At 67.4% G+C, this 111,057-nt stretch carries 105 protein-coding genes, 7 pseudogenes and 1 other annotated feature (1 of these 113 only partly in view); of the genes and pseudogenes, 65 read left to right on the forward strand and 47 right to left on the reverse strand.

Annotated features, from left to right (window positions below; translation table 11 throughout):
• From ACTIFS_RS18500 to ACTIFS_RS18520, 5 genes are all read left to right on the forward strand, one after another.
• A partial coding sequence (locus ACTIFS_RS18500; protein WP_439575601.1) for an integrase core domain-containing protein occupies positions 1–206 on the forward strand: 206 nt, incomplete at its 5' end.
• Between the two features lie 202 nt (positions 207–408).
• The gene (locus tag ACTIFS_RS18505; RefSeq protein ID WP_439575602.1) at positions 409–1,065 is read left to right on the forward strand and encodes a class I SAM-dependent methyltransferase; all 657 of its coding nucleotides are present in this window, start codon (positions 409–411) and stop codon (positions 1,063–1,065) included.
• Between the two features lie 24 nt (positions 1,066–1,089).
• Positions 1,090–1,701 carry a class I SAM-dependent methyltransferase gene (locus ACTIFS_RS18510; protein WP_439575603.1) on the forward strand — a complete coding sequence of 204 codons (612 nt, stop codon included), beginning with the start codon at positions 1,090–1,092 and terminating at the stop codon, positions 1,699–1,701.
• Positions 1,702–1,714: 13 nt separating this feature from the next.
• Positions 1,715–2,371 (forward strand): class I SAM-dependent methyltransferase, encoded by a 657-nt coding sequence (locus tag ACTIFS_RS18515; RefSeq protein WP_439575604.1) that lies wholly within the window; start codon positions 1,715–1,717, stop codon positions 2,369–2,371.
• 13 nt (positions 2,372–2,384) lie between these two features.
• Positions 2,385–3,377, forward strand: coding sequence for a glycosyltransferase family 2 protein (locus ACTIFS_RS18520; RefSeq protein WP_439575605.1), 993 nt, complete (start codon positions 2,385–2,387; stop codon positions 3,375–3,377).
• Positions 3,378–3,447: 70 nt separating this feature from the next.
• Here the strand turns inward: ACTIFS_RS18520 and ACTIFS_RS18525 are convergent.
• Positions 3,448–3,561 (reverse strand): annotated as a pseudogene (locus tag ACTIFS_RS18525) (IS3 family transposase); the annotation flags it as partial.
• Here ACTIFS_RS18525 and ACTIFS_RS18530 point away from each other — a divergent pair.
• Positions 3,557–3,664 (forward strand): annotated as a pseudogene (locus ACTIFS_RS18530) (ATP-binding protein); the annotation flags it as partial. The pseudogenes ACTIFS_RS18525 and ACTIFS_RS18530 sit on opposite strands and share 5 nt — an antisense overlap.
• A gap of 146 nt (positions 3,665–3,810) precedes the next feature.
• A pseudogene (locus ACTIFS_RS18535) lies at positions 3,811–3,951 on the forward strand (IS30 family transposase); the annotation flags it as partial.
• Positions 3,929–4,043: a sequence feature (AL1L pseudoknot), on the reverse strand. Its footprint overlaps the pseudogene before it by 23 nt.
• Here ACTIFS_RS18535 and ACTIFS_RS18540 read toward each other — a convergent pair.
• The 8 genes and pseudogenes from ACTIFS_RS18540 to ACTIFS_RS18575 all read right to left on the reverse strand — a co-directional run.
• A pseudogene (locus ACTIFS_RS18540) lies at positions 3,930–4,327 on the reverse strand (transposase); the annotation flags it as partial. (Overlaps the previous feature by 114 nt.) The pseudogenes ACTIFS_RS18535 and ACTIFS_RS18540 sit on opposite strands and share 22 nt — an antisense overlap.
• A 104-nt stretch (positions 4,328–4,431) precedes the next feature.
• Positions 4,432–5,166, reverse strand: coding sequence for an ABC transporter ATP-binding protein (locus tag ACTIFS_RS18545; RefSeq protein ID WP_439575606.1), 735 nt, complete (start codon positions 5,164–5,166; stop codon positions 4,432–4,434).
• Positions 5,159–6,334, reverse strand: coding sequence for a capsule biosynthesis protein (locus tag ACTIFS_RS18550; protein ID WP_439575607.1), 1,176 nt, complete (start codon positions 6,332–6,334; stop codon positions 5,159–5,161). Before ACTIFS_RS18550 ends, ACTIFS_RS18545 begins: the two co-directional genes overlap by 8 nt.
• Before the next feature lie 39 nt (positions 6,335–6,373).
• Complete coding sequence (locus ACTIFS_RS18555; RefSeq protein WP_439575608.1) at positions 6,374–7,144, reverse strand: ABC transporter permease; 771 nt, start codon at positions 7,142–7,144, stop codon at positions 6,374–6,376.
• A gap of 3 nt (positions 7,145–7,147) precedes the next feature.
• Positions 7,148–8,341 (reverse strand): capsule biosynthesis protein, encoded by a 1,194-nt coding sequence (locus tag ACTIFS_RS18560; protein WP_439575609.1) that lies wholly within the window; start codon positions 8,339–8,341, stop codon positions 7,148–7,150.
• A 174-nt stretch (positions 8,342–8,515) separates the two neighbouring features.
• Positions 8,516–9,655, reverse strand: coding sequence for a dATP pyrophosphohydrolase (locus ACTIFS_RS18565; protein ID WP_439575610.1), 1,140 nt, complete (start codon positions 9,653–9,655; stop codon positions 8,516–8,518).
• Entirely contained in the window at positions 9,652–10,458 is an 807-nt protein-coding gene (locus ACTIFS_RS18570; protein ID WP_439575611.1) for an SDR family NAD(P)-dependent oxidoreductase, read from the reverse strand. The genes ACTIFS_RS18565 and ACTIFS_RS18570 overlap by 4 nt, the downstream gene beginning before the upstream one ends.
• Before the next feature lie 17 nt (positions 10,459–10,475).
• Complete coding sequence (locus ACTIFS_RS18575) at positions 10,476–11,762, reverse strand: aminotransferase class I/II-fold pyridoxal phosphate-dependent enzyme (RefSeq protein WP_439575612.1); 1,287 nt, start codon at positions 11,760–11,762, stop codon at positions 10,476–10,478.
• A 382-nt stretch (positions 11,763–12,144) separates the two neighbouring features.
• Here ACTIFS_RS18575 and ACTIFS_RS18580 point away from each other — a divergent pair.
• Both ACTIFS_RS18580 and ACTIFS_RS18585 read left to right on the forward strand, forming a co-directional pair.
• Positions 12,145–12,690, forward strand: a pseudogene (locus ACTIFS_RS18580) (CDP-alcohol phosphatidyltransferase family protein); the annotation flags it as partial.
• A 196-nt stretch (positions 12,691–12,886) separates the two neighbouring features.
• Positions 12,887–14,056, forward strand: a complete 1,170-nt coding sequence (locus ACTIFS_RS18585) for a glycosyltransferase family 2 protein (protein WP_439575613.1) — start codon at positions 12,887–12,889, stop codon at positions 14,054–14,056.
• A gap of 27 nt (positions 14,057–14,083) precedes the next feature.
• Here the strand turns inward: ACTIFS_RS18585 and ACTIFS_RS18590 are convergent, their stop codons facing one another.
• Positions 14,084–15,253 carry a polysaccharide biosynthesis/export family protein gene (locus tag ACTIFS_RS18590; protein ID WP_439575614.1) on the reverse strand — a complete coding sequence of 390 codons (1,170 nt, stop codon included), beginning with the start codon at positions 15,251–15,253 and terminating at the stop codon, positions 14,084–14,086.
• A 239-nt stretch (positions 15,254–15,492) separates the two neighbouring features.
• Here ACTIFS_RS18590 and ACTIFS_RS18595 point away from each other — a divergent pair, with 239 nt between their 5' ends.
• Positions 15,493–16,005: a lysozyme inhibitor LprI family protein gene (locus ACTIFS_RS18595; protein WP_439575615.1), complete on the forward strand. Its 513-nt coding sequence runs from the start codon at positions 15,493–15,495 to the stop codon at positions 16,003–16,005.
• 56 nt (positions 16,006–16,061) lie between these two features.
• Here the strand turns inward: ACTIFS_RS18595 and ACTIFS_RS18600 are convergent, their stop codons facing one another.
• The 6 genes from ACTIFS_RS18600 to ACTIFS_RS18625 all read right to left on the reverse strand — a co-directional run bounded on the left by ACTIFS_RS18600 (position 16,062) and on the right by ACTIFS_RS18625 (position 23,405).
• Positions 16,062–17,327, reverse strand: a complete 1,266-nt coding sequence (locus ACTIFS_RS18600; protein WP_439575616.1) for a glycosyltransferase — start codon at positions 17,325–17,327, stop codon at positions 16,062–16,064.
• A gap of 12 nt (positions 17,328–17,339) precedes the next feature.
• On the reverse strand, positions 17,340–18,629 hold the full coding sequence (locus ACTIFS_RS18605) for a glycosyltransferase family 4 protein (protein ID WP_439575617.1): 1,290 nt from the start codon (positions 18,627–18,629) through the stop codon (positions 17,340–17,342).
• A 35-nt stretch (positions 18,630–18,664) separates the two neighbouring features.
• The gene (locus tag ACTIFS_RS18610; protein WP_439575618.1) at positions 18,665–19,987 is read right to left on the reverse strand and encodes a glycosyltransferase family 4 protein; all 1,323 of its coding nucleotides are present in this window, start codon (positions 19,985–19,987) and stop codon (positions 18,665–18,667) included.
• A gap of 127 nt (positions 19,988–20,114) precedes the next feature.
• Entirely contained in the window at positions 20,115–21,236 is a 1,122-nt protein-coding gene (locus ACTIFS_RS18615) for a hypothetical protein (protein WP_439575619.1), read from the reverse strand.
• Positions 21,237–21,240: 4 nt separating this feature from the next.
• Positions 21,241–22,278 carry a hypothetical protein gene (locus ACTIFS_RS18620; protein ID WP_439575620.1) on the reverse strand — a complete coding sequence of 346 codons (1,038 nt, stop codon included), beginning with the start codon at positions 22,276–22,278 and terminating at the stop codon, positions 21,241–21,243.
• A gap of 233 nt (positions 22,279–22,511) precedes the next feature.
• Positions 22,512–23,405 carry an FkbM family methyltransferase gene (locus tag ACTIFS_RS18625; protein WP_439575621.1) on the reverse strand — a complete coding sequence of 298 codons (894 nt, stop codon included), beginning with the start codon at positions 23,403–23,405 and terminating at the stop codon, positions 22,512–22,514.
• A 219-nt stretch (positions 23,406–23,624) separates the two neighbouring features.
• Between ACTIFS_RS18625 and ACTIFS_RS18630 the strand changes: the two genes are divergently transcribed.
• The 3 genes from ACTIFS_RS18630 (at position 23,625) to ACTIFS_RS18640 (ending at position 26,408) form a co-directional block, all read left to right on the forward strand.
• A complete protein-coding gene (locus tag ACTIFS_RS18630) occupies positions 23,625–23,960 on the forward strand; it encodes a hypothetical protein (RefSeq protein WP_439575622.1) in 336 nt (111 codons plus the stop codon).
• A gap of 172 nt (positions 23,961–24,132) precedes the next feature.
• Positions 24,133–25,281: a DegT/DnrJ/EryC1/StrS family aminotransferase gene (locus ACTIFS_RS18635; protein WP_439575623.1), complete on the forward strand. Its 1,149-nt coding sequence runs from the start codon at positions 24,133–24,135 to the stop codon at positions 25,279–25,281.
• 257 nt (positions 25,282–25,538) lie between these two features.
• Positions 25,539–26,408: a glycosyl transferase gene (locus ACTIFS_RS18640; RefSeq protein ID WP_439575624.1), complete on the forward strand. Its 870-nt coding sequence runs from the start codon at positions 25,539–25,541 to the stop codon at positions 26,406–26,408.
• Positions 26,409–26,438: 30 nt separating this feature from the next.
• Here ACTIFS_RS18640 and ACTIFS_RS18645 read toward each other — a convergent pair whose 3' ends face one another.
• The 4 genes from ACTIFS_RS18645 to ACTIFS_RS18660 form a co-directional block, all read right to left on the reverse strand.
• The gene (locus tag ACTIFS_RS18645; RefSeq protein ID WP_439575625.1) at positions 26,439–27,875 is read right to left on the reverse strand and encodes a mannose-1-phosphate guanylyltransferase/mannose-6-phosphate isomerase; all 1,437 of its coding nucleotides are present in this window, start codon (positions 27,873–27,875) and stop codon (positions 26,439–26,441) included.
• Positions 27,876–28,013: 138 nt separating this feature from the next.
• Positions 28,014–28,763 carry an SDR family NAD(P)-dependent oxidoreductase gene (locus ACTIFS_RS18650; protein ID WP_439575626.1) on the reverse strand — a complete coding sequence of 250 codons (750 nt, stop codon included), beginning with the start codon at positions 28,761–28,763 and terminating at the stop codon, positions 28,014–28,016.
• The gene (locus tag ACTIFS_RS18655; RefSeq protein ID WP_439575627.1) at positions 28,763–30,040 is read right to left on the reverse strand and encodes a beta-ketoacyl-ACP synthase; all 1,278 of its coding nucleotides are present in this window, start codon (positions 30,038–30,040) and stop codon (positions 28,763–28,765) included. The genes ACTIFS_RS18650 and ACTIFS_RS18655 overlap by 1 nt, the downstream gene beginning before the upstream one ends.
• Positions 30,041–30,093: 53 nt before the next feature.
• Positions 30,094–31,305, reverse strand: a complete 1,212-nt coding sequence (locus ACTIFS_RS18660; protein ID WP_439575628.1) for a beta-ketoacyl-ACP synthase — start codon at positions 31,303–31,305, stop codon at positions 30,094–30,096.
• 189 nt (positions 31,306–31,494) lie between these two features.
• On the opposite strand from ACTIFS_RS18660, the gene ACTIFS_RS18665 reads away from it, so the two are divergent.
• Positions 31,495–32,265, forward strand: a complete 771-nt coding sequence (locus ACTIFS_RS18665; RefSeq protein ID WP_439575629.1) for a hypothetical protein — start codon at positions 31,495–31,497, stop codon at positions 32,263–32,265.
• 6 nt (positions 32,266–32,271) lie between these two features.
• On the opposite strand, the gene ACTIFS_RS18670 is transcribed toward ACTIFS_RS18665, so the two are convergent.
• Positions 32,272–32,745: a 3-hydroxyacyl-ACP dehydratase FabZ family protein gene (locus ACTIFS_RS18670; RefSeq protein ID WP_439575630.1), complete on the reverse strand. Its 474-nt coding sequence runs from the start codon at positions 32,743–32,745 to the stop codon at positions 32,272–32,274.
• A gap of 59 nt (positions 32,746–32,804) precedes the next feature.
• Positions 32,805–33,086, reverse strand: coding sequence for an acyl carrier protein (locus tag ACTIFS_RS18675; RefSeq protein ID WP_439575631.1), 282 nt, complete (start codon positions 33,084–33,086; stop codon positions 32,805–32,807).
• Positions 33,087–33,372: 286 nt separating this feature from the next.
• Here ACTIFS_RS18675 and ACTIFS_RS18680 point away from each other — a divergent pair, with 286 nt between their 5' ends.
• The 17 genes from ACTIFS_RS18680 (at position 33,373) to ACTIFS_RS18760 (ending at position 50,506) form a co-directional block, all read left to right on the forward strand.
• Positions 33,373–34,395 carry a zinc-binding dehydrogenase gene (locus ACTIFS_RS18680; protein WP_439575632.1) on the forward strand — a complete coding sequence of 341 codons (1,023 nt, stop codon included), beginning with the start codon at positions 33,373–33,375 and terminating at the stop codon, positions 34,393–34,395.
• A 48-nt stretch (positions 34,396–34,443) separates the two neighbouring features.
• Positions 34,444–35,322, forward strand: coding sequence for a lipid A biosynthesis lauroyl acyltransferase (locus ACTIFS_RS18685; protein WP_439575633.1), 879 nt, complete (start codon positions 34,444–34,446; stop codon positions 35,320–35,322).
• 116 nt (positions 35,323–35,438) lie between these two features.
• Entirely contained in the window at positions 35,439–35,585 is a 147-nt protein-coding gene (locus ACTIFS_RS18690; protein WP_439575634.1) for a hypothetical protein, read from the forward strand.
• Between the two features lie 181 nt (positions 35,586–35,766).
• A complete protein-coding gene (locus tag ACTIFS_RS18695; RefSeq protein ID WP_439575635.1) occupies positions 35,767–36,840 on the forward strand; it encodes a pilus assembly protein TadG-related protein in 1,074 nt (357 codons plus the stop codon).
• A gap of 138 nt (positions 36,841–36,978) precedes the next feature.
• Positions 36,979–38,109: an NAD(P)/FAD-dependent oxidoreductase gene (locus ACTIFS_RS18700; protein ID WP_439575636.1), complete on the forward strand. Its 1,131-nt coding sequence runs from the start codon at positions 36,979–36,981 to the stop codon at positions 38,107–38,109.
• 15 nt (positions 38,110–38,124) lie between these two features.
• Complete coding sequence (locus ACTIFS_RS18705) at positions 38,125–39,561, forward strand: amidase (RefSeq protein ID WP_439575637.1); 1,437 nt, start codon at positions 38,125–38,127, stop codon at positions 39,559–39,561.
• 68 nt (positions 39,562–39,629) lie between these two features.
• Positions 39,630–40,595 (forward strand): DUF3592 domain-containing protein, encoded by a 966-nt coding sequence (locus tag ACTIFS_RS18710; RefSeq protein WP_439575638.1) that lies wholly within the window; start codon positions 39,630–39,632, stop codon positions 40,593–40,595.
• 252 nt (positions 40,596–40,847) lie between these two features.
• Positions 40,848–42,515 (forward strand): ABC transporter substrate-binding protein, encoded by a 1,668-nt coding sequence (locus ACTIFS_RS18715; RefSeq protein WP_439575639.1) that lies wholly within the window; start codon positions 40,848–40,850, stop codon positions 42,513–42,515.
• A 68-nt stretch (positions 42,516–42,583) separates the two neighbouring features.
• Positions 42,584–44,203: an ABC transporter substrate-binding protein gene (locus tag ACTIFS_RS18720; RefSeq protein ID WP_439575640.1), complete on the forward strand. Its 1,620-nt coding sequence runs from the start codon at positions 42,584–42,586 to the stop codon at positions 44,201–44,203.
• Between the two features lie 22 nt (positions 44,204–44,225).
• Positions 44,226–45,179, forward strand: coding sequence for an ABC transporter permease (locus ACTIFS_RS18725; RefSeq protein WP_439575641.1), 954 nt, complete (start codon positions 44,226–44,228; stop codon positions 45,177–45,179).
• A gap of 4 nt (positions 45,180–45,183) precedes the next feature.
• Complete coding sequence (locus ACTIFS_RS18730) at positions 45,184–46,086, forward strand: ABC transporter permease (RefSeq protein WP_439575642.1); 903 nt, start codon at positions 45,184–45,186, stop codon at positions 46,084–46,086.
• The gene (locus ACTIFS_RS18735) at positions 46,083–47,090 is read left to right on the forward strand and encodes an ABC transporter ATP-binding protein (protein WP_439575643.1); all 1,008 of its coding nucleotides are present in this window, start codon (positions 46,083–46,085) and stop codon (positions 47,088–47,090) included. Before ACTIFS_RS18730 ends, ACTIFS_RS18735 begins: the two co-directional genes overlap by 4 nt.
• A 282-nt stretch (positions 47,091–47,372) precedes the next feature.
• Positions 47,373–48,368, forward strand: coding sequence for an ABC transporter ATP-binding protein (locus ACTIFS_RS18740; protein ID WP_439575644.1), 996 nt, complete (start codon positions 47,373–47,375; stop codon positions 48,366–48,368).
• 129 nt (positions 48,369–48,497) lie between these two features.
• Positions 48,498–49,235, forward strand: coding sequence for an aspartate/glutamate racemase family protein (locus tag ACTIFS_RS18745; RefSeq protein ID WP_439575645.1), 738 nt, complete (start codon positions 48,498–48,500; stop codon positions 49,233–49,235).
• A 45-nt stretch (positions 49,236–49,280) separates the two neighbouring features.
• Entirely contained in the window at positions 49,281–49,640 is a 360-nt protein-coding gene (locus ACTIFS_RS18750) for a PilZ domain-containing protein (protein WP_439575646.1), read from the forward strand.
• A gap of 81 nt (positions 49,641–49,721) precedes the next feature.
• Positions 49,722–49,958, forward strand: a complete 237-nt coding sequence (locus ACTIFS_RS18755; RefSeq protein ID WP_439575647.1) for a DUF2798 domain-containing protein — start codon at positions 49,722–49,724, stop codon at positions 49,956–49,958.
• Positions 49,955–50,506, forward strand: a complete 552-nt coding sequence (locus tag ACTIFS_RS18760) for a hypothetical protein (RefSeq protein WP_439575648.1) — start codon at positions 49,955–49,957, stop codon at positions 50,504–50,506. Before ACTIFS_RS18755 ends, ACTIFS_RS18760 begins: the two co-directional genes overlap by 4 nt.
• Before the next feature lie 7 nt (positions 50,507–50,513).
• Here the strand turns inward: ACTIFS_RS18760 and ACTIFS_RS18765 are convergent, their stop codons facing one another.
• Complete coding sequence (locus ACTIFS_RS18765) at positions 50,514–51,188, reverse strand: TetR/AcrR family transcriptional regulator (protein WP_439575649.1); 675 nt, start codon at positions 51,186–51,188, stop codon at positions 50,514–50,516.
• Positions 51,189–51,835: 647 nt separating this feature from the next.
• Between ACTIFS_RS18765 and ACTIFS_RS18770 the strand changes: the two genes are divergently transcribed.
• Positions 51,836–52,783 (forward strand): DUF2865 domain-containing protein, encoded by a 948-nt coding sequence (locus ACTIFS_RS18770; RefSeq protein WP_439575650.1) that lies wholly within the window; start codon positions 51,836–51,838, stop codon positions 52,781–52,783.
• Between the two features lie 289 nt (positions 52,784–53,072).
• Positions 53,073–55,037, forward strand: a complete 1,965-nt coding sequence (locus ACTIFS_RS18775) for a potassium transporter Kup (RefSeq protein WP_439575651.1) — start codon at positions 53,073–53,075, stop codon at positions 55,035–55,037.
• Positions 55,038–55,212: 175 nt separating this feature from the next.
• On the opposite strand, the pseudogene metH reads toward ACTIFS_RS18775, so the two are convergent.
• From metH to ACTIFS_RS18800, 5 genes and pseudogenes are all read right to left on the reverse strand, one after another.
• A pseudogene (gene metH, locus ACTIFS_RS18780) lies at positions 55,213–57,918 on the reverse strand (methionine synthase); the annotation flags it as partial.
• Between the two features lie 3 nt (positions 57,919–57,921).
• On the reverse strand, positions 57,922–58,608 hold the full coding sequence (locus ACTIFS_RS18785) for a class I SAM-dependent methyltransferase (RefSeq protein ID WP_439575652.1): 687 nt from the start codon (positions 58,606–58,608) through the stop codon (positions 57,922–57,924).
• A gap of 8 nt (positions 58,609–58,616) precedes the next feature.
• A pseudogene (locus ACTIFS_RS18790) lies at positions 58,617–59,690 on the reverse strand (homocysteine S-methyltransferase family protein); the annotation flags it as partial.
• 38 nt (positions 59,691–59,728) lie between these two features.
• A complete protein-coding gene (metF, locus tag ACTIFS_RS18795; RefSeq protein ID WP_439575653.1) occupies positions 59,729–60,646 on the reverse strand; it encodes a methylenetetrahydrofolate reductase [NAD(P)H] in 918 nt (305 codons plus the stop codon).
• Positions 60,646–61,680: an ArsR/SmtB family transcription factor gene (locus ACTIFS_RS18800; RefSeq protein ID WP_439575738.1), complete on the reverse strand. Its 1,035-nt coding sequence runs from the start codon at positions 61,678–61,680 to the stop codon at positions 60,646–60,648. The genes metF and ACTIFS_RS18800 overlap by 1 nt, the downstream gene beginning before the upstream one ends.
• Positions 61,681–61,818: 138 nt before the next feature.
• Between ACTIFS_RS18800 and ACTIFS_RS18805 the strand changes: the two genes are divergently transcribed.
• The 3 genes from ACTIFS_RS18805 (at position 61,819) to ACTIFS_RS18815 (ending at position 64,269) form a co-directional block, all read left to right on the forward strand.
• On the forward strand, positions 61,819–63,039 hold the full coding sequence (locus ACTIFS_RS18805) for a PA0069 family radical SAM protein (RefSeq protein WP_439575654.1): 1,221 nt from the start codon (positions 61,819–61,821) through the stop codon (positions 63,037–63,039).
• Positions 63,036–63,467 (forward strand): VOC family protein, encoded by a 432-nt coding sequence (locus tag ACTIFS_RS18810; protein WP_439575655.1) that lies wholly within the window; start codon positions 63,036–63,038, stop codon positions 63,465–63,467. Before ACTIFS_RS18805 ends, ACTIFS_RS18810 begins: the two co-directional genes overlap by 4 nt.
• 154 nt (positions 63,468–63,621) lie before the next feature.
• Entirely contained in the window at positions 63,622–64,269 is a 648-nt protein-coding gene (locus tag ACTIFS_RS18815; protein ID WP_439575739.1) for a ribonuclease HII, read from the forward strand.
• Positions 64,270–64,280: 11 nt separating this feature from the next.
• Here ACTIFS_RS18815 and ACTIFS_RS18820 read toward each other — a convergent pair whose 3' ends face one another.
• Both ACTIFS_RS18820 and ACTIFS_RS18825 read right to left on the reverse strand, forming a co-directional pair.
• On the reverse strand, positions 64,281–65,174 hold the full coding sequence (locus tag ACTIFS_RS18820) for a uracil-DNA glycosylase (protein WP_439575656.1): 894 nt from the start codon (positions 65,172–65,174) through the stop codon (positions 64,281–64,283).
• Between the two features lie 94 nt (positions 65,175–65,268).
• Positions 65,269–65,898 carry a transglutaminase-like cysteine peptidase gene (locus ACTIFS_RS18825; protein WP_439575657.1) on the reverse strand — a complete coding sequence of 210 codons (630 nt, stop codon included), beginning with the start codon at positions 65,896–65,898 and terminating at the stop codon, positions 65,269–65,271.
• A 249-nt stretch (positions 65,899–66,147) separates the two neighbouring features.
• Here ACTIFS_RS18825 and ACTIFS_RS18830 point away from each other — a divergent pair, with 249 nt between their 5' ends.
• The gene (locus tag ACTIFS_RS18830) at positions 66,148–67,824 is read left to right on the forward strand and encodes an electron transfer flavoprotein-ubiquinone oxidoreductase (protein WP_439575658.1); all 1,677 of its coding nucleotides are present in this window, start codon (positions 66,148–66,150) and stop codon (positions 67,822–67,824) included.
• 54 nt (positions 67,825–67,878) lie between these two features.
• Here the strand turns inward: ACTIFS_RS18830 and ACTIFS_RS18835 are convergent, their stop codons facing one another.
• A complete protein-coding gene (locus ACTIFS_RS18835; RefSeq protein ID WP_439575659.1) occupies positions 67,879–68,643 on the reverse strand; it encodes an SDR family oxidoreductase in 765 nt (254 codons plus the stop codon).
• Between the two features lie 112 nt (positions 68,644–68,755).
• A complete protein-coding gene (locus tag ACTIFS_RS18840) occupies positions 68,756–69,160 on the reverse strand; it encodes a hypothetical protein (RefSeq protein WP_439575660.1) in 405 nt (134 codons plus the stop codon).
• Positions 69,161–69,338: 178 nt separating this feature from the next.
• On the opposite strand from ACTIFS_RS18840, the gene ACTIFS_RS18845 reads away from it, so the two are divergent.
• From ACTIFS_RS18845 to glyS, 7 genes are all read left to right on the forward strand, one after another.
• Positions 69,339–70,052: a B3/B4 domain-containing protein gene (locus ACTIFS_RS18845; protein ID WP_439575661.1), complete on the forward strand. Its 714-nt coding sequence runs from the start codon at positions 69,339–69,341 to the stop codon at positions 70,050–70,052.
• Positions 70,053–70,147: 95 nt separating this feature from the next.
• Positions 70,148–70,570 (forward strand): OsmC family protein, encoded by a 423-nt coding sequence (locus tag ACTIFS_RS18850; RefSeq protein WP_439575662.1) that lies wholly within the window; start codon positions 70,148–70,150, stop codon positions 70,568–70,570.
• Positions 70,571–70,696: 126 nt separating this feature from the next.
• Positions 70,697–71,470, forward strand: coding sequence for a hypothetical protein (locus ACTIFS_RS18855; RefSeq protein ID WP_439575663.1), 774 nt, complete (start codon positions 70,697–70,699; stop codon positions 71,468–71,470).
• A gap of 101 nt (positions 71,471–71,571) precedes the next feature.
• Positions 71,572–71,736: a hypothetical protein gene (locus ACTIFS_RS18860; RefSeq protein WP_439575664.1), complete on the forward strand. Its 165-nt coding sequence runs from the start codon at positions 71,572–71,574 to the stop codon at positions 71,734–71,736.
• Between the two features lie 84 nt (positions 71,737–71,820).
• Positions 71,821–72,753 (forward strand): glycine--tRNA ligase subunit alpha, encoded by a 933-nt coding sequence (locus tag ACTIFS_RS18865; protein ID WP_439575665.1) that lies wholly within the window; start codon positions 71,821–71,823, stop codon positions 72,751–72,753.
• Positions 72,750–73,223 carry a DUF3828 domain-containing protein gene (locus tag ACTIFS_RS18870; protein WP_439575666.1) on the forward strand — a complete coding sequence of 158 codons (474 nt, stop codon included), beginning with the start codon at positions 72,750–72,752 and terminating at the stop codon, positions 73,221–73,223. Before ACTIFS_RS18865 ends, ACTIFS_RS18870 begins: the two co-directional genes overlap by 4 nt.
• Before the next feature lie 10 nt (positions 73,224–73,233).
• On the forward strand, positions 73,234–75,813 hold the full coding sequence (gene glyS / locus ACTIFS_RS18875; protein ID WP_439575667.1) for a glycine--tRNA ligase subunit beta: 2,580 nt from the start codon (positions 73,234–73,236) through the stop codon (positions 75,811–75,813).
• A gap of 20 nt (positions 75,814–75,833) precedes the next feature.
• On the opposite strand, the gene ACTIFS_RS18880 is transcribed toward glyS, so the two are convergent.
• Together ACTIFS_RS18880 and ettA are read right to left on the reverse strand one after the other, a co-directional pair.
• Positions 75,834–76,256 carry an Ivy family c-type lysozyme inhibitor gene (locus ACTIFS_RS18880; protein WP_439575668.1) on the reverse strand — a complete coding sequence of 141 codons (423 nt, stop codon included), beginning with the start codon at positions 76,254–76,256 and terminating at the stop codon, positions 75,834–75,836.
• 51 nt (positions 76,257–76,307) lie between these two features.
• Positions 76,308–77,960: an energy-dependent translational throttle protein EttA gene (gene ettA / locus ACTIFS_RS18885; protein ID WP_439575669.1), complete on the reverse strand. Its 1,653-nt coding sequence runs from the start codon at positions 77,958–77,960 to the stop codon at positions 76,308–76,310.
• 215 nt (positions 77,961–78,175) lie between these two features.
• On the opposite strand from ettA, the gene ACTIFS_RS18890 reads away from it, so the two are divergent.
• Entirely contained in the window at positions 78,176–78,544 is a 369-nt protein-coding gene (locus ACTIFS_RS18890) for a hypothetical protein (protein ID WP_439575670.1), read from the forward strand.
• A gap of 4 nt (positions 78,545–78,548) precedes the next feature.
• On the opposite strand, the gene ACTIFS_RS18895 is transcribed toward ACTIFS_RS18890, so the two are convergent.
• Positions 78,549–79,526, reverse strand: a complete 978-nt coding sequence (locus ACTIFS_RS18895; RefSeq protein WP_439575671.1) for an alpha/beta fold hydrolase — start codon at positions 79,524–79,526, stop codon at positions 78,549–78,551.
• A gap of 118 nt (positions 79,527–79,644) precedes the next feature.
• Between ACTIFS_RS18895 and ACTIFS_RS18900 the strand changes: the two genes are divergently transcribed.
• A complete protein-coding gene (locus tag ACTIFS_RS18900) occupies positions 79,645–79,974 on the forward strand; it encodes an ArsR/SmtB family transcription factor (RefSeq protein ID WP_439575672.1) in 330 nt (109 codons plus the stop codon).
• A 24-nt stretch (positions 79,975–79,998) separates the two neighbouring features.
• On the opposite strand, the gene ACTIFS_RS18905 is transcribed toward ACTIFS_RS18900, so the two are convergent.
• Both ACTIFS_RS18905 and hemN read right to left on the reverse strand, forming a co-directional pair.
• Entirely contained in the window at positions 79,999–80,700 is a 702-nt protein-coding gene (locus ACTIFS_RS18905) for a sulfite exporter TauE/SafE family protein (RefSeq protein WP_439575673.1), read from the reverse strand.
• Positions 80,701–80,727: 27 nt separating this feature from the next.
• Positions 80,728–82,161 (reverse strand): oxygen-independent coproporphyrinogen III oxidase, encoded by a 1,434-nt coding sequence (gene hemN / locus ACTIFS_RS18910; RefSeq protein ID WP_439575674.1) that lies wholly within the window; start codon positions 82,159–82,161, stop codon positions 80,728–80,730.
• A 204-nt stretch (positions 82,162–82,365) separates the two neighbouring features.
• Between hemN and ccoN the strand changes: the two genes are divergently transcribed.
• The 8 genes from ccoN (at position 82,366) to ccoS (ending at position 90,525) form a co-directional block, all read left to right on the forward strand.
• A complete protein-coding gene (ccoN, locus tag ACTIFS_RS18915) occupies positions 82,366–84,009 on the forward strand; it encodes a cytochrome-c oxidase, cbb3-type subunit I (RefSeq protein ID WP_439575675.1) in 1,644 nt (547 codons plus the stop codon).
• Between the two features lie 12 nt (positions 84,010–84,021).
• Positions 84,022–84,768, forward strand: a complete 747-nt coding sequence (ccoO, locus tag ACTIFS_RS18920; protein ID WP_439575676.1) for a cytochrome-c oxidase, cbb3-type subunit II — start codon at positions 84,022–84,024, stop codon at positions 84,766–84,768.
• 15 nt (positions 84,769–84,783) lie between these two features.
• Positions 84,784–84,936, forward strand: coding sequence for a cbb3-type cytochrome c oxidase subunit 3 (locus ACTIFS_RS18925; RefSeq protein ID WP_439575677.1), 153 nt, complete (start codon positions 84,784–84,786; stop codon positions 84,934–84,936).
• A gap of 3 nt (positions 84,937–84,939) precedes the next feature.
• Complete coding sequence (gene ccoP, locus ACTIFS_RS18930; protein WP_439575678.1) at positions 84,940–85,821, forward strand: cytochrome-c oxidase, cbb3-type subunit III; 882 nt, start codon at positions 84,940–84,942, stop codon at positions 85,819–85,821.
• A 160-nt stretch (positions 85,822–85,981) separates the two neighbouring features.
• Positions 85,982–87,457, forward strand: coding sequence for a cytochrome c oxidase accessory protein CcoG (gene ccoG / locus ACTIFS_RS18935; RefSeq protein ID WP_439575679.1), 1,476 nt, complete (start codon positions 85,982–85,984; stop codon positions 87,455–87,457).
• Between the two features lie 33 nt (positions 87,458–87,490).
• The gene (locus ACTIFS_RS18940) at positions 87,491–88,024 is read left to right on the forward strand and encodes a FixH family protein (protein WP_439575680.1); all 534 of its coding nucleotides are present in this window, start codon (positions 87,491–87,493) and stop codon (positions 88,022–88,024) included.
• A complete protein-coding gene (locus ACTIFS_RS18945) occupies positions 88,021–90,279 on the forward strand; it encodes a heavy metal translocating P-type ATPase (RefSeq protein WP_439575681.1) in 2,259 nt (752 codons plus the stop codon). The genes ACTIFS_RS18940 and ACTIFS_RS18945 overlap by 4 nt, the downstream gene beginning before the upstream one ends.
• Positions 90,280–90,288: 9 nt before the next feature.
• The gene (ccoS, locus tag ACTIFS_RS18950; RefSeq protein WP_439575682.1) at positions 90,289–90,525 is read left to right on the forward strand and encodes a cbb3-type cytochrome oxidase assembly protein CcoS; all 237 of its coding nucleotides are present in this window, start codon (positions 90,289–90,291) and stop codon (positions 90,523–90,525) included.
• On the opposite strand, the gene ACTIFS_RS18955 is transcribed toward ccoS, so the two are convergent.
• Positions 90,459–90,932, reverse strand: coding sequence for a hypothetical protein (locus tag ACTIFS_RS18955; RefSeq protein WP_439575683.1), 474 nt, complete (start codon positions 90,930–90,932; stop codon positions 90,459–90,461). The genes ccoS and ACTIFS_RS18955 overlap by 67 nt on opposite strands.
• Positions 90,933–91,079: 147 nt before the next feature.
• On the opposite strand from ACTIFS_RS18955, the gene ACTIFS_RS18960 reads away from it, so the two are divergent.
• Complete coding sequence (locus ACTIFS_RS18960; RefSeq protein ID WP_439575684.1) at positions 91,080–91,808, forward strand: Crp/Fnr family transcriptional regulator; 729 nt, start codon at positions 91,080–91,082, stop codon at positions 91,806–91,808.
• A gap of 47 nt (positions 91,809–91,855) precedes the next feature.
• On the opposite strand, the gene ilvD is transcribed toward ACTIFS_RS18960, so the two are convergent.
• Positions 91,856–93,697: a dihydroxy-acid dehydratase gene (ilvD, locus tag ACTIFS_RS18965; RefSeq protein ID WP_439575685.1), complete on the reverse strand. Its 1,842-nt coding sequence runs from the start codon at positions 93,695–93,697 to the stop codon at positions 91,856–91,858.
• A 264-nt stretch (positions 93,698–93,961) separates the two neighbouring features.
• Here ilvD and ACTIFS_RS18970 point away from each other — a divergent pair, with 264 nt between their 5' ends.
• The gene (locus ACTIFS_RS18970) at positions 93,962–94,750 is read left to right on the forward strand and encodes a maleate cis-trans isomerase family protein (RefSeq protein ID WP_439575686.1); all 789 of its coding nucleotides are present in this window, start codon (positions 93,962–93,964) and stop codon (positions 94,748–94,750) included.
• A gap of 18 nt (positions 94,751–94,768) precedes the next feature.
• Here the strand turns inward: ACTIFS_RS18970 and ACTIFS_RS18975 are convergent, their stop codons facing one another.
• Positions 94,769–95,599, reverse strand: a complete 831-nt coding sequence (locus ACTIFS_RS18975; RefSeq protein ID WP_439575687.1) for a helix-turn-helix domain-containing protein — start codon at positions 95,597–95,599, stop codon at positions 94,769–94,771.
• A 195-nt stretch (positions 95,600–95,794) separates the two neighbouring features.
• On the opposite strand from ACTIFS_RS18975, the gene ACTIFS_RS18980 reads away from it, so the two are divergent.
• The 9 genes from ACTIFS_RS18980 (at position 95,795) to ACTIFS_RS19020 (ending at position 104,611) form a co-directional block, all read left to right on the forward strand.
• On the forward strand, positions 95,795–96,127 hold the full coding sequence (locus tag ACTIFS_RS18980; RefSeq protein ID WP_439575688.1) for an NIPSNAP family protein: 333 nt from the start codon (positions 95,795–95,797) through the stop codon (positions 96,125–96,127).
• Entirely contained in the window at positions 96,124–96,783 is a 660-nt protein-coding gene (locus ACTIFS_RS18985; protein WP_439575689.1) for a hypothetical protein, read from the forward strand. The genes ACTIFS_RS18980 and ACTIFS_RS18985 overlap by 4 nt, the downstream gene beginning before the upstream one ends.
• Positions 96,784–96,868: 85 nt before the next feature.
• A complete protein-coding gene (locus tag ACTIFS_RS18990) occupies positions 96,869–97,855 on the forward strand; it encodes a Bug family tripartite tricarboxylate transporter substrate binding protein (protein ID WP_439575690.1) in 987 nt (328 codons plus the stop codon).
• A gap of 210 nt (positions 97,856–98,065) precedes the next feature.
• Positions 98,066–99,673, forward strand: a complete 1,608-nt coding sequence (locus tag ACTIFS_RS18995) for an ABC transporter substrate-binding protein (RefSeq protein ID WP_439575691.1) — start codon at positions 98,066–98,068, stop codon at positions 99,671–99,673.
• Between the two features lie 9 nt (positions 99,674–99,682).
• Entirely contained in the window at positions 99,683–100,693 is a 1,011-nt protein-coding gene (locus ACTIFS_RS19000; protein ID WP_439575692.1) for an ABC transporter permease, read from the forward strand.
• Positions 100,690–101,589, forward strand: coding sequence for a nickel transporter permease (nikC, locus tag ACTIFS_RS19005; RefSeq protein ID WP_439575693.1), 900 nt, complete (start codon positions 100,690–100,692; stop codon positions 101,587–101,589). The genes ACTIFS_RS19000 and nikC overlap by 4 nt, the downstream gene beginning before the upstream one ends.
• Positions 101,586–102,437, forward strand: coding sequence for an ABC transporter ATP-binding protein (locus tag ACTIFS_RS19010; RefSeq protein WP_439575694.1), 852 nt, complete (start codon positions 101,586–101,588; stop codon positions 102,435–102,437). Before nikC ends, ACTIFS_RS19010 begins: the two co-directional genes overlap by 4 nt.
• Complete coding sequence (locus tag ACTIFS_RS19015; protein ID WP_439575695.1) at positions 102,434–103,198, forward strand: ABC transporter ATP-binding protein; 765 nt, start codon at positions 102,434–102,436, stop codon at positions 103,196–103,198. Before ACTIFS_RS19010 ends, ACTIFS_RS19015 begins: the two co-directional genes overlap by 4 nt.
• 102 nt (positions 103,199–103,300) lie before the next feature.
• Positions 103,301–104,611: a diguanylate cyclase gene (locus ACTIFS_RS19020; protein ID WP_439575696.1), complete on the forward strand. Its 1,311-nt coding sequence runs from the start codon at positions 103,301–103,303 to the stop codon at positions 104,609–104,611.
• A gap of 954 nt (positions 104,612–105,565) precedes the next feature.
• Here ACTIFS_RS19020 and ACTIFS_RS19025 read toward each other — a convergent pair.
• From ACTIFS_RS19025 to ACTIFS_RS19055, 7 genes are all read right to left on the reverse strand, one after another.
• Positions 105,566–106,579, reverse strand: a complete 1,014-nt coding sequence (locus ACTIFS_RS19025) for a hypothetical protein (protein WP_439575697.1) — start codon at positions 106,577–106,579, stop codon at positions 105,566–105,568.
• Complete coding sequence (locus ACTIFS_RS19030; RefSeq protein WP_439575698.1) at positions 106,576–106,959, reverse strand: lasso peptide biosynthesis B2 protein; 384 nt, start codon at positions 106,957–106,959, stop codon at positions 106,576–106,578. The genes ACTIFS_RS19025 and ACTIFS_RS19030 overlap by 4 nt, the downstream gene beginning before the upstream one ends.
• A 40-nt stretch (positions 106,960–106,999) precedes the next feature.
• Entirely contained in the window at positions 107,000–107,281 is a 282-nt protein-coding gene (locus ACTIFS_RS19035; RefSeq protein ID WP_439575699.1) for a PqqD family protein, read from the reverse strand.
• 393 nt (positions 107,282–107,674) lie between these two features.
• Positions 107,675–108,076 carry a c-type cytochrome gene (locus tag ACTIFS_RS19040; protein WP_439575700.1) on the reverse strand — a complete coding sequence of 134 codons (402 nt, stop codon included), beginning with the start codon at positions 108,074–108,076 and terminating at the stop codon, positions 107,675–107,677.
• A 93-nt stretch (positions 108,077–108,169) separates the two neighbouring features.
• On the reverse strand, positions 108,170–109,507 hold the full coding sequence (locus ACTIFS_RS19045) for a molybdopterin-dependent oxidoreductase (RefSeq protein WP_439575701.1): 1,338 nt from the start codon (positions 109,505–109,507) through the stop codon (positions 108,170–108,172).
• A gap of 129 nt (positions 109,508–109,636) precedes the next feature.
• The gene (locus ACTIFS_RS19050) at positions 109,637–110,233 is read right to left on the reverse strand and encodes a response regulator transcription factor (protein ID WP_439575702.1); all 597 of its coding nucleotides are present in this window, start codon (positions 110,231–110,233) and stop codon (positions 109,637–109,639) included.
• Positions 110,223–111,057, reverse strand: partial view of a sensor histidine kinase gene (locus tag ACTIFS_RS19055; RefSeq protein ID WP_439575703.1) — the 3' portion only. It continues 617 nt past the right edge of the window; 835 of the gene's 1,452 nt are visible here — the last part of the coding sequence; its start codon lies beyond the right edge, outside the window; it ends in the stop codon at positions 110,223–110,225. Before ACTIFS_RS19055 ends, ACTIFS_RS19050 begins: the two co-directional genes overlap by 11 nt.

The raw sequence follows: 111,057 nt of genomic DNA on the forward strand, positions 1-111,057 counted from the left end.
TTCGGCGAGCGCTTCACAAGGGCCATGGTGGCCTGATGTTCAACACGCCGCCCACACACGAAAATCCTGACAGTCCCGAGGCGCGGGCGTCGATCGGGCGCTATCTGGACTTCTACAACCGAAGGCGCCCTCATCAGGGACTGGCAGGACAGACGCCCGATCAGGCCTTCATCAGATCGCTGCAGCGAATCCCGGCGGCGGCGTAACCATGGGGCGAAACCACTTATCGACGGCCCGAAAACTGTTCAAACAAACCGAACCACCTCTGACCCTCCGGCAAGCCCGGGGGCGGTTCGCCAGAGCGGTTGACAGTCCGATGGCTGACACGTCCTTCCAGCCTTGACTTTCGCGAGCTACTGCATGACGTCTACCTACCTAAATTGCATCAATCAACCCGAGAGCTTTTGCATGAGCGGCAACGCCTCTTTCGATCAGTCTCGGTACTGGATCACGCGGCACGAAGAATATCGCGGCGATCCCCGCTCCGTCGGGAACTTGGCGGCTTCCGCTGAGGAGAACGCAGCTGGCGAGGAGCAGTTTAGGGCGCTTATGAGCCAGGTTGCGAATCGGCTTGTGCGTCCCGGAGGCTCGGTCCTCGACCTGGGCAGCGGGTATGGCCGAGTGTCGGGCAGCTTCACCGATGCAGGCTTCCACTATGTCGGCCTCGACGTGTCCCCAACGGCCGTCCACGATGGCAAAGAGCGTAACCCCGCGGCGCAATTCCAAGTCGTCGACTTGCTCAAATGGAAAGCTACCAAGCGCCATGACCTTGTCTGTGCGCTCTTCGTACTTGTTCATTTCGTGGACGATCAAGAGTGGAGCCGCTTCCTCGACAACGCTATGGCCAGCGTTTCCGCCAAGGGCCACTTGCTGATCGCCGATTACTTTCCCCCGGCTGAACGTCAATCCAGCCAGCACTATGTCGCAAGACCCTGGGCAGAATATGTTTCCCGCCTGCAGTTGGGCGGTTTCGTGCTGGACGCGGAACTGACGCAGTCGGTTCACGCGGCGGCTGGGGACAATCGGCACGCGGGGTATTTGCGCTTCGCCCGCCGGGAGGCCTAACGGCGACAGCAGCGAAGTCAGATAATGTCAACCAACACAGTCGAATTCCGCCGCGCCCTGAAGCAGAACACCCCGTCGCTGTTCCTGCGGGAGGAACATACGCGCGATTGTCAGGTCCTGCCCGATCGGGTCGCGCTGCTGCAGCATCTCCCGCACTCCGGCGTCGCGGCGGAGGTGGGCGTGGCCTTTGGCGACTACACGTCCGAGATTCTGAAGCACAATCGTCCGCTCAAGCTACATCTGGTAGACATGTGGAACTCTGAGCGATACCGCGCCGGCCTTGATGGGATCAGGCAGCGGTATGCGGGACTGCTAAAGACCGGGGCGATTGAGATCCACCAGGGAATGTCGACGTCCGTTCTCGAGACGTTCAAGGATGGATACTTTGACTGGATCTACATCGACACCGATCACAGCTACGACACGACCGCGGCGGAACTGCGCCTTGCTGCGGCGAAGCTGAAGCCGTTCGGCTATATCGCCGGTCATGACTATTGCACAGGCAATGTACTCGCCCCATGGCCATATGGCGTCATCGAGGCCTGCAACGAGTTCTGCGTTCAGGATGGCTGGCGATACCGCTACATGACCCTGGAGCCGCACGGCCACAATTCGTTTGCGCTGTCACGGCTGTAAGGACCAGACCCCCATGGAATGCAACATCTGCGGGTCCACCGAATTCCTGCCTGGCTTCAACGGACGGATTGCCAATGGGCTCCCGCCCATGTGCAGGGGCTGCAGGTCGGTCGAGCGGCATCGCATAGTCCGCCGCATCTATCTGCCGCTTCGACCGTTGCTCGACGAGTGGCGGGCTCTGCAGTTCGCTCCCGACCGCAGCGTCGACCGCTTCTGGTTCAAGGAGTATCTCGGCTCTAGCTATGGCGGCGAGAACACGATCGACATGATCGACACCGGCCTTCCGGACGGCCGCTTCGACATCGTCATCTCAAACCATGTGCTCGAGCATGTTCGTGACGACAAACTCGCCATGGCTGAGATGCTGCGCGTGGTCGGGGCCGCCGGCGTGGTGCATTTGACAGTGCCCACCCCAACCTATCGCTGGGAGACGATCGACTGGGGTTTTCCCGATCCGAAGGTAAACGAGCATTATCGTGACTTCGGGGCTGACTTTGCCCAGAACATGGTGCGCCACTTTCCCGGGCTGGCCTGCGCAGCGGTCGTCAGCTTCGATCCTGTCACGGGTGCCGGCGACCTTGTCTATTTTTTCTCGATGAGTCAGGACACGCTGGGCCGGATGGGCGAGCGCTGGAACCGCCATGCAGTTCCTTTAACGCGGGTGTTCTGAGGCGCGGATCGATATGACGTTCTCGGACATCGTCGAGCGGAACGCCCCGGACTATGTCCGGGCCGTCCTAGCTGAGCATGGCCGCGCGGTACTGACGCCGCTGTCGTTGCCGCGCGCTGCCCGGCAGATTCCGGAACAGCCCGTTGTGATCAGCGTCGTCAAAGACGAGGCCGACCGGCTTGACGATTTCCTGCGGCACTACCGCACCTTCGGGATCGAGCGCTTCGTCTTTGTGGACAATGGTTCGACTGACGGTACTGTGGACCTGCTCTGTGCCCAGCCTGACTGCGAGGTCCTCCAGATCAAGGGGGCCTTCCACTGGATGCGTAAGCAAGGCTGGATCACGCTGGCCATCGACAAGGTAGGGCGCTCGCGCGACGCCTGGTACATCTATGTCGATGCGGACGAGCATATCGTGTTCGAGGGCATGGAACGCCGCAGCTTCGCCGACCTGTGCGTCTGGGCGGAGGCCCGACAGATCTCGCGCATCCGGGGGATGCTCATCGACATGTATAGCGACGGCCCCCTGCTCGGCAGTTCCTATCGGGCGGGGCAGCGCCTCGTCGAAGCCTATCCGTTCTTCGATGACGGGGGCTATGACGAGCAGCAGTTCCGCGAGATCATCTCCCGCAAGGGCGGGCCGCGCCAGCGCGTGTTCGGTAAAGCCTCCGCCTCATTCAGGCCTGAGATGACGAAGTATCCGGTCTTCAAGCTTTCGGGGCACGATATTTTCGCCAATCCGCATCACGTTTGGCCTTACGAGCCCAACTTCGTATCGCCATGTGTTCTGGGTCTGCTGCACTTCAAGTTCCTGCCGGATACGATCCGGCGCATCGACGAAGCTGTCCGGGCGCAGAACTATTGGGGCGGAAGTATTGAGTACAAATGCTACAGGGACATCCTGACGCAAAATCCTGAACTCTCCCTGATTGGAGATGTGAGCCGGCTTTATGAATCTCCTATGACGCTGATCGAGGCTGGCCTAGTTTTGAAAATTGAGGATTAGCGGTGATCTTCCCCCGCAATTGTGGACTGGAGTTGACCCGTTTCCGCGGACTGTTTGCGGCTTGGGCGGATCAGTTCAGCTCATGATGCTTCCTTTCGTATTCTTTCGGCGAGAGGTAGCCCAGCGCCGAGTGGCGGCGTGACGGGTTGTAGAAGCCTTCGATGAAGTGGAAGACGGCCATCTTCGGCGACGCCAAGATGACCACGGCGCTCCTCGACCGGCTGACCCATCACTGCGACATCGTCGAGACCGGCAACGAGAGCTGGCGCTTCAAGAGCAGGCTCTGAGCCACGCGCCGCCAGCGACCCGGAACCGGCGCGCCGGCGCAACCCCGACCAGCTCCGCCGCGCCGTCTCCTCACCGCCTCAGCCCATCAAGGGGTCAATATTGGACGCCGATCGGGGGACAATATTGCGCGCCGTTTGACACCCGCGGCCGTGGAAAGTCCTTCGTGGGAAATGCTGTCATGATCAGCGAACGGCCCCCAGAGGTCGAAGACCGGGCGATGCCGGGGCACTGGGAAGGTGATCTCATCCTAGGCCTGCACAGCTCGGCGATCGGCAGGACCTTGCAGATCGGCTCGACCCCATAGACGTCGCGATGATCGTCGATGAAGGCGATCATCGTTTGAATGGGCGGTCGATCTCCGCCTGGGCGAAATAAGCCGACGCCTTGCGCAGGATCTCGTTGGCCTGCCGCAGCTCGCGGTTCTCCCGTTCGAGCGCCTTCAGCTTCTCCGAGACATCGGAGGGAACACCAGCACGCTTCCCGCCATCGACCTCCGCCCGCTTGACCCACTCCAGCAGCGTGTGGGTCGAGCAGCCGATCTTGGCGGCGATCGAGGCGCAGGCGACCCAGCGCGAGGAGTGCTCGCCCTCCTGGTCGAGCACCAGCCGCACCGCGCGTTCGCGGACCTCAGGCGAAAACTTGTTCGTCGTCTTGCTCGTCATGGCTCCATCCTACTTGGAAGTTGGAGCCTGCGACAAAACCGGGGCGGTTCAATCCCCCATATCCTGCGTGTTCGGTTGCATTCGAGGATAATCAATCCACTGCATCACAGCGTCGCGTAGATCGCCGTCGCCACTTCGAGGTCCTGGAACACCCGGCCCCGACCGCTCTTGAGCACGAGCGCCGACGAGCAATATTGCCTCACCCAGTGCGGCGCGTGAACCGCCGCGATCATGGTCTGGCCGGCACGCCTCTGGAAGAGCTCGTAATGGCATTTTTCCTGGAAACGCTGGTCGCCCACCCCCAGCACCTCGTCGATCAGCAGGCAGTCGAACTCGATGGCCAGTGACAACCCGAAGGCGAGCCTCGCGCGCATGCCGTCCGAATAGGAGCGGACCGGGACGAACAGGAGGTCGCCGAGTTCGGTGAAATTGCGGATGAACGGATAGACCGAGCGCACCGGCACGTCATAGATGTCGCAGACGAAACGGATGTTGTCATAGCCGGTCAGCGCCCCCTCGAAGCCGTGGGCGAGCGCCAGCGGCCAGGACAGCGACATGCCGAAATGCATCGAGCCGGAGGTCGGCTCCATGACGCCCGCCAGGATCTTGATCAGGGTCGACTTGCCGGCGCCGTTGCGGCCAAGGATCGCCAGCCGCTCGCCGGGGGCCACCGAGAACGAGATGTTCTTGAGCACGTCGTGCCGGCCCATGGCCGTCTCGAACGACTTGCAGATGTTGTGCAGGGCGATCTCGCGGCTTGGCGGCGCCGCCGCGGGAGCCGGCGCGGGTGCCGCCTGATCCGCCTGGTCCGTCCTGTCGATGACCTGCAGCTCAGACATGGCGGAGGATGTTCCGGACAAGGGTCGAGAGCACAATATAGAGCAGGCCGGAGACGACGAACACCGCCAGGATCGCCAGCAGCCTGGAGGGATAGGCCGGATAGTCGGGCATGCGCGGCGTCACCACCAGCTCGACATAGATCTGCTGGCGCTGCGCGTCCTGGCGCGAGGTCTCCAGCGAATTCATGGTCGCGGCCAGCAGCCGATCGGCGAACTCCCGCTCCAGCATCAGGCGCTCGTATTCGGCGATCCGCGGCGCCATGGAATCGGCCGAGCCGGCAAGGCCGAGGCGCTCCACATTGATCTGCTCCTCGAAGGCCCGGATGCGGTTGGCAAGCGCTGCGATCTGCGGGCTCTGCGGCGAGGCCTCGCGCAGTTCCGCCTGCTGCGCCCGCATCTGGGCAAGCTCCAGCGACAGCCGGGCGATCGTCTCGATGAGAGCCGCCGAATAGCGCGTCGGATCGACCGTCTGCTCGCGGTTGCGGAACTCGGTGAGCGCCGCAAGCGCCTGCAGCGAGCGCTCGCGCGACCGCGCGACCTCCTCGTCGGCCGACTTCAACAGGTCGTCGCGCAGCCGGCGTGTCAGCCGGTTGCTCAGCGCCTCGGCACGCTTGACCATGGCATCGGCGATCCGCTTGGCATCCTCCGGCGTGAAGGCCTGGACCTCGACCGTGGTGATGGCGGTGTTCCTGTCGACCTTGGCGGAGACCATCTTCTCGAAATAGGAGAACAGCGCCTCGTTGGACGACCGGCCGAAGGGCCGCGGGAACCGCGACAACAGGTCGGCCTGGGGTGAACCGAAGATCTGCCGGATATCGACATCCTCGATCAGGTCGTACAGCGCGTCGCGGGAGACGAGATAGGCGTTGATGGCGTGGGCCGCATCGCCGCCGGCCGCATAGCCCGTCGATTGCAGCAGCCCGCCGAGCTGGTTGGCAACCTGCGTCTGCGGGCTTCTCACCACATAGCGCATCTCGGCCGCGTAGCGGTCGGAGGCGATCAGCCCGAAATAGACCGCCGCCACCAGCGTCGGCACGAGAATGAAGGCCATCGCCCAGGGATTGAGCCACTCGCGCAGCCGCTGGAGCAGGCGCTTGCGCTCCTCCGGCGCGGTGAGTTGGCGCAGGTCGATCAGGTTGACGATGGACTCGGGCGGAACCGGCTTCATCCAGCAACCCTCCCCCCGCGATCCGTTGCCGGCACCGGTCTATTTTTCATGGACCCGCTTCCCGACAATCTGGAACCAGATGAGACCGAACGCGACGAGCACCAGGCCAGGATAGAGCGTCACGTTGGGATAATAGATCGCTTGGACGTTGGGACCAAACACGCCGGCCCGGATCATCTCGTAGGGCTGGGCGAGCGGGTTCCAGACCGCGATCTCCTGGGCCTGATAGGGCAGCCAGCTGATCATGTAGAAGATCGGCGACAATGGCACGGTCAGATACTGCAGCGGCTGGATGAACCGCTCCATCGTATTGCTGGCCTCGGTGCCTGCCGAGAACACGATGCTTACGCCGAGGGCGAACCAGGCGAGCAGCAGCCAGCCGGCAACGACCAGCTTGATGTCGTGGATCGGCTCGGCAAACCCGGCAATGAACAGGGCGCCATAGATGATGCACAGCGCCACCGTCGTAGCCGTGAACTCCAGAAGCAGGCGCGAGAGCAGCGTGTCCAGCTGCGTCAGGCGCCGGTGCAGCAGCACGCCGGTGCTGCGGGTCAGGACATGGATGCCGGAATTGGTGAGGTGGCGAAACAGGGTGAGCGGCATATAGCCGGTGACGACGAAGGTGATGATCTGAACCCCGTGCTCGTAGGGCTTCTTGATCAGGGAGAAGATCAGCATCACGCCGATGCACAGAAGCATCGGCTCCAGGATGGTCCAGATGAAGCCGACATTGTCGCGGCCGAAGCGCACGATCATGTCGCGCACCATCAGCGCCTGCATGACCCGCCACTGGGCGAGGACCGAGCGCATGGCCTAGAGATCCCGGACCGGGGCGTGCAGGCGCATGCCCGCGACGAACAGCCAGACGATCATCAAGGCGATCAGGTTGAGAACAAAGATGGTCGCGATCAGGAACCCGCGCTGCGGCTCCAGCGCCTGGTCGGGCACCGATGGGCCGGCGACCCGCTCCAGATAAAGCTGCTGGCGCCGGGCCTCGGAGCGCGCCGTGTCGAGCGCCACAATCGCCGCCCCCAGGGCCCGGCTGGCGAATTCCCGCTCCAGTGTCAGCTGTTCGAACTGGGCGATCTTCTCGGCCAGCCCGTCCGATGAATTGGAGATGCGGGCGCGCTCCAGTGCCATCTGCTCGCGGATCGCATCCGCGCGCCGCTGCAGCGACGGCAATTGCGGCGAGGACGGCGAGGAGGCCCTCACCTCGGCGATCAGCGCATTGGCGGTGCTGAGCTCGCCCGCCAGGCGCGCCACCAGCTCCATGACATGAACCGAACTGCGCGTCGGGTCGAGGGTCACTTCCCGGTTGCGGAAATTGGTGATGGTCAGCTGAGCCGCAACCATCCGCTCCTCACCGCGTCGGACCTCGTCGGTGGCGAACCGCACGCTGTCCTGCCGGATGCGCACGTTCATCTGGTTGATCAGCTGCTCGCTCAGGTCGAGCAAGGCATCGGCGATGCGCCGGGCGTCTTCGGGCGAGAAAGCCTGCACCTTCAGGGTGCTGATGCCGGTATTGGAGTTGTGGCTGACATCGATGCGCCACTTCAGGTAGCGATGGAAATATTCCAGGGTGTCGCCGTAGAACAAGTTCGGAAAGACCGACAAGGCGTCCGCGTCCGGCTTTCCGTACATCTCGCGCAGCGGCATCCGCTCCATCAGCTTGAGCATGGCATCGCGCGAGGAGATGAAGTCGTGAACGGCGAACGTGTCGTCCTGCGATCCGGAGATGCCGACCATCTGCAGGAAGGCTGTGAATCCGGTGGTGCCGGTCGTCCGGGAGGCGCTGCGGATCACGAACTGGGCCTCCGACACATAGCGGTCGGTGGCGACGAACCCGTAATAGACGGACGCGGTCAGCGTCGGCGACAGCGCCAGCAGGAAAACGAGCAGCGAGATCAGGCGCCGCGGCAAGGCAACCAGGAACGGGCGCCGCGAACGGGCAGCCGCCGGCACGTCCGACTGCCGGGTGACGTCACGCGTGTCAAAGGCAAGCTGCATGTCAGAACTTCGGGCGGCCCGATGAAAGGCGGGTCTTGCCCCAGTGGCGTGGCAAGACCAAGGCCAAGCTCCAACTTAGCCGAAACTGCCGGATATCGCCACAGCTTGCCGCATCGGGGGCGAGCGCATGGACGTCATCCCCGGCGCGAAGGCCCAAACCCCGCTCCCCCGCCGTCAGGCCGTTGGTCCCGAGTAGATCCGGTAGGTCTTGACCCGCGCGCCACCGGCTTCCTCGAGCACGCGTCGGGCCGGCAGGTTGTTCTCCAGCACCCAGGAGAACTCGACCCAGTCCAGATGGAATTTGCGACTGCGCTCGAGCAGCTTCTCCATCATGCTGGCGACGACCGCGGCCCCCAGGGCACCGCCCTGCACCTCCTTGCGCACACCGAGGATCGGAACGCGGGCTGTATGCCACCTCTCCCGGTGCAGGGCCCACAGCAGCCGGAGCGAATTGAGCAGGCCAAGGCGGCCCTGCATCGACGCGAACATCTCGTTGAGATTGGGAATGGCGATCATGATCGCGACGGGCCGGCCGGCAATCTCGACGAACAGCCCGTAGTCCTGCCGGAGCACCGGCTTGAACTCGGCGGCCAGGTGGTGCAGTTCGGCACGGCTGAACGGCACGAAGCCCCAGTTGTCGCGCCAGCCATCGTTGAAAATCTCACCCATCAGCTCGATTTCACGCGTCAGGTTGGCCAGATCCAGCGGACGCACCACAATGGCGTGGCTTGTTACCTGCCAGCGGCAGAACTTGAGAAATCGCTCCGGCACGGACTTCGGATCGACCCGGTAGGCGAACATGTCCATCGCCTTTGCGAGGCCGGCCTGTTCCAGCATGGGGCCGATCCACCGGCGCGCGTGGGGCATCATGACGGCGGGCGGGCTGTCGAAACCCTCGACCAGACAGCCGCATTCCTGGTTGATCGACAGGTTGAACGGGCCGCGCATCGTATGCGCCCCGGCCTGACCGAGCCAGGCGCGGGCCCGGGCCACCAGCAGGTCGGCCACGGCCTGGTTCTCGATGAAATCGGCAAAACCGAAATGACCGACCGGCTGCCCCTCGGCATCGACCAGCCTCCGGTCGAACTGGACCGAGATCCGGCCGACGGGTTGCCCGCCGCGATAGGCGATGAAGAAGGCCGCTTCGATCGTCTTCAGATAGGGATTGTGGGCCCGTGTGACCCTTTGCCTTTCGAGCTTGTCGGGCTGGATGACAAAGGAACGGTCATCAGCATGAACGGTCTTGGGAACGCCTATCCAGTCGCCGATATCCCTGCTCTCAGGGTCGACGGTGCGAACAACGATATCGCTCATGAAACCAGCTTTTTCTGCGAGCGCTCCACGATCCAGACGAGAACCCGGTCCGGCAGCAGGCGCATGAACCACGCGGCGGCGCGAACCTGCCAGGGGAATACGATCTCCCGGCTGCCCCGTTCCACCCCGGACGCAATAATCCTGGCCGCCTCCGCCGCCGGCACCAGAAAGGGCAGCGACATCGACAGGCTGGCGCTCATGTCGGTCTCCACGAAACCCGGAGAGACCACCGTTACGCGAACGCCCGATGTCCTTAGCAGCCGGTCAAGGGCAATACCATAGGCCCGGATTCCGGCCTTTGCGGCCGAATAGGCCGGGCTCGACGGCAGCGGAACAAGGCCGGCCACCGAGCCGACAATGACGATCCGCCCTCTTCCCTGGCGCGTCATGCAGGCAATCGCGGGGGCAATCGTGTTGACCACTCCGAGGAAATTCACGGATGCGATCGCGCGTGCGGCATCCGGATGCTCACCAGCCGGACCCGCCATGGCGTCCGCCCCGCCGATCCCGGCATTGGCGATGAGCAGATCGAAGCCGGCGACCCCCGCTGCCATCTCAAGGGCATCGGCGATGGCCCCGGCATCGGTGATATCGGCGATCCGCACATCGACGGTCGCGCCCCGGCTGCGGCAAAGGCCTGCCACGTCCTGCAGCAGACCGGCCGAGCGGGCGATCAGGGTGAGGTGGCTGTTGGGGGCGGCATAGAGAAGCGCCAGTTCGCGGCCGATCCCCCGCGAGGCACCCGTGATCACAATATGGCGAACTGCCGCATCGCGGGACGCGCTGGCGCTGCTACCGCTCATCGACCCGCCGGTTCAGCTCAGGTCTTGGCGGCGACTGCCGCGGCCGGTCGTGCGGGATGGCTCGAAGGGGCCATCGCGTGCGCCGGAACGGGCGAGGCAGGCATGACGAGGTCACCGCGCTCGCGGGCGAAGGCGTGGAGCAGGTCGAGCGTCCGGTCGATCTGCGCCTCGCTGTGGGCCGCGGAGATGAACATCCGCAGGCGCGGCAGGTCCTTCGGCACAGCCAGCTTCACGATGGGCGGGCAGTAGATGCCATTGTCTCGCAGCATCCGGGAGGCGCCGACGGCCTTGTCCTTGGTCGAGAAATGGATGGGCACAATGGCAAAACCACCCGCGAGCCCGGTCCGCAGGCCACGCCGGCGCGCCCCCTCGACGAAATATCGGGAATTGTGCTGAAGCACGGCCACGCGCTCCGGCTCCGTCTCGAGCACCTCGAGGGCCGCCAGCGCCGCTATCGTCGTCGATGGGGACAGCCCGACGCTGTAGACATAGCCCGGCAGCGTATGGCGCAGCCAGTCGATCACCGGTTGGGTTGCCGCCACGAAGCCGCCGCAGCTGCCGAACGTCTTTGACAGCGTGCCCATCGTGATGTCGATCTGCCCGCGGTCGATGCCGAAATGTTCGGCGACGCCGCGTCCGGTGCGCCCCATCACGCCGATCGAGTGGGCCTCGTCGACATAGAGCCAGGCGTCGTAGCGTTCCTTCAATGCGACAATCCGGGGAAGGTCGACGAAGTCGCCATCCATGCTGTAGAGCCCCTCGCAGACGATCAGGACCCTTTTGAACTGGTCCCGCCTCTCTGCCAGGAGGGCATCGAGAGCATCCAGATTGTTGTGCTCGAAGGCCACCGTCTCCGCGCGCGTCACGCCCAGCCCGGCGATGATGCTGTTGTGGCTCAGGCTGTCATAGACGATGAGATCGCTCGCACCCATCATGTGGCCGATGAGCGAGGAATTGGTGCCGTATCCGGATACCATCGCAAGGACATCGTCGGTGCCGAGAAACCGGGCAAGACGCGATTCCAGCTCGCGATGGAAATTCCGTTCTCCGCCGACCAGGCGGGACGCACCGACCCCGCAGCCATGATCCCGAATGGCCTGGATGGCCCGATCCGCCACATAGACGTCTTCGGCGATACCGATATAGTCGTAATGCCCGAAGCTGAGAAACTCGGCTCCGTTTCGGGCTGCCTCGGCACGCAGATCATCAAGGGATATATTGTAGGGGGAGTTGCCGCGGAACGTCGATCCGGCCTCGAATGCTAACCGCCGGGCAGCGTAAACTGACAAACTATTGTCAATCATGAACCCCTCCAGTCAACCGGATTGCCAAACTGCTCGGCCATCATCCCCACTTGAGGATGGCCGCGGCCCTTCTCTGGACCAAAGTCGTTACAGTCTGGTCACGCCCGGCTGAACACCACGCTACCATCGCCCCCGCGAACATGAAGGTATACGGCTTTTGGCCGGATCGCCAGCCATTGCTTCGGTCAGCGATGATGCCGATTTGGGCACCCCCCGACCATTGTCGCAAATGTGGGCAAGGACTATGCCGACAGCGACATGTATGACACAGGTCGGAGCCTGACATCGACCCTCGCCGGCGCCTAGGCAATGGCGGGCCTTTCTGTGCTATCGGGTCGTGGCAGGATGCCCGCACAGGTATCGGGGACAAAGGCTGTCGCGCATGACGCAGAAGGTGATCAGTTCGTTGACCGCGGAGGCGGAGCGGAAGGTTCTGCTCTGGCTCGCGGAACGGCTGCCCGGCTGGGTGACACCCAACATTTTGACGGCTTTTGGGGCTTTTGGCGGCCTCATGTGCTTCATGGGATACTGGCTTTCGAGCCTGTCTCCCCACTGGCTCGTGCTCGCCTGCGCAGGCATCGTCGTCCACTGGTTCGGCGACAGTCTGGATGGCACGCTGGCCCGGCAGCGCGATATCGAGCGGCCGCGATTCGGCATGTTCCTCGATCAGACCGTGGACATCTTCACGGTCAACCTGATCTTCATCGGCCTTGGCCTGTCGCCCTGGGTCCGGCTGGACGTCGCCTTCTTTCTCATCAATGGCTATCTGATGCTGGTCGCGCTCACGCACCTGCGCAGCAACGTCACCGGCACCTATGACATCGCCTATGGCTCGCTCGGCCCGACCGAAGCACGGATGATTCTGCTGGCCCTCACGCTGCTCATGTTGATCGTCCGACCGTTCGAGATGACGAGTTGGCCCGTCCCGATGACCAGTTTCGATCATATCTTCCTGGCTATCGCGGTCTGGACAATCGTTTCCTATATCCTGGCCTCGTGGAAGGTCCTGCGGGATCTCTCGCGGGAGGAACCGGCCCGGCGCTGGTCCGGCGCGCGGGGAAAAAAAGGGCTCTGCCGACTGATCCTGCCCCGGCGGAACCGAATGCCAAGCAGAGGAACCCGCCGTGAAGGAGATCCTCATCCTCGGCTGGGCGACCATGGCCAGTGTGTCGACCTATGCGACCTGGCGGTACCGGCTGCTGATGGCGCAGCACGGCCGCCCGCAGGAGCCGGCCCGCTGCGTGGTGATCGTGCCGGTCAAGGGCCGTTCGCAGACCACCGACCGCTTCCTTGCCTCGCTGCGCGACCAGGACCATCCGCTGTTCCGCGTGATCTTCGCCGTCGAGAGCGGCGACGATCCGGCGGTCGCGGCCATCGCTTCCGCCTTTGCCGATGCGCCGGATCGGGCCGAGACCGTGGTGGCGGGGCTCGCCCCGGCCTGCAGCCAGAAAATCTGGAACATGCGGGCGGCGATGGAGCGGCTGCGCGATGACGACGCGCTCGTCGTTTTCGCCGATGCCGACGTGATCCTTCCGGCCGACTGGCTTGCGGTGCTGAACTGGGCGGTGGTGGACCAGGGGCAGCAGATCGTGACCGGCTATCGGCTGATCCTGCCGACCGAACCGACCTTCGCAGGCGTTGCAGCCGCGGCCAGCAATCTGTCCGTCGCGCTGGCGCCGCGCCTGACCGGGCTGACGGCCGCCTGGGGAGGCACCATGGCCATGCAGCGGGCGACGCTCGCGGCCCTCGACCTCGACCGCTACTGGCTGAATGCGCTGAGCGACGACATGCAGCTCACCGCCGCCGCGAGCGCAAAAGGCATCCTCGTCCATACCAACAGGCGCACGCTGCTGCCCTCCCCCTGGACGGGCGACCTCGCCGCCCTCATCGCGTTCGGCATCCGGCAGTTCCGCATCCTGCGCCTCAACGACGCGATCATGCATGTCGGCATCCTTGCCGGCCTCCTGATCCCCGTCCTCGGCTTCGCGGCGGCTCTGGCCGACACGCTGGGAGGAGGATGGTACGGGCCCGCCGGGTTTGCGGTTGTCCTGCTGGCGGGCCTGATCCGTGGCAGGCTGCGCCGTCAGATCGTGGCCGAGGCGCTAGGTCTGGTGCCCGGTGTCGGCGACCCGGGCCGCCATCTGGATGGCCTGCTCAGGCCCCTGTGGTGGCCGGTCTTCCTCGCCGTCGCGGTCATGGGCTCGTTCGGCCGCACCATCCGCTGGGCCGGCATCACCTATCGCTGCGCCGGGCCGAGGGTCACGGCCATCCTGCGACCCGGAACCAGCGCCTGAGCGCGACCCGGCACCCCGAATGCCGGATCAGCGCGTGATCGCCCGAACCGCGCTCAGCGTGAACACCGGCGAGGCGATGGTGTTGACGAGGGCGAAGAATTTCTGGACCTCGTTCAGCGGCGCATTGGCCACATAGACGATGTCCTTGTCGCGCATCGCGAACAGGCGGGCGTGGAACAGCGCGGCAGGGTCCCGCAGGTTCAGCCGGTAGGTCACGGCAACCGGGCGGTTCTGGCGCTCCAGCACGCGCGGCGCGATGAGCTGGCTCACCATGTCCTCGGTCTCGTAGCGCAGGACGAAGATGCCCTCCGGATCGGACCGGCTGTCGAGCAGGCCGCCGGACTTGGCGATGGCCTCGTCGAGGCTGAGCGAACTGTTGCCGAACGGCACGACGGCATTCTGCCCGGTCGCGCCGATGGCCGTGATCGTCTGCGGGGTTCTGACCACCGCGATCACATCGCCCGAGCGCACGTAGATGTTCTCGGCAGGATGAGACAGGATCGTGTGCAGCGGCACCCGCACCGAGCGGGTGCCCCGGATCAGGTTGACGAAGGTCTCGTGGACCGGCGCATTGGCGCCGCCGGCCTGGGCGATCACCTCGAGCAGCCGCTGCCCGCGCACATTGACCGGCACCACCGCGCCGTTGGTCACATCGCCCGTGACGGTCACGGTGTTGGACGTGTTGCGCGGCACCGTCACCAGCACCTGGGGCTCGATCGCCTTGCCGCGCAGAAGCTCGACGACGCGAGCCTCGACCTGCGACGTCCGCTGGCCGATGACACGCACCCGGCCGGCATAGGGCACCGTGATCGACCCGTCGCGCCCGACCACCTGGTCGGGGATCACCGCCGAGCGGGATCCGGGGCCGAGCCGGTCAACGGCCGGGGCCGAGAACAGGCCGCCGGCAGCCGCCTCCCAGATCGTCACCTGCACCGTGTCGCCGACGCCGATGACCTGGTCCGCAGGGGGACGATTGTCACCGAACGAGCCGCGCAGGGAGACCACCGGCCGGCGCGACAGCAGGGCGAGCGAATCGTGGGTCAGATCGACGACCGTGAACTGGCCGATCGCCTGCGCCTCGGGCGTCACCACGTCCTGCCGGAGCGCGCCAGACCCCGGAAGGGCGGAACAGCCAGCCAGAACGACCAGGCAGGAGACCGTCAGCAGGGCAAGGCGAACGTTCGGAACAAACTGCATTTGCGATATCAGACCCGTGAACCGGCATACCAAGGCACGCCCGCGGTGGGCGGACGATAAGTCCCGGAGGTTAAAGAGACCAGCCGAAGAGTGAAAATCGCGCAAACTGTTGCCCGATTGCCGCTATGTGGGAACTCTTGCCACATCATCCCGGCCCGGGCGGACCTTCGGCGGCTTTGCCGATAGTCTGGACCCGGCGCCGCAGACCGGCCGGCGCCTGCAGGAGGATGTTGCGCCCCATGTTGCACGACCGGCGGGCTGCGCTGTGTTTCGCCATGTTGACGGCCTTTCCCACGGCGTCGGGGGCCTCCGGCACCGAAATCCGCCGAATCGCCCCGGGCCAGTTCCCGGAAATGCGGCTCGAGGCGACGCCTCGCACGGCCGCGGAACCGGTGGAGCCGACCCCGGAACGCCCCTTCGGCCATTGTTCCCGCGACCAGTCCAACTGGATCTTCTGTCTGCAGGCCATCGCCAGGGCGAGCGATTCGCGTCTCGACGAGACGGTGGATCAGGTGGCTCACAACCTGGCCGGCAACCAGGCCTTCGGTCCGTTCCAGCGCCAGGCCTTCGAGCGGGCGGTGCGGGAGGCGGACCGGCGCTACCGGGCGCTGCGGGATCATGAGTGCCAGGCCCTGGTCCTGTCCGAGCCGGATGTCCAGGGCGAATTGTTCGAGGCCCGCCTGACCTGCCGGATCCGGCGGAACCTGGAACGGATCACCGTCCTTCAGACGCGATACCGGCTTGCCCCCTGAACCCTGCGCTGGGCGCGACCCCCGCCCGCAGGGGTCTGTCGAAAGCGGCCCTCGGATCATGATTCGCGACACAGGCTGTCCAGCAGGCAGGCGATCGCCTCGGGCCGGGCCGGCGAATAGCCGGCGGGACGGCCACGGTCGCGCCCGGGAAGCCGCCAGGCGAGCCGGTCGATGGCCCCTGCCCAGCCGGGTCCGTCGAGCGGGTCGAGCAGCGTGGCATGCCCGGCCGCGGTTTCCCGGAAGACCGGAATGTCCGAGGCCAGCACGGGCACGTTGAGGGTCAGGGCCTCGACCACGGGCAGGCCGAACCCCTCGCTGAAGGCCGGTGCGAGCAGGGCCCTCGAATGCGCGATGAGATGCATCAGCGCCGGGCTCGACAGGCCGGCAACCTCGACGACGTGGGAGCGGATCGCCGCGCTGCGATCGAGCAGCCGCCAGGCCTCGCTGGCGCCCCAGCCGCGACCGCCGGCGACCACCAGCTTCGGCATGGGGCGTCCGGCCATCAGGCTGTCGCGCCACAGCAGCAGCGGCATCAGGTGGTTCTTGCGGCTTTCGATCGTCCCGCAGATGACCATGTAGGGGGCGCTGGCGAGGTCCGGATCGAAGGCTTCGCGATAGGCGAGCGCCGGCATCGGCGCCAGCGGCTGGACGATGACGGGCGGCGGAACCCGTCCGGTCTGCCGGCAATGGTCCTGCAACTGCCGCCGCAGCACCTCCGTCGCCAGCACCACGACCTGCGACCGGTCCAGCATCCGCTCCAGGACCCGGGCAAAATAGCTGTCGCTGGAGGCCTCGAACCATTCCGGGGCACGCAGGGGCAAAAGGTCGTGAAGGAACGAGACCACCTTCACATCCGGGCGGGTGCCGAGCCAGCCGGTCGCCCGGTCGACGGCGAAACCCACCTGCCCGACATTCAGATAGACCGAACCGGTCGGCAGGCTCCCGATCTCGCTGCCCCGCCGGAACCTGGTGGTCGAGGCCGCCTTGACGAGATCGCCGGGCAGCCGGGTGGCCCGGCCTGACCGCGCGGGCGCGTTGCCGAAGCCCAGCAGCCAGCGCCGGGTCTGGCGGAAGCTTGAATCGTCATCGACGGCCTGGTCCTCGGCCCACACATTGCGCACGGCCCGGACCAGCCGCTCGACCGTCAGCCGGTCCAGCACGCGCGGACCCCACGGATAGCCGATGATCCCGAACAGCGGGCGGTCGGCGTTCTGCAAGGCGGCCTCGGCGAAGGCGAAATCCACGCGCTCGATGCCGCGCGGGCGGCCGCGCAGGATGGAGACGAACAGCCGCGTCAGGTCGAGCGCAATGGGAGTGGCCATGCCCGTCACCCCTCACAGCCTGGACAGGAAGGCGATGAGGTCATCGAAATAGCGCTCCCAGGTCGGTGGGCGGAAGGACGCCGTGCCGGATCGGGCCGCCTCCGCATGGGCAAGGTTCATGTGGCGCAGGATCGCCCGTTCCCAGACCGGGCCGTCGAGGGGGTGGCAGAATTCGGCCGCGCCCTGGGTGATCTCGCGGAACACCGGGATATCGGAACAGATCACCGGCACGCCGCCCGTCAGGGCCTCCACCAGCGGAATGCCGTAGCCTTCCGAAAAAGAGGCTGCCAGAAGCGCGCGCGACCGGACAAGAAGCTGCCGGCAGGCGGCATCCGACAGCCCCGAAACCTGCAGGACCCGGCCGCGGAGTCCCGGACTGCGGTCCAGCATGTCCAGAACCATCTCGTTGTTCCAGCCGATCTGTCCGACGATCAGCAGTTTCGGCGCGGCCAGCGACCGCTCGGCGAAGCGGCGCCACAGGTTGAGCAGCAGAAGATGGTTCTTGCGCGGCTCGACCGTGCCGATCGCCATGACGAAGGGCACGTCATCGACCGGCTGGACCGGGGTGGGACGCCGGTGAAACGCATCGTCGGCAGGCAGCGGGGCGACATGGACGGGAACCGGATCGTAGCCGTGATCGCGCGCATAGCGGCGGATGCGCTCACCCGTCGTCTCGCAGGTGACGATCAGCGCCCGTCCGCGGGTCAGGGCCGTGGACAGGATGCGCGGGAAGCGCACCTTCCGCTCGGCCGGGAAATATTCCGGATATTCGATCGGCAGGATGTCGTGGAGGAAGAACACCGGCATCACGTCCGGCCTGCGCGCCAGCCAGCGGAACAGGAAGGGCACTTCCAGGAAGTGCTGCGCGACGTTCACATAGATCGCGCCCCTCGGGACATCCGCACCCATCTGCCGGTAGAGGCGGTGGCCAAGGGTCTGGAGCGCGAGCCGCCGGTTCTGCGGCGGCGTCAGCCGCGGGCCCTCGATGCGGGTGGTGGCGGGCGCCCCCTCGCCCCCGGCGAGAAAGGCTTCGATCTGGGGCAGGAGCGGATCGGCCGCCCCCACGTCCTGGCTCTTCCAGGCCTCCAGCTGGCGGTCGGCAAGAGCTGCCACCCGGTCGCGCGGATAAAGGTGCGGGCCGCGCAGGCCATAGTGCAGCCCCGCATGGATCACCCCCCGCCGGTTCGCCAGGTGATGGGCATAGGCCGTGTCGACGCGGTCGATGCCCGACGGCGTCAGGACACCCTGGCGGGAGACCAGGTGGGTCGTGTCGAAGATCACCGGACGTTGAATGAGGCCCACTCCTTTGGGGTCGCGTTGCCCGAAGCCCTTGCCGGTCAGCCCAGCAGCGAGCGGTAGAGGGTCTCCAGCCGCGCGCGATAGTGCTCCGGAGAGAAGGCCGCGGCCCGCAGGGGACCGCGCGCCGACAATTCGCGGACCAGGTCGTCATCGCGATCCAGCTGGCGGATGCTCCGTCCCATGTCGGTAACGTTGTACGGATCGACCAGCACCGCCGCATCGCCCGCGATTTCGGGAAGCGACGAGACGTTGGACGTCATCACCGGGGTTCCAAGCAACATGGCCTCCAGCACGGGCAGGCCGAAGCCTTCGTAGAGCGAGGGAAACAGCACCGCCCTGGCGCCCCGGATCAGGGAGACGAGCTGGCCGAGCGGCAGGTGCGACACACGCCTGACGCGGTTTTCCTGCCGGATGACATTGCCGTCGATGCGGTAGCTGACGAACCGCGGATCCGCGATCTTCTCCAGCACGTCCTCATATTGCCAGCCGAGGCCTCCGGCGATGACCAGCGGCCGCTTCGAGCCCGAGGCGATATAGGCATCGATCAGATTGCCGACATTCTTCTTCGGCTCGAGGGCACCGAAGAACAGGAAATAGCCCGACGGCTCGAGGTTGAACACATTGGCCAGTTCGTCCTCGACCTCCTCCATCGGGCGGCTGGTCAGATCCTCCGGCAGGGAAACGGCCTGGTAGGTGTTGGTGACCCGCGATTCCGGCACGTCCAGCAGGCTGACGATCTCCTGCCGGGAGAATTCCGAGACCGTCACGATATGGTCGGCCTCGCGCGCCAGCGCCTTCATGGTGTCGAAGAACAGCTCCTTCTTGTCGAGCGTCGCATAGGGCAGCCTGAGCGGTATCAGGTCATGGACCGTGTAGATGTTGGCCGCACCCTCGATCTTCAGCGGCGTGGGGTGGGTGGCGTGGAACAGGTCGGGCCTCGTTCCGACATTCACTTTGGCCAGCTTGCCGAACCGGATCAGGTGCTGGTTGGCGACCTCGAACAGGTCATAGGCCAGGTGCAGCCGGTTGAATTCCTCCAGCAGGTTGCCGCCCCTGCCGGTGACAACGATGCCCGAACCGGTCACCGACGTCGTCCTGATGCCGAACGGCACCGGCACCAGCCCGCGGAAATAGCTGCGCAGGGCGGCCATGGCGGGCGACTGGGTCTTCTTGTGGGCGTCGAACAGCGCCACCTCCGACATGGTGGCCGACCGCGGCAGGGGCTGATCGGTGCTGACCAGCAGCTCGGTACCATACCCGAGATCGCGCGCGATCCCCGTCAGATTGCGAGCGTAGGTCGCAATTCCGGTGCCCTTCGTCAGCGTCAGATTGCGTCCCTCGAAGAGTATCGTCTTTGTCACTGACCACCCGCCCTCGCCCCGACGCCATGCCGGGTGTCTAGTCCATCGCCTGCCGGTCCTCCAGCGCCGGGACAACCGCCCCGGACCAGGGTCCGTCGAAACCTGCGCCGAAGCGCGCTGCCCGCGCCTATGACGTACCCCCCTGCGACCCGATCAGATGCGACGCCTCTGGCGCCGGAACCGCCAGCTGACGCTTCAGCACCACCTGCTTGAACGCGAACAGGCCATCGATCTCGCCGCGATCGATGAAGATGCGCACCTGCAGGGGTGAACGGGCATCGGCCACCGTGAACGTCATCGGCATGCGAAAGATGCCGCCCTTGGTCAGGCGCGTGAGGAACACCGCGTCTACCGCATCGGAATAGACGTCGATCCTCAGCCGGGTATCGGTCACCTGATCCGAGCAGCCAAGATAGAGATGCCCCTCCCAGACGCCGACCGGCAGGTGAAGATAGGGCCCGTAATAGAGGCAGCGGGCCGGCCCGGTCATGTCGATGATGCCCGGCGCGGGGCTTGTCATGGTCGTGCCGTCGAAGAACAGGCTGCGGTCCCAGACGACATCGCCGGCCTGTCGACCGAGCACCATGTCGACCAGACTGCCGGCGGCACCGGTGATGGTCCGCCGGTCCTGTTCCGAGACGGCGGCGCGACGCTCTTCCAGATCGACCCCCTTGAGCACGGCCGACTGGATCGACTCCGCGACCGAGCCCATGGTCCAGCCCTTGAACGCCCGCGAGATGGCCGGGCCGTCCCCGGCAGTGGCTCCCAGCGCCAGCGCGAGTTCGGCAACGAGACGGCCGGCCGGCTGGCTGAGCTGTGCGGCCCCGATGGTGGCGATGCGCTGAACCTTGCCGAGCGCGGCCAGCAGGGCAAGGCTCTGCGACAGCGGTCGGATGGAGGCGGCCGCGGTGAGCGTGCCGGACTTGACATGGTGCGCGATCACATCCGGCAGATCGTCGATCGCCAGGACCACGCCTCCGCCGATCCGCTCCAGATAGGCCACCAGGTTCGGGCGGGGGAAACGCGAGAACAGGATGGCAGGCCCCGGTTGCGGGTTCGACAGGAATTTGTCGGTCGCATCGTCGGAATCGAGCGTCACCGTCTCCATGGGCTTTTCGACAATCGCGCCGACGATCCGCCTGACCACCTGTTCGGTCCACAATCCCAGGGGGCCGGGCGTTGCCGCCACCAGCAGTTTCAGCCCCGCTGGCTCGGTGACGGCTGGCTCGGCAACGGCAGCCTCGCTCATCCGGTCAGGCCTTCCGGATCACGAGGCCGAAACAGGTGGAGGCAAATCCGTCGACCGAAAGTTTCAGGTGCGGCGGGGTCTTCGGCCAGATCGATCGCTGGTTCTCGGTCCAGTCGTTCGAATAGGGCGGCATGTCGATGAACCGGTCGAGGGGCTTGGCGCCGACATCGAAGTCGAGCGGGGCGACATGGTGGCCCTTGGCCCTCAGCCTCTCGGCAAGGGACCTGAAATGGGCGCGCTGGAACAGGACGGTCGCCCAGTTGTCGACCGTCCGCTCGTCGTCGAGATAATTGAACTCGGTCGTGTGGACCGCCGTGCCGCCCGATCTCAGCGGACCGAGCGAGGCCTCGATGAAGTCGAGACCGGCCCGGATCGAACCCAGATGCTCGAGGGCGCAGATCGACCAGCAGAAGTCGAATCCGGCGAGATCGGCCGGAATGGCGTTCATGTCGACATATCTCAGCGAGACATGCGCGTCGAAGGCCGGTCGGTCGACCAGATAGGACCGGTAGAGGACCTCGAGCGACTTGGCATGCTGACCGGTCGCCGACCAGCCGAGGCTGGTCTGCTGCTCCTCGGCCAGATCGGTCGCAACCACGTCCACGCCGCAGGATGCCAGCAGGCTGGGGATCGGCTCCGTGCCGCAGCCGAACCCGAGCCCCTTCTGCCCGGCCTCCAGATGGCCGTTCTGCCAGAGGGCCTGCAGGACATAGGCCAGTTCCCACAGCTTGCGGTGGAACACGCGCGGGATGTGCAGCCGGCCCAGCCAATAGGCGCACCAGTCGCTTTCCATATCCGCCTGCGTACAGGCCTTGCTCGCCAGTTCGATCGGCCGCGCCTCCAGTCCGGAGGGAACCGGCAGCGCCCTGGCCAGTTCCGCCGCCAGGTCGTAGCCCTGCATCTTGATGTTCAGCTTGATGGCCGAGATGTCGGCAAGCAGGATGCGCAGAGCCGTCATCTGGGGCCGCGACAGGGCATCGGTCGGGCGCAGAAGGTCGGCGATGAGGGCATCGAGTTCGGCGGGCTGCATGGCTCTACGCATTCGCTCCCATATCCGCATCAGGCAGAACGGATCGCCGGATGATGCGGCCGCCGGCAGACAGCGTCGGGGCTGTTCGCCGCCGGACAGCAGGCCGGGTGGGCCCTGTCATCCTCAGTCGAACCGGTGCCTGCCATGGAGAGTCCTGATCCGCCGGTGTTGAAGGGTAGCCTGTGTCCAGGGCTGACCAAGGGGAACCATGCCATGCGTGACCGGCCCGCCGCGAGCCGATGCATTTATCCGCGACCGGCCAGATAGACCAGCCGGTCCTCGCGGTCCGAGCGGTCCAGCAGCTGCGCGTCCGAGACGGGCGTCGCCACGGCATCGAAGCCGATGACGTGCAGCTGTCCATAGAGCGCGTGCAGCCGGCTGACCAGCCGATCCGGATCCTTGCACCGCAGGGGATTGAACTCGAGGACGATGGTCGGCTTCCACCGCTCGATGGTCGCCTCCAGACCGAGCATGACATGCTCCTCGAAGCCCTCGGTGTCGATCTTGATGAAATCGACCCGGGACTCGCCATGGAGCACGTCGTCGAGCGCCACGATCGGCACCTCGTCCTTGTCCGGCATGTCGCCGCCCATGCGCGTGGAGACCAGCGTGGCGTTCTTCGGTTCGCCTTCCGGGACGCGCAGCTTGCCGATCCCGGACCCCGATCCGGCCGCAGCCGGCACGACCCGCGACCGCGCCGCGAAGCCGTTCAGTTCCATGCTCCGGCGCAGCAGCGTCACCGTGCTGGGCAAGGGCTCGACGGCAATCACGCGCCCCTGCGGCCCCACCAGGTCCGAAAACAGGACCGAATAATAGCCCATGTTCGCGCCCACATCGACCGCGACCATTCCAGGCTTGAGGATCCTGGCCACGAACTGGGTCAGCCACATCTCCCAGTAGCCATCGAGCAGCAGATGGGAGGCAAAGCCGCGATCCTCGGTGCTCAGATAGACCTTGTAGCGGCCCAGCACGCGGGCAAGGGCAATGCCGTTGCCAAGATAGAAGGGCTGCGCCGCAGACCGGCACGCGCATTCCAGATCGTAGCGCTCGCCATGCGCGATATCGGCAAGCGAGACGATCCCGCCCGGCCTGATCACCATCGGTTGCGGGCGGCCCCAGGCGGTGAGACTGGTCGACATGGACATCGGTCCTCGGTCCTGCTGCAGGGGCCGGATCGCTCCGACAGGTGCGCTTCCGACGTGAATAGGCAAGCGGGCCCTCGGCAGCAAGGGGCCCGGCATATGACGGTCTGGCGGCTGATGCGCGGCAGGTTCCTTGCCTAATCCGCAGACCGATGACACAAGACTCTTCCCCGCTCCCTGGCCGTCCCGTCGACGGCGACCATCGATACCAGACCCATGCGCACCGTCGCCGACGAAGTCGAACGCTGCCTGCCCTTCTTCCTGCGCCTTTGCGTCCACAGCGTGGTGACCACCGGCGCCCGGCTGGATGAATCCGCGGTGACGGTCGCGCGCGAAATGCACGGAAGGCTGGTCGCGGCCTCGGCATCGGCCGACCTGCGCCGGCATTTCGAGGCGAGCCTGTCCGACCTCGTCGACATGGTGTCCTCGCTGGCGCCCCGGCTGCCGCCCCAGATGATTGTCGATTTCGCCACCAAGTCGTCGCAGTCCAAGGTTGCCGCCACGCTGGAGCGCACCCTCAGGGGCCGGCTTGCTCCGCATTCCGCCGCCTGATCCGGAAAATCCGGCCGTTTCGCGACCCGGCCGGTAATCCGGGGAAAGACAAAGTGATTTCGGTTGGCCGGCAGGCCCGTCTATGCGCAGCGCAGCAATGAGCGCGATGCACGCCGCCGCGCGGTGATTCGCAGCACGCTGCGGCCCGCCTGACCCCTGGGACCCTCAGCCGATGAACCAGATGACGCCCACGCCGACCATTCCCTTCATCGACCTTGGCGCCCAGCGCCGTCGCCTCGGCCCGGCGGTGGACGAGGCGATCCTGAAGGTGGTCAACCACGGGGCCTATATCATGGGGCCGGAGGTCTTCGCGCTGGAGAAGGCGCTCTCGGCCTTCTGCGGCTCAAGCCAGGTCATCTCCTGCGCCAGCGGCACGGATGCGCTGGCCCTGATCCTGATGGCGCGCGGCGTCGGGCCGGGCGATGCCGTGCTCTGCCCGGCCTTCACCTTCGCCGCCACCGCCGAAGTGGTGGCCTGGCTCGGCGCGACGCCGGTCTTCGTCGATGTCCTGGCGGAGACGTTCAACACCGATCCCGCCTCGCTCCTCGCAGGCATCGCCACGGCACGGGAGAAGGGCCTGAAGCCGGTCGGCCTCATCGCCGTCGATCTGTTCGGCCAGCCGGCCGACTATGACGCGCTTGAGCCGATCTGCGCCGAACACGGCCTGTGGCTTCTCGACGATGCGGCCCAGTCCTTCGGCGCCAGCTATCGCGGCCGCAAGATTGGCACCATCGGCATGGCGACGGCCACCTCGTTCTTCCCGGCCAAGCCGCTGGGCTGCTACGGCGACGGCGGTGCCGTGTTCACCGACGATGCCGGCCTTGCCGACATCATGCGGTCGCTGCGCATCCACGGGCAGAACAACGAGGACAAATACGACAACCAGCGCATCGGCATGAACGGCCGCATGGACACGATCCAGGCCGCCGTGCTCATCGAGAAGCTGAAGATCTTCGAGGACGAGATCGCGGCCCGGAACCGTGTCGCCGCCCGCTACAAAGCGGCGCTCTCCGACCTCGTGGACGTCCCGGTGCTGCGCGAGGGCTGCACATCGACCTGGGCGCAATACACCATCTGCCTGCGCGGGCGCGACCGTGCAGCGCTCGCCGCCAGCCTCAAGGCGGCCGGCATTCCGACCGCGATCTACTATCCCCGCCCCCTGCACCGCCAGACGGCCTATGCCGCCTATCCGGCCGCCGGCAACGGGCTTCCGGTCAGCGACCGGCTGGCTGCCGAGGTGATCAGCCTGCCGATGCACCCCTATATCGAAGAGGGCCTGCAGGACCGCATCATCGAAACGCTGCGAGAGTGCCTCGCCTGAAACGAAACAGGGTGCTTGCCGTCCGGGCAGCCAGTGGCTAATCGAAGGAATCTTCGGCGCCAAACCGTCTCCGGGGGCCAGCCATTTCGACGGCACAGTTCGCCCTTTCGCTCGCCCTCGCAGTCCTTGCGGCCGCCCTGGTCGCGGTCCTGCTCGTGGGCGCATCGCGCCCGTGGCTGGCGCGGATCGCGCCGGGGAGCCCCGACACCCGGTCGTCGCACCGCTCACCGGCGCCCCCGGGCGGCGGAATGGGCGCCATGGCGGCCCTTGCGCTGGTCTGCGGCACGGGCGCCGTGCTGCTCGGCCTTGACGTTGCGCGCCTCCTGCCGCTGATCCTGGCCCTGGCCGCGCTCACCCTGCTCGGCTTCCTCGATGATGTCAGGCCGCTCGGCCGGGTGACCCGGCTGATCCTGCAGACGGTCTGCTGCGCCATCGCCGTGGCCGGCCTGCCCTCCATCACCGGCCAGTCCGGGCCGGGCGCGCTGGTCTGGATCGAGCGCATCGCGATGACCCTTGCGCTGGTGGCCAATGTCAATTTCGTCAGTTTCGTCGACGGCATCGACGAGATCACCGTGGCCCATGCGGGGCCGGGACTGGCCGCTGCGGCCCTGTCCTGCCTCGTGGCGCCGATCGCCGCGGAGGCGAGCCTCGCCGCGGCCGCCGGCCTTGGTGCCCTTCTCGGCTTCTGGGTCTGGAACCGCCATCCGGCTCGCATCGTGCTCGGCCATGCGGGCAGCCTGCCGGTCGGCCTGCTGCTCGCCTGGCTGGCGCTTGCCATGGCCGCGTCCGGCTTCTGGGCCGCGGGCCTGCTGATCACGCTCTATCCCGTCGTCGAGGCCGGGCTGACGCTGCTGCGCCGCCTGCGGGCCGGTGCGCCCCTCGCCCGGCCGCATCGCGACCACGCCTACCAGCGGGCCGTTGATACCGGCATTCCGACCCGCCAGGTCGCCGCCACCGTCGCACTGGTCGCCTCGGCCGCGGCCGTCCTCGCCCTGATCGACCTCGTGACCGACAACAATCTGGTCAATGTGGCGGCCCTCGCCATCGGCCTGGCCTGGATCGTCTTTCCGATCATCGGGTGGCTGCGCCGGGCCGGAATCGCCGCGCCGGACGGCCGGTCGGCCTGACCACGGCAGCGCAATGCCGGCAGACGTTGCTCAGACGCGCTTGTAGTCGTCCTCGCTGCGGACGATGTCGTCCTCGCCGAGATAGCTGCCCGACTGCACCTCGATCAGTTCGAGCGGAATCTTGCCCTCGTTGGACAGCCTGTGCCAGGCGCCGAGCGGGATATAGGCGCTCTCGTTCTCGCGCACGATCTGAACCGCGGCGTCCACTTCAACCGTGGCCGTGCCCTTGACCACGATCCAGTGCTCGGCGCGGTGGAAGTGCTTCTGAAGCGAAAGTCGGGCGCCCGGCTTGACCACGATGCGCTTGACCTGGAACCGGTCACCACGGTCCACGCCCTCATAGGAGCCCCAGGGCCGGAGCACGCGGCGGTGCTCGTCGGCGATTGCGCGGGTTGCCGTATCCGAGCGCAACGCCTCGAGCATCGCCTTCAACTCGTCGGCCACGGTGCGGCGGGCCACCAGAACGGCATCCTTGGTGGTCACCACCGCGACGTCGTCGAGGCCGATCACGGCCGTGAACATGCCCTGGCTGGACACATAGGAATTGCGGGCGTTGACGAGCCGGGCATTGCCGCGGACGGCATTGCCATCGGCATCCTTCTCCGCCAGTTCCCAGAGCGCGTCCCAGGAGCCGAGATCCGACCAGGCATAGTCGGCGGCGATGACGGCCGCGCGGTCGGTATGCTCCATCACGGCATAGTCCACCGACTTCTTCGGACACCGCGCGAACAGGTCTGCATCGATCCGCTCGAACGACACGCCCACCGCCTGGTCGGCGACGATGCCCGCAGCGGCTACGCTCGCGGCAGCGGCCATGTCCGGCTCGAAGCGCTTCAGTTCGGCGAGAAACACATCGGCGCGAAACAGGAAATTGCCGGAATTCCACAGGAACCCCTCTGCGATGAACCGCTCGGCGGTCGCCGCATCGGGCTTTTCCTTGAAGGCCTCGACCATGTGGACCCGGCCGTCCATGGCCGCGCCGGGCTTGACATAGCCATAACCGACCGCCGGATGGGTCGGGCGGATGCCGAAGGTGACGATGCCGCCGGCAAGCGCCGCATCGAGCCCGGCCCTGGCCGTCTCGGCGAAGGCGGCCCGGTCGGTCACGAGATGATCCGCCGCGAGCACCAGCAGCACCGCTTCGGGGTCCTCGCGCAGCGCCAGTTCGGCGGCGACGGCGATGGCGGGCCCGGAATCGCGACGCAGCGGCTCCAGCACGATCCGCCCCGAGCCGCCGGCCCGGGTCAGTTGATCGGCCACCAGGAACCGGAAATCCTCGCCGGTCACGATAATGGGGTTGGCGAAGATCGCCGGATCGGACACGCGCGCCAGCGTGTCTTCGAAGGTCGACCGGTTCCCGAGAAGCGGCATGAACTGCTTGGGCAGCGACTCCCGCGAGGCAGGCCAGAGCCTGGACCCCGCGCCACCAGACAGAATGACCGGAACGATCTGCTTGGGAATGGGCATCGAGCCGCCGTCTCTGACGTTTCACGCAATACAGGTCTCAGGCCTACCGCAGTTGCGAACAGATGGCCAGAACCAATGCGCGTGATGGTCAACGCAGCCGCCGGATCGCGAGCCCGGCGGCGCGTGCGGCGCACAAGACTACCGCTGCAGACCCATGGATGCGCTAAGGCCGCCGTCCATCGTCAGCGTCGCTCCGGTGATGTAGCCGGCCGGCGGCGACAACAGAAACGCCACCAGCGCCGCGATCTCGTCCGGGCGGGCAAAGCGGCCGGCCGGGATCTGGCTTTCCATCTTCTCCCGGTAGTCGGCATATTTGGCCATCATGTCGGTATCGACGAAGCCGGGCGCGACCACATTGACGCTGACGCCGCGCCTCGCGCTCTCGATGGCCAGAGTCCGGCAATAGGCGGCCAGCGCCGCCTTGGAGGCGCCATAGGCGGCATTGCCCTGATTGGAGCGCTCGGCCGTCACCGAGCCGATGGCGACGATCCGGCCGGTTCGCGCCCGCATCATCTGGCGCACGGTGGCATTCACCAGCCGGGTGAAGGCGAAGACATTCACCTGCATCACCGCCTCGGCCTTGTCCTGGTCCATCACGGCGGCGAGCTGGTCATAGGGCTGCCCGGCATTGTGGACGAGACCGTAGAACGGCTCGCCGGCCTCCAGTTCGGCGCAGAAGGCGGCCACCGCCGCCTTGTCGGCAAGGTCGAGGCTCACGGCCGCGACGGTCCGGCCGGGATGGGCGGCCTCAAGCTCCGCGCACAGCGCGGTAGCGGCCTCGCCGGACGAGCGGACCGTGAAGGTGACGTCGTGGCCCGCCTCCACGAGGGCGCGCACGATGGCGGCCCCCATGCCCCGGCCGCCGCCCGTGACGAGAACCCGGCCCATCAGACCGGCGCCTTCGCCAGGACCAGGCAGACATTCTGCCCGCCGAAGCCGAACGAGTTGGAGATCGCGCGGGTAACGTCTGCCTGTCGCGCCTCATTCGGCACCACGTCGAGCGGAATGGCCGGATCGGGCCCGCTATAGTTGATGGTCGGCGGGATGACCCCCCGGCCGATGGTCATGAGCGTGAACACCGCCTCGATGGCGCCGGCGGCCGAGAGCGTGTGGCCGATCATCGACTTGTTGGACGAGACCGCCATGCCCTTCAGCGCCTCGCCGAACACCGCCGCGAGGCCGACATATTCCATCTTGTCGTTCTCGGGGGTCGATGTGCCGTGGGCATTGACATACTGCACGTCGGCCGGCGTCACCCCGGCATCCTCCAGCGCATTGCGGATGCAGCCGATGATCGGCGCCCCGTCCGGGCTCGACCGGGTGCGGTGGAACGAATCGGCCATTTCGCCACAGCCTTCGACCACGCCAAGGATGGTGGCGCCGCGCGCCACGGCATGGTCATAGGATTCCAGCACCAGCGCGCCTGCGCCCTCGGCCATGACGAAGCCATCGCGATCCTTCGAGAACGGCCGGGCGGCCGCGACCGGATTGTCGTTTCGCGTCGACAGCGCGGACAACAGCGAGAAGCGCACCAGCGATTCCTGGTTGGCCGAGCCATCGGCTGCCAGGACAAGGGCAGCACCCGTCTCCCCGCGCCGGATCGCCTCCACCGCGAGCTGGATGGCGGTCGCTCCCGTCGCGCAGGCGGTGGAAATCGAGATGGGCGCGCCTTTCGTGCCGAACCTGTCGGCCAGCGCGTCACCCACCGAGCCGAACAGGAAACGCCGCTGCATGCCGGTAAAGTCGGCCTGGCTGGCACCCTTCAGGAGTTCGGCATAGGTGACGGCGCCTTGTGCGCCCGAGGCCCGCGCCAGTTCCTGGCGCTGGGGCCATTCGGTCTCCACCGGCGGCATGCCGAGGAACAGCGGTCCCGGAAAGCCGCCCTCGCCGCCGATGCCGGCCTCGGTCACCGCCTCGTCGCCGGCAATCGCCGCCATGCGGGTGGTCAGGTCCGGGGCGTTGTCGAAGGGGACGAAATCCACCGTGCCGGCGATGGTGGTGCGCAGCCCGTCGACGGGAAAGCGGGTGATGGTATGGATGCCGGACTGGCCGCCTGTCAGGCGCGTCCAGTTCTCCTCCTTGCCCTGGCCGAGCGAGGTGACGACGCCCATGCCGGTGACCACGACCATCGGTCGCCCGTGCCTGTCCTTCATCGAAGTCGCCATGTCCTTCACCGAAGTCGCCAAGTCCTTCACCGAAGTCGCCAAGACCGCCTCCCTCAGATCGCCTCGACGAGGCCCATGCCCTCGCCGCGCCAGAAGCCGACCGACGTCACCACGGCCTGCTTCACCTTGCGCGTCATGGGCGCCTCATCCGCCGATCCGCCGATCGGCGGCACGGCGGCGCCGCGCGAGACCATCATCGCGCCCAGCGCGACATTGGCCGGAAAGGCCGCCTCCACGCTGTGCCCGATGACCGAGCCGGTGGCCCGCATGGGCACGCGCCGCTGGTCGAGCAGGTCGCGTTCGATGGCGACCGCCTCGGCGACGCCGCTCGAGCCCGAGACAACGACGGTCGCGCCCGGAACGAGGGACGGCGAAATGTCGTTCCACTGGACCGCCATGGAATGCTCGGCATCGCCATCCTTGCGACGGGTGCGGTCGGACGAGACCGCCGCCAGCCGCGCGATCGGCTTGGCCCCGCGCTTCTCGGCATGTTCGCGCGCCTCGACCACGAGGAAGGCACCGACCGAGCCGATGATCGTCCCGCCGCCCTGCCCGGCCCGGTCCCAGACCGGAGCCCAGGGTTTCGTCCAGTTCATGTGGCCCATCTCGAAGTGCAGCAGCGTGTCCGGTCGTTCGGCCGAATAGGCGCCGCCGACGAGGAACAGGTCGCCCTGCCCGGCATGGCAGCGCGCAAGCGCCACCCGCACGGCGTCGACGCCGGCCATTTCCTCGCCCATGAAGGTGCGCGAGGAGCCGACGACGCCGTGGACGATGGAGATGTTGCCGGCGAGCAGGTTTGACAACTGGGCGAGAAACAGCGTCGGCCTGAGATCGTTCATCAGGCGCTCGTTGAGGAAGGGGCCGTGCGCGTCAGCCGTCTCGAGGCCCGTCAGGATCTGCCCGTCGACCGCATAGTCGCGCTCGCCACCGCCGGCGGCGACGATCATGTGCATGCGCTTCAACAGATCGTCATTGCCCTTCACGCCGGCATCGTCCAGCGCCAGGCCCGCCGCATAGGTGCCGAGGCGCTGCCAGGCCTCCATCTGGCGGCGGTCGCCGCGGTCGGGAATCTGCTTCGCGACGTCGATGGCCACCGCAGGGTGCAGCTGGTAGGGCGGATAGGTGGACGTATCGAGCTTCAACCAGTCCTCGCGCGTGCCGTTCAGGGCGGCCCAATGCGCGTCGAGCCCCTCGCCGAGGGCGGTCACGAGGCCGATGCCGGTGATCCAGGCGTCCCGTTCAGGCGAGGGCTTGTGAAGGGCCATGCGGCTGATCCTGCGCGTTCTTGCCCGTATCCTTGTAGGGCGGAGGCCCGGACATACCGGCCCAGCCGTGCAAGAGCAAGGTTTGCACGAAGGCGGTAGGCAACCGCCACCGCTCGGCGCTGCGAACCTCAGTCGGCCCTCATGCGACACAGGTTGACGGACCGGTCGGTCCGCTGCCGGGGATCAGCCGTGACCGTTGCCATCGCCGAAACCGTCGAGAGGGCCTATCGCGTCTTTGCGCGCTACCGGGTGGGCAAGCGGCTGTCCGTCTGCAACTGCCCGGTCTGCATGACCGAAGAGGATGCGGTGCTGCTGGCCACCACGCCGCTCCGCGAGATCCCCTCACGCCTCATCGCCGAATACACCAATTCCGCTCACGAGACGCTGCCCGGCAGCATCGAGGCCGACGAGTTTCGCTATTTCCTGCCGCGCTATCTCGATCTGATGGCCGCGGGCGAGGCGCCCTGCCACATGGGTTTCGAAATCTGCCTGAGGCGGGTGGAGCGCAGCGAGTTCCGCAAGGCCTGGCCGGCCGAGGAGGTCGCCGTCATCGACGATTTCCTCGACGCCTTCACGGCACAGCGCTTCTCTGACATCGCCATGACGAGTTGGCGGCGCGAACCGGGCGGGCCGAAGACCTATGACCTCGCAGCCAGCACGGACGATACCCTCACCTGCCTCGTCACGGCCGGCTGCGACCTGCCGCGCGTGCTCGCCGTGTGGAACGCCCTGCCCGACCCGGCGGCAGCCGTCCGCATGGCCGATGCCCGCGGGCGTGTTCTGTGGACCGCCGGCCGATACATATTCCAGAATGCCCACCTGGAGCCGGACTTCGTGGACGAGGCGGTCGCCATCGCCGCATTTCTCACCCGCCCGGAGGTGGTGGACCGAATCGAGACGGCCTTCCTTGCGGCCACCGACGAGGGGCTGGAACAGATTCTCGAAAAGGGGATCTGGTGATCCGGCTCAGGCTGCGGCCAGCTTCTCGAAGGGGAACTGCAGTCGCCCGCCCCATTCGCGGATCATCTCGGCGAATTTCGGATCGGGGAAGGTCTTCACCGCGAACCGGATCTCGGCCTCGGCCACCTTCTTGCCCGCCCGGGTGATGAAGGCCTTGGTCACCGCATAACCGGACCCGTCGCCGATCAGGTCGGCGGTCACTTCCAGGGGCGTGGAGGGCGGCACGAAGTCCCGCATCCGCGCCTTCTCCGCCCCGACCAGGAACGGCATGGCGGTCAACCCGTTGAGACCGAGGATGAGCCAGCCCGAGGTCTGCGCCATGGCCTCGATCATCAGAACGCCGGGCAACAGCGGAAAGCCCGGGAAGTGCCCTTCGAACACCGGGCTTTCGGCCGGCACGTCGGCCGCCGCCACGAGGCGCCGGGCCTCGGCGTCGAACGACACCACGCGGGTGATCATCTGGAAGGTTTCGAGCCGCATAGGTCGCCCTGTCCGCTCCGCGAAGGCACGGGGCCTGCGAGCCGCCGCGCCGGAAAGGCTCAGGCCGACTTGGCCGCGACCAGTTCGTCGATCTTGGTGCAGAGCGCGCCGAGAACGAAGTAGTCCTCGGTCTTGGCCTTGCCCTCGTTCACTTCCTGCGTCCACTTCTCCAGCGGCAGCTTGATGCCGAATGCCTTGTCGATGGCGAAGGCGATATCGAGGAAGTCCAGCGAATCGATTCCGAGATCGTCGATCGCGTGGCTCTCGGGCGTGATCTTCTCGAGCGGGATATCGCAGGTCTCCGAGATGATCTTGGCCACGGCTTCGAAGGTGGAGGACATGGTTGGCGGGTCTCCGGGCGGGCCGATTCAGTCGTCGGGACAATGGGGACGACAACGATCCCCGCGAGGGGCTGGATGCGACAGTCGGTGCTGCTATAGATGAGGCGGCGGCGGCCTTCAACCCTCCGATCAGGGCGCCTTCCGGACCTTTCTGCGGCGCATCCGGGCCGGCGGGCTGCAGGCGTCGCGAGTTGACGGCACCGCCCCTGCCCTTTAGCACGCGCTCTCCGCTTCCCGCTTGCCGGATGGCCCGCTCCCGCCCGGCTCCTGCCCGAGGATCATGCCCATGCGCGCCCTGCGCCTCCACGGCGACCGCGACCTGCGCATCGAGGAGATCGAGGACGCCCCCGCCCCCGGCCCGGGCGAGGTGCGAATTGCGATTTCCGCTGTTGCGCTCAACCACATCGACGTCTGGGGCTTCCGCGGCATGGCCTTCGCCAAGCGCAAGGTGCCGCTGGTGGTGGGGGCTGAGGCCTCCGGCACCGTCGAGAGCGTCGGCGACGGCGTGACCGCATTCGTCCCCGGCGACAAGGTGGTGATGTTCGGCGCCAAGACCTGCGGCACCTGCCGCTTCTGCCTGGCCGGCCAGGACAACCTGTGCACCGACGTGCAGGGCATCATGGGCTTCCATATCGACGGCTTCGCCTGCGAGCGCGTCACGATGGAAGCCCGCCACGTCGTCAAGGTACCGGACGGCGTGTCGCTGCGCGACGCGGCCACCGCCCCGATCACCTTCTCCACCGTCGAGCACATGCTGATCGACAATTGCCGGCTGGAGCCGGGCGAGACCGTGCTGGTGCAGGCCGGCGGATCGGGCATCGGCACCATCGCCATCAAGCTGGCGAAGTCGCTCGGCTGCACGGTCATCACCACGGTGGGCGACGACGACAAGGCGGCGAAGGCCCTCGCCATCGGCGCCGATCACGCCATCAATTACCGCACCGAGCGCTTCGAGGGCGTTGTTCGCAAGATCACGAAGAAGAAGGGCGTGGACGTCGCCTTCGAGCACACGGGCGCCGACACCTTCAACCAGTCGCTGTTCTGCCTGAGGCGCGGCGGGCGCCTTGCCACCTGCGGCGCCACATCGGGTGCAACAATCAGCTTCAACCTGATGCAGTTGTTCCAGCAGCAGTACAAGATCTTCGGGTCGTTCGGCGCGCCGGTCCGCGCGATCGCCGACGGACTGAAGCGCATCGAGGCCGGCGTGACCCCGGTGATCGACACCGAACTGCCGATGGAGCGCTTTTCCGAGGCCCTCGACCGGCTGGAGGGCCGCAAGGTCTTCGGCAAGATCCTCGTCCAGATCTGAGGCCCGGTCCGCGTGGTCCGCTGGATCCGACACAATTATCCCCGGGCCATGGTGCCCTTAGACTGGCTTGTCGGCCTGCTGGTGCTCGTCGCCATGCGGGCCATCCGCGCGCTGGGGCCGGACCGGGCGAGCAATCTCGGCGCCGCCATCCTGCCGGCCATCGCGCCGCTGATCCCGGCCAACCGAACGGGCCTTGCCAACCTCAAGGCGGCCTTCCCCGAGAAACCGGACGCGGAGATCAGGACGATCCTGCGCGGCGTGTGGGAAAACCTCGGACGCACCGCCTTTGAATATGCCTGCATGGACGACCTGTGGGACTACGATCCGGCCCGCCCGAGCGAGGGCCGCATCGTCACCACGCAGGCCGACCTCTACGAACGCCTGCGCGACGACGGCAAGCCGGCGATCTTCTTTGCCGCTCATCTCGCCAACTGGGAAATGCCGGCGGTGGCCGCCGCCGCCCATGGCCTGGACACCACGGCGCTCTACCGCATGCCCAACAACCGCTTCGTCGCCCGCGCCATCCAGAGGATCCGCGGCCGGACCATGGGCAAGATGGTGGCCTCCGGCGGCGGCGGCGTGCTCCATCTCGCCCGCGAACTCGAGGCCGGCAATCATGTCGGCATGCTGATCGACCAGCATCTCCATCGCGGCGTCCATGTCACCTTCTTCGGCCGGACGGTCAGGGCCAACCCGACCGCTGCGCGCCTTGCCCGCGAGTTCGAGTGCCCGGTCCATGGCGTCAGGGTCATCCGCCTGCCCGGCAACCGCTTCCGCCTCGAGGCGACCGAGGAAATCGTCCTGCCCCGCGGCGGCGATGGCCGGATCGACGTAAAGGCGGCCATGCAAGCAATGACGGACGTGGTCGAGGGCTGGGTGCGCGAACACCCGGAGCAGTGGCTCTGGCTGCACCGGCGCTGGCGCTAGCCCGGCCGCCCGTACCGAGGCTCGGCCATTGCCGCAACGACCTCGTGGATTTCTGCTGCAGACCGCGTAAGCTTGTGGATCAAGTCGAAGGTGATCGGCCGGGGGGCATCACGATCATGCAGGTTCCACGCATCCGCCAGGGCAGGAGCTTTCAGGCCCAGGCTGTGGCCAGAACCACCGGAACATGGCGGCTGGCCCTGGCGGTCAGCCTCGCCCTCTGGGCGGCGATTGCCACGATCGTGGCCCGCCTGATCCCCGGCTGAAACGGCGCAGACGGCCCTGTCCGGCCCTGACATTCGCACCCGGAATCCCCAGCGTTTTCCCGGTAACGTTCCGTTATGGTTAGCCCGGATTAGACGTTTCGATACAATTTGCTGCCACCGGACATCAAGGATTCTCCCCTAGGTTCGGCTTCAGGAAAGCGTGGAGCCGATGGAGATTCCGATGGCCGTCACCCTGGGTCAATTCGCTCGAATGTTTGCCCGTGACCGGCAGGGCAATGTCGCGATCACCTTCGCGATCTCCCTGGTGCCCGTCCTGGGTCTTGCCGGCGGCGCCGTCGACCTGCACCAGCGGTCGCGCGATACTGCCGCGTTGCAGGGTGTCTTCGACGCAGCCGCGATTGCCGGCGCGCGCCAGTCGGCGCTTGGGCCGGTCGCCGTGCAACTGGCCACCGAGCGGCATCTGGCCGCCCACATCTCCGGTCACCTGGCGACCTATCCTGTCCAGGTGCAGGTGACGGACGCCGGCCGGCGTGTGCGTGTCGCGACCACCGACGCCAAGATGAAGACCAGCTTCCTCGGCGTCATCGGCATGACCACCCTCAACCTCAATGTCCGGGCAACCGCCGAATCGCACACGTTCCGCACGGTGACCAGCGCCAAGCCGGTCGTCGCCGAGCTCGATCCCGAGGCTGGCGACTACAACCGCATGTATGTCTACTGCTACGACCGGAGCCGCGCGAACCAGCCCGATCAGGGCCGCTCGCAGATGACGGCCATCGCCGACAATGCCGGCACCAAGTATGAGTTCAACATGCCGGTCTGCAAGGAAGGCGAGACCATTTCCTACCGGCTCTACAATGTCCGCAACGCCCGCACCAAGCCGGCGCTCTGGGACAACAACCAGCCGGGAACGCTGGTCCCCAACAATGCGGCCGACTGGGCCGATCCGTGGGCGAACAACAAGTCCTACAATTACTATTCGGACACGACGATGGTCGGCGGCGTGATGAACCACAACTTCTCGGGTGGCGTGCCGATCCTCGAGACCGTGCTGTGCAACAACCTTGCCCAGTGCAAGACCAACAGCAAGGGTGGCGTCATTCCCGAGGGCCGCAGCCGGAACCCGCAGCAGGCCAACCGCGCCTGCGAACCGGGCAAGTTCATGTATTTCGGCTGGGAAGACCGCCCGCCCGGCTATGGCTGGACCGATAGCGACTACGACGACATCCGCGTCATCGTCGAATGCCCGAAGATCAGCGCCCAGACGTCCACGGTCGTGCGCCTGACCGAGTGACGGGCACCGCCCGCCAACCCTCCGCATGTTCCCGATGCCCGCGCCGGTCTGCCGCGCGGGCATCCGGCTTTTCGGCCGCCGTCAGCCGGCCTATGAAGGGGCCATGACAGCCCCCGGTTTCCGTTCCCGCCCGGTCCCATGAGCGCCTTCAGCATCGATGCGGTCGTCGTCGGCGCTGGCGTGGTCGGGCTCGCCTGTGCCCGCCGGCTCGCCCTTGCCGGACTGGAGACGCTGGTCATCGAGGCAGCAGACGGCATCGGCACGGGCACCTCCTCGCGCAACAGCGAGGTGGTCCATGCCGGCCTGTACTATCCGACCGGCTCGATCAAGGCGCGCGCCTGCGTTGCCGGCAAGGACCTTCTCTACCGCTATTGTGCGAGCCGCGGCGTGCCGGTTGAGGCCTGCGGCAAGCTGATGGTGGCAACCGACGAGACCCAGTTGCCGAAGCTGCAGGCCATCTGGGACCAGGCCCATGCCAACGGGGTGACCGGGTTGGCCTGGATGAACCCGGACGAGGTCCGCGCCATCGAGCCGGAGGTCGCTTGCGTCAAAGCCTTCGTCTCGTCCACGACCGGCATCGTCGACAGCCACAGCCTGATGCTCGCCCTGCAGGGTGATCTGGAATCGGCCGGCGGCATGATCGCCTTCGAGACCCCGGTCGAGGCGGCGGCGATCGCCGGCGGCGGCATCGTGCTGACCACCGGCGGCGCCGAGGCGGCGGAGATCTCGGCCCGCATCGTCGTCAATGCCGCCGGCCATTTCGCGCCGAAATTCCTTCACCTGCTGAACGGGTTCCCGGCCGCCCATGTGCCCCGCCAGTGGTACGCCAAGGGCAATTACTTCTCGCTTGCCGGCCGCCAGCCCTTTTCCCGGCTCGTCTATCCCATGCCCGATGCGGCCGGCCTCGGGGTGCATGCCACGGTCGACATGCAGGGACGCTGCCGGTTCGGGCCGGACGTGGAATGGGTGGACAGCGAGCATGACCTGATCGTCGACCCGCGCCGCGCCGATGGCTTCTATGCTGCCATCCGCAGCTATTGGCCGGGCCTGCCCGATGGGGCCCTGCAACCCGACTATTCCGGCATCCGTCCGAAGCTCCACGGCCCCGGAACACCCATGCCCGACTTTCGCGTCGACGGCCCCGGGGTCCATGGCATTGCCGGCCTCGTCAACCTGCTCGGCATCGAGAGCCCGGGCCTCACCGCTTCACTCGCGCTCGCCGACATGGTGGCCGCAGGCCTTGGCCTTCCGCCGGCCGACACGTTCTGATCCCGGAGACCCAACATGTCCGCAACGCCGCGCCCCGATGCCCTGCCGACCGATCCGGCCGGCCTCCTTGCAGCCGGCGCCGCGGCCATCGCGCAGGCGACGTCGACGGGCCGGGCCCGCGCCGCCGACGTGGTGGAGGAATGCCTTGCCCGGATCGGGGCGGACAACGAGCGCCTGCACGCCTTCATCGCGGTCGCCGACGAGCAGGCGCGCGCCGAGGCCGCCATGCTCGACCGGCTCGCCGCGCTCGGCCATCGGCGCGGGCCGCTGCACGGCGTCCCGGTCGCGGTGAAGGACATCATCGATGTCTCCGGCTATCCGACCCGCGCCGGCTCCCTGACCCGCGACCACCTGCCGCCGGCTGCGAGCGATGCGGTGGTGGTGACGCGGCTGCGCGCGGCCGGCGCCATCGTCATCGGCAAGACCCATACGGTGGAATATGCCTTTGGCGGCTGGGGCACCAACCCGATCGCCGGGACGCCGGTCAATCCGCACGACACGGCGGTTCACCGGATTCCCGGCGGCTCCTCGTCCGGCACCGGCGTCGCTGTCGGCGCGGGCCTTGTGCCGCTCGGCTTCGGCACCGATACCGGCGGCTCGGTTCGCCTGCCCGCCTCATGGTGCGGCACGGTCGGCCACAAGACCTCGACCGGCCTTGCCAGCCGCACGGGCGTCGTGCCTCTCGCCCTCACCTTCGACACGGTCGGCCCGCTTGCGCGCACCGTGCGCGATGCCGCGCTGATGAGCCAGGTGATGCTGGGGTCCGACCCGGCCGACCCCACCACCACCACCGCCCACGGCGTCGATCTCGTCACCGGCATCGGCGGCGGGGTGAAGGGGCTGACCCTCGGCGTGCTCAAGCTGGACGAGGGCACATCCATCCATGCCGAGGTGGCCGCGGCCTTCGAGACGGCCTGCGCATCGCTGGGCGCAGCCGGTGCCCGCCTCGTTCCCGTCAGCCTGCCGGAGCAATTGTCCACCTACACTCAGGATTGCGGGCTGCTGATGATGGCCGAGGGCGCCCGCAACCACGGCCATCTCCTGAAGGAGACGCCGTGCCGGCTCAGCGCCCAGGCGCAGGCGCGCATCGGCGGCGGCACCGCCATCACCGCCGTGACCCTGCTGGAAAGCATCGACCGTCGCGTCCGGCGCATCGCCGCCGCCAATGCCCAACTCGCCGGCCGCGGCATCGACGCGCTGGTCATTCCGACCACGCCCCATCCGGCGATCCCGGTCGCCGAGGTCGATGAGGATGCCGCGCCGGGTATCCTCACCCGCTTCGTCAACTATCTCGACTGGTGCGGCGTTTCCGTGCCCGTGGCCCGGACCGCCGGCGGCCTGCCGATCGGCTTCCAGGTGGTGGCACCGCGCTTACAGGACGCGCTGGCGCTGAGGATTGCTGCCGCGGTCGAGAAGGCATCGGGCGGCCCGCTGGCGCTGCCGGGCCGCTGAGCGGACGCCTTCAGCTCTCGACGCCGCGGCGGATTTGCGCTCCGGTGGCCGATTTCGAAGGGGGATGAATGGAGGTCAGGTATCTCTTCATCGGGTTCGCCTGCGCGGCCGCGGCTTTGCTCACCCTGGCGATTGCCGTCAAATGGTGGGAGGTCCGCACCGTCAGCCGATGGCGTCCGGCCAAGGGGCGCATCGTCTCGTCACGCGTGGTCCAGCGCGAGGTGAGTTCGGGCGGGTCATCGGGAAACGGGCGCCTTGAACTGCGCAATTTCCCGGCCATCACCTTCGAGTACAGGGTCGGCAACCGCACCTATCGCAGCGACCGCTACAGCGTCCGCGAGAACCTCGGAAACGTCGATGTCGCCGAAACCCTCGCCCGCTTCAGGAACGGCGCGAGGGTCACCGTCTATTACGATCCAGATGATCCGAGCCAGGCCGTGATTGAACGCGACATGCCGGAGGGCGCCTTCCAGGCTTTGTCCCTGCTGGCGGCGCTGATCGTCGTCGGAACGGCCGCGCTGGCCTTCGGTACCACTGACATCGTCCGATGGCTGCGCCCCCGCCTGCCGGAGCCGGGCCAGGCGGGCATGGCCGTCATCCTCGTCGCGATGAGCCTTGTCGCCCTGCGGATGGGCTTCATGCTGCGGGCGCAGGTTGCCGCCTCCCGGCACTGGGAGGAGGCGCGCGGGCGCATCGGCGCGTCCGGGATCGAGGAGGTGGAGATGACGCCGGCAGGAGGCTCATGGACCGGGCGCCGCGGCTTTCGCTCCCGCGTCATCTACAGCTTCAAGGTGAACGGCCAGACCTATGGCGGTGATCGGGTGGCCTTCGGCGCCCATGCCTCATCCACCCTCGTCAGGCTGATCGCGGGACCTGCCGACCGCTACCCCGAGGGATCGCAGGTCACCGTCTATTACAACCCGGCCAATCCTGCCGAATCCGTGCTGGAACGCCGGGCGTCGGGCCTCGTGATCCTGTGGGTTCTTGCCGCCAGCCTGCTCGCCGGCGCGGCCCGGCTCGTAGGGTTCGTCTGACGTCCATCACCGTCGGCATTGGCCACAGACGGAGAGGTGCTGAGGGCGGAACGGACATTTCGCGGGCAAGGCTCCCGAATGCGCTTGCATCCAAAATCGTTCTGCTGAAGATTTAGGCAACCTGCCACCCTGCCCGGCATTCTCCAGCCGGTGACGGAAGGGCAGGCTTAAGGAAGCCGGAACAACGGCTCTTTGGATTGGCTGGCATGTGCCTTGCGAGGCTGGCCGAGGGAAATATCAGGGAGACTTCGTATGCGATCCATGTTCCGTCCGGCTTTGCTCGCCGGCGCTTTTGCCCTTGCGGGTGCGCTGCTGATACCGGGCTCCGCAGTGGCTCAGGAAAAGGTCCTTCGCATCGGCATGACGGCGGCCGATATTCCGCGCACCCACGGCCAGCCTGACCAGGGCTTCGAGGGCAACCGCTTCACCGGCATCCCGATGTACGATGCCCTGGTCCACTGGGACCTGTCGAAAGCCGACGCCGCTTCCGTCATCGTGCCCGGACTTGCGCTGTCCTGGGCCGTGGATGGCGCCGACAAGAACAAGTGGGTGTTCCGCCTGCGTCCGGGCGTGAAGTTCCACGACGGCTCGCCGTTCAACGCCGCCGCCGTCGTCTGGAACGTCCAGAAGGTCCTCGACCAGAACGCGGCGCATTTCGACCAGAGCCAGGTCGGCGTCACCGTCTCGCGCATGCCGAACCTCGTCTCGGCCCGCGCCATCGACGACCTCACGGTGGAACTGACCACCCGCGCGCCGGATTCGTTCCTGCCGATCAACCTGACCAACCTGTTCATGGCCTCGCCGGCTCACTGGCAGAAGCTGCTCTCCGAGGTTCCCGCCTCCGTGGCCGATCCGAAGGCCCGCGCAGCCGCAGCCTGGACCGCCTTTGCCAGCAACCCGTCCGGCACCGGCCCGTTCCGCGGCGTCAGCCTCGTGCCGCGCGAGCGCTTCGAGATGGTCGCCAACAAGGAGTACTGGGACCCGGCCCGCCGCCCGAAAGTGGATCGCGTCGTGCTGCTGCCGCTGCCCGAGCCGAATGCCCGCACGGCGGCGCTGCTCTCCGGCCAGGTGGACTGGATCGAGGCTCCAGCCCCGGATTCGGTGCCCCAGATCCGCCAGCGCGGCTTCACCCTCTACACCAACGCCCAGCCGCATGTCTGGCCCTGGCAGTTCTCCTTCCGCGAGGGCTCGCCCTGGCTCGACCGGCGCGTGCGCCATGCGGCCAACCTCTGCATCAACCGCGCCGAGCTGAAGGAGCTGCTGGGCGGCCTGATGGAGGTTCCGGTCGGCACCGTTCCGCCCGGCCATCCCTGGTGGGGCAACCCCTCGTTCCAGATCAAGTATGACCTCCCGGCGGCCCAGAAGCTGATGCAGGAGGCCGGCTTCTCGGCCCAGCGCCTGCTGACCGTGAAGGTGCTCACCTCGGCGTCCGGCTCCGGCCAGATGCAGCCGATCGTCATGAACGAATGGCTGCAGCAGGCGCTGAAGGAGTGCTTCTTCGACGTCCAGCTGGAGGTCGCCGAATGGAACGCGGTCTTCACCAACTGGCGCGAGGGCGCCGGTCACGCCAATGCCCGCGGCGCCAACGCCATCAACGTCACGTTTGCCGCCATGGACCCGTTCTTCGCCATGATCCGCTTCGTGACGCGGCAGACCAACCCGCCGGCCTCCAACAACTGGGGCTTCTTCAACTCCGACGAGTTCGACCAGCTCGCCGCGACCGCCCGCTCGACCTTCGACGATGCCGGCCGCGACAATGCGCTGGCAGCGCTCCACAAGCGGATCGTCGAGGAAGCACCCTTCCTGTGGGTTGCCCATGACGTCGGCCCGCGCGCCATGTCGCCGCGCGTGACCGGCGTGGTCCAGCCGCGCTCCTGGTTCATCGACATCGCGCCGATGGACATCCGTCCGGGCTCCTGATCGCCAAACGGCCGGGCGGTCAACGACCGCCCGGCTCTCTCCCCCGACCCGCCCCCGAGGGACCTGCGATGGGCCATCTCGATCGCCGCCAGATTCTCGCCGGTGCCCTCGGTGCGGGTGCCGCCTCGCTCGTCGATTTGACGCAGGTCGCGGCGCAGGGCTCAGGCACGCTGCGCATCGCCATGACGGCGTCCGACATCCCGCTGCCCAATGGCCAGACCGACCAGGGCGCCGAGGGCATGCGATTCGTCGGCTACAACGTATTCGACAGCCTGATCCTCTGGGACCTGTCGAAAGCCGATGCGCCCGGCGGCCTCATCCCGGGCCTTGCCACCTCCTGGCAGGTCGATCCCGCCGACCAGAACCGCTGGACCTTCGCCCTCAGGCCGGGCGTCACCTTCCACGACGGCTCGCCCCTGGATGCGGCAGCGGTCGTCTGGAACTTCGACAAGATCCTCAGGAACGACGCGCCCCAGTACGATCCTCGCCAGGCTGGCCAGGGTCGCACGCGCATTCCATCGGTGAAGGCCTACAGGGCCCTCGATCCGATGACGCTGGAATTCACCACCCACGCGCCAAACGCCCTGTTTCCCTATGAGATGTCGTGGATCCTGATGTCCTCCCCGACTCAATGGGACAAGGTCGGACGCAATTGGGAGAACTTCCTGAAGGCCCCGTCCGGGACCGGGCCCTGGAAGGTCGACCGCTACACCCCGCGCGAGCGGCTGGAACTCGTCCCCAACACGGCCTACTGGAACCCCGCCCGGCGCCCGAAGCTCGACCGTGTGGTGCTGGTGCCGATGCCGGAGGGAACGACGCGGCTTTCCGCGCTGCTGGCGGGCCAGGTCGACTGGATCGAGGCGCCGCCTTCGGACGCACTGGCCCAGCTGCGCTCCCGCGGCATGCAGATCGTCTCCAATGTCTATCCTCACAACTGGACCTGGCATTTCTCCCGGACCGAGGGATCGCCGTGGAATGACATCCGCATCCGCAAGGCCGCCAACCTCGCCGTCGATCGCGACGGTATGGTGGAACTGCTCGGCGGCCTGATGCTGCCCGCAAAGGGCATGGTTCCTCCCGCCAGCCCGTGGTTCGGCAAGCCCTCGTTCGAGGTGAAGACCGACCTTGCCGCCGCAAGGCAGCTGATGTCCGAGGCCGGCTTCGGGCCAACAAGGCCCCTCGCCGTCAAGGCGATCATATCGCCCTCCGGCTCGGGGCAGATGCAGCCGCAGGTGATGAACGAACTGATCCAGCAGAACCTGGCCGAGATCGGCATCAAGGTCGATTTCGAGGTGATGGACTGGAATGCCCTGGTGAGTTCCTGGCGCGCGGGCGCGCGTGACGCGTCCTCGCGTGGCGCCCATTCGACCAATTCCTCCTATTTCAGCCAGGACCCGTTCACGGCGCTGATCCGCCATCTCGACAGCGGCCTGATGCCACCGCGCGGCACCAACTGGGGCTATTATTCGGACCCTGCGATGGACGCGCTGTTCGCCGAAATCCGCGCCTCCTTCGATCCGGCCCGACAGCTTGCCGCCATCCAGCGCGCCCATGAGAAATTCGTCGACGATGCCCTGTTCCTGTTCGTCGCCCACGACGTGGCGCCGCGCGCGCTGTCGCCGCGCGTGAAGGGCTTCGTTCAGGCGCAGAACTGGTACCAGGACATCTGTCCGGTCACCATCGGATGAGGCCGAGCGCAGGGAACATGGAATGCTAGTCTATCTCGGCAAGCGCCTCGTCTACACGATCCCCATCGTCCTCGGCGTTTCGCTGGTCTGCTTCATGCTGGTGCATATCGCACCCGGCGACCCCCTGGTCTCGGTCCTGCCGCCGGATGCGTCCGAAGAGCTGAAACTGCAGATGATGCAGGCCTACGGCTTCGATCGTCCCTATTACGAGCAGTTCTTCAAATGGTGCTGGCGGGCGCTTCAGGGCGACCTCGGCACCTCGATCGCCTCCGGCCGTCCCGTGACGTCGGAGGTGCTGCGCGCCGTCAGGAACACCCTCCTGCTCGCCTTCGTGGCGACCATGATCGGCTTCTTCTTCGGGCTGCTGTTCGGCTTCGTGGCCGGCTATTTCCGCAACAGCCCGATCGACAAGATCGCCTCGATCCTCTCCGTCGTCGGCGTGTCGGTGCCGCATTACTGGCTCGGCATGGTCCTGGTCATCATCTTCTCCGTCCAGCTCAACTGGTTGCCGCCCACCGGCGCGGGGCCCGGGGGCTCGGCGGACTGGACGCTCGACTGGGCCCATATCCGCCACCTCATCCTGCCGGCGGTGACCATGAGCGTCATCCCGATGGGGATCGTGGCGCGCACCATCCGCGCCCTCGTCGCCGACATCCTCAGCCAGGACTTCGTGCCGGCCCTGCGCGCCAAGGGCCTGTCCGAGTTCGGCATTTTCGGCCATGTCGTGAAGAATGCCGCCCCCACCGCCCTCGCGGTCATGGGCCTGCAGCTCGGCTACCTGCTCGGCGGCTCGATCCTGATCGAGACTGTTTTCTCCTGGCCGGGCACGGGTTTCCTGCTCAACGCCGCCATCTTCCAGCGTGACCTGCCGCTCCTGCAGGGCACGATCCTCGTGCTGGCGCTGTTCTTCGTCATGCTCAACCTCATCGTCGACGTGATCCAGACCGCGATCGACCCGCGCATCCAGAGAAGCTGACGCCATGACCTCTGTTGCCTCGCTCCTCCCGCAGGATCCGGCCAGGACGGTCGCCCCGATCGAGAAGTCGCCGGGCTACTGGGCCGGCGTCATGCAGCGGTTCAAGAAGGACAAGCTCGCCGTCTTCGCCGGCTGCGTGATCGTCCTCCTCCTGCTGGTGGCCATCCTCGCCCCGCTGATCGCGCCGATGGACCCCTATGCCGGGCGCACCATCCGCCGCCTGCGGCCGGTCGGCACGTCCGGCTTCCCGCTCGGCACGGACGAACTGGGGCGCGACATGCTCTCGCGCCTCATCTACGGCGCCCGCTACTCGCTGATGATGGGCGTGACGCCCGTCATCCTCGCCTTCGGCATCGGCAGCCTGATCGGCATCATTTCCGGCTATGTCGGCGGCCGCACCAACACCGTCATCATGCGCACCATCGACGTGTTCTACGCCTTCCCCTCGGTGCTGCTGGCGGTGGCGCTGTCGGGGGCCCTGGGCGCCGGCATCCAGAACGCGCTGGTCTCGCTCACGGTCGTGTTCATCCCGCCGATCGCGCGCGTCGCGGAGGCCGTGACCACGCAGGTCAGGAACCGGGACTATGTCGAGGCCGCGCGGGCCTCCGGCGCGAAGGCGCTGACCATCATCCGCGTCCATGTGCTCGGCAATGTGCTGGGGCCGATCTTCGTCTATGCGACCGGTCTCATCTCGGTCTCCATGATCCTCGCCTCGGGCCTGTCCTTCCTCGGCCTCGGCGTGCGCCCGCCAGAGCCCGAATGGGGCCTGATGCTGAACACGCTGCGCACGGCCATCTACAACCAGCCGCTGGTCGCCGCGCTGCCCGGCGTCATGATCTTCATGACATCGATCTCCTTCAACATGCTGGCGGACGGCCTGCGCAACGCCATGGACGTCAAGGTATGAGCCAGCCCCTCCTCACCGTCCGCGGCCTGGTCAAGCATTTCCCCATCGCCGGCGGCCTGTTCGGCCCGAAGAAGGTCGTGCGCGCCGTCGACGGGGTCGATTTCGACGTCATCGCCGGCGAGACGCTCGGCATCGTCGGCGAATCCGGCTGCGGCAAGTCGACCACGGCGCGCCTGCTCATGCACCTGATGGACCCGACGGCCGGCGAGATCCTGTTCGACGCGGCCAAGGTCGGCTCGCCGGACCTGACCCTGTCCGACTACCGCCGCCAGGTGCAGATGGTCTTCCAGGACAGCTACGCCTCGCTCAATCCGCGCCTGACCATCGAGAGCTCAATCGCCTTCGGACCGCAGGTCCATGGCGTGCCGCAGGCGGAGGCGATCGCGCGCGCGCGCGATCTGCTCGCCAAGGTGGGGCTCGAACCCTCGCGGTTCGCCGGGCGCTATCCGCACGAACTCTCCGGCGGCCAGCGCCAGCGCATCAACATCGCCCGCGCGCTCGCCCTCCAGCCCAAGGTCGTGATCCTCGACGAGGCGGTCTCCGCCCTCGACAAATCGGTCGAGGCACAGGTTCTGAACCTCCTTCTCGACCTCAAGGACGAGTTCAAGCTCACCTACATCTTCATTTCCCACGACCTGCATGTCGTCCGCTACATGTCGGACCGGGTCATGGTCATGTATCTCGGCAAGGTCGCGGAAATCGGCCCCTCGGAAACGATCTTCGACCAGCCCCTTCATCCCTATTCGGCAGCGCTCACCCGCTCCATGCCGACCATGGACCCGGACAACCGCACGGAACAGGCGCCCATTTCCGGCGATCCGCCGAACCCGATCGACCCGCCGCCCGGCTGCCGCTTCCACACCCGCTGCACCTTTGCCGAGGGCGTGTGCAGCGCCACCGAGCCGGCGCTGAGCAGCATGTCGAGCCTCCATCAGGTGGCCTGCCTGAGGTCGGTTCCCGGCTCGGGGCACAGCATGGCGCCCGGCCGGGCGGCTGCGGCGTGAGGGGGATGGCATGAACGGTATCCCGTCGCCCGGATCGCCTCTGGTCATCCGGCCTGTATCAGCCAAGTGCGTCCTTCGAGGCTCGGCGACCGCCTCGCACCTCAGGATGAGGGCTGGTGGTGCAAGACATCCCGCCAGGACCTGCGTGCCGGGGCCGCTGCCGCTCCTTCATCGGATGCCAGTCAGGCCCCCCCTCATCCTGAGGTGTGAGCCCGCAGGGCGAGCCTCGAAGGACGCACTCCCCTTCGTGCCGTGCGATCGGCTGCGCAACGGAGCCCGGCCATGCTGACTGCCCCACCCCTCGTCGATATCCGCGACCTGAAGGTCACGTTCACCGGCGGACCAAAGCCCATCTGCGCCGTCAACGGTGTGGACCTGTCCATCGACCGCGGCGAGACGCTGGCGATCCTGGGCGAATCCGGCTCCGGCAAGTCGGTGACACTGCGGGCGCTGCTGCGCCTCAATCCGGAGAAGCGCAGCCGGATCGAGGGCACGATCCAGGTCGGCGGACGGGACGTGCTGGCCCTGCCCCCGAAGGAATTGCAGGCCTTCCGCGGCCGCGACGTCTCGATGATCTTCCAGGAGCCGGCGCTGGCGCTGGACCCCGTCTACACGCTTGGCCATCAGATCGCCGAGACCATCGTCAAGCATGACGGCGGCTCGCGGGAGGCCGCCCGCAAGCGCGCGCTCGACCTGTTCGAGCGTGTGCGCATCCCCTCGCCCGAGCGGCGGCTGGACAATTATCCGCACGAGATGTCCGGCGGCATGCGGCAACGGGCGATGATCGCCCTGGCGCTCGCCTGCAATCCCAAGGTCCTGCTGGCCGACGAGCCGACCACCGCGCTGGATGCGACGGTACAGATCCAGATCCTGCTGCTGATCCGCGAGTTGCAGCGCGAGTTCGGCATCGCGGTCATCTTCGTGACCCACGACATCGGCGTTGCCGTGGAGGTCGCCGACCGGGTGGCGGTCATGTATGGCGGCCGGATCGTCGAGACCGGGCCGATCCGCGACATCATCCGCCGGCCGCGCCACCCCTATACGATCGGGCTGCTGAAGAGCCGGGCCCATGACGCCATGACCAAGGGCACCCGGCTCGACGCCATCCCCGGCTCGCCGCCGGACCTTGCCAACCTGCCGCCGGGCTGCGCCTTCGCGCCCCGCTGCAAGATCGCAGAGCCGGTCTGCTCGGAGGCGACTCCGGAACCGGTCTCCGTGGGCGAGGGCCACCAGGCCCGCTGCTTCCGGACGGACCTGACGGCGCCTGCCATGGCGTGAGGCGAAGGCGCCCGGTGTCCGGCCTTTCCTCGGGCCGGCATCCGGGCCATGGTCCGGTTCGCTCTTCAAGCCCCGTCGCCTCTCCCAGTCGCGTCGCCTCTCCCTGTCCCGTTGCCACGGCCTGTTGCCATGCACATCACCGTCGTCAATCCCAACACCACCGCCTCCATGACCGCCACGATCGGCGCGGCCGCGCGCGCGGTCGCAGCGCCCGGCACGGTGATCGAGGCCGTCAATCCGGCCAGCGGTCCGGTCTCCATCGAGGGCTTCTACGATGAGGTCTTCGCCATTCCCGGCATGCTGGCCGAAATGCGCGCTCGCCCGCATGCGGACGCCTTCGTGATCGCCTGTTTCGACGATACCGGCCTGGACGCTGCCCGCTCGCTCGTGCCGGTGCCCGTGGTGGGCATCGGCGAGGCGGCCATGCACATGGCCTCGCTGGTGGCGACGAAATTTTCCGTCGTGACGACGCTGGCAGTCTCGGTTCCGGCGCTTGAGCACAATGTCCACAAATACGGTTTCGGACACCGGTGCGCGCGGGTGCGCGCCTGCGAGGTGCCCGTTCTGGAACTCGAAAATCCGGCCTCGGGTGCCACGGCCCGCATCTCGGACGAGATCGCCCGCGCGAAGGCAGAAGACCGCGCCGAGGCCATCGTGCTCGGCTGCGCCGGCATGGCGGACCTGGCCGCCGCGCTCTCGGCCGAGCATGGCCTGCCGGTGATCGACGGCGTGGCGGCGGCGGTGAAGCTCGCCGAGGCCATGGTCGGCCTCGGGCTCCGGACATCGAAGGCGGGCGGCTATGCCTCCCCCCGCCCCAAGCCCTTCGCCGGGATTTTTGCGCACGACGCCGTCACGGTGATGCGCTAATCAACAATCCACAGGATGGTTTGTGATTCCCGGAGCAGGAGGATCATGTCCGAGCGCCGGTCAAATTCGCGGATGCGAACCTTCTGGAAGGGCACGATCCTCTATCCGGGGGGGCTGCGCTCGATCGAATGCACGGTGCGCAATTTTTCCGAACAGGGCGTCCGGCTCGACTGCGGCGCCGTCCGTGACGTTCCGGACCATTTCGACCTCAAGATCCCGCAGAAGTCGGCGGTGTTCGCCTGCACGGTGGTCTGGCGCAAGGACAATGAGATCGGCGCCGGCTTCGTCCGGCCCGCACCGGGCGCCGAGGCCGATTCCCTGTCCGAAAAGCTGAAGGCGCTGGAAGCCCAGAACCGCAAGCTCATGCGCAAGATGCAGGACCGGGACGACGACGGCTGGGGCTGATCTGCGCGGCAGCCGTCTTGCATCGGCCATGGCGCCCGCCAACATGGGGCCGAACGCATCCCGCTTCACCGGAGACCGCCCTTGCCCGCCAAGGCCGCCATCATCCAGCCGATCCTGATGGCCGCCGTCATGGCCTTCCTCATGACGGCCCTCATCACCTATCTCAATCTCGGCTTCCCGCCGGACTATTTCCGCCGCTGGATGCTGGCCTTCGCCATTGCCTGGCCGGCAGCGGCGGTGGCGGCCTATATCGCCATCCCGATCGCGCGCAACCTGACGGGCCGCATCATCGTCTTCCTCGAGAGCAAGGGGCTGTGATCGGGCTCGCCGCGGCCGCGGACGGCGTGCGCCCGGTTCACCTGGCCGCGGCGCTGGCGGCCCTCGTCGCGCTGCTGGGTGTATCGACCTGGCTGCATGCCGATATCGAGGCCGTGCTGCGCACCGGCCCATGCGCCGGTCTCGACTGCGTCAGGCCGCAGCGGCCGGACGCGCGCATGGCGGGCTACGGCGTCGAGGATTTCCGCACATTCGTCGCAACGCTCGGCCCGAACCGCCGGCCTGCCCTGTGGGGCCTCGTCCTCGACCTGCCCGTCATCGCGGCCGTCGCTGGCGCCCTGTTTGCGGCCGCGGCGCTGGCATCGGGCGGCGCGGCCTTCCTGACGGAGCGGTCGCGGGCCATGCTGCTGACCCTGCCCCTCGCCTATGCCGGGATCGATCTCGCCGAGAACGCGCTGCTGGCGCTCGCCTATCTCGATGCCGCCGATGTCAGCCGGATCGTGCCATGGGCCTCGGCGCTGAAATTCGCCCTGATCGCGGCCAGTGCCGCGGCAAGCCTGATGGTGACATTCGTCCGCTGGGCCGTCTGACGGCGCTTCAGACGGATGGACCGCCCGGCGGGCGGAGGGATGGATCGGCCAGCGCCGATGGCAGGCCGCGCAGCAGCGCCGTCACGCCAATGTTCAGCACCTCGGCGGCATCGCCGAGCGTGCCCGGCACCGCGACACTGCCGGGCGCGGCAAGCGAGGCCAGGCCATGCGTGAGCGCATAGACGATGAGGGCGCCCTGCCGCCGCTGCGCCGGGTCGCTGACCCCCGTGAACTGGCCGACAGCCTGTTCCAGCAGCGCAAATCCCGGATCGGCCTCCTTCTCCGCCGTTCCCTCCGCCTCGTCGGACCCGGCCAGTCCGGTGTTGAACATCGCGGCGTAATAGGCAGGCTCCTCCCGGGCGAAGTCGAGATAGGCGCGCCCCATGGCCATGAAGCCATCGGGGCCGGGCCCGGCGGACCGGGTGGATTGCCCCAGCCGGCGCCCAAGCTCCTGAAAGCCCAGTTGGGCCACCTCGCGCAGCAGCGCCTGGCGATCCTTGAAATGCCGGTAGGGCGCCGCCGGCGATACGCCGGCAAGTTTGGCCGCATCCGAGAGGGTGAAACCGGCAGGACCGCGCTCGGCGATGAGCCGTCTGGCGGCCTCCACGAGCGATTCGCGCAGGTTGCCGTGGTGATAACCGCGCCGCTCGGCGAGCCGGCTGTCGGGAAGGGTTCGCCTCATGTGAAAGACGCTGACATTGCAGCCTCTGCGGGTCAAGTCCGCTCGCGACACCCGGACAGCGCATAGGACAGGCGGGAGCGTCAGCCTCGCTCACCCATTTTTCCACCGGTCCGAACCGGCAAAAAGCCAAGCATTCTCAAGCCATATCCGCCCCAATCCCGCCTCCGCAGCGCCACAGTGTCAGCCGCCACCGCCATTTTTGCTTTGCAGGCGCCGAGCCGGCCAAGTAGATTGGGGGTCCCGGTTCCTGAACAGGGAGGTCAGCCGTGGAACTTGCGCGACACGTGAATATCGTTGCCGCGTGTGCCGCTTTCGCTTTCGTCGGAGCCATTCTGTTTGGCGCGTTCTGACCCTCCGCTCCCCTGAGGAGCACCAATCCTGACTTGATCGGATGAGAACGCCGGGCCCAGTGCCCGGCGGTTTCATTTGGGCCTCGCGGGCCCTGTGTCTCGTGCGCCCTGTGTCTCGTGCGCCCTGTGTCTCGTGCGCCCTGTGTCTCGTGCGCCCTGTGTCTCGTGCGCCCTGTGTTTCGCCGAAGGCGCCCGTTCCCGAGACTTGCGCGAATTGGCGACATTCATCTGCAACAGATTTGGCCGAAAGGAGTTGTGGACAGGATGCGAGTGTGAATCCCGTCTCGGAGCAGCGCCATGACCGCCCGGCCGATTGCGTTTGTCCTCTCAGGAACGCTGTTGCTGTCCTCTCTGGTGCCCCTGCCGGCGGTGGCGCAGGACAATGACCAGATCTATGCGGTCATCCGCCGCGATGCCGAGATGCGCGCCGCCCGCCGCGGCGAGGCGCCGCCCTCCGCCCGTGGCTTCTCTTTCCCCGGCCTGCCCTTCTTCGGCTCCCGCCGCGAGGTTCCCGAGATCACCGTCAATCCGCGCACCGGCGCGATCGACCCGGTGACCGGCCAGCCACTGGCCACCCCGCGCACGACCCTGACGACACCGGGCGGGCAGGCCTATTGCGTGCGCACATGCGACGGCTTCTACTTCCCCGTCGGCCGTCCCATGGCGCGAGCCGGGCGGGTCGCCCAGCAGGATATCTGCCAGCGTCAGTGTCCGGGAGCCGAGGTGGCGCTCTATTCGGCCGGCGGCAATGCCTCGATCGAGCAGGCGGTCGGCCCGCGCGGGCAGACCTATGCCGCGCTGAGCACGGCCTTCCGGTTCCGTGAACGGGTCGATGCGGCCTGCACCTGCGCAGGCGCCTCCACCAACGGGCTGGCGCGCGTGCCGATCACCCACGACCCGACGCTGCGCGCGGGCGACGTTGTGGTGACCGAGGCAGGCGTGCGCGTCTTTGCCGGCGGCGCCCGTTTCCCCTACCGGCAGGCCGATTTCGTCGCCGCCCGCTCCTATGGGCGGCTGCCGGCCGACATCCGCCAGCGGGTCGCGGCCATCGAGGCCGGCATCCAGGCGAGGGACCAGGGCCTGTCAGCGCCGGTATCGCGCCTTGGACCGGCCACCCGGCCGCGAGCGGCCGCCACGGGCACGACGACGATGGCCTCGTCGCTGCCGCTGACGGCCGGCACCGCCAATGCCGAGGGTATCCGCGTGCTGGACATCACCCGGCCAGAGGCGAGCCTTTCCCGTTAGGTCGGTTTCGGAGGCGATACGCCAATTTCGGGCGCCCTGTCACACTTTTTCATGCCTTCCCAACGGCTTGACCCGGGGTGGCAGGTGCCGTGGAGCGTCAAACAGCCGCGTCACGGGGCGACGGTTGATTGTGGCGGACAGGAGGAGTAAGAACCGCGCCGCATTCAGGCCGGTCGGCCGCTCCGCCAGCAGGCGGGGTGCCCGCGTCACCGGGACCAAGACCCTCGAACTCGCCTGCACCCAAAGAGGCCGGACCCCCGTTCCGACCGTCCTCAAGGTTCCAAAACCCATGGCTGATCAATCGACGTCGACCGGGCAGCCTCTGCCGGAAGAAGGCGCGCATCCGGCCCCGGCCCCGCCGGCCCATGGAGGGGCACAGAACGGCCATGGCCAGGCCGGCTTCGGTGCCCTGTTCATCGGCTCGATCGGCGTCGTCTACGGGGACATCGGCACCAGCCCGCTCTATGCCTTCCGCGAGGCCATGCGGGCAGCACTGGGCCCGAACCTCGAAGGCGCCGTGCCCCGCGAGGCCGTGATCGGCATCCTCTCGCTGATCCTCTGGGCGCTGATCCTGCTGGTCACGATCAAATATGTTCTCCTGCTGCTGCGGGCGGACAATCAGGGCGAGGGCGGGACGCTGACCCTGCTCGCCCTGGTCCAGAAGATCGTCGGGCGCGACAAGCTGGCGATCATCGGGGTCGGGGTCATCGGCGCCGCCCTGTTCTATGGCGATGCGGCGATCACCCCGGCCATTTCCGTCGTCTCGGCGCTGGAAGGCCTCAAACTCGTCACCCCCGTGTTCGAGCCCTACATCCTGCCCCTGACCGTCGTCATCATCGTCGGCCTGTTCGCGGTCCAGCGTCACGGAACCGCCCGCGTGGCCCGCTTCTTCGGACCGATCACACTGGTCTGGTTCCTCACGATGGCGGTTCTGGGCTTCCTTCACATCTGGGACGATCTCGGCGTCCTGGCGGCCTTCAACCCGGTGAACGGCGCGCTGTTCCTCGCCTCGAACGGCACGGTCGGCCTGATCGCACTGGGAGCGGTGTTTCTCGCCGTCTCGGGGTGCGAGGCATTGTTCGCCGATCTCGGCCATTTCGGGCGCAGGCCGATCCAGTGGGCCTGGCTGGGCGTCGTCTTCCCCTGCCTGACGCTGAACTATCTCGGCCAGGGCGCCATGGTGCTGGCCAAGCCCGAGACCCTGGTCAATCCGTTCTTTCTTCTGGCGCCGGGCTGGGCGCTGCTGCCGCTGGTGGCGCTCGCCACCATGGCGACGATCATTGCCAGCCAGGCCGTCATCACCGGGGCCTTCTCGCTGACACGGCAGGCGACCCAGCTTGGCCTGCTGCCGCGCCTGAAGATCATGCACACGTCCGAGGAGCATGCCGGGCAGATCTACCTGCCCTTCATCAACTGGTCGCTGATGGTGGCGGTGCTCATCCTGGTGCTGACCTTCCAGACCTCCTCGCGGCTGGCCTCGGCCTATGGCGTCGCGGTGAGCGGCACCATGGTGGTCAATTCCATCCTGTTCTTCCTGGTCGTCTGGCGGGTCTGGAAGTGGAACCGCTTCGCCGCCGCGGCCATCACGGTGCCGTTCCTTGCCATCGAGGTGGTGTTTTTCGGTGCCAATCTGACCAAGACGCTGGAGGGCGGCTGGGTGCCGCTGATGCTGGCCGCCGGCATCGTCTTCCTGATGTTCACCTGGCGGACCGGCACGCGCATCCTGGGCGAGAAGACCCGCCGCATCGAGGTGCCGCTGGCCGACCTCATGCGCAGCTTCGAGAAGCGCCCGCCGCACCGGGTGCCGGGAACCGCCGTGTTCCTGACCTCCGACCACGCCTATGCGCCGGCCTCGCTCCTGCACAACCTCAAGCACAACAAGGTGCTGCACGAGCACAACGTGTTCCTGGCCGTGAACACCGCCGAGACCCCGCGCGTGCCGGACGGCGAGCGCATCAGCTTCGAGAAGATCAACGACACCTTCTCCAAGCTGGTGGTGCGCTTCGGCTATATGGAAACCCCGCATGTGCCGAAGGCGCTGATCGCCTGCAAGAAGGTGGGGCTGAAGTTCGACATGATGTCGACCTCGTTCTTCCTGTCGCGGCGGCACCTGAAGGCCTCCGGCAAGCTCGGCATGCCGCTCTGGCAGGACTACATCTTCATCGGCATGGCGGTGAACGCCAACTCGGCCTCGGACTATTTCCACCTGCCGACCGGCCGCGTGGTGGAGGTGGGGACGCAGGTGACGATCTGAGGTCCCGCAGCGGCGGCTGCTTCCAGCCGCCGCAACTCAAAAAACGGCTGCTTCCGGCCGCCGCAACTCAAAAAACGGCTGCTTCCGGCCGCCGCGACTGAAAAAGGCGGCTGCTTCCGGCCGCCGCAACTCAAAAAACGGCAGTCGCTTGCCGCCGCCTTAGCCCGGCAGCCCCCTACTCGGCGGCCACGCTCATCGACTTCATCAGGCCCGGATCGTAGTTCAGCACGGGGGCGAGCCAGCGCTCGGCCTCCTCCACCGTCCAGCCCTTGCGGGCGGCATAGTCCTCCACCTGGTCCCGCTCGACCCGGCCGACGCCGAAATATTCGCTGTCGGGATGGGCCAGATAGAGCCCCGAGACGGAGGAGCCCGGCCACATGGCGCGGCTCTCGGTGAGCGTCACGCCGATGGCCCTTTCGGCATCGAGCAGGCGGAACAGCGTGTCCTTCTCGGTATGGTCGGGCTGGGCCGGATAGCCGGGCGCCGGACGGATGCCCTGATACTGCTCGAGGATCAGTTCCTCGTTGCTCAGCGCCTCGTCGGGCACATAGCCCCACAGGGTCCGGCGGACGATCTGGTGCAGGCGCTCGGCGAAGGCCTCCGCCAGCCGGTCGGCCAGCGCCTTGCAGAGGATGGAGGAATAGTCGTCCTTCGCCGCCTCGAACCGCTTCGAGATCTCGTCCTCGCCGATGCCTGCGGTGACGACGAAGCCGCCCACCCAGTCAGGCTTGGTGCCTTTCGGCGCGACATAGTCCGACAGCGCGATATGGGCGCGCTCGCGTCCCTCGCGGCGGGAAATCTGCTGGCGCAGCGTATGCAGCCGGCCAAGCTCCTGCGTCCGGCTCTCGTCGGCAAAGAGCGCGATGTCGTCGCCGACGGCATTGGCCGGCCAGAAGCCGACGACGGCCTTCGCGGTCAGCCATTTCTCGCCGACGATGCGCTGGAGCATGACCTGCGCATCCTTGAACAGGGTGCGGGCCGCCTCGCCATACTTGTCGTCGTCGAGGATCGCCGGATAGCGCCCCTTCAGTTCCCAGGTCTGGAAGAACGGCGTCCAGTCGATGGCGCTGACGAGATCGGCAAGGTCGAAATCCTCGAACACCCGGGTGCCGATGAACGAGGGTCCCTTCGGCGTGAAGCCGGCCCAGTCGAGCTTCAGGCCATTGGCCCGGGCATCCGCCAGCGGCAGACGGTTCTTGGCCTGCTCGCCGCGCAGATGCGCCTCGGCGATCTTGGCATATTCGGCCTTGATCTCGGCCACATAGGCCGGCTTCTGGGTGTCGGACAGCAGCGCCGAGGCAACGCCCACCGCGCGCGAGGCGTCGAGCACATAGACCGTCTGGCCGCGCGCATAGTTCGGATGGATCTTCACCGCCGTGTGGACGCGGGAGGTGGTGGCGCCGCCGATCAGCAGCGGCAAGGAGAAGCCCTCGCGCTCCATCTCGGATGCGACATGCACCATCTCGTCGAGCGAGGGGGTGATCAGGCCCGACAGGCCGATGATGTCGACCTGGTGCTTCCGCGCCTCGTCGAGGATGCGCTGCGCCGGCACCATGACGCCGAGGTCGATCACCTCGTAATTGTTGCACTGGAGCACGACGCCGACGATGTTCTTGCCGATGTCGTGGACATCGCCCTTCACGGTCGCCATCAGGATCTTGCCGTTGGCCGGCTTGTCGACCAGGCCCATGTCGCGCTTTTCCTGCTCCAGGAACGGCTGGAGATAGGCGACCGCCTGTTTCATCACGCGCGCCGACTTGACGACCTGCGGCAGGAACATCTTGCCGGCGCCGAACAGGTCGCCGACATGGTTCATGCCGTCCATCAGCGGCCCCTCGATGACATGCAGCGGCCGGGCCGATTGCTGGCGCGCCTCCTCGGTGTCCTGCTCGATGAATTCGGTGATGCCGTGGACCAGCGAATGGGTCAGGCGCTCGCCGACCGGCTTCTCGCGCCAGGACATGTCCTTCTTGTTGTCCTGCTGGGCAACGCCATCGCCCTTGAAGCGCGCCGCGGCATCCACCATCCGCTCGGTGGAATCGGACCGGCGGTTGAGGATCACGTCCTCGCAGAGTTCGCGCAGTTCCGGGTCGATCTCGTCATAGACCGGCAGGGCGCCGGCATTGACGATGCCCATGTCCATGCCGACGCGGATGGCATGGTAGAGGAACACCGAGTGCATGGCCGCGCGCACCGGCTCGTTGCCCCTGAACGCGAAGGACAGGTTGGACACGCCGCCGGAAACATGGGCGTGCGGCAGGTTCTCGCGGATCCACTTCGTCGCCTCGATGAAGTCGACGCCGTAATTGTTGTGCTCCTCGATGCCGGTCGCGACCGCGAAGACGTTCGGGTCGAAGATGATGTCCTCGGGCGGAAAGCCGACCTGTTCGGTGAGGATGCGATAGGCCCGCTCGCAGATCTCGATCTTGCGCTGGAACGTGTCGGCCTGGCCGACCTCGTCGAAGGCCATCACGACCACGGCGGCGCCATAGCGGCGCACCTTCCGGGCCTGTTCGATGAACTTCTCCTCGCCTTCCTTCATGGAGATCGAGTTGACGATGCACTTGCCCTGCACGCATTTCAGCCCCGCCTCGATCACCTCCCACTTGGAGCTGTCGACCATGACCGGCACGCGGGCGATGTCCGGCTCGGCGGCCATCAGGTTGAGGAAGGTCACCATGGCCTTCTCGGAATCGAGCAGGCCCTCGTCCATGTTGACGTCGAGCACCTGGGCGCCGTTCTCGACCTGCTCGCGCGCGACGTCGAGGGCCGCCGAATAGTCACCATTGGTGATCAGCTTGCGGAACTTCGCCGAGCCGGTGACGTTCGTTCGCTCGCCGATATTGATGAAGGACGCGACGCGACTGGTCATGAACGCTTGCTTTCAGGCGTGAGCGAGCCAGCCGTGGACCCACAGGCCACGGTAGAACGGCTCGACGGAATGGAAGCCGGCCTCGCCGAGGAGTGCCTCGTCGCGCGCGGCGGGAAGAAGGTGGACCTGTTCCGTCACGGCGACAGCCGCGTTGCGGGTCAGTTCGTCCGGCGCCCCCTTGAAGCGGGCAAAGGCGGAATAGCGCGCCATGTCGCGGGGGTAGCGGGCCGACGTCTTGTCGAGACAGCCGTTAATCAGCAGGAACGGCGCGCCAGGCTTCAGGCGGGAGCGGATGTCCTGAAGCGTTGCCAGCCTCGCGCCGTCGTCCGGCACGAAATGCAGCGTCAGGAAGCAGGTCGCCGCATCGAAGGGGCCGGCCGGCGCATCGCTGGCAAAGCCCTGGATCAGATCGACCCGGTCCAGCGCGCCAATCGCCGCCAGCCGGCCGCGCGCCATCTCGATCATCGGGCCCGCCGGATCGACACCGGTGAACCGCCAGTGCGGGCCGCCCTGGGCAAGCGCTGCAAGCTCGATCCCGCCACCGGCGCCGACCACGAGGATATGCCCCGTCTCGGCAACGAACTCCTGCAGCAGCACCGTCGCCATGTCGTGGCTCGCCTCGTAGGCGGGCACGAACCAGCGCGGCCCCTGCTCATAGGCAGCGACCGCTTCCGGATTGTCGAAGAAGGCCTTGTTCATGCAGCAAACTCGAAGGCTTCGAGGCCGGACAGCCGAAGCCTGGTCTCGATGACCGGGACGGCGCGGGGCTTGACCCCCTTTACCGCTCTCGCGATGGCGGCGATATGGTCCGGCGTCGAGCCGCAGCAGCCGCCGACGATGTTGACCAGGCCCGCGGTCGCGAATTCACCCACCATGGCGGCCATCGCCTCCGGGCTCTCGTCGTAGAGGCCGAATTCGTTCGGCAGGCCGGCATTGGGATAGGCGCAGACCAGCGTGCCGGCAACCTTGGAAATGGCGGCGATATGGGCGCGCATCTCCCTGGCGCCGAGGGCGCAGTTGAGCCCCACGGAGAAGGGCTTGGCGTGCATCACGGAATACCAGAACGCCTCGGGTGTCTGGCCCGACAGGGTGCGCCCGGACAGGTCGGTGATCGTGCCGGAAATCATCACCGGCAGGCGGACGCCCTTCTCCTCGAACACCTCCTCGATGGCGACCAGCGCCGCCTTGGCGTTGAGCGTGTCGAAGATGGTCTCGACCAGCATGACGTCGGACCCGCCGTCGATCAGGCCGCGCGCCTCCTCGGCATAGGCCGCGCGCAGCTGGTCGAAGGTGGTCGCGCGAAACCCGGGATTGTTGACGTCCGGAGAGATCGACGCGGTCCGGTTGGTCGGCCCGAAGGCACCCGCGACGAAGCGGCGCCGGCCATCCTTGGCCTCGGCGCGGCGGGCGGCATTGCAGGCCAGGCGAGCACCCTCGTAGTTCAGCTCATAGGCGAGTTCCTCCATGCCGTAATCGGCCTGGGCGATAGAGGTGGACGAGAAGGTGTTGGTCTCGACCATGTCCGAACCTGCCTCGAAATATTCGAGGTGGATGGCCTCCACCACGTCGGGGCGGGTCAGGATGAGAAGGTCGTTGTTGCCCTTAAGGTCGTGGTTCCAGTGCTGAAAGCGCTCGCCGCGGAAATCGGCCTCCGAGAACTTGTAGCGCTGGATCATCGTGCCCATGGCGCCGTCGAGCACGAGAATGCGCTCGGCGGCCGCTTTGGTCAGGGCGGCCAGCACGTCGGCGCCGTCGGCATGGCGGGGTGCAAACTGGGTCATGGAACAGTCTCCGGCGACTGACGCTCGGTGGGGTTGATTCACGCCGCCACCGCGTTCGGCGCAACGTCCTGGGGACGCATGCCGAGCAGGTGGCAGACGGCGTAGACGAGGTCGGCGCGATTCATCGTGTAGAAATGGAACTCGGTGATGCCGCGATCGACCAGGTCGAGCACCTGTTCGGCGGCAACCGCCGCGGCGATCAGCTTGCGGGTCGACGGGTCGTCCTCCAGCCCCTCGAAGCGCCGGGCGAGCCAGTCCGGCACGCTGGCGCCGGTGCGGGCGGCAAAGCCGGCCGTCTGCTTGAAGTTCTGCACCGGCACGATGCCCGGCACGATGGGGATGGTGATGCCCGCATCCCGGACGCGGTCGAGGTAGCGCAGGAACACGTCGTTGTCGAAGAAGAACTGGGTGATGGCGCGGGTGGCTCCCGCATCGACCTTGCGCTTCAGGATGTCGATGTCGGCGCTGACCGAGCCGCTCTCCGGATGCATTTCCGGATAGGCCGACACGGAGACCTCGAAATCGCCGATGGCCCGGATGCCGGCGATCAGCTCGGGCGAGCCCTCGTAGCCGCCGGGGTGGCTCTCGTAGCGGGTGCCGACCCCGCCCACCGGATCGCCGCGCAGCGCCACGATATGGCGCACGCCCGCCTCCCAGTAGTCGCGGATCACCTCGTCGACCTGCGCGCGCGTGGCGGCGACGCAGGTCAGGTGCGCCGCCGGCTTCAGCGCGGTTTCCTTGATGATGCGGGCAACCGTGGCGTGGGTCCGCTCGCGCGTCGACCCGCCGGCCCCGTAGGTGACCGATACGAAGGCGGGCTGCAGCGGCGCGAGCCGCTCGATGGAGTCCCACAGCGTCGCCTCCATCTCGTCGCTCTTCGGCGGGAAGAACTCGAAGGAGACCTTCAGGCGCGAACGCGAGACATAGCGGCTCGCCTTGTAGGCGGAGGAAGACATCAGGCGACCTCGACGGCTTCAGCCTCCGGCAGGGCCGGGGCGTCGGTGATGATGCGCGGGTCGCGGCCGACCCAGATGGAAACGGTGAGCTTGCCGGAGCCCCGGCCCTCGGGCGCAAGGTTCTGGAAGCGGCAGAGATCGAGGCCGGCGGCCTCCATCCAGCCCTCCACCACCTCGCGGCCGAAGCCGAGGCGGCGGTGGGCCTGCGCCTCGCGCAGGAATTCCTGTTCGTGCGGGGCGAAATCGACAACCACCAGCCGCCCGCCGGGACGCAGCACGCGCGCCGCCTCGCGGATGGCACGGGCGCCATCGTCGAGGAAATGCAGCACCTGGTGGATGATCACGGCGTCATAGGCATCGCGCGGCAGGCCGAGCGCATAGATATCGCCCGTGCGCACCGAACAATGGCGGATGCCGGCCCGGTCGAGTGCCGCCCTGGCGAGCGACAGCATTTCGGGGCTGGCGTCGATGCCGAGCCCGCGCTCGATCTCGGGGGCGAACAGTTCGAGCATGCGCCCCGTTCCGGTGCCGAGGTCGAGCAGCGCGCGCACCGGCCGGCCGGTCAGCGCCTCCCTGACCGCCGCCTCGACGCGCTCCTCCGGCACATGCAGGGCGCGCAGGCGGTCCCAGTCGGCGGCGTGACGCCCGAAAAAGGCCTGCGCCTCGGCGGCCCGCTTGGCCCGCACCTCGGCGAGCCGCTCGCGGTCGATCGCAAGGATCGGATCGGCCGGATCGACCAGCGCCACCAGCGTTGTGACGGCAAGCCCGCCTGCACCCTCCCCGGCCGCCCGGAAAAAGGCCCAGGAGCCTTCCTTGACACGCTCGACGAGCCCGGCCTCCAGGAGCAGCTTGAGATGCCGCGAGATGCGCGGCTGGCTCTGTCCGAGGATGTCGACCATGTCGGTGACGGTGAGCTCGGTCTCCGCCACCAGCGCGATCAGGCGCAGCCGCGTCGGCTCGCCGACCGCGCGCAGCACGGCCACGGCGTCGTCGAAAGCATGGGCTGCGGGCGCGGAGGAGAACAGGTTCGGCACAGGCTTCACTCACATATAAAGATATCTTTATGCCGTTATCGCTGGTTGCGCAAGCCTCTCGAAGAGGGCTGCTGCCCGTTCCCATATGATCCTGTTTTGTTCTTGTTTTGATCGGATGACGGTGGTAGGGTTCCCGTCATGTCACGCGCCCTTGCCAGAACGGACCATGACCTTGCAGACCGCCTGAATGCCGGCGGCATCGAGGCGGCGGCTGCCCGCCTCTTCGGGGGGCGCACCGCCCATGCACTCGACCTTGCCTCGGGGCCGGGTGTTTCCGGCGAGCGCCGGCGCGGCCGCGGCACGCTGACCAATGCCTCCGGCCGCTACGAGACGGTTCAGCGCGAGGCGATCGACGACGGCTGGGCCTCGATCGAGGACCTGCCGCCCCTTGCGACCACCGTTACGGAGGAGAAGGCCCGCCGCATCATCACCCGCAACGATTCGCCTGACCTGTCCTTCGACCGCTCGATCAATCCCTATCGGGGCTGCGAGCATGGCTGCACCTACTGCTTCGCCCGACCGACCCACGCCTATATGGGCCTGTCGCCCGGCCTCGATTTCGAGACGCGCCTGTTCGTGAAGCCCAATGCCCCCGAACTCCTGGAGAAGGAACTGGCCGATCCCGCCTACCAGCCGCGCACCATCGCCATCGGCACCAACACCGACCCCTACCAGCCGATCGAGAAGCAGTGGCAGCTCACCCGCCGGATCCTGGAGGTGCTGGAGCGCACCCGCCACCCGGTCGGCATCGTCACCAAGAACCACCTGGTTACCCGCGACATCGACATCCTCGCCCGCATGGCAGAACGGGGGCTGGCCAAGGTGGCGATCTCGGTGACGACGCTCGATGCAAAGCTTGCCCGCGCGCTGGAGCCGCGCGCCTCCACCCCGGCGAAGCGGCTGGAGGCGATCCGGATGCTGTCGCAGGCCGGCATTCCGACCGCTGTTCTGGTCGCGCCGATCATCCCGGCCGTGAACGATTCGGAGATCGAGAAGATCCTGCAGTCCTGCTGGCACATGGGCGCGCGCGAGGCCGGCTACGTGCTGCTGCGCCTGCCGCTGGAGATCCGCGACCTGTTCCGCGAATGGCTGGTGGCCAACCGCCCGGATGCTGCCCGCCACGTTCTGTCGCTGGTCCAGCAGACCCGCAGCGGCAAGGATTACGATGCCACGTTCTTCCAGCGCCAGAAGGGCACGGGTCCGTTCGCCTGGATGATCGGCCGCAGGTTCGAGGTGGCCGCCGCCCGGCTCGGCTTCGACAAGCGGCGGCTGAGGCTCGCCACCAGCCAGTTCACGCCGCCGGAACCGCGCGGGCCGGCCAGCGCCCGCCAGCTCAGCCTGTTCGATGAGACCCGATGACCGCCGCCCTTGCCCTCATCACTCTCGGCGTTGCCGACGTCGCGCGCGCCACACGCTTCTACCAGGCGCTCGGCTTTGCGCTCTCGCTCTCGCAGAGCCGCGAGACGATCAGTTTCTTTGCCGCCGGCGGCGTGGTGCTGGCCCTGTTCGGGCGGGCCGACCTTGCCGCCGATGCCGGGCTGTCCGATACGCCGCGCGGCCCTTTCGGCGGCATCACGCTGGCCCGCAACCTGCCCTCGAAGGGCGCCGTCGACCGGGTGTTCGAACAGGCGCTTGCCGCCGGCGCCACGGTGCTGAAGGAACCGGAGGATACCGGCTGGGGCGGATATTCCGGCTATGTCGCCGACCCCGATGGCCATCCGGTCGAACTTGCCTGGAACCCGTTCTTCCCGCTGAGGGAGGACGGCACCATCGACCTCCCGGCCTGAGGTCGGGGCCGGCGGGAGGCTGAACCGGATTGTCGGGAACCGGACTCTCCGTCTCATCCCGCTGGACCAGACCGTTGCAAGACCTGATCTTTTTGCCCTGAACCTGAATCTGATCATCAGCCGCCGCGGGCCGGATGCGACAACCGCAGCTTGCCTGACAGCGCGCCATCGGCGAGACAGGCGCATGGCCCCGCCCGTTCCGACCTTCACCGTGGAAGCCCGCGCCATCGCGCAGGGCTTTGCGCCCGTGGCGGGTGTGGACGAGGCCGGGCGCGGGCCGCTCGCCGGCCCTGTTGTCGCGGCAGCCGTCATCCTCGACCCTGCGGCGATTCCGCCGGGACTTGCCGATTCCAAGCTGCTGGACGAGGCGCGCCGCGAGGCGCTCTACGAGGCGGTCATGGCCAGCGCGCTGGCCGTCTCCCTCGCCGCGGCGTCGCCCGCTCGCATCGATGCGACCGATATCCGCAAGGCGACCCTCCATGCCATGGCCGACGCCGTGGCAGCCCTTGCCCTGCCCGCCCGCCATGTGCTCGTCGATGGCCGCGACGTTCCGCCCCTGCCGCTTGGCGTGTCGGGCGAGGCCATCGTCGACGGTGATGCGCTGGTGCTCTCCATCGCCGCCGCCTCCATCGTCGCCAAGGTCCACCGCGACCGGCTGATGCGCCATGTCGATGCCGCCGTGCCCGGCTACGGCTTCGCCGTTCACAAGGGCTACGGCACCCGGGTTCACCGCGCGGCGATTGCGACCCTCGGCCCCTCGCTCCATCACCGCATGACCTTCGGCAGCCTGAAGGGCCGCTGAGCCGGAGCGCCTCAGCCGGGCAGCCCCAGAACCTTGCCGATGGTCAGCATGTCGCGCCAGGCCAGTCGCTTGGCGGCCGGCTGGCGCAGCAGATAGGCCGGATGCAGCGTGGCGATGGCCTGGATGTCGCGCCCGCCGGCCCGGAAGGTGGTCAGCCGGCCGCGGACCTTGGTGATGCCCTTCAACCCCAGCAGCGTCTCGGTGGAGGGCGCACCGACGCAGACCAGCAGGTCGGGGGCCTTCAGCTCGATCTGCCGGCGGATGAACGGCTCGCAGATAGCGATTTCCTGCGGCGTCGGGGTGCGGTTGCCGGGCGGCCGCCACGGAATGATGTTGGCAATATAGGCATTGGCCATGCGGTCGAGCCCGATGCTCGCCAGCATGCGGTCGAGAAGCTGGCCGGACCGGCCGACGAACGGTCGCCCCTCCATGTCCTCCTCCCGCCCCGGCGCCTCGCCGACGAACATGACGCGCGCCGCGCGCGACCCGTCCTCGAACACGGTGCGGGAGGCCGTGGTCTTCAGCGCGCAGCCCTCGAATGCCTCCAGCGCCGTGCGCAGTTCATCGAGCGTCGAGGCGGCGGCCGCCGCCTCGCGCGCGGCGAGCACGGCCGCCTCCGGAGACGGCGGCGCGCCCTCCCCGCTCACCGCGACGGCAGCCCGTGCCGGCTCGACGCGAGGCGCCTCGCCCCGGCCGGTCAGGGCGGCGGGGCGGCTCCGCGAAGGTGTCGCGGGTTCCGGCGAAACGGGCCGGGAGCGCCGCGCGGTCTCCTCGGCAGCGGAGGCGGCGAAGCGGTCCACCGGCGCCTCCTCGATCGCCAGATCGATGCCGGCGTCGCGGTAAAACAGGAGCAGCGCCTCCAGGGCGTCACGCTGTCGCGGGTCGAGGGCGGAACTGTCGGCCATGCCTTCCTATAGCAGAAGGCCGGAGCGCTGCGACCCGCCCCGGCCCGGCCTCGACTGCCCGAACGGGGCAGGAGGCGATCAGTATGGTGCGCCTTCAGCGGCGCGGCATGGCCACCTGTGCCGGCTCGGAGCCGCCGCCGTTCAGCGACACCCACTGGTTGGGGTCGGTCTGCGCCTGGCGCTTGATGAACCGGTAGCCGGTTCCATGCCACAGCTTCATCTCGTTGGTGAAATTGTCGAGCACATAGTCGCCGCGATTGGTCACCACGGTCAGCACCGCGTGCCCCTCGCCATTGTGATCGCGCACGACGGTGATCAGCAGCGCCTCGCGCGGAAATCCCATGATGACGAGGCGGCGCTTCTTCTCCAGCACCAGATCCTCGCAGTCGCCCTTCCCGTCCACCGGATAGGTCCAGTATTCCTCGACGCCGAAATGATCGAGGTCGGAGACCTGCTCGATCTCCCGGTTCACCTGGATATTGACCCGGGCGATCTGGGCGAAGGCAGCCGGCGTGAGCTGCACCTCGCGGGCCCTGGCAAAGCGCATGCGGCACTCGGCGGCGTTCTCGGCGCAGAACTGCACCCAGCCGATCGGCGGCGATGTGATGGCACCAGCCGGCAGGGAGGCCTGCAGGCGGCGTGTCTCGGCCGTCTGGGCGGATGCGGCCCAGGGGGCCATCGAAACCAGAACGGCGGCTGCAACAATAAACGCAAGGCGACGCATGAAGGATGAACCCTCGTACCGACGATGACTGCCCTGCGACCCGGGGCCATTAATCTCCTGTTAATGATTGCGGCTCAAGCGTGACGTTAAGATATCGTTAACGGACCTTAATCGAACGTAAACGGACGGGCTGCGGCCCTGCATCCGACGGTCGGCGCGTTGTCACCGCGCCCAGCCCGTGCTTTAGAAACCGACCAAAGTCGCAAGCAGCGCGGCCTTTGCCGGCCGCGGAACATGGGGACCATGCCGATGACCACGGAACAGGATCTGCCCGAGCGCGAGGGCATGGACTATGACGTAGTGGTGGTCGGCGGCGGACCGGCGGGCCTTGCCACCGCCATCCGGCTGAAGCAGCTGAATGCCGATCTCACCGTGGTCGTCGTGGAGAAGGGCTCGGAGGTCGGCGCCCATATCCTGTCGGGTGCGGTCATCGACCCGGCCGGCCTCGACGCCCTGCTGCCCGACTGGCGCGAGGATCCGGACCGGCCGCTGAAGCAAGAGGTCACCGACGACCGCTTCTACTTCCTCGGCCCGGCCGGCAGCCTGCGCCTGCCCAATGTCATGATGCCGGGGCTGATGAACAACCACGGCAATTTCATCGGCTCGCTCGGCAATGTGACCAAGTGGCTGGCGGCCCGCGCCGAGGCGCTGGGCGTGGAAATCTATCCCGGCTTCGCCGCCGCCGAGGTGCTGTTCGACCACGGCGGCGCCGTGCGTGGCATCGCCACCGGCGACATGGGCATCGCCCGCGACGGCGAGGTCACCGACCGGTTCACCCGCGGCATGGAGCTGCGCGGCAAGTACACGGTCTTCGCGGAAGGCGCGCGCGGCCACCTGACCAAGCAGTTGATCCGCACGTTCCAGCTGGACGAGGGCCGTGAGCCGCCGAAATTCGGCATCGGCCTGAAGGAAGTCTGGCAGGTCAGGCCGGAGAACCACAAGCCGGGGCTGGTCCAGCATTCCTTCGGCTGGCCGCTGGACATGAAGACCGGCGGCGGCTCGTTCCTCTACCACGCCGAGGACAACCAGGTTTATGTCGGCTTCGTCGTCCACCTGAACTACGAGAACCCGACGCTTTCGCCCTTCGACGAGTTCCAGCGCTTCAAGCAGCACCCCTCCGTGCGCCCCATCCTGGAAGGCGGCAAGCGCCTGTCCTACGGCGCGCGCGCCATCACCGAGGGCGGCTGGCAGTCGGTGCCGAAGCTCGCCTTCCCGGGCGGCACGCTGGTCGGCTGCGCGGCCGGCCTCGTCAACGTGCCGCGCATCAAGGGCTCTCACAACGCGATCCTGTCGGGGATGCTGTGTGCCGAGCATCTGGCCGAGGCGATCGCTGCGGGGCGCGAACACGACGAGCTTGCGAGCTATGAAGGCGCCTGGCGCTCCTCGGCCATCGGCAAGGACCTGTGGACGGTGCGCAACGTCAAGCCGCTCTGGTCGAAGCTCGGCACGATCGGCGGCGTGATGCTGGGCGGCATCGACATGTGGTTCAATTCGCTGCTGCGCTTCTCGCCCTTCGGCACGCTGAAGCACGGCAAGCCGGACCATGCCACGCTGAAGCCGATCGACCAGGTCAAGCCGATCGTCTATCCGCGGCCCGATGGGGTCATCTCCTTCGACAAGCTGTCGAGCGTGTTCCTGTCGAACACCAACCACGAGGAGGATCAGCCGATCCACCTCACCCTGAAGGACCCGGCGGTGCCGATCCGCGACAACCTGCCGAAATATGGCGAGCCGGCCCGGCTCTATTGCCCGGCGGCCGTCTATGAGGTGGTCTATGGCGACGAGGCCGCGAAAACCGACCCGAAATTCGTGATCAACGCGCAGAACTGCGTCCACTGCAAAACCTGCGACATCAAGGATCCGGCCCAGAACATCAACTGGGTGACGCCCGAGGGCGGCGGCGGGCCGAACTATCCGGGGATGTGACCCGGCAGAGGCAAGGGGCGCCGCAAGGCCCCTCCCGGCCTGCCCGGCGCCGGTTCAGGTCCGGTTGATGGAGATGCCGCCTTCCACCGCCAGGGCCGACCCGGTGACGAAGCTGGAGGCATCCGAGGCGAGGAACAGCGCAGCCTCGGCGATCTCGCCGGGCTCTGCGAGGCGCTTCAGCGGATAGAGCCCCTCCACGAAGCTGCGCATCTCCGGCGTGGTGATGACCTGCCGGCCCATCGGCGTGTCGGTGCCTCCGACGAGCAGGACATTGGCCCTGATCTTTTGCGGCCCGTATTCGGCGGCCACGACCTGCATGAGGCCGATCAGCCCGGCCTTGCTGGCGGCATAGGCCACCATGCCGGGAAAGCCGACCGTGTGACCGACGAAACTCGATGTGAACAGGATCGAGCCGCCGCCGCGCGCGATCATGGCCGGCACCTGATGCCGGATCCCGAGGAACGAGCCGGTCAGGTTGACGTCGACGGCCTCCTGCCAGCCGGTCCGGGAGACCGTGGCGGCAGGCCCCATCTCACCCAGCGCGCCGGCATTGTTGAACGCGATGTCGAGCCCGCCGAAGCGCTGCTGCGCCAGCGCAACCGCTGCCTCTGCGACGTCCTCGCCTGCCACATCGCCGGCCAGGGTCGCGATCTCGCCGCCGGCCGTGCCGATGTCGCGCGCGAGCGCATCGAGGCCCGCCTGCCCTCGCGCCACGGCCACGATCCGGCATCCTTCCGCGGCGAACAGCAATGCCGCGGCCCGGCCGATGCCGGAGCTTGCGCCCGTGATGATGGCCACCTTGTTCTGAAGTCTGGTCATGGAATGCTCCTGTCGGGCGACCGTTCTGTCGCCGTGAGCAACCCATCGACCGGCACGGCCCCGGCCGCGACCCGATCTCTCCACCCGTTTTGTCGGGCAGCCCGCGCGGCCGTTACCGCCCCACCCGGTGGAGCACCATGCGGTGGCCGTTCTGGCAGCGCGTGGTCAGCCGGTTCGGCGCCTCGACCGTCACCGCGCAGCGCGTTTGAGGCATGGGACGGCCGTTGTCGCAGACGCCGCGGAAGTTGAGTTGCGACGTCCGGCCGGTCCAGCGCCCCCTGCCCTCGGTGCCGCAGCGGCCGGCGGCGGAATGGCGGAACAGTTCGCGGGCGATGATCGTGGCGCGCTGGGACCGGATCTCGACCGCCGGCTGGCCGCCGGGCTGCGCCGCCCACAACCCGGTGAAATCCTCGATGCGGTGACCGCCGCCTACCTGCGGGGGTCGCTGCTGCTGCGCCAGAGCGATCCCCGGCACGAGGGCGATAAGGGAGGCGAGAAGGGCGGTGCGAAACATCATGGCGATCATCCCGGGACGGCCGGCATCCATGGCCAAGGCTTGCGGCGAATCCGTGTCGCCAGACTAGCGCCTCGCGGCCCGGCAGGCGACGGCGCAGAGCCAGCTCCGCCTGCGCGCGTGCCTTGCGTGCAGGCCGGGGGACGACTACCCCTGCGCTGTTCCAACCGCTCGCCCCGCCATGCCCGTCACCCTGACCATCGCCGACCTGACCGAACGCTTTCCCGCGTTCCGCGTGGCTGTGCTGCTGTGCGAGGACCTGCGTATTCCGGCCGAACGGCCCGCCGCCCTCGACAGCCTGATCGCTGAACGCGAGGACGCGGCCCGCGCCGCCCATGCCGGCCGGGATCTCGCGGAGATCGACGGCATTGCCGCCTGGCGCGCGGCCTATCGCTCCTTCGGCATCAAGAAGACCAGCTACGGCTGCTCGGTGGAGCGGCTGATGAAGAATGCCCTTGCCGGCCGGACCCTGCCCTCCATCAACGCCTTCGTCGACGCCTACAACGCGGTCTCGCTGGCATCGGTCGCCTGTTGCGGCGCCGACGATCTCGACAAGACGACCCCGCCCTTCGCCTTCCGCTTCGCCCGGCCCGGCGACAGCTTCATCGACATGGGCGCGGAGGCCGGCGAGGATCCGAACGATCCACCGAAGGAGGGGGAGGTCGTCTATGCCGATGCCCGGCATGTCCTGTGCCGGCGCTGGAACTGGCGCCAGGACGCCCGCACGATCATCACGCCGGCGACGCGCCGTGCCATCCTGACCATCCAGACCAATGGCTCGGGCGACCTCGATGCGGCGGTAGCCGATGCGACCGACCTGCTCGGCCGCTTCTGCGGCGCTCGGGTGTCGGTTGCAGTCGCCGACCGGTCCAGTCCGGCCGTCGCGCTGGGCTGACCCCGCCCGTCCGGGCTCGCAGCCCTCGGTTCACCGGCCTATAGTCCCGCCCGCCCGGCGCGGCAGGCTCCGGAGCGTTGAAGGAGGAGACCCCGATGATCCGCACTGCAACGGCCGTCTGGAACGGCACCGGCCGCGACGGCAAAGGCCGCCTGACCACCGATTCCGGCGTCCTCGCCGACACCGCCTATTCCTTCGTCACCCGCTTCGAGAACGAGAAGGGCACCAATCCCGAGGAACTGATCGCGGCCGCCCATGCCGGCTGCTTCACCATGGCGCTGGCCTTCGGGCTGCAGAAGGCCGGTCTGACCGCGACCGAACTGAAGACGAGTTGCGCCATTTCCGGCGAGCGGGACGATGTCGGCTTCAAGGTGACGAAATCGGCGCTGACGCTGGCCGCCACCGTCCCCGGCGCCGACCGCGAGGCCTTCGCGGGCCTCGTCAAGACCGCCAAGGAGACCTGCCCGATCTCGCGCCTGCTGAACGCCGATATCTCGCTCGACTGGACGCTCGCCTGAGCGGGCGGTGCCGCACCCCGGCCTGCGACCGGCCGGGGTGCCGATTCATTTCACTTGAACCATTCGGATAAAGCCGGCCTCAACGATCCTCTGCCAGACTGTCTTTCCCGGGAGGACAGAGGATCGATGGCCGACGACTTCGCCATGAACTTTCGCCGCAACCGCGGCGCGGCCCCTGCGCCCGCCGAGCGGCGGGACGGCAGCACCTCCACGGTGCTCATCGTCGCTGTCGCCCTCATGGCCGGATTTGGCGGCTTCTGGTTCCTCTCCGGCGGCACGTCGCTGCCACTGCCGAGCCTCGCTTCCATTCCCGGCATCTCGTCCATTCCGGGCTTCAGCGCGCAGAAGGCCGCGGCGCCGGTGCCGGCAGGCCCCTCCGGTCCGCGGTTCGTGGCGCCCGTGGCCGGTGTGAGAGAAAGCGCCGGTGCCGGCCTGACCGGCCTGGCCACGTCCGGCCGCCTCGCCCTGTCCTACCTTCCGGTTGGCCCGGTGGTGTTCCGCATGCCGGCGGCGACCGTCGAGGTGGATGGTCCCCGCCTGATGCCGCCGCCCATCGGCCGGGCCCGCACCGAGCGGGCCGTGCTCGACCATGGCGCGGTGCTGGCCCGCGAGCTTGCCAGCCTCTCGTCTGCCGCCTGCGACAGCCACCTGCGCCATCTGGCCGCCGCCAACGTGACCCTGTTCATCGCCGGGTTCTTCCCGCCGCGCACGCCGATCAATGCCGCGGCCTCGCCCGACACGGCGTTCTGGCAGCGCCCGGAGGCCAGCACCATCCGGCGCACGGTGGCCGATCTTGCCGCCATCGGGGCCTTCGCCCAGTCCGACTTCGGGCTTGACGCCTCTCCGCAGGCCAAGGGCCTGTTCGTCGGCGTCGGCCAGCAACGGCCCGCCTGCACATGACCCATGGGCAGGTTATCGCTGACAAGACCGTGATCGCCCCGCTTTCGCCGGAATTGCCCGGCGCTATGCGTCCGTTGTGATCCTGACCCATGGGATTCGTCATGCCGCCCGCACTCCTCGGCGTTGCCGTCGCCGCCATCGCCATCGTCGCCTATGCCATGGTCCGCAAGGCCATCGCGGCCCAGCCACAGCCGAAGCCGGTTCGCGCCGACCAGCCGATCCGCAAGTTGCGCCGTGACCCCGTGACGGGCGAATATCGTCCCTGAGGCCTGGACCGGCCCGCGGCGGTTGACCCCCTCGCACCCGGTCAGTATGGGTCGGCTCCGCTCGTCCCGACAGGCCGCACCGCGATGTCTTCAGCCCACCTGCCCCCGCACATGCGGCCCGAACGCTCGTTCCAGGGCCTGATTCTGGCGCTCCAGACCTTCTGGGCGGAGAAGGGCTGCGTCATTCTCCAGCCCTACGACATGGAAGTCGGGGCCGGCACCTCCCATCCCGGAACGATGTTGCGCTCGCTGGGCCCGCGTCCGTGGAACGCTGCCTATGTCCAGCCCTCGCGCCGGCCGAAGGACGGCCGCTATGGCGAGAACCCCAACCGCCTGCAGCACTATTACCAGTTCCAGGTCATCCTGAAGCCCAATCCGCCCGACCTCCAGGAGCTCTATCTCGGCTCGCTGGAGGCCATCGGCCTCGACCCCCGGCTCCACGACATCCGCTTCGTCGAGGACGACTGGGAGAACCCGACGCTCGGCGCCTGGGGCCTCGGCTGGGAGTGCTGGTGCGACGGCATGGAGGTCAGCCAGTTCACCTATTTCCAGCAGGTCGCCGGCATCGAATGCGCGCCCGTATCAGGCGAACTGACCTATGGCCTGGAGCGCCTTGCCTGCTACCTGCAGAATGTCGAGAGCATCATGGAGCTGAACTTCAACGGCCGCGAGGGGCCTGAGAAGGTCACCTATCGCGAGGTGTTCCTGCAGGCCGAGCAGGAATATTCCCGCTACAATTTCGAACATGCCGACACCGCCGCCCTGTTCCGCCGGTTCGCCGAGGCCGAGACCGAGTGCCGGTCGCTGCTCGAGAAGGGCGAAGGCGGGGACCGGCACCTGATGGTTCAGCCCGCCTATGACCAGTGCCTCAAGGCCGGGCATGCCTTCAACCTCCTGGATGCCCGCGGGGTCATCTCGGTGACCGAGCGGCAGAGCTACATCCTGCGCGTGCGCGAACTGGCAAAGGCCTGCGGCGCCGCCTGGCTGAAGACCGAAGCCGGGGGGATGGCGGCATGACCGGGCCGTCACGCCGCGTCATGGTCGCGGGCCTTGCCGTGCAGGCCTGGCTCGTGCCGGCGACACCCCGCGCCCAGAGTGCCGACGATCCGGTCGCCACCGTCCGCGGCCTCTACGGCCGACAGCAGGGCACCAGCGACCAGCCCTTCCTGTCGGCGCGGCTGAAACGTCTGTTCGACGAGCAGATCGCCCGCTCCCGCCAGGCCGACGAGGTCATGCCCGGCCTCGATTTCGACTATGCCTGCGGCTGCCAGGACTATGACGAGGGCTTTCGCACCACGCTGCGCCTGACGGCCGGTACCCGTGACGCCGCCAGCGCCGAGGTGGTGGCCACCTTCCGCCTGTTCGATCAGGACAGCGAGATCCGCTTCGATCTCACCTACGAAAACGGTCGCTGGCTGATCGACGACGCGCGCCGCACCGGCACCGACGGATGGACGCTGTCCCATCTCCTCCAGATGCAGAATTGATGACGGCGCCATGCCCGACCTCCTTCTCGAACTTCTGTCAGAAGAAATCCCGGCCCGCATGCAGGCCGATGCCGCCGCGCATCTGAAAAAGGCGGTCACCGACGCCCTGGTGGCGAAGGGCTGCCTCTACGAGGGCGCGCGCGCCATCGTGACGCCGCGGCGCATCGCGCTGTCGGTCCACGGCCTGCCGGCCGCCTCGCCGGACGTCCGCGAGGAGCGCAAGGGCCCGCGCGTGGGCGCGCCGGACGCGGCGATCCAGGGCTTCCTGAAGAGCGCGGGTCTCGCCTCCATCGACGAGGCCACCATCCAGTCCGACCCGAAGAAGGGCGACAGCTATATCGCCGTCATCAACAAGCCGGGCCGGCCCACCCCCGAGGTGATCGCCGAGATCGTGCCCGACGTGGTGCGCGCCTTCCCCTGGCCGAAATCCATACGCTGGGGCGCGGCCTCGGTCTCGCCCGGCTCGCTGCGCTGGGTGCGGCCGCTTCAGTCGATCCTCTGCACCTTCGGGCCGGAGACCGAGGAACCGGAGGTCATCCGGTTCTCCATCGACGGCATCGCCTCGGGCGAGGAGACGCGCGGCCACCGCTTCATGGCGCCCGCCCCGTTCCGCGTGCGGCGCATGGACGATTATCTGACCGGGCTGGAAAAGGCCTTCGTGGTGGCCGACCCGGAGGAGCGCAAGCGCCGCATCCTCGCCGACGCCAAGAACCTCTGTTTCGCGCAAGGGTTCGAACTGGTCGAGGACGAGGGCCTGCTGAACGAGGTCGCCGGCCTTGTCGAATGGCCGGTGGTGCTGATGGGCTCCTTCGAGGAAGCCTTCCTCACCATCCCCGACGAGGTCATCCGCGCCACCATCCGCGCCAACCAGAAGTGTTTCGTGGTGCGCGACCCGAAGTCCGGGCGGCTGGCCAACCGCTTCGTGCTGACCGCAAATCTTGAGGCCAGCGACGGCGGCACCGCCATCGTCGCCGGCAACGAGCGCGTCATCCGCGCGCGGCTGTCGGACGCGCTCTATTTCTTTGAGACCGACCAGAAGCCCCTGCCCGGCTATGAGGACAAGGGCAAGCCGCTGGACCAGCGCATGGCGAAGCTGCGCGCGCTCAACGTGGTGTTCCACGAGAAGCTGGGAACGCAGGGCGAGCGCGTGGAGCGCATCAAGGCGCTGGCCCGCCACATCGCGCCGCTGGTCGGTGCCGACCCGGACCTTGCCGAGCGCGCCGCGGAACTCGCCAAGGCCGACCTGATGACCGAGGTGGTCGGAGAGTTTCCCGAGGTGCAGGGCCTGATGGGGCGGAAATATGCGGCGCTGCAGGGCGAGCCCGAGAGCGTCTGCATCGCCATCGAGGACCATTACAAGCCGCAGGGGCCGTCCGACCGCGTGCCGACGGACAAGGTGGCGGTGGCTGTGGCGCTGGCCGACAAGCTGGACACGCTGGTAGGCTTCTGGGCCATCGACGAGAAGCCGACGGGGTCGAAGGATCCGTTCGCGCTGAGGAGGGCAGCGCTGGGGGTGATCCGGTTGGTGGCTGAGAATGACACCAAGATTAGTCTCTACCGGAATCTACCCATCCTTTTTGTTCAGCCGTTGATTTCGCAACTTTATGAGGGTTTTCTCCGTCTGTCGAAAGAGTCTGCGTCGACCATACACGATCAGGGAGAAAAACTGATCCGTGATCTGCCGCTTGTTCTGGCATTCCTTGACAGCGATGGATTGTATTCAAAATTCAAGTCGGACTTCTTTGCATTTATGGAAGCTCATCGTAGCGAGGTCGGAGACTGGGCCAAGCCATATCCTTATCAGATGGAGATTATTGATAGGATCGTTCGTCAGACTTATACGCTCGATGGGGAAATGCTTAGTCCAGATCAAAGCCAAGAGGCGCTTGAGAAGGCATTCGCCATCAAGGCCCTTTCCAACCGTCTGATTGAAGGATCGTCCATTGTTCTAAACGAACGCGAAGGGTTTTTATCGGAAACGATACTTGACGGATTGAAAGTTCCGCTAGACGGCCGATATCCGGAATTGTGGCGCTTTGCGTTAGATCGCACCAAAAATCTACTCTCCTTCTTCCACGACCGCCTGAAGGTCCTGCTCCGCGACCAGGGCCAGCGTCACGACCTCGTCGATGCCGTTCTGGCATCCGGCGAGGGCAATGACGACCTCCTCCTCGTCGTCCGCCGCGTCGAGGCGCTCACCGCCCTGCTCGGCACCGAGGACGGGAAAAACCTGCTCGCCGGCACCAAGCGGGCCATGAACATCCTGCGCATCGAGGAGAAGAAGGACGGCCGCACCTATGACGGCGCGCCGGATGCCGCCCTCGTCCACGACAAGGGCGTCCCCGAGGAACGCGCATTGTTTAACCTGTTAAACAGTGCCACGACCCACGCCCGCGACCATGTCGCCCGGGAGGATTTCGCCGGCGCCATGAAGGCGCTCGCCGAGCTGCGCCCGGCGGTCGATGCCTTCTTCGAGAAGGTCACCGTCAATGCCGAGGATCCGGCGCTGCGCGAAAACCGGCTGAAGATGCTGGCCCAGCTGCGCGCTGCAACCGCCACGGTGGCGGATTTCTCGAAGATCGAGGGCTAAGGCGGCGGCCACGCCTTCGCCTATCGCCCGGCCACCTCGACGAGCAGCGCGCGCAGGGCCGGCGTCGGCTGGCCGTAGGTGAGTGCGAGATCCTTGCCCACCCAGCGGGCCCAGGCCTGGCTGCCGTCGTCGCGGAACAGCACGAACAGGCGGTTGTCCTCGCAGGCCTGCGGCCGGCACACCGCACCGGCCAGATAGCGCACGCCGTCGCGCTCGATGGCCCGCGTCGGCAGGACCGTGCCCTCGCCGCCGCCGCCGAACACGTGGACCCAGCGGTCGATATTGCGCTCGCGGCGGAACACCCCGTCCCAGGCTTGCTTGAAGGCGGGCCGCTGCAGCAGCACGTCGATCCCCGGCAAGGGTTCCTGTGCCGGCAGCGAACCGGTCGCAACGCCTGTCGCGATGGCTGCAAGGAGCAGCCGCCTCGTCACCCCGCCAGCCACGACCTGCCTCCTGATGCAGCAACCGCCGGGGTGGCCCGGCGTCCCTTATGCCTAGCGCGCGAACTTCTTGTACTGGATGCGCTTCGGAATGGTGGAATCGATGCCGAGGCGGCGCTTCTTGTCCTCCTCGTAGTCCTGGAAATTGCCTTCGAACCATTCCACGTGGCTGTCGCCCTCGAAGGCGAGGATATGGGTGGCGATGCGGTCGAGGAACATGCGGTCATGGCTGATGATGACCGCGCAGCCGGCATAATCCTCCAGCGCCTCCTCCAGCGCCCTCAGCGTCTCCACGTCGAGATCGTTGGTCGGCTCGTCGAGGAGCAGGACATTGGCGCCGCGCTGCAGGATCTTGGCCAGATGCACGCGGTTGCGCTCGCCGCCGGAGAGCTGGCCGACCTTCTTCTGCTGGTCGCCGCCCTTGAAGTTGAAGGCGCCGCAATAGGCCCGGGCATTGATCTCGCGCTTGCCGAGATAGAGGATCTCGTTGCCGCCTGAGATTTCCTCATAGACCGTCTTGGTGGCGGCCAAAGCGTCGCGCGACTGGTCGACATAGCCGAGCTTGACGTTGTCGGCGATGATGATCTCGCCGGAATCGGGGCTTTCCTGCCCGGCGATCATGCGGAACAGCGTCGTCTTGCCGGCGCCGTTCGGGCCGATGATCCCGACGATACCGCCCGGCGGCAGGCGGAACGACAGGTTGTCGATCAGCAGCTTGTCGCCGAACGCCTTCGACAGGTCCTTGAACTCGATGACATTGTTGCCCAGCCGCTCGGCGATCGGGATGATGATCTGCGCGGTGGTCGGGCCGGCCTCGGCCGCCTTCTTCACCAGGTCGTCATAGCGCTGGATGCGCGCCTTGTTCTTGGCCTGCCGGGCCTTCGGCGACGAGCCCATCCACTCCGCCTCGCGGGCCAGCGTCTTCAGGCGCGTCTCCTCCTCGCGACCCTCCTGGATCAGCCGCTTCTGCTTCTGCTGAAGCCACGAGGAATAGTTGCCCTCATAGGGAATGCCCTTGCCGCGATCGAGTTCGAGGATCCAACCGGTGACATTGTCGAGGAAGTAGCGGTCGTGGGTGACGATCAGGATGGCGCCCGGATAGGTGCGCAGGTGCCCCTCCAGCCAGGCCGTGGTCTCGGCATCGAGATGGTTGGTCGGCTCGTCGAGCAGCAGCACTTCCGGCTGGTCGAGCAGCAGGCGGCACAGCGCGACGCGGCGCTTCTCGCCGCCCGAAAGCTTGTCCACCGACCAGTCGTCCGGCGGGCAGATCAGCGCGTCCATGGCCTGATCGACCTTGCTGTCGAGGTCCCACAGGCCCTGCGCCTCGATCTCGTCCTGGAGCCGGGCCATCTCGTCGGCGCCCTCGTCCGTGTAGTTCATGGCCAGTTCGTTGTAGCGGTCGAGGATCGCCTTCTTCGCCGCCACGCCCAGCATGACATTCTCGCGGACATTGAGGCCCGCATCGAGTTGCGGCTCCTGCGGCAGGTAGCCGACGCGCACGCCGTCCGCCGCCCAGGCCTCGCCGGTGAACTCCTTGTCCAAGCCGGCCATGATTCGCAGAAGGGTCGACTTGCCCGAGCCGTTGACGCCGAGCACGCCGATCTTGGCATCCGGGTAGAACGACAGATGGACGTTCTCCAGCACCTTCTTGCCGTTGGGATAGGCCTTGGTCAGGCCGGACATGTGATAGGCGAACTGGCGGGCCATGAAGGGTGCGTCCTCGGCTGGGCCGCGCCGGACGGCGGCGCGGGTCGATCGTGTCCTGTCGGAAGGGTTGGCCGCGAGATAGCGGCCGGACCGCCGGGAAGCAAGGCAAGACCCGGAAATTTCCCAACATGACGCTGCGACACTGGCTGGTAACAATGCCGCCCGACTATGGCCTCGCCCGCGCGTGCGGGAGAGGGGGAATGGGAGACATCGACATGACCGGACTTCGCTTCATTGCCGCCGCTGCCGCGCTTGTGGGCTCGGTTTCGCTGGCTGGCGCCCAGCAGATCACCGGCACCTACCAGGTGATCGGCGACAACGCCAACGGCACCGGCTATCGCGGCGTGGCGCAGATTTCCGGGACGGCCGGCGGCAATTGCTCCATCCGCTGGCAGATCGTCAACACGCCGCCCACCCAGGGTTTCTGCATGCGCCAGGGCAATGTCCTGTCCGCCGCCTATCGGCTCGGCAACGCCATCGGCCTCGTCGTCTACCGGATCGGCAATGACGGGGTCCTGAACGGCACCTGGACGGTGGCGGGCCAGGAAGGCGTCGGCCGCGAGCGACTGGTGCCGCAGCGCTGAGGCTTTACAGGCCGCGCAGGAAATCGAGCAGGAGGCGCGAAACCTCCTCCGGCCGCTCCTGCTGGATCCAGTGCCCGGCGCCGGGGATGACATGCACACCCCGGCAGGCGGGCAGGGTGCGCGGATAGGCATCGAGCTGCGCCCGGGTGGCGGGGAAATGCATGACCCCGTCCTCGGCGCCGGCAATGAACAGGGCGGGCTGGCGGATCGGTTCGCCGCGCCACGCTGCCGTCAGGCGGACGTTTCGCCGGAGGTTGCGATACCAGTTCAGTCCGCCGCGGAAGCCGGAATGGCGGAAAGCGGCCGCCATGGCGTCGAGATGGGCGTCGGTGAGCCAGGACGGCAGTTGCGCGGGAACGTCCATGTTCTCCATGAGCCCGCCGGGCGTCTTCAGCCTGATCATGCTCTTGCGGCGGTCCTGCCGCCCGCCGGTGCCGTCGTTGTAGATGCGCTTCAGGCTTTCGCGCGGATCGGCGTCGAGCTCGGCCTCGGCCACGCCGGGCACCTGGAAATACTGGATGTAGAAGTCGCGGATGCCCTGTTTCTCCAGCGAGGTGAGCAGGTCCGTCTGCGCCGGCGGCGTCCACGGCACGCTCATGCCGACGACGGCGCGGAAGATGTCGGGCCGCAGCAGCGCCGCATGCCAGGCAACCGGCGCGCCCCAGTCGTGGCCGACGATCACCGCCGAGGTCTCGCCCAGCGCCTTGACCAGCGCCACCTGGTCGGCGACGAGGTCGAGGATCGTATAGCGCTCGATCTCGGCCGGGGCATCGGTCTCGCCATAGCCGCGCATGTCGGGCGCGACCGCCCGGTAGCCGGCCGCGGCGAGGGCGCCGATCTGGTGTTGCCACGAGGCCCAGCCCTCCGGCCAGCCGTGGCAGAACAGCACGAGCGGGCCCGATCCCGCCTCTGCATAGCGGATCGTGATCTGGTTGGCGGTCACGGTGCGGAGCACGGTCTCCGGCGCGCGGGAAGCGGTCATCGGCCCCTCCGGGGGAATGGTTCTGGCCGTCAGGCTAGCCCAAGGCGGCGCGCCGTCCTCCCGGCCCGAAAGGGGGATACCGCTTGACAGTCAGGCCGGCCGGCATCAACTTAACCTGATGGTTAAATCTCATGCCGAAACACTGGACCGCACCTTCGCGGCCCTCGCCGATCCGACCCGCCGTGCCATGGTGATGCGCCTCGGCGAGATGCCGGACCTGTCGGTGAGCGAACTTGCGCGCCCCTTCCCCATGTCGCTGCCGGCGGTGATGAAGCATCTCGACGTGCTGTCCGATGCGGGGCTCGTCATCCGCACCAAGACGGGGCGCACGGTCCATTGCCGCCTCGCGGCCTCGCCGATGCGCGAGGCCATGGACTGGCTCGCACGCTACGAGCGGTTCTGGACCAGCCAGCTCGACCGGCTGGAAGCCTTCCTCGAGCAGGAATGAGCCTTCTGTCCGCTCTGCCCGCGCTCAACGCACCGGCAGGCACAGGACCGAACCGGCCGGCGCCAGCGTCACCGAGGCCATGGCAAAGGCGGTGATCGCAAGCCCGATGACCCGGCCCGCCAGCGGGCGCGTCGCCATCCCCTTGAGCGCGACGAGGCCGAGCGTCGAGGCCATCACCGCCGGCACCGTACCGAGCCCGAAGCCGAGCATCAGGCTCGCCCCGCCCGAACCGGTCCCGGTCAGCATGGCGGTGAACAGGGCGCCATAGACCATGGCGCAGGGCATGAAACCCCACAGGACGCCGGTGGCGACCGGCGCGCCGGCCCCGAATGCCGGATGGCGCCCGGCAAAGCTGACGAGCGCATGACCCACGGGCGCCGCCAGCCGGTCGAACCCGAGCATGGCCGGCACGATGCCGGCCGTCGACAGGCCGATCCAGCCGAGCGTTGCCGCCGCGGCCCACTGGAGCACCCGATAGGCTGCCGCCTGATCGAAGGCGCCCGCGAGCGAAGACCCGAACAGGCCGAGAATGCCCCCGGCTGTCGCATAGGCGAGGACGCGGCCAGCCTGGGTCAGCGCAAGAACGCGGGTGCGCGTCGCCGGATCGGCATCCGGCGACCCGATGAACAGCACGGCCGTGCCGATGGCGCCGCACATGCCGGCGCAGTGCAGGCTGGAGGCAAGGCCCAAAAGGAGCCCGGCAAGGATCGGCCACTGATGATCCATGGTGGCGGATATCCTCGTCCGGCGCGGTCAGACCGCCGTCGAATGGCGGCCGGCCCGGGCGAGATGGGCGTCGAACACGGAGGCGACGACACGCACGAAGGGCTGGCCCGCCTCGGGAACGGTCACGCGACGGCCCTCGCGCGCCACCAGGCCCTCGTCCTCCAGCGCGACAAGCCGCTCCATATCCGCATCGAACAGGCTTGCCGGAAGACCGAACCGGTCCGCCTCGGCATCGAGATCGGCAGCGAAATCGCACATCAGCCGCTCGATCACGGCCGCCCGGACGCGGTCCTCCTGCGACAGGGCAAGGCCGCGAACCGTCGCAGGCTCGCCGCGGTCGATGGCCCGCTGGTATCCTGCGATATCGGGCGCGTTCTGGACGAAGCCCTGCGGCAGACGCCCGATGGCCGAGGCCCCGAACCCGATCAGGGCATCGGGCGCATCGGTGGTGTAGCCCTGGAAGTTGCGACGCAGGTGACGCTCCCGGGCGGCGACGGCCATGGGGTCGGCCGGCAGGGCGAAATGGTCGAGACCGATCGGCTGGTAGCCAAGCCCCGCAAGCGCCGCGCGTGCCAGCGCCGCCTGGCGGAACCGGCCCGCCGCATCCGGCAGCGCAGCGGTATCGATCAGCCGCTGGTGGGTCTTGAACCACGGCACATGGGCATAGCCGAACAGCGCGATGCGATCGGGCCGGAGCGCGCCGGCAAGGGTGATGGTGGTGACGAGATCGGCATCGCTCTGGTGCGGCAGGCCATACATCAGGTCGAAGGCCACGGCACCGATGCCGGCACCGCGCAGGGCAGCGACAGCCACCTCCACGACCGCATAGGGCTGCACGCGGCCGATGGCGGTCTGGACATGGGCGTTGAGGTCCTGGACGCCGAGGCTGGCGCGGGTGACGCCCATCCCGGCAAGTGCGTCGGCCAGCGGCCCCGTGACCTGGCGCGGATCGAGCTCGATGGCGTGCTCGTGGCCTTCCTCCAGGGTGAAGCGCCGCCCGAGGCGCCCGGCAATCTCCGCCAGACCCTCTGCGCCGAGCATGCTCGGCGTGCCCCCGCCCCAATGGATATGGCGGACCGTGCGGGCGGGCGTCGCCGCCGCGATCAGGTCGATCTCCGCGAGCAGCCGGCGCTGATAGGCGCGGACCGGCGCGTCGCGCGCGACCACTTTGGTGTGGCAGCCGCAATAGGCGCACATCGCCGCGCAGAACGGCACATGCAGGTAGATGGAGAGGTGATCGTCGGGCGACAGCGCCTCGAGCCAGCCGCGACAGGTTGCGCCATCCACCTCCGGCCCGAAATAGGGCGCCGTCGGGTAGGACGTGTAGCGCGGCACCGCCCGCTCGGCGAGTTCGATGCGCTTGGCCGGAAGGTCGGTGGAAAGCGGGTTCGGTGTCATCGTCGCCATGGCGTTGGGGGGTTGCCCGTTGACGCAGGCGGCCAGGCCGCTTTGCCCGGTCACGTCAGCCGATCCGGCCCGCCTCCGCGTTGATCCGGATCAACGGCGCCCGGCGCCAAGGGGCCGGCATGGCGCCCCGGCCGATGCTGCACCGCACAGGTTGATTCACATCAATGTTCCCGACCGGCCCTCTGCGATGGTCGGCCGCGATGCGGATGAGCGGCCGGCGTCATGCCGTGGATTCGCGATCGGATGCTGGGGACCCCTATGACGGCGATTTCAACCAAGACTGTCTCCGCCACGGAGGCGATGAGCATGGTGGCCTTCCTGGCCACGGCCCTGCTGTGCCTGATCATCGCCTCCGGCTCGGTCGACAGCGGCTATACGTTCCACGCCCTGCTGAGCGCGGCCGCCTCCATCGGGGCCATCTTCCTCATCGCCAATCGCTATGCGACCCGGCCCGCGACGGTGCCGCAGGAGATCGACGGCCGGCCGAACTACAATATGGGCCCGGTCAAGTTTGCCGCCATGGCCGCCATGTTCTGGGGCATTGCCGGCTTCACGGTCGGCGTCGTCATCGCCTCGCAGCTGGCCTGGCCGGCGCTCAATTTCGACCTGCCCTGGATCAATTTCGGCCGCCTGAGGCCGCTGCACACATCGGCCGTGATCTTCGCCTTCGGCGGCAACGTGCTGATCGCGACATCGCTCTATGTCGTCCAGAAGACCTCGCGCGCGCGTCTGGCCGGCGAGATCGCGCCCTGGTTCGTGGTGCTCGGCTACAACTTCTTCATCGTCATCGCCGGCACCGGCTACCTGCTGGGCATCACCCAGTCGAAGGAATATGCCGAGCCGGAATGGTATGCGGACCTGTTCCTGACCGTCGTCTGGGTCGCCTATCTGCTGGTGTTCCTCGCAACGCTCTGGAAGCGCAGGGAACCGCACATCTTCGTGGCGAACTGGTTCTATCTCGCCTTCATCGTCACCATCGCCGTGCTGCATCTGGGCAACAACGCCGCCATGCCGGTGTCGATCTACTCGCCCAAGAGCTACAGCCTCTGGTCGGGCGTGCAGGATGCCATGTTCCAGTGGTGGTACGGGCACAATGCGGTTGGCTTCTTCCTGACCGCCGGCTTCCTCGCCATCATGTACTACTTCGTGCCGAAGCGGGCGGAGCGGCCAATCTATTCCTACCGGCTGTCCATCGTCCACTTCTGGGCGCTGATCTTCCTCTACATCTGGGCCGGCCCGCACCATCTCCACTACACGGCGCTGCCCGACTGGGCGCAGACGCTGGGCATGACCTTCTCCGTCATGCTGCTGATGCCGTCCTGGGGCGGCATGATCAACGGCCTGATGACGCTCTCGGGCGCCTGGGACAAGCTGCGCACCGATCCGGTGCTGCGCATGATGGTGGTTTCGCTCGCCTTTTACGGCATGTCGACCTTCGAGGGTCCGCTCATGTCGATCAAGGCCGTGAACTCGCTGTCGCACTACACGGACTGGACCATCGGCCATGTCCATTCCGGTGCGCTCGGCTGGGTCGCCTACATCTCGTTCGGCGCGCTCTACTGTCTCATTCCCTGGCTGTGGCAGCGCAAGCTCTATTCGAACCGGCTGGTCGAATGGCACTTCTGGGTCTCCAACCTCGGCATCGTGCTCTACATCTCGGCCATGTGGGTGGCCGGCATCATGCAGGGCCTGATGTGGCGCGCCTACACCGCGCTCGGCTTCCTCGAATACTCGTTCATCGAGACCGTCGAGGCCATGCACCCCTACTACGTGATCCGCATGCTCGGCGGCGTCCTGTTCCTCGCCGGCGCGCTGATCATGGTCTTCAACATCTTCATGACGGTGAGCCAGGGCGAGGCCGAGGAGGCCGAAGCCCGGCCCGCTCTCGTCCCGGCCCAGTGAGGAGGGCGGACCATGTCGCTCTGGAACAAGCATGCCATCTTCGAGAAGAACTCGATCATCCTGGTCATCGGTATCCTGATTGTCGTGTCGATCGGCGGCCTGGTGGAGATCGCGCCGCTCTTCTACCTCAGGAGCACCATCGAGCGGGTCCAGGGCGTCCGTCCCTATACGCCGCTCGAGCTTGCCGGCCGCAACATCTACATCCGCGAGGGCTGCTACAACTGCCACAGCCAGATGATCCGCCCGCTGCGCGACGAGGTCGAGCGTTACGGACACTATTCGCTGGCCGCCGAGAGCATGTTCGACAAGCCCTTCCAGTGGGGCTCCAAGCGCACGGGGCCTGACCTTGCCCGCGTCGGCGGCAAGTATTCCGACGAGTGGCATGTGGCCCACCTCGCCAACCCGCGTGCGATCGTGCCGCAATCGATCATGCCCGGCTATGCCTTCCTGGCGCAGGCCGAGGTCAACGTGAACCTGATCGCCTCGGACATGGTCGCCAACCGGCGTGGCGGCGTGCCCTATTCGGATGAGCAGATCGCCAATGCGGCGCAGGACATGCGCGCCCAGGTCAATCCCGACAGCGACCATGTCAGGGCCCTCCAGCAACGCTATCCCAATGCCACCGCACGCAATTTCGGCGGCAACCCGGCCGCCGCGCAGGGCGTCGTCACCGAGATGGACGCGCTGGTCGCCTACCTGCAGGTGCTCGGCACCATGGTCGATTTCAAGACCTACGACGCCCGCGCCAACATGCGCTGACCCCGGAGCGAACCCATGAGCACCTATTCCACGCTCGCCAGCTTCGCCCAGACGGCGGGGCTTCTCTACTTCATCGCGATGTTCCTCGCCGTCGCCGTCTATGCGTTCTGGCCGCGCAACAAGGCCCGCTTCGACGACGCCGCCCAGATCCCGCTCCGGGAGGACTGACCCATGGCCGACCACATGAAGCCCGAAATCGACGCCGCGACCGGGCGCAGCACCACCGGCCACGAATGGGACGGCATCAAGGAACTCAATTCGCCCCTGCCGAAATGGTGGCTCTACATTTTCTACGCCACCATCGTCTGGTCGATCGGCTACTGGATCGTCTATCCGGCCTGGCCGCTGGTCACGACCCACACGAAGGGCCTGTTCGGCTATTCCTCCCGCCAGGACGTCGCGCAGGACCTCGATGCCCTCCGCACCCTGCGGGCCGGGCGGAGCGCTGCCCTCGCCTCGACCCCGCTGCCCGACATTGCAAAGGATCCGGCCCTGCTGACCTTCGCGCTGGCCCAGGGCAAGGCCGCCTTCGGCGACAATTGCGCCCCCTGCCACGGCACCTCGGCCACCGGCTCGCCCGGCTATCCGAACCTGCGCGACGACGTCTGGCTGTGGGGTGGCAGGATCGAGGACATTCACCAGACCATCGCCCACGGCATCCGCAATGCCGACGACCGCTCGCGCCAGGGGCCGATGCCGGCCTTCGGCGGTCCGAACGGCGCGCTCAAGCCCGAAGAGATCGTCCAGGTGGCGAATTTCGTCCGCCAGCTCTCCGGGCAGTCCACGCGCGCCGGCGTCGACCTCGCCAAGGGCCGGGAGCTGTTCGCCACCAATTGTTCGAGCTGCCACGGCGACGAGGGCCGCGGCAACCAGGAACTCGGCGCGCCGAACCTGACGACACCGGTGGCCATCTATGGCCTCGACGAGCGGACGATCATCCAGACGATCACCCAGGGGCGCGCCGGCGTCATGCCGGGCTGGGCCGGCCGGCTGGACGAGACCACTGTCAAGGCCCTGGCCGTCTACGTTCACGCCCTCGGCGGCGGGCGCTGACGCCCGCTTCGGTCGGTCGCGCCCGTCGCGCGGCCGGTCCCGCCGCCGCCGGAACGCTGCCATTTCCTCCCGGCTTGCGGCAGGTCAAGGCGCCGGCCGCGCAATCGGCCATGGATGGCAGGACACGCGCGCCGAAGGTGCGCCCTCCCCCGAGGATCCCATGCGGGACGCTGCTGCCCACCCAGTCCATCTTCCCGAACCCTCGGGCGTGCCGGCCGATGACGAGCCGCTCTATGCCTCGCGCCTGCACGTCTACCAGCAGGGCGTGAAGGGCCGCCTGCGCACCATCAAGTGGGCGGTGCTGTTCGTCTGCCTCGGCCTTTATTATTTCCTGCCGTTCCTGCGCTGGTATCGCGGCCCCAACCAGCCGGACCAGGCGGTGCTGGTCGACCTGGCCCACAACCGTTTCTATTTCTTCTTCATCGAGATCTGGCCGCAGGAGGTCTACTACTTCACCGGCCTGCTGGTGCTGGCCGCTCTCGCCCTGTTCCTCATGAACGCCGTCGCCGGCCGCGTCTGGTGCGGCTATCTGTGCCCGCAGACGGTCTGGACCGACCTGTTCATGGCTGTCGAGCGCTGGGTGGAAGGCGAGCGGCGCGAGCGGATCATCGCCGACAGCCAGCCGCTGACCGCCGCAAGGGCCGGCCGCAAGGTGCTGAAGCACTTTCTCTGGCTGATGATCGCCTGGTGGACTGGCGGTGCCTGGGTGCTCTATTTCGCCGATGCCCCGACGCTGGTGAAGGACCTCGCCACCTTCCAGGCCCCGATGGTGGCCTATCTGTGGATCGGCATCCTCACCTTCACCACCTACACGCTGGCCGGCCTGATGCGCGAGCAGGTCTGCCTCTACATGTGCCCCTGGCCGCGGATCCAGGCCGCGCTGACCGACGAATATGCGCTCAACGTCACCTATCGCTACGATCGCGGCGAGCCCCGCATGTCGGCCAAGGCGGCGGTGAAGGCGCGCGAGGCGAGCCAGCCGGCGGGCGACTGCATCGACTGCAGGCAATGCGTCGTGGTCTGCCCGACCGGCGTCGATATCCGCGACGGCTCGCAACTCGGCTGCATCCAGTGCGGCCTGTGCATCGATGCCTGCAACACCGTCATGACCAAGGTGAACCGGCCGCTGGGCCTGATCGCCTACGACAACGACGTCAATATCGAGCGGCGCGCCAACGGCCTGGACGAGACCTATCCCATCGTCCGCTCGCGCACCGTCCTCTATGCCGGGCTGATCGCGCTCGTCGGGCTCGTCATGCTCTACGGGCTGATGACGCGCTCGTTCACCGACATGTCGGTGCTGCACGACCGCAATCCGCTGTTCGTCCAGCTCTCCGACGGCTCGATCCGCAACAGCTACACCGTTCGGATCCTGAACAAGCGGGCGCTGCACCGCGTCTTCGTGCTTGCCGTCGACAACCCGCCGCTGGCCCGCGCCAATGCGGTCGGCATCACCACCACGGCCGGAGACTGGCCCGTCATCGACGTCGCGCCCGATGCCACGCGCGAGCTCATCGTGCATGTCACCGTGCCCAACGGCGCCAGCCTGCCGGCGTCATCGCCGATCACCTTCCGCATCACGGAGCTCGGCTCGGGCGAGCGCGTAACCACCCGCGACCACTTCATCGCCCGCTGACCCCCGCAGAGCGACTGAATCAGGAGGCGCATCATGGCCCGAACCCCATCCTCCGCACTGGCAGCCGCCGGCATGGCACCGCAGGGAGGGCGCAGGCTCTCCGGCCGCGGCGTGTTCCTGATCCTGGCGGCCTTCTTCGGCGTGGTCTTCACCGTCAATGCCGTGATGATCTCGCTGGCCATCGACACCCTGCCGGGCACGGTCACCGACAGCGCCTATCGGGCAAGCCAGCGCTACAACCAGACCATCGCGGAGGCGGGCGAGCGCGAGGCGCGGGGCTGGAAGGTCGATGCCCATGTGGCGCGCGACCCGTCCGGCACGACAGCCGTCACGATCAGCCTGCGCAACCGGGAGGGCGCCCCGCTCGACCGAATCGCGGTCACCGCCCGGCTGCTGCACCCCGCCCATCGGAACAATGACCGCGTGTTCGACCTCAGCCGCACGGGACCGGGCGCCTTTGCCGGCACGACCGATGCCGTCGCGGCCGGCGCCTATGACCTCATCATCGCCATCGACCGCGACGGCGAGACGACCTACCGCACCCGCAACAGGGTCATGCTGCCATGACCGCAACGACGGCCATTCTGGCCGGCACCGCCCTGCCCCGCACGGTTCCGGCGCCCGTCGCCGGCCCTCCGGCCGATGGCGTCACCGATCTCGGACTGTTCGTCCAGCCGCTGGACGAGGAAACCTGCCGCATCGACCTTGCCGTCGATGGCATCACCTGTGCTGCCTGCATGCCGATCATCGAGCGCGGTCTTGCCGCCGAGCCCGGCATTGCCGGCGCGCGCGTGAACCTGACCAATCGCCGCGTGACGGTCGACTGGCGCACGGGCGAGACCGGGCCGCAGGCGATCGTCGACCGGCTCGCCCGCCTCGGCTTCAGGGCCTATCCCTTCGACCCGAAGCTGGCCGAGAGCGCGGAGGCCCGCGAGGCCGCGTTCCTGTTGAAATGCCTCGGCGTCGCCGGCTTCGCCATGATGAACATCATGCTGCTGTCGGTGTCGGTCTGGTCGGGCAATGTCACCGACATCACGCCCGAACAGCGCGATTTCTTCCACTGGCTGTCGGCGCTCATCGCCGTGCCGGCGGTGGCCTATGCCGGCCGGCCGTTCTTCCGCTCCGCCTGGCATGCGCTTGCCGCCCGCGAGCTCAACATGGACGTGCCGATCTCGCTCGGCGTGCTGCTCGCGGTCGGCATGTCGCTGGCCGAGACCTGGCGTTCGGCGACTCACGCCTATTTCGACAGCGCGGTCATGCTGCTGTTCTTCCTCCTGATCGGGCGCTATCTCGAACAGCTGATGCGCCGCAAGACGCGGGCGGTGGCAACCAACATCGCCGCGCTCAAGGCCGAGATGGCCCTGAAGCGTCTGGACGACGGCACGTTGCGGCAGGTGCCGATCGCCGCGATCGCGGCCGGCGACACGGTGCTGGTGCGGCCCGGCGAGCGCATCTCGGTCGATGGCACGGTGATCGAGGGCCAGTCCACGATCGACCAGAGCCTTGTCACCGGCGAGACCCTGCCCGCCGCGGCGGGCCCCGGATCCGCGGTCTATGCGGGCACGCTCAACACCAGCGGCACGCTCGTCCTGAAGGTGTCGGCAGCCGCCCGCGGCACCCTGCTCGACGAGGTGTCGCGCCTCATCGAGACGGCCGTTGAATCACGCACCGCCTATCGCCAGCTCGCCGACCGGGCGGCACGGCTCTATTCGCCGTTCGTCCATGTCACGGCGCTCGCGACCTTCGCCGGCTGGCTGCTGGTCGGCGCGGAATGGCAGCATGCGCTGATCGTCGCCATCACCGTGCTGATCATCACCTGCCCCTGTGCGCTGGGACTGGCCATTCCGGCCGTGCAGGTGGTCGCCTCCGGCGCGCTGTTCAGGGCCAACGTGCTTCTGCAGTCCGGCGATGCGCTGGAGCGCCTGGCGGAGGCCGACACCATCGTCTTCGACAAGACCGGCACCCTGACCCTGCCCGAGCCGGCCCTTGCCGATGCCGGCACCATCGAGCCCGAGCTCCTCGCGGTGGCGGGCCGGCTCGCCGCCGCCTCGCATCATCCGCTCGCCATGGCGCTGGCCCGCGCAGCCGGGGCCGATGCGGCTCCGGTCGAGGCGAAGGAGGAGCCGGGTCGGGGCGTGACGGCCGTCATCGACGGCGCCCGCGCCCGGCTCGGCAGCGCAGCCTTTTGCGGCGCCGAGGCGGAAGCGCAGGCTGTCGCCGCGCGCCATCCCGATGCGTCGATCCTCTGCCTCGGCTGGGGCGAGCGCCGCCAGGCCTTTGCCATCCGCCAGGCCCTCCGGCCCGACGCGCGGGATATCGTCGAGACGCTCGGGCGGGCCGGCTATCGCATCGAGATCCTGTCCGGCGACCGGCCGGCCGCCGTCGCGACCGTCGCGGCCGCCCTCGGCATCGCCGCCTTTGCCGGCGGGCTGAAGCCGGCCGACAAGATCGCCCGGCTGGAGGCCTTGAAGGCCGCCGGACGCAAGGTCCTCATGGTGGGCGACGGGCTCAACGATGCGCCGGCACTTGCCGCTGCCCATGTCTCGATCTCGCCGATCACCGCCGTCCATCTGGCGCAGGCCGCCGCCGACGCGATCTTCCTCGGAGACCGGCTCGCGCCGGTCGCGCAGGCGCTCGCCCTGTCCCGCAAGGCCCGCCGCCTCATGACCGGCAACCTGTGGCTGGCGGTGATCTACAATGCCCTGGCCGTGCCGATCGCCGTGGCCGGCTGGGTGACGCCGCTGATTGCCGCGCTCGCCATGTCGGGCTCCTCGGTGATCGTCACCGCCAATGCGCTCAGGGCCCGCACGGGCAGGCTTTAGGAGCAGGCCATGGACATTCTGGTGATTCTGGTGCCGCTCGCGCTCGGTCTTGGCCTGCTCGGCCTCGTCGGCTTCCTCTGGTCGCTCAACAGCGGCCAGTACGACGACCTGGACGGCGCCACCTGGCGCGCGATCATGGACGACGACGACCGGATACCTGAAGCGGCGCGCGAGCCCGATCAGGAAACGCCGGGCTCCGGCGCCACCACCTTGACGAAGCCGAGGCTGCCCGGCCTGAAATCGTGAGAGATCAGGTCGCGGCCGATATCGGTCCAGGCCGCGATCCTGTCCTCGGCGATCCGCGCATCGGTATCCTCGATGACGATGTGACCGCAGGCGCGCTCGCGCGCCAGGCTATCGACGAATGAGAACAGAACGTCGGGCGCCGTGCTGGCCGGCAGTTCGGCACGCGAGAGATAGGATATTTCCAGCCGGCGGCGGGTGCGGGGATCGGGCGTCACCCGGAACAGGCAGGAGGCATGGGCATAGCCGCGCTGGTCGCTGACGACCACGCATCCGGCATTGCTGCGCTTGCCGGCAAGCCGGGCCAGATGGTCCCGCCATGCCGCCATCTCGATTTCCGGATAGCACAGCCTGACAAGGGCGAAGACGGCCAGAGCCTCGTTCGCGTCGATGATGCGGGCGCTGAACATGGAGCGGAGGACGGTCCCATTCTGCTTCGGGCCGGCAGGATGAGGGCATGGCTGACATCCGTCCTTGTGCTGGATCAATTGGTCGGGTTCGAATGAATGTAGAATGGTGGTAGAGACATCCTTGTCCCCCCACCAAGGGATGCCGCCATGAGCGACATTGCAGTCCACGCCCATTCGTGCAGCCGGCACGGGACCGGGAACTATTGCGACAGCTGCAAGGTGCGCTCGCTCGCGGTCTGCGCGGCACTGGGGCCCGAGGAACTTCCCGAACTCAACGCTATCGTCTCGCATGTGCGGATGGACGCGAAGACCACGTTCATCCACCAGGGCGAGGATGCCGACTCGGTCTTCTCGGTGACCGAGGGAACCGTCCGGCTCTACAAGCTCCTGTCAGACGGCCGGCGTCAGGTCATCGGCTTCGCCATGCCCGGCGACTTTCTCGGCCTCGCCCTGCAGAACCGCTACGGCTTCTCGGCCGATGCCGTCGACGATGTCGAACTGTGCCGGTTCGACCGCAGGCATTTCGATGCGCTGGTGACCGCCAAACCGCATTTCCTGCGCCGCCTGCACGAGTTCGCCACCCATGAACTGGTCATCGCCCAGGAGCAGATGACGCTGATCGGCCGCCGCTCCGCCGAGGAGCGGATCGCCGCCTTCCTCGTCGCCATGCGCGAACGCTGGGCGCGCATCCGCGGCGGCTCTGTGACCATCCAGCTGCCCATGCAGCGCATCGACATGGCCGACTTCCTCGGCCTGACCATCGAGACGGTCAGCCGCACGCTGACCAAGCTGGCGCGCGAGAAGGTGATCCTGATCGTGCCGGAAGCGGTCCGCGTGCTCGACAACGACCGCCTGATGCGCATCGCCCGCGCCTGACCGGCGCGGGCCCCGAGGCCGTCAAGGCCTCCGCTCTTTCCCGCCGCTTAAGGAACGACGCGCACGGCGCCCTTGGCCGCGCTGGTGGTGAGCGCTGCATAGGCCTTCAGCGCCATGGTGATCTTGCGCTTGCGCGGGGCGACCGGCTTCCAGGCATCCGCACCCTTCGCCTCCATGGCGGCCCGCCGGCGCGCCATTTCCTCGTCGGAGATGCGCATGGCGATCGACCGGTTCGGAATGTCGATGTCGATCATGTCGCCTTCCTCGACGAGGCCGATGGCCCCGCCCTCGGCCGCCTCCGGCGAGGCGTGCCCGATCGACAGGCCGGAGGTGCCGCCCGAGAAGCGACCGTCCGTGACCAGCGCGCAGGCCTTCCCCAGCCCCTTCGACTTCAGGTAGCTGGTCGGATAGAGCATTTCCTGCATGCCCGGCCCGCCGCGCGGCCCCTCGTAGCGGATCACCACCACGTCGCCGGCCTTGATCCGGTTGGTCAGGATGGCCTCCACGGCCGCGTCCTGGCTCTCGAACACGCGCGCCGGCCCGGAGAAGGTCAGGATCGAGGCATCGACGCCCGCGGTCTTCACGATGCAGCCGTCGAGGGCGATGTTGCCGAACAGCACGGCAAGACCGCCATCCTTGGAATAGGCATGATCGGCCGAGCGGATGACGCCCTTCTCGCGATCCGTGTCCAGTTCCTCGAACCGGCGGTTCTGGCTGAAGGCGACCTGCGTCGGCACGCCGCCGGGGGCCGCGGAGAAGAAGGTCCTGACGCTCTCGCTGTCGCTGACCGTCACGTCCCAGCGGGCGAGCGCCGCGCCGAGGCTTTCGGAATGGACGACGGGCAGATCGGCATGGATGAGGCCGGCGCGGTTGAGCTCGCCGAGAATGGCCATGATGCCACCGGCCCGGTGCACATCCTCCATATGGACATTGGCGACCGAGGGCGCGACCTTGCAGAGCACCGGCACACGGCGCGACAGCCGGTCGATATCCTCCATCGTGAAGCCCACCTCGCCCTCGTAGGAGGCGGCGAGGAGATGCAGCACCGTGTTGGTCGAGCCGCCCATGGCGATGTCGAGCGTCATGGCGTTCTCGAACGCCTTGAACGAGGCGATGGAACGCGGCAGCGCGGTCTCGTCATCCTGCTCGTAATAGCGGCGGGCAAGATCGACGATGAGATGGCCAGCCTCCACGAACAGCCGCTTGCGATCGGCATGGGTGGCCAGCACCGAGCCGTTGCCCGGAAGCGCGAGGCCGAGCGCCTCGGTGAGGCAGTTCATCGAATTCGCGGTGAACATGCCCGAGCAGGACCCGCAAGTCGGGCATGCCGAACGCTCGATGACCTTCACGTCCTCGTCGGAGACCTTGTCATCGGCCGCCGCCACCATGGCGTCGATCAGGTCGACCTTCTTCAGCACCCCGTCGGCCATGTACTTGCCGGCCTCCATCGGACCGCCGGACACGAACACGGTCGGGATGTTGAGGCGCATCGCGGCCATCAGCATGCCGGGCGTGATCTTGTCGCAGTTGGAGATGCAGACCAGCGCATCCGCGCAGTGCGCGTTGACCATGTACTCGACGCTGTCAGCGATGATCTCGCGCGAGGGCAGCGAATAGAGCATGCCGTCATGGCCCATGGCGATGCCGTCATCCACCGCGATGGTGTTGAACTCCTTGGCGACGCCGCCGGCCTTCTCGATCTCGGCCGCCACCAGCTGGCCGAGGTCCTTCAGGTGGACGTGGCCCGGCACGAACTGGGTGAAGGAATTGGAGATGGCGATGATCGGCTTGCCGAAATCGCCGTCCTTCATGCCGGTCGCGCGCCACAGGCCGCGGGCGCCGGCCATGTTACGGCCGTGGGTGGAGGTGCGGGAGCGATAGGCGGGCATGGGCGTTTCCCGGTTTCTTGACATCTTGGGGGGCTGCGCGGCCGAAGCCGGCGGAACTGTCAACACCCCTCATAACCCGAGGCGGCGCGGCTCGCCAGCCGGTCGGGAGGCCGGCCGATGCCACCCAGGAGCATGGCAGCAGGCGGCCGTGGCGGCAGCAAGGCAGCTGCCGGGCCGTCAGGTCTTGGCCCGCGGGCAGCGATCGGTTCAACTGCCGGACCGATCGCCGGGCCTGTCCGGCGCGGCTGCGATCCAGAGACCAACATGACGCCTGCGGACAACTGGGGCCACGCGGCCCGCATCGGCATCTTCGTTGTCGCCCGCGAGGTGGTGCCCGAGGCGGAGTGGTGGGCCATGCGGCCGGCGGGCGTGTCCGTCCATGCCGCGAGGGTTGCCGTGGGGGCGCCTTGGGCGCCCTGGCGCGCCGACCGTCAGGGTGTCGATCTGCCGGACGATCTCGCAAGGGGCCTTGCGGCCTTTCGCGACATCCAGGCCTCGGTGGCGGTGCTGGCCCATTCCTCCAGCAGCTTCGTCGGCGGCGCGGGCTGGGACGAGGCGGTGGTTGCGGCCATGGCAACGCACCTCGCCCCGGGCACGGTGGCGACGACCAACGGGCTGGACCTGCGTCTCGCCATGGCGCATCTGGGCATCGCCAGGCCGTTCCTCGTCATGCCGGCCTGGATGCCTGATCGTACCATTGCGGACGCGGTGGCCTATCTCGCCGCCTATGGGCTTGAGGTTGCCTCGGCCGCGCGGCATGTGCCGCCGCCGCCGTGGCAGGCCATTTCCCCGCAGAATCTCTATGCCGAGGGCATGGCGATCGCCCAGGAGACGCAGACGCTGCTCGATCAGGTCTGCCGGTCCTGCCCGCCGGATGCTGATGGCGTGCTTCTGGCCGGAACCGGGCTCAGATGCTCCGGCATCATCGAGGCGATCGAGCAGGCTGTCGGGCGTCCCGTCGTCGCGGCCAACCAGGCAAGCCTATGGCGGGCGCTCAGGGCTTCGGGCGTCGCAACGCCGGTCGAGGGCTATGGCCGGCTGCTGCGCAGCTGAGGTCGGCGCCCGCAGGAATCAGCCGGAGGCGGTCTGATGCGCGACCTTGCGGTATTCGCGCGGGGTGAAGCCGATCTTGTTCTTGAAGAAGCGCGAGAAATGGCCGGGCGCCGAAAAGCCGAGGTCGAGCGCGATGTCGCTGGCCGACCGGTCGCTGCCGATCAGCTGCTCGATGGCATATTCGACCCGAAGCGTGTCGTTGAACACGGCCGGGGTCATGCCGGTGCTGGCGCTGAACTGCTCGAAGAAGCGCGAGCGCGACAGCCCGACAGACTGGGCGAGACTGTCCAGGCTCTGTGCCCTGCCCGGCTCGGCGCGCATCAGGCCGATCGCCTTGCGGATGCGGTGGTCGACGGGCCGGGCCGCCATGGGATGAAGGTCGGCGCTGGAATTGCCGGCCATCACCTGCTGCAGCAGCGCGAGGATGTCGGCCTCCAGGTCGGTCTCGGCGCTCGACGCGGTCGCATCGGCAATCGTCGCGGCGATCCGGGCAACCAGCGCCCGCATCGGGGCATCCACGGTCGCGGACTGCCGATTGAACGGCTGGCGCGCAACCGGGCCGCTGGCTCCGCGCACCAGCCAGCTCGCCTCCACATAAAGCGCCAGGATGGTGATCGGCGGATCGTTCACGTCGCGCCAGTTGGCGTGTGGAACCCAGGGATTGATCAGCACCATCTGGTCGTCGGTGATCGGGCACAGCGCGCCGTCCACCTCATAGGCGCCGTCCTTGCCCTCCACCTTGATCAGGGCGTGGACATGCGGGTGGGCGTGGACATGGACGGGCTGGTTGGTCCGGAACAGGGTGACCCGGCCGAACAGACCCTGATGCACGCCGATGACACCGGTCATATCTCCTCCCGGACCCGTTCCTGCGCGACGGGCCTCCGCGCCATCATCCACTAAATCGGACGAAAAGGTAAGTTGCCGGACCAGGCGGTAAGCCTCCCGTGCGGCCGGGCTGTACCATCGGACCTCGGAAACGACGGGATCGAACGGTCGGTCCACCCCATCCGCAACGCTGTGCTGCAGGAGCTTCGAACGATCATGATCGTCGAGGAACGGATCTACACGCTGATGGCCGGTAAAGTTCCCGATTACCTGAAGGCTTACGAGGCCGAAGGTCTCGCCATCCAGAAGGCAATACTGGGAACCATGGTCGGCTATTTCTCGACCGAGTTCGGCCCCCTGAACCAGATCGTCCATCTGTGGGCCTACAAGGACCTTGCGGATCGCGAGGAGCGGCGGCGGCGGCTCGACGCGGATGCCGGCTGGCAGGCCTATGTCGCCAAGGTCCGTCCCTGGGTGGTCTCCCAGGAGAACAAGCTTCTCATCCCGGCAGCTTTTTCACCGAAGCCCGCCCTGGGAGCCACGGCATGAGCGCCCCGGTCATGGAAATGAGGCTGGTCGAGGACGTCATGGCGGCCGGCGCAAGCCTTGCGCTGCCTGACGATGGCGTCCACAGCGTCTGCTATGTGGTGCATGGCGAGATCACGGCCGATGGCACCGTCCGGCGCGATGACGAGGCGGTCTATCTCGCCGGAGGAGCAGAGGTTCAGGCGGGCCGCAGCGGCGCGACGGTCTGGCGCTATGAAGTCGCGCCGGCTGGAGTCGCGGCCGTCTGTCTCGATGCCGCCTCCGGCGTCACCCGCGAAAAGCTGCGCCAGCCGCTGGCCTGGCCGGTGGCCGACGCGATCCTGATCCGCGCCGACAGCGTCTCCTTCCCGCCCGGTGGCTGCGCGTTCCTGCATACCCATCAGGGACCGGGCATCCGCTGCCTCATTGATGGCGGCATCCGCATCGACGCCCTTGGCCATTCGGCGAGCTACGGCCCCGGTGCCGCCTGGTTCGAGGCCGGCCCCGATGCGGTCTTCGCACAGGCAGCCACCGACCGTCCAAGCCGGTTCATCCGCGTGATGGTCCTGCCTGCGGCGCTGCACGGCCGCAGTTCCATCGCCTACGTCAACGCCGAGGATCGCGAGAAGCCGAAATCGCAGGTCTACAAGGGCTATGTCGACCGGATCATCGAGCCCTGATCCAGCGCCGTCCGCCCTGCGCGCGGGCGGCCGGGCTCACCCTCGCACATCGAAGAGCAATCACAGCCACAACGGAGGAAACCACATGAACATTCCAAGGAGAACCGTCCTCACCGGCGCCGTTCTGGCCGCCGCGGGCCTGTCCGCTGCACCGGCATGGTCGCAGGGCACCTACCCCCAGCGGCCCATCCGGGTCATCGTGCCCTTCGCCGCCGGAAGCGCCTCGGACATTGTCGGGCGTATCGCGCTGGAGAAGATGGCCGACGATCTCGGCCAGCGCTTCGTGGTCGAGAACCAGCCGGGGGCGAGCGGCAATCTCGGCACGGCCGCCGTCGCCCGCGCGGAGCCGGACGGCTACACGATCCTCGTCTCGGCCTCGGGGCCGCTGGCGGTCAACCAGTTCCTCTTCCCCAATATCGGCTACGACCCCCTGACCGCCTTCGAGCCGATCTCGCTGCTCTCGACCCTGCCGAACGTCATCGTGGTCAATGCGAACCTGCCGATCCGTTCCGTGCAGGACCTCATCGACGCCGCCAAGAAGGATCCCGGGAAGCTCAACTACGGCAGCATCGGCAATGGCAGCTCGCAGCATCTGGCGGCCGCCTATTTCGAGCAGGTGACCGGCACGCGCATGACCCACGTGCCCTACCGCGTGACCGGCCAGCTCGTCAGCGATCTCGTCGCGGGACAGCTGCAGACCAGTTTCCAGCTGATCCCCAACGTGCTCGGCCAGATCAGGGGCGGCCAGCTTCGCACCCTGGCGATCACCGCCGCCCGCAGGTCGGAGGTGCTGCCGGACGTGCCGACCGTCACCGAGGTGGGGCTGACCGGCTACGAGGCCTATGGCTGGTTCGCGATGATGGCGCCGAAGAACACCCCGGCACCCATCGTCCAGCGCCTGCATGCCGCCTACATCAAGGCCATGCAGGACCCGGCCACGCGCCAGCGCATCGTCGGGGTCGGCGCCGAGCCGGCAACCTCCGCCAGCCCGGCCGAACTGAGCGCCTTCATGCAGGCCGAAGCGCGCAAGTGGGGCGACATCATCCGCACCAACAACATCACGCCGAACTGACGCGCCAGGCCGGTGGCGCGCGGTCGCCGGCGGCAAGACAGGTCCCGGCGGGGAGGTGCGACAAAACGCGCACCCCCTGCCGGTGCCGGCAGGCCGCGGACGGCCCGCCAATCAGGGGACGAACGCTGTTCATGAGGGGCGGCAGGGCTTGACGCCGGTTTCGGCCTGTAGCCACCCTCCGGGCAGAAAAGCCTTCCCGGGAGCCCTGTCATGACCATCCGCGTTTCCAAGCGCCACCTGATCGCCGGTGGCGGCGCCGCCTTTGCCGTGTCCGCGCTGCCCGGAGCACGCGAGGCGCGCGCCCAGACCCCGCGCAACACGCTGGTGATCGCCGCACAGATCGACGACCTCGTCGCGCTCGATCCGCATCATTCCTTCGAGGTGACGGGCTCCGACCTCCTGAAGAACGTCTACGACCAGCTCTTCGCCATCGACGAGACCAAATCCAGCGCCGAGCTGGTGCCGGGCCTGGCGGAGAGCTTCTCCGTGTCGCCGGACGGGCGCACCTTCACCTTCGCGATCCGGCAGAACGTCAAGTTCCACTCGGGCAATCCGCTGACGGCGGCCGATGTCGCCTTCTCGATCCGCCGGCCGCTGCTCATCAACCGCACCCCCGCCTTCATGTATCGCTCGGTCGGCCTCAACCGGGACAATGTCGAGCAGACGGTGCGCCAGACCGGCGATTTCGAGGTGCAGGTCACGTTCGACAAGGCCTATGCGCCGAGCCTGATCCAGAACCTGTTCACCGCCACAATCGGCTCGGTGGTCGACAAGAAGCTGGTCGAGCAGAATGCCGGCACCGACCACGGCAATGCCTGGCTGAACCGCAACTCGGCCGCATCCGGCGCCTTCCGGCTGGTCCGCCACCAGCCCAACGAGAGTTACACGCTGGACCGCAACGACAGCTGGTGGCGCGGCCGCGCCGATCTCCAGCGCATCATCGTGCGGCACGTACCGGAAGCCGCCACCCAGCGCCTGATGCTGGAGCGCGGCGACGTCGATGTCGCCCGCAACCTGACGCCGACCGAGATCAGCGGCCTGCGCGGACGGGCCGGCGTCACCATTGCCGAGTTCCCGCGCGGCACGATCCAGTATTTCAGCGCCAATATGGGTGATCCGATCCTCTCCAAGCCGAAGGTGATCGAGGCGCTGAAGCACCTGGTGGATTACGACGCCATCGCCAACAACCTGCTGCCGGGTCAGGTCTTCCCGCACCAGTCCTTCATTCCGCGCGCCATTCTCGGCGAGGTCGACAGCCGCCCCTGGAAGTTCGATCCAGACCGCGCCAAGGCCCTGCTGGCCGAGGCTGGCCATGCGAGCGGCATCCGCCTGACCATGGATACGGCCAACACCTTCCCCTCGCTCGACGTGGCCCAGGCCCTCCAGGCCAGCTTTGCCCGCGGCGGCGTAACCCTCGAGGTGCTGCCGGCCACCGGCGCGCAGGTCCTCGCCAAATACCGCGCCCGCAACCACCAGCTGTTCATCGGCATCTGGGGCCTCGGCTATCCCGACCCCCACTACAATGCCGACAGCTTCAGCCACAATCCGCCCGGCCGCGACAATCCGGGCAAGCTGACCTGGCGCAACAACTGGACCATTCCCGAGCTCTCCGCCCGCACCGAGGCGGCCATGCAGGAGCGCGATGCCAATGCGCGTTCGGCCCAGTATCGGCAGATCCAGGAGGAGTTCATGGGCACCTCGCCGTTCGCGGTGTTCGCCCAGCAGCAGATCCAGGTGGGCGTGCGCAGCAATGTGACAGGCTATATGGCAAGCTCGCCCGGCCTTTCCGCGATCTACTGGCGCACGAACAAGTCCTGAGCCCCCTGCTTGTCCATCCTGCGCCACTCCTCGGGCTTCCTGTTCCAGGTCGCCCTGACCTTCCTTGGCCTTCTTGCGGTCACCTTCTTCATAGGCCGGGTCGTTCCCATCGACCCGGTCCTGGCGATCGTGGGCGACCAGGCGCCGCGCGACGTCTATGAGCAGGCCCGGCACGAGCTGGGCCTCGACCAGCCGCTCTGGACGCAGTTCGCGATCTATGTCCAGAAGGTGCTGACCGGCGATTTCGGCCAGTCCCTGGTGACCAACCGGCCGGTCATCGAGGACATTGCCCGCGTGTTCCCGGCCACGCTGGAACTGGCCACCTTCGCCACCATCATCGGCGTGGCGCTGGGCATCCCCATGGGCATTGCCGGCGCCGTCTGGCAGGACCGCTGGCCGGACCAGATCGTCAGGGTCATCGGCCTTGTCGGCTATTCGGTGCCGATCTTCTGGCTCGGCATTGTCGGGCTGCTGGTTTTCTACGGGATTCTCGGCTGGGTGCAGGGACCGGGGCGGCTCGGCGTGGTGTTCGAGGACATTGTACCCCCGGTCACCGGCGTGATCCTGATCGACGCGGCCCTTGCCGGCGAATGGGAGGTGTTCCGCAACGCCTTCGGCCATGTCGTGCTGCCCGCCACAGTGCTGGGCTATTTCTCGGTCGCCTATATCGCGCGCATGACCCGCAGCTTCATGCTGGAGCAGCTGAGCCAGGAATATATCGTCGCCGCCCGCGCCAAGGGCATGTCGGAGGCCCGCGTGATCTGGGTCCATGCCCTGCGCAATGTCGCGGTGCCGCTGGTCACGGTCATCGCGCTGTCCTATGCGCGCCTGCTGGAGGGCGCCGTTCTCACAGAAACCGTCTTCGCCTGGCCGGGCCTCGGGCGCTACCTGACCACCGCCCTGCTCGCCGCGGACATGAATGCCGTTCTCGGCGCCACCATCGTGGTCGGTGCCGTCTTTGTCGGGGTCAACCTGCTCTCCGACCTGCTCTACCGCGTGCTGGATCCGAGGGCCAAATGAGTTCCTGGCAGGACCGGCTGCTCACCGATACGCCGCAGTCGCGACGCGACGCGCGGCTCGGCGCGATCTATCGCGGCTGGCTGCAGTTCCGCAGGAACCGGCTCGCCGTGCTCGGCCTCGCCATCGTTCTGCTGCTGATCGTCGTCGCCGCCTTCGCACCCTGGATCGCCACTCACCACCCGAACGAGCAGAACCTCGCCCAGCGCCTGCTGCCGCCAAGCGCGGCGCATTGGCTCGGCACCGACGAGTTCGGGCGCGACATGTTCTCGCGCATCGTCTACGGCGCCCGGATCACGCTTTACATCGTCACGCTGGTGGCGGTGATCGCGGCGCCCATCGGGCTGCTGGTCGGCACGGCTGCCGGCTATCTCGGCGGCTGGGTCGACGCCGCGCTCATGCGCGTCACCGATGTCTTCCTCGCCTTCCCCAGCCTTATCCTGGCGCTGGCCTTCGTTGCGGCACTCGGGCCGGGGATCGAGAACGCAGTCATCGCCATCGCCCTGACCGCCTGGCCGCCCTATGCCCGCATCGCCCGGGCCGAGACGCTGACGATCCGCAACTCCGACTATATCGCCGCCGCCCGCCTGCAGGGTGCCGGAACCGGCCGCATCCTGACGCGCCACGTCATGCCGCTCTGCCTCTCCTCGCTCACCGTCCGGGTGACGCTGGACATGGCCGGCATCATCCTGACAGCGGCCGGCCTCGGTTTCCTCGGCCTCGGCGCGCAGCCTCCGCTCGCCGAATGGGGCGCCATGGTCTCCTCCGGCCGGCGCTACATCCTCGACCAGTGGTGGGTCGCCACCATTCCCGGCATCGCGATTTTCGTGGTGAGCCTTGCCTTCAACCTGCTCGGCGACGGCCTGCGCGACGTGCTCGACCCGAGGCAGCAGAAATGAGCCCGGCTGCAACCCCGCTTCTGGAGGTCGATGACCTGAGGGTCAGCTTCGCAACGCCGACGGGGATGTTCCATGCCGTGCGCGGCGTGTCGTTCACGCTGGGGCGCGAGCGGCTCGGTATCGTCGGCGAGTCCGGTTCGGGCAAGTCGCTGACCGGGCGGTCGATCATGCGGCTCCTGCCGGCAAGTGCGCAGCTCTCGGCCAGGCGCCTCGCCTTCGACGGGACGGACCTGCTCACCGCCTCGCCGCGCAGGCTGCGGGCCCTTCGCGGCGCGCGCATCTCGCTGGTCATGCAGGACCCGAAATATTCGCTGAACCCGGTGATGACGGTCGGATCCCAGATCGCCGAGGCAGCGCGGATCCATGGCGGGGTCAGCCGGTCCCAGTCGCGGCAGAAGGCGCTCGCCATGCTGGAGGCCGTCCGCATCCGCGATCCGGAGCGGGTCTATCAGCTTCATCCGCACGAGGTGTCAGGCGGCATGGGCCAGCGCATCATGATTGCCATGATGCTGGCACCAGAACCCGACCTCTTGATCGCCGACGAGCCGACCAGCGCCCTCGACGTGACCGTGCAGTTGCAGGTGCTGGCGATCCTCGACGACCTCGTGCGCCAGCGCGGCATGGGGCTGATCTTCATCAGCCACGACCTCGAACTCGTGGCCAGTTTCTGCGACCGCGTCCTGGTCATGTATGCCGGCCGCGTGCTGGAGGAACTCTCCGCCCGCGACCTGTCGGCGGCCCGCCACCCCTATACGCGCGGATTGCTGAACAGCCTGCCGAGGCTCGACGACGAGCGGGCGGAACTGCCGACCCTCAGCCGCGATCCTGCCTGGCTGGAGGGGCCATGATCACCGTCCGGGACCTCGTCATCAGCTTCGGGACGGGCCGCGATGCGGTCCATGCCGTGCGCGGTGTCGCCTTCGACGTGGCCGAGGGCGAGAGCTTCGGTCTCGTCGGGGAGAGCGGCAGCGGAAAATCCACCGTGCTGCGCGCGCTGTCCGGCCTGAACCGCACATGGACCGGCACCGCCACCATCGGCGGCATCTCGGCGAAGATCCACCAGCCGCGACTCGTGCAGATGGTGTTCCAGGACCCCTATGCCTCGCTCCATCCGCGCCACACGGTGGACCGGGCCCTGTCCGAGCCCTTGGAAATTCACCGCATCGGCCGGATCAACGAACGGGTGGAGCAGGCGCTCGCCGATGTCGGCCTCGGGCCGGCCTTCCGCTTCCGCTATCCCAACCAGCTGTCCGGCGGCCAGCGCCAGCGCGTCGCCATCGCCCGCGCGCTGATGCTGGAGCCGAAGGTGCTGCTGCTGGACGAGCCCACCAGCGCGCTGGATGTCAGCGTGCAGGCGGAGATCCTGAACCTGTTGCGCCGCCTGCGCGCCGAGCGCGGTCTGACCATGATCCTGGTCAGCCACAACCTGGCTGTCGTGGCCCATATGTGCGACCGGCTCGCCGTGATGAATCGCGGCCTTGTCGTGGAGGAGATGGACGTCGCAACCCTGCGACGGGCCGAGCCCCGCGAGGCCTATACCCGGCAATTGATGGTCGCCAGCAAGGGCTATGACCGCGAGGTGGCGGCCCGGATGGTCTCGTTCGACTGAACCGCGAGCCACGGCCCTCGGCCGGATCGGCACGTCCCGATCAGGCGATTCGAAACGCTCCGTTAACCCTTCGGATAGGCCCCCGCCCTAGATTGGGCCTCCATGTCCGGCACTGCGCTCCTCGTCTCCCAGGCCATCCTTTATTTCGGCGTCATGGCCGCTCTGTTCCGGCTGCGCCGGCTGCTCGGGCTCGGCGTCTTCCTGTGCGCGCTCGGGGTGATGCACTTCCTCGAGACCTATCTGGCGGCGGTTTTCTATATCGAACTGCCGTTCGGGCTGCTGTCGCCGGGCTCCACGGTGCTGTTCTCCGGCAAGCTGGCGATCCTGTTGCTGTTCTACATCCGCGAGGATGCCGAGACGGTCCGCCAGCCGATCTACGGCCTGCTCATCGGCAACTTCCTGATGGTCGCCCTGGTGGCGACGCTCCAGATCTACGGCTCGCCCGTTTCGCTGCCCGGCTACAAGGCCGATCTGACCCTGATCAACCAGATGGGCGTCCTGATGATCTGGGGCACGACGCTGCTCTTCATCGACGCCATCGCCCTGATCCTGATCTACGAGAAGCTGCGCGTCCTGCTGCCGCGCTCGGTCATCCTGCGCGCGTGCATCTGCCTCGCGATCATTCTGAGTTTCGACCAGGTGGCCTTTTTCGCCGGCCTTCATCTCGTGGCCGGCACGCCGTTCAGCGCCCTGTTTGGCGGCTGGGTGGCCAAGATGGCCGCGGCGGTGTTCTACGGCGTCCTGATCGGCTTCTATCTCGCGCTGTTCGAGCGGAAGGCCGTCGAGACGGCCCCGCAACCGCTGTCCGACACGTTCCACACCCTGACCTATCGCCAGAAATACGAGGAGCTTCTGGGACGGACAGGGCATGACGCCCTCACCGGCGCGCTGACGCGCGAGCGGTTCGAGGCCCTGGGCCAGCCGACGCTCGCCCGCGCACTGGCAACGAACCGGCCGGCCAGCCTCGTGCTGTTCGACATCGACCAGTTCAAGGGCATCAATGACCGATATGGCCATGTGATCGGCGACGAGGCGCTGAAGCGAATCGCCGACTGTGTGCGCCAGGAAATCCGCAGCGAGGACAGGCTGTTCCGCTATGGTGGCGAAGAGTTCGCGGTCCTGTGCGAGAATACGTCCCACGCAGCCGCGCTCGCGGCCGCCGAGCGCATGCGCCTCGCGGTCGAGACGACGCTGGCCGAGGAATTCGAGGCCCGGCCGACGATCAGCATCGGCGTGGCAACCTGCCCGCACGACGGGCTTCTCATCCGCGACCTGGTGGCTCATGCGGATGCGCATCTCTACGACGCGAAGCGCCAGGGCCGCAATCGGGTCGTCGGCAACCGCGGGGCGGCAGAAGACAGGCCGCCACCCGGGGTGCTGAGTTCACTCTCCGGGCCGGAGCCAGCGCTCTGAGGACCGCTGCGGCCACCCTTGTCCGGCCGATCAGTCCTGCACTGGCGGTGGCGGCGGCACGAAACCTGACGCAACCTGGGCGGTCACGGCGGCAAGCGGCTGGCGCCTGGTAGCGGAAGCCTTCACATAGGCCTTTTTCATCTGAACCTCACCGACGTAACGCGAAGAAAAAGATTACCACGGCCGCTTTCGACCCTACGTCTCAAGGCGCTCCAGACCTCTCGAAGCAACAGTTCCGAGACCCGCGGTTCTCCATAAGCCTGCGCGAAGTGACCGTGCGCGCCGGGATATGAAGCACTGCTCGTCGACCTCGTCAGGTCGGCGGCGGAGGCGGCGGCGGCACGAAGCCTGACGCGACCTGGGCGGTCACGGCGGCCAGTGGCTGCCGTCTGGTCGCCAGAGCCTTCACATAGACCTTCTTCATCTGACCCTCACTGTGACCCCGTACCTGCCGACCTGAGGGGCCATGGCTCGGTACAGCTTGCTTGACACTTGCAGCCGTCTACGACTCGCGTGCGGCCGATCTCTCACCGATCACGCCCTCAAGGCGGCGCCGGCGGCGGCACGAAGCCTGACGCGACCTGGGCGGTGACGGCGGCCAGCGGTTGCCGTCTGGTCGCCAGAGCCTTCACATAGACCTTCTTCATCTGACCCTCACACGGAACTTCCGAAGCCCGAGGCGCCCGAAATCAGACTGACGCAGAAACCACCCGCCGATTTTGAAGCGGGCTGCGGTCCTGTCAATGCGACGGTTCCAAAGTACCTTTGCTTCGCACAGCCTGTGTGGCAATTGCGGCACACGAAGATGCTTGCCGTTACACGGAAACCCTGTCCGCGACCGTGCAAAGCCACTCCGGAAGAGGGCCCAGGAGCCATCCGCGAATCGCAACGACGGCAGGCCGGGTTCGGGTTCCTTCCCCTGTGGCACCAGAGACTGCACGGCACGTCGGGACGTCAGTAGCCGAGCGCCCCGGCGATGGTCGCCGCAACGGCAGCGGGGTTTCCGCTCACCGGAACACGCAGGCATCTGGCCGTCGTCACCAGAGCAGAGAAGATGTCGAACCGGGCCTCGTGACCGGGAAAGAAGCCGTCCGGGTGGCTGCTGACATTGTCCTGCAGCAGGGCGTGCAGGGCATCGAAGGCTCTGAGGACCTCAAACGGCCCCGCATCCGTGCCGGAGCGTGTCAGGCTCACCACGCCGGTCACGGGGAGCGGGCCCGCGCGCGTCGCCAGTCCGGCCCCGTGCAGCGCCTCCCTTGCGATCATCTGTTCGCCGTTGCCGTCCCAGCCCCCGTCACCCACAAGACCCCGCAGAGCCGGGAGCAGATCGACCGTGCGACGGTGGACCTTGGCTCCGCGCGGCAGCCCCCAGGCCGTCACCGCGCCCCGGTCGGGTGCGGCGATCAGTGCCGTCGTGTCGTCGCCCGACAGGGCAAAGCCCGACATGGCGAGCGCCATCGCAGTCGTTGTCTTTCCGGTTCCGCTGGCTGCATGCAGGAGCACCATGCCGCGCCCGTCCGGCGTGGCGAGGCAGGCCGCATGGGCGAGGCACTGGCCATTGGACGACAGCGCATGGTCGAGCGCGAAGATCATGGCCTCGCCAAGGGCCGGGCCGATGCGATCCGCCTTGGGGACGGCCGTGACAGCTGCGCCGCCGCCCGGGAGAAGCTTCAGGCAGACAGCCTCGTCGAGCACCAGAACCGGGGCGCCATCGGGGTCGCGGCCGATCCGCAGCCGCCCCGCGCCGGCAACCGCCTTCTCGACGAAGGCTGCCGGCAGGGTCAACCCCTCCGGACCGGCCGTCCGGATGGTCAGTTGCGCCTCGGGATTCCGGTCATGGCGCTGGACGCGGCGCTCGCCGAGAAGCCAGTCGAGCGCGACGGCCGACTTGAGGCCGGGAGGAAGTTCCTCCGCGCGACAGACCAGGTCCACCGTGTGCAGGTCGAAACGGGCGTCCGCCTCGCTCATGCAGGCCGCCAGACATAGAGGGGCTCCATGCCATCGAGGATGTCGTTGAGCACGGGCCGGCCCGCCAGAACGATCCAGCAATGGGCGGCCAGAACCGGCTGCGAAAGCGACCGCGGGTCGATGCCGAAATGCAGCTCCGGCGCATGACCGGCAAGCCGCATGAAGCGCATGCCGAGCAGCCCCTGGCGCAGGCAGCGCCGGTCGCGCATCAGCCAGGGCCGCCGCGTGGCAGCCGTCACCCAGCCGGCGATCGCCTCGGCAGGAAGCCCGGCAAAGGCCGGGTCGGGGGCAATCTCGGCATAGGACAGGACCGATTGCAGGTCGCGCCCACGGATGATGATCGGCAGGAGCCGCGCTTGCCACCAGATCAGGCGGCGCATGCGCGTCTCCGCCCGGGCGTCCGGCCGGGGTCCGGCCATGTCAGCGGTCCGAAGCGACGACAACCCCTTCGGCCTCCAGGAACGCCACCAGATCGCCGAGATCGGCCAGCAGCACCTCCTCGGTCACGTCGAACGCGTCGAGCATCTGGCTGACCGCCTCGGCCACGGAACTTCCCCCGATGATCCGGCTGATGAAGGCCGTGCCGCTCGCATTGGTCGAATAGATCTGGCCGCTATCCGTCATCAGGATAACCCCCTCCTCTCCCATGGCGCGGAAGGAGGCATTCGGAGCCAGCGTGATGCGCTTCGATCGGATGTCCAAGGTGATCCACCGCCTCGTTGAACTTGCCGGGGGCTACCCGCATGCCTTCCGGATGACCGCGACGGGATCATGCCGCCGCGAGCGCCCGGACCTGATATTGCCCCTACGGCAGCCGGCGCGACAAGTCACAGACATCTCTGGCGATCTGTGGTCGACCGACGCTCTGCCCGAACCGGAGCGCAGCCAGAAGGCCGCTTGCAACATGACGTGAGGCTCACATCGCAGTTCGGTTCAGCCTGGGCCGCAGAACACCCGTGAGCCGCGAACGGCAGGCGGCGTGTGCCGATCGGTTCGCCGCAGCACCGTGGCCAGGGTGACGGTGTAGCGGGCCCGTCAGGGAGCCCGCAGAAAATTGGAAGGCGAGAGCCCTTCGAGCCGATTCGAACCGCCCCGTCAGGGGATCGGCACGTTCGCCGCTGCCGCCCGGTCGATCTGGTCCGTCGGCTTGATGGCACCATGCTGGGCCAGCATGAAGGCGACCACCGCCAGCTTTTGCGTCTCGTCCAGCAACGAGGGGTCGTTGAAGGGCATCAGTTGCATGTAGTCGAGCAGGCCCTGGGCATTGCCGAACTTCGCGATCTGGGTGCCGGAGCCCCAGATCGGGGTTTGATAGCCCTCGCCGCGCTGGCCATCGGCACCGTGGCAGAGCTGACAGTGCTCCACATAGTGCGCCCGCCCCTGTGCGACCTGGGCCGATTCCTGGCTCGCGCCCGCGGAACCACCCAGGCCCGGCAACAGCCCGACTGTTGCGATGAGAGCGACGGCTGCGGCCGCCGTGGAAAATCGAGCGATCATGTCCGGACTTTCGGGAGAACGTGGCGGCGGGACGCAGGCGGCCCGCCATGGCAAAACGGCGGCGCGCCTGAGCACGCCGCCGGAGGGTTTGGCTCAGACCACTTCGATGCGGAACTTCGGGATGGACCAGTTGGCCATGCCGAGCGTGTTCAGCGGGATCTGCTCGGGCTGGGAGACCCCCGCATTGTCCGTCGTGCGTGTCTCGACGACGTGGGTGCCCGCCGTCGCGTCCCACGGGAAGGTGAACCGCACCCAGGTGTAACGTCCGAGATTGGGCGCCTGGATCGCGGCCCGCTGCCAGGGGCCGCCATCGATCCTGTACTCGACCGTATTGACCCCATGCTGCGGCGCCCAGGCATAGCCGCGCATGGTCTGCCGGCCCGCGCTGAGCTTCGGCAGTTCGCCACGCTTGAGAGGATAGTTCGCCGGAATCGACGGCGACTTGTCGATCACCAGCGGGACGGTCAGCGTCGACTTCGGCGGCATCCATGTGACCATCGGGCCCTTGATGTCGGCGGCCGTGACGCCGGGCAGGAACTCGTCATCCGCGGCATGCTCCGGGGCTGAATAGGTCGGCCCCAGATAGACCTCGCCCTTCGTGTTGAGCCGGGTCCAGACGCGTTTGTTGGTGATGCGGATTTCCGTCACCCACTTGATCGAGGCCGTGCCACCCCAACCGGGCACCACGATGCGCACGGGCGCGCCGTGGTCGGGCGTCAGCGGGTTGCCGTTCATCGCAAAGCAGACGCCGATGTCATCCGCACGCGAGGCAATGTCCGCAAACGGCATGGGCCGGCCCATGTCGTTGCCGTCGACCCCCGACCAGAACAGGACGGTCGCGGCATCCGGCTTCACGCCGCAGCGTGCGAAAATGGCGCTCATCGGGACATATTGCCATTCGGCCTGGCCAACCGCGCCCATGACCCAGTTGCCGCCGCCAACCTGCTGGCCGGTGAAGCCGCCCTGCTCCCAGAACAGCGTGCGGCCATTGCCGTGGCATTCCATCGTGGCGATGATCGAGCGAGACGGCATCTTGAGGAGGTCCTCGTAGCCGATCTCGAACGGGCGTTCGACCGAAGCGCCGTGGACCTTCAGTTTCCAGGTCTCCCGCGCCAGCACCGGCTTGTCCTCGACACGCGGCGTTGGATAGTGGTTGCGGACGTAGAATTCCTCGATCGGCGTCATGAAGGTCGTGAAGTTCCAGTAATTGCCCGAGCGGACGGTCGCGCCGATGTTCAGCACGCGGCTGTCGTCCTTGACGAGAATGCGTCGCGCCGGCGTCGCCGGGGCCTGCGCCAGAGCCGGGGTCGCGGCAACGGCGGTGAAGGCCGCTGCCGAGACGAACAGGCTGCGACGGTCGAGATTGGTGCCCTCGCGCAGCACGCGACGAACGGAATCGGCGTCTTCCGCCTGATGACGTTTCATTCCCATGGCATCCCTCCGGATAAGCCTTGTTGTGGATCACGGACTCCTCCGCGATCTTTCCGAAGGCTTGTCGAAGCTGCCTGAGAAGGCAAGTTATTTTAGCAATTTATGACGATATTTCAATGACTTGTTCAACTATCCCGACACCCGGCCATCGCCATGTTCGGCTTTCTGAACACGGCGCGCACCGGCGATCCCGAGAAGCTTCATGCGGCTCCACAATGTGGTCCGGGAGACATTGAGTCGCCTGGCCGCCTCTCCGATCCGCCCGCCCGTCTCGACAATCGTGCGCTCGATCAGCGCCTTCTCCGCCTCTCCACGCACCAGCCGAAGGTCAGGCGCCTGACCCGACCGCAGCAATGGCTCGCCGATCAGGCCGAGCACCCGCGCGAGCAGCGTCTGCATCTCGAAGGGCTTGGCGACATAGTCGCCTGCGCCCGCCTTCATCAGTCGCACGGCCTGGTCGATATCTGCATAGGCCGTCATGAACAGGAAGGCTGGCCTGTCCGTCCGTCGCGCGGCTTCGCGAAAGACATCCTCGCCGTTGCCGTCGGGCAAGCGGATGTCGCAGATCGCGATATCGGCCTGCGTGCCGGCAAGGCCGAGGGAGGCCTCGGCGCGGCTGCGCCACCAGGTGACGTGGGCACCCTCGAGCCGGAGCCGCTGCACCAGAGATTCCCCCATGATCGGGTCGTCCTCGATGAGCACAAGCGAAACGCCTTCAAGCAACATCGCGGAGGTCCCCGTCTGCGGCCAGCGGAATGGTGACCGTGATCCGCGCGCCACCCGTCTCGCCGGCTCCCGCGGTGATCCGGCCGCCCAGACCGGCAGCCAGCCGCTGCGACACCCAGAGACCGAGCCCGGCCCCCTCGCCCTGAAGCAGCGGTCGCGCACTGCGTCCGGTGAGCACGTCGGCAGCGGCCTGGGACAGGCCCGGCCCGTCATCCGCGACGGTGATGACCAGTTGGCCTGCCGGGTTGGCAACATCCACCTGCACACGCCCCTCCTCGGACACGGCGCTGACGGCATTCAGGATCAGGTTGAGCATGATCTGACGGACCGCCGAGGCCGGCAGCGCCAGTTCGCTCGCCACCGCATTGTTCCAGCCGAGGGTGACGCGCTTGCGGCGGACTTCCGATCCGATCAGCAGCCGCATATCGTCGAGATCGTCGGGCAGGAGCGGACGCTGCTCGCGGTCGGCGCGGTAGGTGGCCAGCACCGTGCGGACCACATCCCTGATGCCGCGCAGCCCCCGCTCGATCAGGTCGATGGAGGAGGTCCGGACGGCAGGCCGCCCGCCATGCGCCTTCAGGGTATCGATGGCATTGAACAGGCCGCCAAGCGGATTGTTGATCTCGTGCGCCATGCCCGAAGCAAGCCGGCCGAGGCTTGCCACGCGCTCCTCGGCTGCCAGCTGGCGCGCCAGTTCCTCACGCTCGGCAAGCGCCTCGACAAGGGCGTTGTAGCGGCGGAACAGCCGCGCGAACTCGCTGGCAGGATGCCCGGTCCCTCTCAGATCGATCGGCGCAAGGGGACCGGTGGCACTGCGATCGATA

The sequence above is a fragment of the Phreatobacter sp. genome, from assembly GCF_051860605.1.
Taxonomy (GTDB): Bacteria; Pseudomonadota; Alphaproteobacteria; order Rhizobiales; family Phreatobacteraceae; genus Phreatobacter.

What these genes read in the sequence shown, in the direction of transcription:
- ACTIFS_RS18590 (WP_439575614.1), bottom strand. Translation starts at nt 15,253, where the DNA reads ATGCAGTTTGTTCCGAACGTTCGCCTTGCCCTGCTGACGGTCTCCTGC.
- ACTIFS_RS18635 (WP_439575623.1), top strand. Translation starts at nt 24,133, where the DNA reads ATGAACCAGATGACGCCCACGCCGACCATTCCCTTCATCGACCTTGGC.
- ilvD (WP_439575685.1), bottom strand. Translation starts at nt 93,697, where the DNA reads ATGCCCGCCTATCGCTCCCGCACCTCCACCCACGGCCGTAACATGGCC.
- ACTIFS_RS18670 (WP_439575630.1), bottom strand. Translation starts at nt 32,745, where the DNA reads ATGCGGCTCGAAACCTTCCAGATGATCACCCGCGTGGTGTCGTTCGAC.
- ACTIFS_RS18980 (WP_439575688.1), top strand. Translation starts at nt 95,795, where the DNA reads ATGATCGTCGAGGAACGGATCTACACGCTGATGGCCGGTAAAGTTCCC.
- ACTIFS_RS18640 (WP_439575624.1), top strand. Translation starts at nt 25,539, where the DNA reads ATGGCGGCCCTTGCGCTGGTCTGCGGCACGGGCGCCGTGCTGCTCGGC.
- ACTIFS_RS18710 (WP_439575638.1), top strand. Translation starts at nt 39,630, where the DNA reads ATGGAGGTCAGGTATCTCTTCATCGGGTTCGCCTGCGCGGCCGCGGCT.
- ACTIFS_RS18575 (WP_439575612.1), bottom strand. Translation starts at nt 11,762, where the DNA reads ATGATTGACAATAGTTTGTCAGTTTACGCTGCCCGGCGGTTAGCATTC.
- ACTIFS_RS18825 (WP_439575657.1), bottom strand. Translation starts at nt 65,898, where the DNA reads ATGCGTCGCCTTGCGTTTATTGTTGCAGCCGCCGTTCTGGTTTCGATG.
- ACTIFS_RS18845 (WP_439575661.1), top strand. Translation starts at nt 69,339, where the DNA reads ATGCCCGTCACCCTGACCATCGCCGACCTGACCGAACGCTTTCCCGCG.
- ACTIFS_RS18860 (WP_439575664.1), top strand. Translation starts at nt 71,572, where the DNA reads ATGCCGCCCGCACTCCTCGGCGTTGCCGTCGCCGCCATCGCCATCGTC.
- ACTIFS_RS18595 (WP_439575615.1), top strand. Translation starts at nt 15,493, where the DNA reads ATGTTGCACGACCGGCGGGCTGCGCTGTGTTTCGCCATGTTGACGGCC.
- ACTIFS_RS18715 (WP_439575639.1), top strand. Translation starts at nt 40,848, where the DNA reads ATGCGATCCATGTTCCGTCCGGCTTTGCTCGCCGGCGCTTTTGCCCTT.
- ACTIFS_RS18840 (WP_439575660.1), bottom strand. Translation starts at nt 69,160, where the DNA reads ATGATGTTTCGCACCGCCCTTCTCGCCTCCCTTATCGCCCTCGTGCCG.
- ACTIFS_RS18890 (WP_439575670.1), top strand. Translation starts at nt 78,176, where the DNA reads ATGACCGGACTTCGCTTCATTGCCGCCGCTGCCGCGCTTGTGGGCTCG.
- ACTIFS_RS18865 (WP_439575665.1), top strand. Translation starts at nt 71,821, where the DNA reads ATGTCTTCAGCCCACCTGCCCCCGCACATGCGGCCCGAACGCTCGTTC.
- ACTIFS_RS18765 (WP_439575649.1), bottom strand. Translation starts at nt 51,188, where the DNA reads ATGAGGCGAACCCTTCCCGACAGCCGGCTCGCCGAGCGGCGCGGTTAT.
- ettA (WP_439575669.1), bottom strand. Translation starts at nt 77,960, where the DNA reads ATGGCCCGCCAGTTCGCCTATCACATGTCCGGCCTGACCAAGGCCTAT.
- ACTIFS_RS18955 (WP_439575683.1), bottom strand. Translation starts at nt 90,932, where the DNA reads ATGTTCAGCGCCCGCATCATCGACGCGAACGAGGCTCTGGCCGTCTTC.
- ACTIFS_RS18985 (WP_439575689.1), top strand. Translation starts at nt 96,124, where the DNA reads ATGAGCGCCCCGGTCATGGAAATGAGGCTGGTCGAGGACGTCATGGCG.
- ACTIFS_RS18555 (WP_439575608.1), bottom strand. Translation starts at nt 7,144, where the DNA reads ATGCGCTCGGTCCTCGCCCAGTGGCGGGTCATGCAGGCGCTGATGGTG.
- ACTIFS_RS18905 (WP_439575673.1), bottom strand. Translation starts at nt 80,700, where the DNA reads ATGGATCATCAGTGGCCGATCCTTGCCGGGCTCCTTTTGGGCCTTGCC.
- ACTIFS_RS18685 (WP_439575633.1), top strand. Translation starts at nt 34,444, where the DNA reads ATGGTGCCCTTAGACTGGCTTGTCGGCCTGCTGGTGCTCGTCGCCATG.
- ACTIFS_RS19015 (WP_439575695.1), top strand. Translation starts at nt 102,434, where the DNA reads ATGATCACCGTCCGGGACCTCGTCATCAGCTTCGGGACGGGCCGCGAT.
- ACTIFS_RS18570 (WP_439575611.1), bottom strand. Translation starts at nt 10,458, where the DNA reads ATGAGCGGTAGCAGCGCCAGCGCGTCCCGCGATGCGGCAGTTCGCCAT.
- ACTIFS_RS18550 (WP_439575607.1), bottom strand. Translation starts at nt 6,334, where the DNA reads ATGAAGCCGGTTCCGCCCGAGTCCATCGTCAACCTGATCGACCTGCGC.
- ACTIFS_RS18565 (WP_439575610.1), bottom strand. Translation starts at nt 9,655, where the DNA reads ATGAGCGATATCGTTGTTCGCACCGTCGACCCTGAGAGCAGGGATATC.
- ACTIFS_RS18960 (WP_439575684.1), top strand. Translation starts at nt 91,080, where the DNA reads ATGAGCGACATTGCAGTCCACGCCCATTCGTGCAGCCGGCACGGGACC.
- ACTIFS_RS18820 (WP_439575656.1), bottom strand. Translation starts at nt 65,174, where the DNA reads ATGGCCGACAGTTCCGCCCTCGACCCGCGACAGCGTGACGCCCTGGAG.
- ACTIFS_RS18545 (WP_439575606.1), bottom strand. Translation starts at nt 5,166, where the DNA reads ATGTCTGAGCTGCAGGTCATCGACAGGACGGACCAGGCGGATCAGGCG.
- ACTIFS_RS18740 (WP_439575644.1), top strand. Translation starts at nt 47,373, where the DNA reads ATGCTGACTGCCCCACCCCTCGTCGATATCCGCGACCTGAAGGTCACG.
- ccoP (WP_439575678.1), top strand. Translation starts at nt 84,940, where the DNA reads ATGGCCGACCACATGAAGCCCGAAATCGACGCCGCGACCGGGCGCAGC.
- ccoG (WP_439575679.1), top strand. Translation starts at nt 85,982, where the DNA reads ATGCGGGACGCTGCTGCCCACCCAGTCCATCTTCCCGAACCCTCGGGC.
- ACTIFS_RS18940 (WP_439575680.1), top strand. Translation starts at nt 87,491, where the DNA reads ATGGCCCGAACCCCATCCTCCGCACTGGCAGCCGCCGGCATGGCACCG.
- ACTIFS_RS18810 (WP_439575655.1), top strand. Translation starts at nt 63,036, where the DNA reads ATGACCGCCGCCCTTGCCCTCATCACTCTCGGCGTTGCCGACGTCGCG.
- ACTIFS_RS18630 (WP_439575622.1), top strand. Translation starts at nt 23,625, where the DNA reads ATGCGCACCGTCGCCGACGAAGTCGAACGCTGCCTGCCCTTCTTCCTG.
- ACTIFS_RS19025 (WP_439575697.1), bottom strand. Translation starts at nt 106,579, where the DNA reads ATGAGCGAGGCGGACGCCCGTTTCGACCTGCACACGGTGGACCTGGTC.
- ACTIFS_RS18510 (WP_439575603.1), top strand. Translation starts at nt 1,090, where the DNA reads ATGTCAACCAACACAGTCGAATTCCGCCGCGCCCTGAAGCAGAACACC.
- ACTIFS_RS18600 (WP_439575616.1), bottom strand. Translation starts at nt 17,327, where the DNA reads ATGGCCACTCCCATTGCGCTCGACCTGACGCGGCTGTTCGTCTCCATC.
- ACTIFS_RS18705 (WP_439575637.1), top strand. Translation starts at nt 38,125, where the DNA reads ATGTCCGCAACGCCGCGCCCCGATGCCCTGCCGACCGATCCGGCCGGC.
- ACTIFS_RS18775 (WP_439575651.1), top strand. Translation starts at nt 53,073, where the DNA reads ATGGCTGATCAATCGACGTCGACCGGGCAGCCTCTGCCGGAAGAAGGC.
- ccoS (WP_439575682.1), top strand. Translation starts at nt 90,289, where the DNA reads ATGGACATTCTGGTGATTCTGGTGCCGCTCGCGCTCGGTCTTGGCCTG.
- ACTIFS_RS18690 (WP_439575634.1), top strand. Translation starts at nt 35,439, where the DNA reads ATGCAGGTTCCACGCATCCGCCAGGGCAGGAGCTTTCAGGCCCAGGCT.
- glyS (WP_439575667.1), top strand. Translation starts at nt 73,234, where the DNA reads ATGCCCGACCTCCTTCTCGAACTTCTGTCAGAAGAAATCCCGGCCCGC.
- ACTIFS_RS18735 (WP_439575643.1), top strand. Translation starts at nt 46,083, where the DNA reads ATGAGCCAGCCCCTCCTCACCGTCCGCGGCCTGGTCAAGCATTTCCCC.
- ACTIFS_RS18620 (WP_439575620.1), bottom strand. Translation starts at nt 22,278, where the DNA reads ATGCGTAGAGCCATGCAGCCCGCCGAACTCGATGCCCTCATCGCCGAC.
- ACTIFS_RS18995 (WP_439575691.1), top strand. Translation starts at nt 98,066, where the DNA reads ATGACCATCCGCGTTTCCAAGCGCCACCTGATCGCCGGTGGCGGCGCC.
- ACTIFS_RS18990 (WP_439575690.1), top strand. Translation starts at nt 96,869, where the DNA reads ATGAACATTCCAAGGAGAACCGTCCTCACCGGCGCCGTTCTGGCCGCC.
- ACTIFS_RS18855 (WP_439575663.1), top strand. Translation starts at nt 70,697, where the DNA reads ATGGCCGACGACTTCGCCATGAACTTTCGCCGCAACCGCGGCGCGGCC.
- ACTIFS_RS19050 (WP_439575702.1), bottom strand. Translation starts at nt 110,233, where the DNA reads ATGTTGCTTGAAGGCGTTTCGCTTGTGCTCATCGAGGACGACCCGATC.
- ACTIFS_RS19020 (WP_439575696.1), top strand. Translation starts at nt 103,301, where the DNA reads ATGTCCGGCACTGCGCTCCTCGTCTCCCAGGCCATCCTTTATTTCGGC.
- ACTIFS_RS18645 (WP_439575625.1), bottom strand. Translation starts at nt 27,875, where the DNA reads ATGCCCATTCCCAAGCAGATCGTTCCGGTCATTCTGTCTGGTGGCGCG.
- ccoN (WP_439575675.1), top strand. Translation starts at nt 82,366, where the DNA reads ATGACGGCGATTTCAACCAAGACTGTCTCCGCCACGGAGGCGATGAGC.
- metF (WP_439575653.1), bottom strand. Translation starts at nt 60,646, where the DNA reads ATGTCTTCCTCCGCCTACAAGGCGAGCCGCTATGTCTCGCGTTCGCGC.
- ACTIFS_RS18515 (WP_439575604.1), top strand. Translation starts at nt 1,715, where the DNA reads ATGGAATGCAACATCTGCGGGTCCACCGAATTCCTGCCTGGCTTCAAC.
- ACTIFS_RS18680 (WP_439575632.1), top strand. Translation starts at nt 33,373, where the DNA reads ATGCGCGCCCTGCGCCTCCACGGCGACCGCGACCTGCGCATCGAGGAG.
- ACTIFS_RS18625 (WP_439575621.1), bottom strand. Translation starts at nt 23,405, where the DNA reads ATGTCGACCAGTCTCACCGCCTGGGGCCGCCCGCAACCGATGGTGATC.
- ACTIFS_RS18835 (WP_439575659.1), bottom strand. Translation starts at nt 68,643, where the DNA reads ATGACCAGACTTCAGAACAAGGTGGCCATCATCACGGGCGCAAGCTCC.
- ACTIFS_RS19010 (WP_439575694.1), top strand. Translation starts at nt 101,586, where the DNA reads ATGAGCCCGGCTGCAACCCCGCTTCTGGAGGTCGATGACCTGAGGGTC.
- ACTIFS_RS18650 (WP_439575626.1), bottom strand. Translation starts at nt 28,763, where the DNA reads ATGGGCCGGGTTCTCGTCACGGGCGGCGGCCGGGGCATGGGGGCCGCC.
- ACTIFS_RS18560 (WP_439575609.1), bottom strand. Translation starts at nt 8,341, where the DNA reads ATGCAGCTTGCCTTTGACACGCGTGACGTCACCCGGCAGTCGGACGTG.
- ACTIFS_RS18750 (WP_439575646.1), top strand. Translation starts at nt 49,281, where the DNA reads ATGTCCGAGCGCCGGTCAAATTCGCGGATGCGAACCTTCTGGAAGGGC.
- ACTIFS_RS18830 (WP_439575658.1), top strand. Translation starts at nt 66,148, where the DNA reads ATGACCACGGAACAGGATCTGCCCGAGCGCGAGGGCATGGACTATGAC.
- ccoO (WP_439575676.1), top strand. Translation starts at nt 84,022, where the DNA reads ATGTCGCTCTGGAACAAGCATGCCATCTTCGAGAAGAACTCGATCATC.
- ACTIFS_RS18870 (WP_439575666.1), top strand. Translation starts at nt 72,750, where the DNA reads ATGACCGGGCCGTCACGCCGCGTCATGGTCGCGGGCCTTGCCGTGCAG.
- ACTIFS_RS18730 (WP_439575642.1), top strand. Translation starts at nt 45,184, where the DNA reads ATGACCTCTGTTGCCTCGCTCCTCCCGCAGGATCCGGCCAGGACGGTC.
- ACTIFS_RS19045 (WP_439575701.1), bottom strand. Translation starts at nt 109,507, where the DNA reads ATGGGAATGAAACGTCATCAGGCGGAAGACGCCGATTCCGTTCGTCGC.
- ACTIFS_RS18725 (WP_439575641.1), top strand. Translation starts at nt 44,226, where the DNA reads ATGCTAGTCTATCTCGGCAAGCGCCTCGTCTACACGATCCCCATCGTC.
- ACTIFS_RS18700 (WP_439575636.1), top strand. Translation starts at nt 36,979, where the DNA reads ATGAGCGCCTTCAGCATCGATGCGGTCGTCGTCGGCGCTGGCGTGGTC.
- ACTIFS_RS18745 (WP_439575645.1), top strand. Translation starts at nt 48,498, where the DNA reads ATGCACATCACCGTCGTCAATCCCAACACCACCGCCTCCATGACCGCC.
- ACTIFS_RS18675 (WP_439575631.1), bottom strand. Translation starts at nt 33,086, where the DNA reads ATGTCCTCCACCTTCGAAGCCGTGGCCAAGATCATCTCGGAGACCTGC.
- ACTIFS_RS18695 (WP_439575635.1), top strand. Translation starts at nt 35,767, where the DNA reads ATGGCCGTCACCCTGGGTCAATTCGCTCGAATGTTTGCCCGTGACCGG.
- ACTIFS_RS18770 (WP_439575650.1), top strand. Translation starts at nt 51,836, where the DNA reads ATGACCGCCCGGCCGATTGCGTTTGTCCTCTCAGGAACGCTGTTGCTG.
- ACTIFS_RS19040 (WP_439575700.1), bottom strand. Translation starts at nt 108,076, where the DNA reads ATGATCGCTCGATTTTCCACGGCGGCCGCAGCCGTCGCTCTCATCGCA.
- ACTIFS_RS18785 (WP_439575652.1), bottom strand. Translation starts at nt 58,608, where the DNA reads ATGAACAAGGCCTTCTTCGACAATCCGGAAGCGGTCGCTGCCTATGAG.
- ACTIFS_RS18805 (WP_439575654.1), top strand. Translation starts at nt 61,819, where the DNA reads ATGTCACGCGCCCTTGCCAGAACGGACCATGACCTTGCAGACCGCCTG.
- ACTIFS_RS18975 (WP_439575687.1), bottom strand. Translation starts at nt 95,599, where the DNA reads ATGACCGGTGTCATCGGCGTGCATCAGGGTCTGTTCGGCCGGGTCACC.
- ACTIFS_RS18660 (WP_439575628.1), bottom strand. Translation starts at nt 31,305, where the DNA reads ATGGCCCTTCACAAGCCCTCGCCTGAACGGGACGCCTGGATCACCGGC.
- ACTIFS_RS18895 (WP_439575671.1), bottom strand. Translation starts at nt 79,526, where the DNA reads ATGACCGCTTCCCGCGCGCCGGAGACCGTGCTCCGCACCGTGACCGCC.
- ACTIFS_RS18720 (WP_439575640.1), top strand. Translation starts at nt 42,584, where the DNA reads ATGGGCCATCTCGATCGCCGCCAGATTCTCGCCGGTGCCCTCGGTGCG.
- ACTIFS_RS18655 (WP_439575627.1), bottom strand. Translation starts at nt 30,040, where the DNA reads ATGGCGACTTCGATGAAGGACAGGCACGGGCGACCGATGGTCGTGGTC.
- ACTIFS_RS19030 (WP_439575698.1), bottom strand. Translation starts at nt 106,959, where the DNA reads ATGCGCCGCCTGATCTGGTGGCAAGCGCGGCTCCTGCCGATCATCATC.
- ACTIFS_RS18850 (WP_439575662.1), top strand. Translation starts at nt 70,148, where the DNA reads ATGATCCGCACTGCAACGGCCGTCTGGAACGGCACCGGCCGCGACGGC.
- ACTIFS_RS18970 (WP_439575686.1), top strand. Translation starts at nt 93,962, where the DNA reads ATGACGCCTGCGGACAACTGGGGCCACGCGGCCCGCATCGGCATCTTC.
- ACTIFS_RS18900 (WP_439575672.1), top strand. Translation starts at nt 79,645, where the DNA reads ATGGTTAAATCTCATGCCGAAACACTGGACCGCACCTTCGCGGCCCTC.
- ACTIFS_RS18505 (WP_439575602.1), top strand. Translation starts at nt 409, where the DNA reads ATGAGCGGCAACGCCTCTTTCGATCAGTCTCGGTACTGGATCACGCGG.
- nikC (WP_439575693.1), top strand. Translation starts at nt 100,690, where the DNA reads ATGAGTTCCTGGCAGGACCGGCTGCTCACCGATACGCCGCAGTCGCGA.
- ACTIFS_RS18520 (WP_439575605.1), top strand. Translation starts at nt 2,385, where the DNA reads ATGACGTTCTCGGACATCGTCGAGCGGAACGCCCCGGACTATGTCCGG.
- ACTIFS_RS18945 (WP_439575681.1), top strand. Translation starts at nt 88,021, where the DNA reads ATGACCGCAACGACGGCCATTCTGGCCGGCACCGCCCTGCCCCGCACG.
- ACTIFS_RS18925 (WP_439575677.1), top strand. Translation starts at nt 84,784, where the DNA reads ATGAGCACCTATTCCACGCTCGCCAGCTTCGCCCAGACGGCGGGGCTT.
- ACTIFS_RS18615 (WP_439575619.1), bottom strand. Translation starts at nt 21,236, where the DNA reads ATGAGCGAGGCTGCCGTTGCCGAGCCAGCCGTCACCGAGCCAGCGGGG.